At 39.4% G+C, this 115,343-nt stretch carries 106 protein-coding genes and 2 pseudogenes (1 of these 108 cut by a window edge); 105 read left to right on the forward strand and 3 right to left on the reverse strand.

The window, feature by feature from the left end; translation table 11 throughout:
* Positions 1–183: 183 nt before the first annotated feature.
* The 79 genes and pseudogenes from AKG34_RS06355 (at position 184) to AKG34_RS06745 (ending at position 82,579) form a co-directional block, all read left to right on the forward strand.
* Positions 184–969, forward strand: coding sequence for a ribonuclease HII (locus tag AKG34_RS06355; protein WP_053345307.1), 786 nt, complete (start codon positions 184–186; stop codon positions 967–969).
* 17 nt (positions 970–986) lie between these two features.
* Entirely contained in the window at positions 987–2,903 is a 1,917-nt protein-coding gene (locus AKG34_RS06360) for a TP0910 N-terminal domain-containing protein (RefSeq protein ID WP_053345308.1), read from the forward strand.
* Complete coding sequence (locus tag AKG34_RS06365) at positions 2,900–3,172, forward strand: EscU/YscU/HrcU family type III secretion system export apparatus switch protein (RefSeq protein ID WP_053345309.1); 273 nt, start codon at positions 2,900–2,902, stop codon at positions 3,170–3,172. The genes AKG34_RS06360 and AKG34_RS06365 overlap by 4 nt, the downstream gene beginning before the upstream one ends.
* Positions 3,173–3,714: 542 nt before the next feature.
* Positions 3,715–4,875, forward strand: a complete 1,161-nt coding sequence (sucC, locus tag AKG34_RS06370) for an ADP-forming succinate--CoA ligase subunit beta (RefSeq protein WP_053345310.1) — start codon at positions 3,715–3,717, stop codon at positions 4,873–4,875.
* Positions 4,876–4,893: 18 nt separating this feature from the next.
* Positions 4,894–5,796: a succinate--CoA ligase subunit alpha gene (gene sucD / locus AKG34_RS06375; protein WP_053345311.1), complete on the forward strand. Its 903-nt coding sequence runs from the start codon at positions 4,894–4,896 to the stop codon at positions 5,794–5,796.
* A gap of 120 nt (positions 5,797–5,916) precedes the next feature.
* Entirely contained in the window at positions 5,917–6,783 is an 867-nt protein-coding gene (gene dprA, locus AKG34_RS06380) for a DNA-processing protein DprA (RefSeq protein WP_053345312.1), read from the forward strand.
* A gap of 265 nt (positions 6,784–7,048) precedes the next feature.
* Positions 7,049–9,124 carry a type I DNA topoisomerase gene (gene topA / locus AKG34_RS06385; protein WP_053345313.1) on the forward strand — a complete coding sequence of 692 codons (2,076 nt, stop codon included), beginning with the start codon at positions 7,049–7,051 and terminating at the stop codon, positions 9,122–9,124.
* Between the two features lie 433 nt (positions 9,125–9,557).
* The gene (trmFO, locus tag AKG34_RS06390; protein WP_053345314.1) at positions 9,558–10,865 is read left to right on the forward strand and encodes an FADH(2)-oxidizing methylenetetrahydrofolate--tRNA-(uracil(54)-C(5))-methyltransferase TrmFO; all 1,308 of its coding nucleotides are present in this window, start codon (positions 9,558–9,560) and stop codon (positions 10,863–10,865) included.
* A 59-nt stretch (positions 10,866–10,924) separates the two neighbouring features.
* Positions 10,925–11,827 (forward strand): tyrosine recombinase XerC, encoded by a 903-nt coding sequence (gene xerC, locus AKG34_RS06395; protein WP_053345315.1) that lies wholly within the window; start codon positions 10,925–10,927, stop codon positions 11,825–11,827.
* A gap of 20 nt (positions 11,828–11,847) precedes the next feature.
* The gene (gene hslV / locus AKG34_RS06400) at positions 11,848–12,375 is read left to right on the forward strand and encodes an HslVU peptidase proteolytic subunit (protein WP_053345316.1); all 528 of its coding nucleotides are present in this window, start codon (positions 11,848–11,850) and stop codon (positions 12,373–12,375) included.
* A 13-nt stretch (positions 12,376–12,388) separates the two neighbouring features.
* Positions 12,389–13,798, forward strand: a complete 1,410-nt coding sequence (hslU, locus tag AKG34_RS06405) for an ATP-dependent protease ATPase subunit HslU (protein WP_053345317.1) — start codon at positions 12,389–12,391, stop codon at positions 13,796–13,798.
* Positions 13,799–13,906: 108 nt separating this feature from the next.
* Positions 13,907–14,686, forward strand: coding sequence for a GTP-sensing pleiotropic transcriptional regulator CodY (codY, locus tag AKG34_RS06410; protein WP_053345318.1), 780 nt, complete (start codon positions 13,907–13,909; stop codon positions 14,684–14,686).
* An 801-nt stretch (positions 14,687–15,487) separates the two neighbouring features.
* Positions 15,488–15,883 carry a flagellar basal body rod protein FlgB gene (flgB, locus tag AKG34_RS06415; protein ID WP_053345319.1) on the forward strand — a complete coding sequence of 132 codons (396 nt, stop codon included), beginning with the start codon at positions 15,488–15,490 and terminating at the stop codon, positions 15,881–15,883.
* Entirely contained in the window at positions 15,883–16,341 is a 459-nt protein-coding gene (flgC, locus tag AKG34_RS06420) for a flagellar basal body rod protein FlgC (RefSeq protein ID WP_053345320.1), read from the forward strand. Before flgB ends, flgC begins: the two co-directional genes overlap by 1 nt.
* Positions 16,342–16,362: 21 nt before the next feature.
* The gene (fliE, locus tag AKG34_RS06425) at positions 16,363–16,671 is read left to right on the forward strand and encodes a flagellar hook-basal body complex protein FliE (protein ID WP_053345321.1); all 309 of its coding nucleotides are present in this window, start codon (positions 16,363–16,365) and stop codon (positions 16,669–16,671) included.
* A 94-nt stretch (positions 16,672–16,765) separates the two neighbouring features.
* A complete protein-coding gene (gene fliF, locus AKG34_RS06430) occupies positions 16,766–18,364 on the forward strand; it encodes a flagellar basal-body MS-ring/collar protein FliF (RefSeq protein WP_053345322.1) in 1,599 nt (532 codons plus the stop codon).
* 17 nt (positions 18,365–18,381) lie between these two features.
* Entirely contained in the window at positions 18,382–19,401 is a 1,020-nt protein-coding gene (gene fliG / locus AKG34_RS06435) for a flagellar motor switch protein FliG (protein WP_053345323.1), read from the forward strand.
* A complete protein-coding gene (fliH, locus tag AKG34_RS06440; RefSeq protein ID WP_053345324.1) occupies positions 19,394–20,158 on the forward strand; it encodes a flagellar assembly protein FliH in 765 nt (254 codons plus the stop codon). Before fliG ends, fliH begins: the two co-directional genes overlap by 8 nt.
* A gap of 2 nt (positions 20,159–20,160) precedes the next feature.
* Complete coding sequence (fliI, locus tag AKG34_RS06445; protein WP_053345325.1) at positions 20,161–21,480, forward strand: flagellar protein export ATPase FliI; 1,320 nt, start codon at positions 20,161–20,163, stop codon at positions 21,478–21,480.
* A gap of 2 nt (positions 21,481–21,482) precedes the next feature.
* On the forward strand, positions 21,483–21,926 hold the full coding sequence (fliJ, locus tag AKG34_RS06450; RefSeq protein ID WP_053345326.1) for a flagellar export protein FliJ: 444 nt from the start codon (positions 21,483–21,485) through the stop codon (positions 21,924–21,926).
* A gap of 8 nt (positions 21,927–21,934) precedes the next feature.
* Entirely contained in the window at positions 21,935–22,552 is a 618-nt protein-coding gene (locus AKG34_RS06455) for a MotE family protein (protein ID WP_053345327.1), read from the forward strand.
* 29 nt (positions 22,553–22,581) lie between these two features.
* A complete protein-coding gene (locus AKG34_RS06460; protein WP_053345328.1) occupies positions 22,582–23,898 on the forward strand; it encodes a flagellar hook-length control protein FliK in 1,317 nt (438 codons plus the stop codon).
* A gap of 8 nt (positions 23,899–23,906) precedes the next feature.
* Complete coding sequence (gene flgD, locus AKG34_RS06465; protein ID WP_053345329.1) at positions 23,907–24,539, forward strand: flagellar hook assembly protein FlgD; 633 nt, start codon at positions 23,907–23,909, stop codon at positions 24,537–24,539.
* A gap of 11 nt (positions 24,540–24,550) precedes the next feature.
* On the forward strand, positions 24,551–24,934 hold the full coding sequence (locus AKG34_RS06470) for a TIGR02530 family flagellar biosynthesis protein (RefSeq protein ID WP_053345330.1): 384 nt from the start codon (positions 24,551–24,553) through the stop codon (positions 24,932–24,934).
* A 74-nt stretch (positions 24,935–25,008) separates the two neighbouring features.
* The gene (gene flgF, locus AKG34_RS06475) at positions 25,009–26,229 is read left to right on the forward strand and encodes a flagellar basal-body rod protein FlgF (protein ID WP_053345331.1); all 1,221 of its coding nucleotides are present in this window, start codon (positions 25,009–25,011) and stop codon (positions 26,227–26,229) included.
* Positions 26,230–26,279: 50 nt separating this feature from the next.
* Positions 26,280–26,495, forward strand: a complete 216-nt coding sequence (locus AKG34_RS06480; RefSeq protein WP_053348013.1) for a flagellar FlbD family protein — start codon at positions 26,280–26,282, stop codon at positions 26,493–26,495.
* Complete coding sequence (gene fliL / locus AKG34_RS06485; protein WP_053345332.1) at positions 26,492–26,920, forward strand: flagellar basal body-associated protein FliL; 429 nt, start codon at positions 26,492–26,494, stop codon at positions 26,918–26,920. Before AKG34_RS06480 ends, fliL begins: the two co-directional genes overlap by 4 nt.
* Positions 26,921–26,972: 52 nt before the next feature.
* Complete coding sequence (gene fliM, locus AKG34_RS06490; protein ID WP_053345333.1) at positions 26,973–27,971, forward strand: flagellar motor switch protein FliM; 999 nt, start codon at positions 26,973–26,975, stop codon at positions 27,969–27,971.
* Complete coding sequence (fliY, locus tag AKG34_RS06495) at positions 27,961–29,178, forward strand: flagellar motor switch phosphatase FliY (protein ID WP_053345334.1); 1,218 nt, start codon at positions 27,961–27,963, stop codon at positions 29,176–29,178. The genes fliM and fliY overlap by 11 nt, the downstream gene beginning before the upstream one ends.
* 17 nt (positions 29,179–29,195) lie before the next feature.
* A complete protein-coding gene (locus AKG34_RS06500) occupies positions 29,196–29,558 on the forward strand; it encodes a response regulator (protein ID WP_053345335.1) in 363 nt (120 codons plus the stop codon).
* Positions 29,559–29,581: 23 nt separating this feature from the next.
* Entirely contained in the window at positions 29,582–30,235 is a 654-nt protein-coding gene (locus tag AKG34_RS06505) for a flagellar biosynthetic protein FliO (RefSeq protein ID WP_053345336.1), read from the forward strand.
* Positions 30,228–30,893, forward strand: coding sequence for a flagellar type III secretion system pore protein FliP (gene fliP / locus AKG34_RS06510; protein WP_053348014.1), 666 nt, complete (start codon positions 30,228–30,230; stop codon positions 30,891–30,893). Before AKG34_RS06505 ends, fliP begins: the two co-directional genes overlap by 8 nt.
* A 14-nt stretch (positions 30,894–30,907) precedes the next feature.
* Positions 30,908–31,177 (forward strand): flagellar biosynthesis protein FliQ, encoded by a 270-nt coding sequence (fliQ, locus tag AKG34_RS06515; RefSeq protein ID WP_053345337.1) that lies wholly within the window; start codon positions 30,908–30,910, stop codon positions 31,175–31,177.
* Between the two features lie 3 nt (positions 31,178–31,180).
* Positions 31,181–31,957, forward strand: coding sequence for a flagellar biosynthetic protein FliR (fliR, locus tag AKG34_RS06520; RefSeq protein ID WP_053345338.1), 777 nt, complete (start codon positions 31,181–31,183; stop codon positions 31,955–31,957).
* 4 nt (positions 31,958–31,961) lie between these two features.
* Positions 31,962–33,041 (forward strand): flagellar biosynthesis protein FlhB, encoded by a 1,080-nt coding sequence (gene flhB / locus AKG34_RS06525; RefSeq protein ID WP_236694996.1) that lies wholly within the window; start codon positions 31,962–31,964, stop codon positions 33,039–33,041.
* Between the two features lie 38 nt (positions 33,042–33,079).
* Positions 33,080–35,116, forward strand: coding sequence for a flagellar biosynthesis protein FlhA (gene flhA, locus AKG34_RS06530; protein WP_053345340.1), 2,037 nt, complete (start codon positions 33,080–33,082; stop codon positions 35,114–35,116).
* Positions 35,113–36,267 (forward strand): annotated as a pseudogene (gene flhF, locus AKG34_RS06535) (flagellar biosynthesis protein FlhF). The gene flhA and the pseudogene flhF overlap by 4 nt, the downstream one beginning before the upstream one ends.
* Positions 36,251–37,117, forward strand: coding sequence for a MinD/ParA family protein (locus AKG34_RS06540; protein ID WP_053345341.1), 867 nt, complete (start codon positions 36,251–36,253; stop codon positions 37,115–37,117). Before flhF ends, AKG34_RS06540 begins: the two are co-directional and overlap by 17 nt.
* A 10-nt stretch (positions 37,118–37,127) precedes the next feature.
* A pseudogene (cheB, locus tag AKG34_RS06545) lies at positions 37,128–38,124 on the forward strand (chemotaxis-specific protein-glutamate methyltransferase CheB).
* 20 nt (positions 38,125–38,144) lie between these two features.
* Positions 38,145–40,190, forward strand: coding sequence for a chemotaxis protein CheA (locus tag AKG34_RS06550; RefSeq protein ID WP_053345342.1), 2,046 nt, complete (start codon positions 38,145–38,147; stop codon positions 40,188–40,190).
* A gap of 152 nt (positions 40,191–40,342) precedes the next feature.
* The gene (locus tag AKG34_RS06555) at positions 40,343–40,813 is read left to right on the forward strand and encodes a chemotaxis protein CheW (protein WP_053345343.1); all 471 of its coding nucleotides are present in this window, start codon (positions 40,343–40,345) and stop codon (positions 40,811–40,813) included.
* A gap of 4 nt (positions 40,814–40,817) precedes the next feature.
* Positions 40,818–41,456, forward strand: coding sequence for a chemotaxis protein CheC (locus AKG34_RS06560; RefSeq protein ID WP_053345344.1), 639 nt, complete (start codon positions 40,818–40,820; stop codon positions 41,454–41,456).
* Entirely contained in the window at positions 41,449–41,952 is a 504-nt protein-coding gene (locus tag AKG34_RS06565; RefSeq protein WP_053345345.1) for a chemotaxis protein CheD, read from the forward strand. The genes AKG34_RS06560 and AKG34_RS06565 overlap by 8 nt, the downstream gene beginning before the upstream one ends.
* Positions 41,953–42,086: 134 nt before the next feature.
* The gene (locus AKG34_RS06570; RefSeq protein WP_053345346.1) at positions 42,087–42,854 is read left to right on the forward strand and encodes a FliA/WhiG family RNA polymerase sigma factor; all 768 of its coding nucleotides are present in this window, start codon (positions 42,087–42,089) and stop codon (positions 42,852–42,854) included.
* A gap of 415 nt (positions 42,855–43,269) precedes the next feature.
* The gene (locus tag AKG34_RS06575) at positions 43,270–43,593 is read left to right on the forward strand and encodes a hypothetical protein (protein WP_053345347.1); all 324 of its coding nucleotides are present in this window, start codon (positions 43,270–43,272) and stop codon (positions 43,591–43,593) included.
* An 11-nt stretch (positions 43,594–43,604) separates the two neighbouring features.
* Positions 43,605–44,237 (forward strand): hypothetical protein, encoded by a 633-nt coding sequence (locus tag AKG34_RS06580; protein ID WP_053345348.1) that lies wholly within the window; start codon positions 43,605–43,607, stop codon positions 44,235–44,237.
* Between the two features lie 152 nt (positions 44,238–44,389).
* On the forward strand, positions 44,390–45,103 hold the full coding sequence (gene rpsB / locus AKG34_RS06585) for a 30S ribosomal protein S2 (protein ID WP_053345349.1): 714 nt from the start codon (positions 44,390–44,392) through the stop codon (positions 45,101–45,103).
* Between the two features lie 303 nt (positions 45,104–45,406).
* On the forward strand, positions 45,407–46,291 hold the full coding sequence (gene tsf, locus AKG34_RS06590) for a translation elongation factor Ts (RefSeq protein WP_053345350.1): 885 nt from the start codon (positions 45,407–45,409) through the stop codon (positions 46,289–46,291).
* Positions 46,292–46,411: 120 nt separating this feature from the next.
* Positions 46,412–47,134, forward strand: a complete 723-nt coding sequence (pyrH, locus tag AKG34_RS06595; protein ID WP_053345351.1) for a UMP kinase — start codon at positions 46,412–46,414, stop codon at positions 47,132–47,134.
* Between the two features lie 3 nt (positions 47,135–47,137).
* Positions 47,138–47,695, forward strand: coding sequence for a ribosome recycling factor (frr, locus tag AKG34_RS06600; protein WP_053345352.1), 558 nt, complete (start codon positions 47,138–47,140; stop codon positions 47,693–47,695).
* 394 nt (positions 47,696–48,089) lie between these two features.
* Positions 48,090–48,863, forward strand: a complete 774-nt coding sequence (locus AKG34_RS06605; RefSeq protein ID WP_053345353.1) for an undecaprenyl pyrophosphate synthase — start codon at positions 48,090–48,092, stop codon at positions 48,861–48,863.
* A gap of 25 nt (positions 48,864–48,888) precedes the next feature.
* Positions 48,889–49,686, forward strand: coding sequence for a phosphatidate cytidylyltransferase (locus AKG34_RS06610; RefSeq protein ID WP_053348015.1), 798 nt, complete (start codon positions 48,889–48,891; stop codon positions 49,684–49,686).
* A 49-nt stretch (positions 49,687–49,735) separates the two neighbouring features.
* Positions 49,736–50,896 carry a 1-deoxy-D-xylulose-5-phosphate reductoisomerase gene (gene dxr, locus AKG34_RS06615; protein ID WP_053345354.1) on the forward strand — a complete coding sequence of 387 codons (1,161 nt, stop codon included), beginning with the start codon at positions 49,736–49,738 and terminating at the stop codon, positions 50,894–50,896.
* A gap of 7 nt (positions 50,897–50,903) precedes the next feature.
* On the forward strand, positions 50,904–52,172 hold the full coding sequence (rseP, locus tag AKG34_RS06620; RefSeq protein ID WP_053345355.1) for an RIP metalloprotease RseP: 1,269 nt from the start codon (positions 50,904–50,906) through the stop codon (positions 52,170–52,172).
* Positions 52,173–52,453: 281 nt separating this feature from the next.
* On the forward strand, positions 52,454–54,154 hold the full coding sequence (locus tag AKG34_RS06625) for a proline--tRNA ligase (RefSeq protein WP_053345356.1): 1,701 nt from the start codon (positions 52,454–52,456) through the stop codon (positions 54,152–54,154).
* A 171-nt stretch (positions 54,155–54,325) separates the two neighbouring features.
* Entirely contained in the window at positions 54,326–58,648 is a 4,323-nt protein-coding gene (locus tag AKG34_RS06630) for a PolC-type DNA polymerase III (RefSeq protein ID WP_053345357.1), read from the forward strand.
* Between the two features lie 192 nt (positions 58,649–58,840).
* Positions 58,841–59,314 (forward strand): ribosome maturation factor RimP, encoded by a 474-nt coding sequence (gene rimP / locus AKG34_RS06635; protein ID WP_053345358.1) that lies wholly within the window; start codon positions 58,841–58,843, stop codon positions 59,312–59,314.
* Positions 59,315–59,356: 42 nt separating this feature from the next.
* Complete coding sequence (gene nusA, locus AKG34_RS06640; RefSeq protein ID WP_053345359.1) at positions 59,357–60,487, forward strand: transcription termination factor NusA; 1,131 nt, start codon at positions 59,357–59,359, stop codon at positions 60,485–60,487.
* A gap of 18 nt (positions 60,488–60,505) precedes the next feature.
* Positions 60,506–60,781 (forward strand): RNase P modulator RnpM, encoded by a 276-nt coding sequence (gene rnpM, locus AKG34_RS06645; protein WP_053345360.1) that lies wholly within the window; start codon positions 60,506–60,508, stop codon positions 60,779–60,781.
* A 4-nt stretch (positions 60,782–60,785) separates the two neighbouring features.
* Complete coding sequence (locus AKG34_RS06650) at positions 60,786–61,091, forward strand: YlxQ family RNA-binding protein (RefSeq protein ID WP_053345361.1); 306 nt, start codon at positions 60,786–60,788, stop codon at positions 61,089–61,091.
* Between the two features lie 19 nt (positions 61,092–61,110).
* A complete protein-coding gene (gene infB / locus AKG34_RS06655) occupies positions 61,111–63,273 on the forward strand; it encodes a translation initiation factor IF-2 (protein ID WP_053345362.1) in 2,163 nt (720 codons plus the stop codon).
* Complete coding sequence (locus AKG34_RS06660) at positions 63,270–63,551, forward strand: DUF503 domain-containing protein (protein WP_053345363.1); 282 nt, start codon at positions 63,270–63,272, stop codon at positions 63,549–63,551. The genes infB and AKG34_RS06660 overlap by 4 nt, the downstream gene beginning before the upstream one ends.
* Positions 63,552–63,568: 17 nt before the next feature.
* On the forward strand, positions 63,569–63,934 hold the full coding sequence (gene rbfA, locus AKG34_RS06665) for a 30S ribosome-binding factor RbfA (protein ID WP_053345364.1): 366 nt from the start codon (positions 63,569–63,571) through the stop codon (positions 63,932–63,934).
* A 180-nt stretch (positions 63,935–64,114) separates the two neighbouring features.
* A complete protein-coding gene (truB, locus tag AKG34_RS06670) occupies positions 64,115–65,035 on the forward strand; it encodes a tRNA pseudouridine(55) synthase TruB (protein WP_053345365.1) in 921 nt (306 codons plus the stop codon).
* A 33-nt stretch (positions 65,036–65,068) separates the two neighbouring features.
* Positions 65,069–66,019: a bifunctional riboflavin kinase/FAD synthetase gene (gene ribF, locus AKG34_RS06675; RefSeq protein WP_053345366.1), complete on the forward strand. Its 951-nt coding sequence runs from the start codon at positions 65,069–65,071 to the stop codon at positions 66,017–66,019.
* A gap of 146 nt (positions 66,020–66,165) precedes the next feature.
* Positions 66,166–66,435 carry a 30S ribosomal protein S15 gene (gene rpsO, locus AKG34_RS06680; RefSeq protein WP_053345367.1) on the forward strand — a complete coding sequence of 90 codons (270 nt, stop codon included), beginning with the start codon at positions 66,166–66,168 and terminating at the stop codon, positions 66,433–66,435.
* Positions 66,436–66,754: 319 nt separating this feature from the next.
* On the forward strand, positions 66,755–68,872 hold the full coding sequence (gene pnp, locus AKG34_RS06685) for a polyribonucleotide nucleotidyltransferase (RefSeq protein ID WP_053345368.1): 2,118 nt from the start codon (positions 66,755–66,757) through the stop codon (positions 68,870–68,872).
* A 155-nt stretch (positions 68,873–69,027) separates the two neighbouring features.
* A complete protein-coding gene (locus AKG34_RS06690; RefSeq protein WP_053345369.1) occupies positions 69,028–69,987 on the forward strand; it encodes a polysaccharide deacetylase family protein in 960 nt (319 codons plus the stop codon).
* Between the two features lie 46 nt (positions 69,988–70,033).
* Positions 70,034–71,260, forward strand: coding sequence for a M16 family metallopeptidase (locus AKG34_RS06695; RefSeq protein ID WP_053345370.1), 1,227 nt, complete (start codon positions 70,034–70,036; stop codon positions 71,258–71,260).
* A 173-nt stretch (positions 71,261–71,433) separates the two neighbouring features.
* The gene (locus AKG34_RS06700; protein WP_053345371.1) at positions 71,434–71,703 is read left to right on the forward strand and encodes a YlmC/YmxH family sporulation protein; all 270 of its coding nucleotides are present in this window, start codon (positions 71,434–71,436) and stop codon (positions 71,701–71,703) included.
* Between the two features lie 230 nt (positions 71,704–71,933).
* On the forward strand, positions 71,934–72,836 hold the full coding sequence (gene dpaA / locus AKG34_RS06705) for a dipicolinic acid synthetase subunit A (RefSeq protein ID WP_053345372.1): 903 nt from the start codon (positions 71,934–71,936) through the stop codon (positions 72,834–72,836).
* Positions 72,833–73,435: a dipicolinate synthase subunit B gene (locus AKG34_RS06710; RefSeq protein ID WP_053345373.1), complete on the forward strand. Its 603-nt coding sequence runs from the start codon at positions 72,833–72,835 to the stop codon at positions 73,433–73,435. The genes dpaA and AKG34_RS06710 overlap by 4 nt, the downstream gene beginning before the upstream one ends.
* A 194-nt stretch (positions 73,436–73,629) precedes the next feature.
* Positions 73,630–74,685 (forward strand): aspartate-semialdehyde dehydrogenase, encoded by a 1,056-nt coding sequence (gene asd / locus AKG34_RS06715; RefSeq protein ID WP_053345374.1) that lies wholly within the window; start codon positions 73,630–73,632, stop codon positions 74,683–74,685.
* 98 nt (positions 74,686–74,783) lie between these two features.
* Entirely contained in the window at positions 74,784–76,007 is a 1,224-nt protein-coding gene (dapG, locus tag AKG34_RS06720) for an aspartate kinase (protein WP_053345375.1), read from the forward strand.
* A gap of 36 nt (positions 76,008–76,043) precedes the next feature.
* Positions 76,044–76,913 carry a 4-hydroxy-tetrahydrodipicolinate synthase gene (dapA, locus tag AKG34_RS06725; RefSeq protein WP_053345376.1) on the forward strand — a complete coding sequence of 290 codons (870 nt, stop codon included), beginning with the start codon at positions 76,044–76,046 and terminating at the stop codon, positions 76,911–76,913.
* 280 nt (positions 76,914–77,193) lie between these two features.
* Positions 77,194–78,915: a ribonuclease J gene (locus tag AKG34_RS06730; RefSeq protein ID WP_377442945.1), complete on the forward strand. Its 1,722-nt coding sequence runs from the start codon at positions 77,194–77,196 to the stop codon at positions 78,913–78,915.
* A 125-nt stretch (positions 78,916–79,040) separates the two neighbouring features.
* The gene (locus tag AKG34_RS06735) at positions 79,041–79,787 is read left to right on the forward strand and encodes a ClpP family protease (RefSeq protein ID WP_180319959.1); all 747 of its coding nucleotides are present in this window, start codon (positions 79,041–79,043) and stop codon (positions 79,785–79,787) included.
* Positions 79,784–80,011 carry a YlzJ-like family protein gene (locus AKG34_RS06740; RefSeq protein WP_053345379.1) on the forward strand — a complete coding sequence of 76 codons (228 nt, stop codon included), beginning with the start codon at positions 79,784–79,786 and terminating at the stop codon, positions 80,009–80,011. Before AKG34_RS06735 ends, AKG34_RS06740 begins: the two co-directional genes overlap by 4 nt.
* Before the next feature lie 237 nt (positions 80,012–80,248).
* On the forward strand, positions 80,249–82,579 hold the full coding sequence (locus AKG34_RS06745; protein ID WP_053345380.1) for a DNA translocase FtsK: 2,331 nt from the start codon (positions 80,249–80,251) through the stop codon (positions 82,577–82,579).
* 33 nt (positions 82,580–82,612) lie between these two features.
* On the opposite strand, the gene AKG34_RS06750 is transcribed toward AKG34_RS06745, so the two are convergent.
* Positions 82,613–82,912, reverse strand: a complete 300-nt coding sequence (locus AKG34_RS06750; RefSeq protein ID WP_053348016.1) for a DUF6509 family protein — start codon at positions 82,910–82,912, stop codon at positions 82,613–82,615.
* Between the two features lie 313 nt (positions 82,913–83,225).
* On the opposite strand from AKG34_RS06750, the gene AKG34_RS06755 reads away from it, so the two are divergent.
* The 20 genes from AKG34_RS06755 (at position 83,226) to AKG34_RS06850 (ending at position 105,384) form a co-directional block, all read left to right on the forward strand.
* Entirely contained in the window at positions 83,226–83,951 is a 726-nt protein-coding gene (locus tag AKG34_RS06755; RefSeq protein ID WP_053345381.1) for a GntR family transcriptional regulator, read from the forward strand.
* A gap of 161 nt (positions 83,952–84,112) precedes the next feature.
* Positions 84,113–85,204 carry a BMP family lipoprotein gene (locus AKG34_RS06760; protein ID WP_053345382.1) on the forward strand — a complete coding sequence of 364 codons (1,092 nt, stop codon included), beginning with the start codon at positions 84,113–84,115 and terminating at the stop codon, positions 85,202–85,204.
* A gap of 207 nt (positions 85,205–85,411) precedes the next feature.
* Positions 85,412–86,947 carry an ABC transporter ATP-binding protein gene (locus AKG34_RS06765; RefSeq protein WP_053345383.1) on the forward strand — a complete coding sequence of 512 codons (1,536 nt, stop codon included), beginning with the start codon at positions 85,412–85,414 and terminating at the stop codon, positions 86,945–86,947.
* Positions 86,940–87,983 (forward strand): ABC transporter permease, encoded by a 1,044-nt coding sequence (locus AKG34_RS06770; protein ID WP_053345384.1) that lies wholly within the window; start codon positions 86,940–86,942, stop codon positions 87,981–87,983. The genes AKG34_RS06765 and AKG34_RS06770 overlap by 8 nt, the downstream gene beginning before the upstream one ends.
* On the forward strand, positions 87,984–88,943 hold the full coding sequence (locus AKG34_RS06775; RefSeq protein ID WP_152952248.1) for an ABC transporter permease: 960 nt from the start codon (positions 87,984–87,986) through the stop codon (positions 88,941–88,943).
* Between the two features lie 217 nt (positions 88,944–89,160).
* Positions 89,161–90,444 (forward strand): EF-P 5-aminopentanol modification-associated protein YfmF, encoded by a 1,284-nt coding sequence (gene yfmF / locus AKG34_RS06780; RefSeq protein ID WP_053345385.1) that lies wholly within the window; start codon positions 89,161–89,163, stop codon positions 90,442–90,444.
* A complete protein-coding gene (gene yfmH, locus AKG34_RS06785; protein WP_053345386.1) occupies positions 90,444–91,730 on the forward strand; it encodes an EF-P 5-aminopentanol modification-associated protein YfmH in 1,287 nt (428 codons plus the stop codon). Before yfmF ends, yfmH begins: the two co-directional genes overlap by 1 nt.
* Before the next feature lie 20 nt (positions 91,731–91,750).
* Positions 91,751–92,476, forward strand: a complete 726-nt coding sequence (ymfI, locus tag AKG34_RS06790) for an elongation factor P 5-aminopentanone reductase (RefSeq protein ID WP_053345387.1) — start codon at positions 91,751–91,753, stop codon at positions 92,474–92,476.
* 80 nt (positions 92,477–92,556) lie between these two features.
* On the forward strand, positions 92,557–92,814 hold the full coding sequence (locus AKG34_RS06795; protein WP_053345388.1) for a DUF3243 domain-containing protein: 258 nt from the start codon (positions 92,557–92,559) through the stop codon (positions 92,812–92,814).
* Between the two features lie 241 nt (positions 92,815–93,055).
* Positions 93,056–93,847, forward strand: a complete 792-nt coding sequence (locus AKG34_RS06800; RefSeq protein WP_053345389.1) for a DUF3388 domain-containing protein — start codon at positions 93,056–93,058, stop codon at positions 93,845–93,847.
* A gap of 8 nt (positions 93,848–93,855) precedes the next feature.
* On the forward strand, positions 93,856–94,761 hold the full coding sequence (locus AKG34_RS06805; RefSeq protein WP_321177339.1) for a helix-turn-helix domain-containing protein: 906 nt from the start codon (positions 93,856–93,858) through the stop codon (positions 94,759–94,761).
* Positions 94,762–94,941: 180 nt separating this feature from the next.
* Positions 94,942–95,526 (forward strand): CDP-diacylglycerol--glycerol-3-phosphate 3-phosphatidyltransferase, encoded by a 585-nt coding sequence (gene pgsA, locus AKG34_RS06810; RefSeq protein ID WP_053345391.1) that lies wholly within the window; start codon positions 94,942–94,944, stop codon positions 95,524–95,526.
* 22 nt (positions 95,527–95,548) lie between these two features.
* Complete coding sequence (locus AKG34_RS06815; protein ID WP_053348018.1) at positions 95,549–96,781, forward strand: competence/damage-inducible protein A; 1,233 nt, start codon at positions 95,549–95,551, stop codon at positions 96,779–96,781.
* A 347-nt stretch (positions 96,782–97,128) separates the two neighbouring features.
* Positions 97,129–98,169 (forward strand): recombinase RecA, encoded by a 1,041-nt coding sequence (recA, locus tag AKG34_RS06820; protein ID WP_053345392.1) that lies wholly within the window; start codon positions 97,129–97,131, stop codon positions 98,167–98,169.
* A 364-nt stretch (positions 98,170–98,533) separates the two neighbouring features.
* Positions 98,534–100,093: a ribonuclease Y gene (gene rny / locus AKG34_RS06825; protein WP_053345393.1), complete on the forward strand. Its 1,560-nt coding sequence runs from the start codon at positions 98,534–98,536 to the stop codon at positions 100,091–100,093.
* 163 nt (positions 100,094–100,256) lie between these two features.
* A complete protein-coding gene (locus AKG34_RS06830; protein WP_053345394.1) occupies positions 100,257–101,054 on the forward strand; it encodes a 2',3'-cyclic-nucleotide 2'-phosphodiesterase in 798 nt (265 codons plus the stop codon).
* 181 nt (positions 101,055–101,235) lie between these two features.
* On the forward strand, positions 101,236–101,496 hold the full coding sequence (spoVS, locus tag AKG34_RS06835; RefSeq protein ID WP_029281188.1) for a stage V sporulation protein SpoVS: 261 nt from the start codon (positions 101,236–101,238) through the stop codon (positions 101,494–101,496).
* A 136-nt stretch (positions 101,497–101,632) separates the two neighbouring features.
* Complete coding sequence (locus tag AKG34_RS06840) at positions 101,633–102,553, forward strand: dipeptidase (RefSeq protein WP_053345395.1); 921 nt, start codon at positions 101,633–101,635, stop codon at positions 102,551–102,553.
* Positions 102,554–102,773: 220 nt separating this feature from the next.
* Positions 102,774–104,531 (forward strand): 2-oxoacid:acceptor oxidoreductase subunit alpha, encoded by a 1,758-nt coding sequence (locus AKG34_RS06845; RefSeq protein ID WP_053345396.1) that lies wholly within the window; start codon positions 102,774–102,776, stop codon positions 104,529–104,531.
* Positions 104,518–105,384 carry a 2-oxoacid:ferredoxin oxidoreductase subunit beta gene (locus AKG34_RS06850; RefSeq protein WP_053345397.1) on the forward strand — a complete coding sequence of 289 codons (867 nt, stop codon included), beginning with the start codon at positions 104,518–104,520 and terminating at the stop codon, positions 105,382–105,384. Before AKG34_RS06845 ends, AKG34_RS06850 begins: the two co-directional genes overlap by 14 nt.
* Positions 105,385–105,520: 136 nt before the next feature.
* Here the strand turns inward: AKG34_RS06850 and AKG34_RS27870 are convergent, their stop codons facing one another.
* Positions 105,521–105,805: a hypothetical protein gene (locus AKG34_RS27870; RefSeq protein WP_161804904.1), complete on the reverse strand. Its 285-nt coding sequence runs from the start codon at positions 105,803–105,805 to the stop codon at positions 105,521–105,523.
* Positions 105,806–106,038: 233 nt separating this feature from the next.
* Between AKG34_RS27870 and tdh the strand changes: the two genes are divergently transcribed.
* From tdh to mutL, 6 genes are all read left to right on the forward strand, one after another.
* The gene (tdh, locus tag AKG34_RS06860; RefSeq protein ID WP_180320471.1) at positions 106,039–107,079 is read left to right on the forward strand and encodes an L-threonine 3-dehydrogenase; all 1,041 of its coding nucleotides are present in this window, start codon (positions 106,039–106,041) and stop codon (positions 107,077–107,079) included.
* Between the two features lie 375 nt (positions 107,080–107,454).
* On the forward strand, positions 107,455–108,999 hold the full coding sequence (miaB, locus tag AKG34_RS06865; protein WP_053345400.1) for a tRNA (N6-isopentenyl adenosine(37)-C2)-methylthiotransferase MiaB: 1,545 nt from the start codon (positions 107,455–107,457) through the stop codon (positions 108,997–108,999).
* 1 nt (position 109,000) lies between these two features.
* Entirely contained in the window at positions 109,001–109,429 is a 429-nt protein-coding gene (locus AKG34_RS06870) for a YlbF/YmcA family competence regulator (protein ID WP_053345401.1), read from the forward strand.
* Between the two features lie 212 nt (positions 109,430–109,641).
* Positions 109,642–110,181, forward strand: a complete 540-nt coding sequence (locus tag AKG34_RS06875; RefSeq protein ID WP_053345402.1) for an outer spore coat protein CotE — start codon at positions 109,642–109,644, stop codon at positions 110,179–110,181.
* Positions 110,182–110,476: 295 nt separating this feature from the next.
* The gene (mutS, locus tag AKG34_RS06880; protein ID WP_053345403.1) at positions 110,477–113,104 is read left to right on the forward strand and encodes a DNA mismatch repair protein MutS; all 2,628 of its coding nucleotides are present in this window, start codon (positions 110,477–110,479) and stop codon (positions 113,102–113,104) included.
* Positions 113,105–113,127: 23 nt separating this feature from the next.
* Positions 113,128–115,074 carry a DNA mismatch repair endonuclease MutL gene (gene mutL / locus AKG34_RS06885; RefSeq protein WP_053345404.1) on the forward strand — a complete coding sequence of 649 codons (1,947 nt, stop codon included), beginning with the start codon at positions 113,128–113,130 and terminating at the stop codon, positions 115,072–115,074.
* 77 nt (positions 115,075–115,151) lie between these two features.
* Here the strand turns inward: mutL and AKG34_RS06890 are convergent, their stop codons facing one another.
* Positions 115,152–115,343, reverse strand: partial view of a site-specific integrase gene (locus AKG34_RS06890; protein WP_161804905.1) — the 3' portion only. It continues 324 nt past the right edge of the window; 192 of the gene's 516 nt are visible here — the last part of the coding sequence; its start codon lies off the right edge, out of view; its stop codon occupies positions 115,152–115,154.

The raw sequence follows: 115,343 nt of genomic DNA on the forward strand, positions 1-115,343 counted from the left end.
TGAGGTTAGAGAACACAGACATGATTCTTAAAAGGAATGTCTGTGTATAGGGTTGATACGGAGCTGGAGGTAGATGTCAAAAGGTTTTTTTACCTTTTGATGTCTCTTTTCCGCTCCGTATTTTTGTTTAAGCTGTAGAAATGAAACAAGACTGCCGATAATTAAAATGATAGGTGATAAATGATGAAAACTGCCATGAGTATAAAAGAAATCTCTTCAAAATTAAAAACAGTAAGCGAGCCAGAAGATTCGTTCTTAAAAGAATGCCAGGAGGATGGACGAAAGGGAGTAACAGACTTAGTAAGTAAATGGCAAAGAGCCTATGAAAAAGAGCTACAGGTAAAGAATAATTTTATGAAAATGATGGAGTTTGAACGGGAGTTGCGAAAACAGGGATTTTCAGTTCTTGCCGGTATCGATGAAGTAGGAAGAGGGCCGCTAGCGGGACCGGTTGTGACTAGTGCAGTTATTTTACCTGAATCTTTTTATCTACCAGGGCTAAATGATTCTAAGAAAATTCCTGAGTCAAAGAGGGAACTATTTTATGAGACTATCTTAAAGGAAGCTGTATCCATCGGGGTGGGCATTGTACATAGCGAAGAAATTGATGAAATCAATATATATCAAGCTACGAAAAAAGCCATGATTGCGGCTGTGAACAATCTTTCAGAACTCCCGGATCATTTGCTGATTGATGCGATGGAACTTGAAGTGCCGATTCCTCAACTTTCACTCATAAAGGGAGATGCAAGAAGTATTTCTATCTCTGCTGCCTCTATTATCGCTAAGGTGACACGTGACAGGATGATGAAGGGATATGGGGAAGCGTATCCAGAATACGGATTTGAAAAGCATATGGGGTACGGGACTAAACAACATTTAGAAGCACTCGATAATCACGGGCTTACACCTTGGCATAGGAGGAGTTTTGCACCTGTAAAGGAAATCGCCGCACGAACGAACGATTAAGAGAGAGGGCGAGAGAGATGCAATCGATAACAAGCGGTCAATCCGTGTCGTCACCCATTGAAATAAAGGGAAGTACGAGTTTGAAAAACGGACAAATCCTTTTCGGAAAAGTGAATAGGATTTATCCTAACCAAACAACGGAAGTGCAGATTGGCCATCAAAAAATGATTGCCACACTCGATATCCCACTTCAGGCAGGAGAAATGTATTGGTTTCAAGTACAGCAGCCAAATGAGGGGAAGGTTGTGTTAAAAGTACTGGATTCTCCGAATGTAAACTTTTCTAGTTTAAAAGGAGCGGCTGCACAATTGCTCTCTCATCTTGGCATATCTCCAGAACCGGAGGCAGCCAGCCTTGCCGAATATTTACTGAAAAATCAACTCCCAATTACAAAGGATACTTTTTTGTCTGCTTTGCAATGGGTAAAAACTGCTGATGCAGAAGAATATGGCCTGTCTATCATCAAAAAAATGTTCCTTCAGCAATTACCTTTTGTTGAAGATGTATTTGTAGCGTTGTTGGCACAAGCAAAAGGCGAACCTTTTCACAAATTGCTCAGTGGCCTGCAGCAACAATTAAAGGACAGTGTTTCGGAAACATCAGTAAAACTAAAAGGCGTATTAGACTCGTTACATGTAGCTAAACAGGATCAGCTTCAACAAACTGGTCTACAGAAACTTGTTACCACTTGGATCGATTCCAGTGCATCACCTGAATTGAAAACTGGGGCATTCTCCCTGCTTCAAAAGACTGGTTTCGTTCCAATGGGGATTACTGAGGCTGGCTTTTTGGAGAAATTAGTTGTCGAATCGGCGGAAATATCAGGATCTACTAAGAACTCAGTGACTGATAAACTACAAAAGGGACTGCAATTGCTATCTGATGCAAAAAATGGAACGTTGGGGAAAGTTGAAAAGGTCGAATATAGTCTAAATCGATTATTAAACGGTCTTGATTATGTAGAAGCAGAAACGTCTACTGATATCAAATCAATTCAGCAAAAAACCATTTCTACAGAAGAACTGTCCGCTCTTGCTTCCCGCTTGCTTGAGCGTACGTTTGCAGAAGCATCAGCCGGAAATAGAATAGCGGGTGCCGAAATAGAGGTAAATGACCTAATAGCCCATTTAAATAAGGATACAGAGAAAGTTACCGAGTCGAAGGGTAAAGTGACAGAACTGCTGATTCAATCGCTTAAGCGACGTCCTGAGGCGCTCTCCGTTACGAATGCTGAGAAACTAGTGCTTACACAAGTGCTGGAAACTGAATTTCAAACAATCGATTTCACGAATGGTGCCTCTGTTGCACAACAACTTAAAGAGTGGACGAAGATGCTTGGACTACAGTTGGAACATGCTCTTGCTAATATGCATGGAGATGGTTTGGAAGATTTAACAAAGGATTTAGAGACCCTCAAGCCGTTGCTACTTAAACTTCTGAACGAGCAAAATCCGGCATCCGTTAAGGAACTGGCAGAACAAATTTTGAATCGAATTACTGCTCAACAGATTCTTTCACAGGAAACGGGCCCCTTGCAGAATTTACTCCTTACATTGCCTCTTAATCTTGGGTCTTCTAAAACGGACTTAACGTTGCAATGGAGCGGAAGGAAAAAAAAAGATGGCAAGATAGATCCCGATTATTGTCGAATCCTGTTTTGTTTAGAGTTAGAACGTCTTAAGGAAACGTTCATTGACATGCAGGTTCAAAACCGTGTCATAAAAGTGACGGTCATTAATGAGTATAGTAAAACAATAGAAGCAGCTGCCGACAATTATCTTACACTGTTGAAGGCGAATCTGAAAAAAATGGATTACAGATTATCCGGAGTTTTATTTGAAAATCCAGTGAGCAAAAAAACTACTGAAACGAAATTGAAATCCGCCCTTTTTTCAGAAAAAGAATCATATAGTGGGGTGGATATTCGGATATGACGAATGAAAAACGAAAAGAAGCGATCGCTTTAAAATATGACCCGGAGATATCGAAATCCCCTGTCATCTTGGCAAAGGGGAAAGGTAAAACTGCGGAAAAGATTCTAGATAAAGCAATAAAACTGAATATCCCTGTTCAAAAAGATGTGTCGTTAATCTCCCTTTTGGGGCAATTGGATATTAATCAAACGATTCCGGAAGAATTGTATGAAGCGGTTGCAGAGGTATTTGCGTTTGTTTATAAAGTTGACCGGGACTTGAATCGGTAAGATTCAAATTATTTGGGTTGATTTATGTGAATTTATGTGAATTTATGGTTGATTTATGTGAATTTATGGTTGGTTTATGTAGAATTTTAGGAAATGCACTTAAAAATTTTTATTATATTAAAAACATACTAAACTATCAGAAAAAGGATAAAGCTATGGCTTTGTCCTTTTTCTTTTTCTGAAGATTTGAAATTTTTTAGAAAGATAACTATAATGTTTCAGAAAAAGATAGATGAATAAAATGATGAAAAAAGGCTTGTAAACAAAGTGTTTATACTAAATGAAAAATGGAATGGCTATTTTTAGAATGGAGATTTCGGACCGAGATAAATACTATTTTAAAAAAATAAACATATTAGTGGACTTCGTTTTTTCCATTTTATACACCGACCTAGAAGTATATCGTAATAATTTTTTCAAAATATTGCGAAAGAAAATCATGCACGAAGTAGAATTTTGTTGTAATATGATAGAGAAAACACGCATTAAATCTAAATGTTGTTTTTTGGTAGTTGTTTTTTAGTAGATAAGGAGGATGGGAAATGAATATCCATGAGTATCAGGGGAAAGAGATTTTGAGACAATACGGGGTATCTGTTCCGAATGGCCGGGTTGCCTTTACTGTAGATGAAGCAGTAGAAGCAGCGAAGGAGTTAGGTACAGATGTTGTTGTCGTCAAAGCTCAAATTCATGCGGGCGGCCGCGGGAAAGCCGGCGGAGTTAAGGTAGCAAAGAATCTTGACGAAGCGCGTACATATGCAGAAGAGATTCTTGGTAAAACGCTGGTGACCCATCAAACAGGACCTTCAGGTAAAGAAGTTAAGCGTTTACTTATTGAAGAAGGCTGCGACATTACGAAGGAATATTATATTGGACTGGTCCTAGACCGTGCAACAAATAGTGTGGTATTGATGGCTTCTGAAGAAGGCGGAACGGAAATTGAGGAAGTTGCTGAAAAAACTCCAGAGAAAATTTTCAAGGAAGTGATCGATCCGGTTGTTGGTTTAACTGGCTTCCAGGCACGAAGAATCGCTTTTAATATCAACATTCCGGCTTCGCTAATAAATAAGGCGTCTAAACTGATGGTCAACTTATATACAGCATTCGTTGAAAAGGATTGTTCAATTGCTGAAATCAACCCATTAGTTGTGACAGGCGACGGCAATGTAATGGCACTAGATGCTAAATTGAATTTCGATGATAATGCGATTTACCGCCATAAAGACATTGCGGAGTACCGTGATCTAGATGAAGAAGATGCTAAAGAAATTGAAGCATCCAAACACGGTCTTAGTTACATATCGCTTGACGGAAATATCGGTTGTATGGTTAATGGTGCGGGGCTTGCAATGGCAACGATGGACATCATTAAACACTATATGGGAGACCCGGCTAACTTCCTTGACGTTGGGGGCGGAGCTACAGAGGAAAAAGTTAAAGAGGCTTTCAAAATCATCCTATCTGATCAAAAAGTAAAAGGTATCTTTGTAAATATCTTCGGAGGAATTATGAAGTGTGACATTATCGCGACAGGTGTCGTAGCTGCTGCAAAAGAGCTAGGCTTGGATGTCCCTCTTGTTGTCCGTCTTGAAGGAACGAATGTGGATCTTGGGAAAAAGATTTTGAAAGAGTCTGGTTTAAATATTACGGCTGCTGAATCAATGGCAGATGGAGCACAAAAAATAGTATCACTTGTAGGATAATAGGCAGGGGGGAACATAATGAGCGTTTATATTAATAAAGATACGAAAGTGATCGTTCAGGGAATCACAGGCTCAACAGCATTATTTCATACAAAACAGATGTTGGAATACGGCACGAAGATCGTGGGTGGAGTAACTCCGGGTAAAGGTGGAACAGAAGCGGAAGGGGTACCTGTATTTAATACAGTTTCCGAAGCTGTCACTGAAACCGGAGCAAATGCATCTGTTATCTACGTACCTGCTCCATTTGCAGCGGATGCCATTCTTGAAGCGGTTGATGCAGAACTTGATCTTGTAATTTGTATCACGGAGCACATTCCTGTCCTTGACATGGTTAAGGTGAAGCGATATATGCAAGGCAAAAAAACTCGTTTAATTGGACCAAACTGTCCGGGTGTTATTAGTCCGGAAGAGTGTAAGATTGGTATTATGCCAGGGTATATCCATAAAAAAGGTCATGTAGGCGTGGTTTCTCGTTCTGGAACTTTGACGTATGAAGCCGTTCACCAATTATCACAAGCAGGCATCGGACAATCATCCGCTGTCGGTATCGGTGGGGATCCTGTTAACGGAACTGATTTTATTGATGTACTTAAGGCATTCAATGAAGATCCAGAAACTCATGCGGTGATCATGATTGGGGAAATCGGTGGCACAGCAGAAGAAGAAGCAGCAATCTGGGTGAAGGAAAATATGACGAAGCCAGTTGTCGGGTTTATTGGTGGCCGCACGGCTCCAGCCGGTAAACGTATGGGACATGCTGGTGCTATTATTTCAGGCGGTAAGGGAACAGCTGATGAGAAAATCCGCGTTATGAATGAATGCGGTATTAAAGTAGCCGAGACCCCATCCGTTATGGGCGAAACTTTGATTTCTGTCCTTAAAGAAAAAGACATGTATGAACCTTGCAAAACACACTAATCTAAGATGGACCGACCTGTTTTTTGGGTCGGTCTTTATTTCACTTCAATCTCCCCGAAACACATCTTAACAACCGCAATTAATCTTCTTTTAAAAATTTCCGATTAGGGGTGCTTCTAATTGAACAGGAAAGAAAAATTAATCCACCTCCATCATTGCCGTGGAGCAGGATGGAAAACGATCCAAACAATTATGGCCTATAATCCATCCCTTTCTTCTCTTTTCACAACCACGTACACCGAATGGGCTGAAATCCTTCCTATACCTTCAAATAAATTAAATCTCTTTCTGAAAGATTTACATTCTCTTAATACGATTAAAAAGGTAAAGCAATACGAATATAACCAAATTAAATGTCTGACTATGTTTGATGAAGATTACCCGTTTTTGCTGAGGCAGATATTTGATCCCCCATGGGTGCTTTATTTTAAAGGCGATAAACAGCTTCTAGAGAAGAAGAGTACTCTAGGTGTCGTTGGAACACGTAAGCCAACCTGGTATGGACTAGAGGCCTTAAAAACGATTTTACCGCCACTTGTGCAGAAAAACTTTGTCATCATCAGTGGAGTGGCAGCTGGAATCGATGCGGCTGCACACAAAGTCACATTGGATGAAGGTGGAAATACGATTGGAGTTTTGGGCGGGGGACTTTTGCAAATTTATCCAAAATCTAATATCCCGCTTGCAAGAGAAATAAGCAATAAAGGGTTATTGCTTTCTGAGACTCCTCCGGCGATGAGGGCGGAACCTTGGATGTTTCCGCTTCGCAATCGTATTATTAGTGGATTATCCAAGGGAGTATTTGTGGTAGAAGCTAAAGAAAAGAGCGGTTCCCTAATAACTGCACAGGCAGCTCTTGAACATGGCAGAGAGGTATTTGCGCTTCCAGGTAACGTATCAAGCCCAGAATCATTAGGGGCCAATCAATTAATTCAAGATGGAGCCAAACTTGTTTTGAGTTCGTTACAGATTGAGGAAGAATTTTGAACAATATAATATAGAAGATATACGGAAAAATTGAAGGGGAAATAGCAAAAAAGGTGCTTTTTTAGATGAATAGGTTGAAATTTTAGTCAAAAAGGTTGAAAATATTGTAAAACTGTTATAAGTTTTGCAAATGACACCTCTTGTTAAAATATCTAAAATTAAATAAATCAGCATGCTTTGAAAAATAAAGAGGTGTTGACAAATGAAATTTGAATGATTAATAATAGTGAAGATTTATATTACCTCTTTGAGGAGGATTTATTGGATGTCAGAATATTTAGTGATTGTGGAATCGCCCGCAAAGGCGAAAACAATTGAACGTTACTTAGGGAAAAAATATAAAGTAAAGGCTTCCATGGGGCATGTACGCGATTTGCCTAAAAGTCAAATGGGTGTCGATGTTGAAAATGAATATGAGCCTAAATATATAACTATCCGCGGCAAAGGCCCGGTTCTAAAAGAATTGAAAACAGCTGCAAAAAAAGCAAAAAAAATCTATCTCGCAGCTGACCCCGACAGAGAAGGTGAAGCGATTGCCTGGCATTTAGCTCACAGTCTCGATGTCGACATTAATTCAGATTGCCGTGTCGTATTCAATGAGATTACGAAGGAAGCGATCAAAGAATCATTTAAATCACCAAGACCCATTAATATGAAGTTGGTTGATGCACAGCAGGCAAGGAGAATATTGGATCGTTTGGTCGGATATAATATCAGCCCGCTTTTGTGGAAAAAAGTGAAAAAAGGCTTAAGTGCAGGACGAGTTCAATCGGTTGCTGTTCGGATGATTATTGACCGAGAGAAAGAAATCAAAGACTTTGTACCGGAAGAGTATTGGACAATCAGGGCTGATTTTGTTAAAGGAAATGAACAGTTTGAAGGTTCCTTTTTCAGCCTTGGTGGTGAACGGAAAGAATTAAACACGGAAGAAGATGTCAAGAAAGTACTTGCTTCTTTAAGCGGCGGCGAATTCACCATTGGTACCGTGACGAAAAAGGAAAGAAAGCGTAATCCAGCTGCACCTTTTACGACTTCTTCCTTGCAACAAGAAGCCGCGCGGAAATTAAATTTCCGTGCCAAGAAAACCATGATGCTTGCTCAGCAGCTTTATGAAGGAATTGAGCTCGGAAAAGAAGGTACAGTCGGGCTAATCACTTATATGAGAACGGATTCGACCCGGATTTCGGATATTGCCAAGCAGGAAGCCCATAGCTTTATTCAAAACAGTTATGGTGATGATTATGTTCAGGTTGAACAGCGCAAGGAGAAAAAACAGACAAATGCTCAGGACGCGCATGAAGCGGTTAGACCGACAAGCACATTACGTGAACCAAGTTTAGTGAAGGAGTTTTTATCTAGAGATCAATTCCGTTTATATAAATTAATTTGGGAACGCTTTGTTTCAAGTCAAATGTCTTCGGCTGTAATGGATACAATGAGCATTGACCTTCACAACGGTGATGTCATTTTCCGGGCAAATGGTTCTAAAATTAAATTTCCAGGTTTCATGAAGGTATATGTTGAAGGTTCGGATGACTCAGTGGAAGAAAAGGAAAATGCCCTTCCAGATGTAAAAAAAGGAGATCAATTCTTTTCAAAAGATGTCGAACCGAAGCAGCATTTCACACAGCCACCGCCACGCTATACAGAGGCGCGTCTTGTCAAAACACTAGAGGAACTAGGCATAGGCCGGCCGTCTACATATGCTCCTACATTGGATACGATTCAAAAACGAGGCTATGTTACGCTTGATAATAAGCGATTTATCCCGACTGAGCTTGGTGAAATTGTCCTTGAATTGATACGTGAATTCTTTCCGGATATTCTAGATGCAGAATTCACTGCCAAGATGGAACAGGAATTTGATAGTGTCGAAGAAGGAAGCGTTGAATGGATTAAGGTCATTGATGAATTTTACAAAGATTTCGCTATTCATTTGGCTAAAGCGGAAGTCGAAATGGAGAAAATTGAAATCAAAGATGAGCCTGCAGGGGAAGATTGCGTAGAATGCGGACATGAAATGGTCTTTAAAATGGGTCGATATGGAAAGTTTATGGCTTGCAGTAATTTCCCGGATTGCCGTAACACAAAACCAATCGTTAAAGAAATCGGAGTGAAATGTCCGAAATGTAAAGAAGGCAACATCATTGAGCGGAAAAGTAAAAAACGTCGACTGTTCTACGGTTGTGATACTTATCCAGGATGTGACTTCATTTCATGGGACAAACCTCTACCTCGTAGTTGTCCAAAATGTGAAGGTACGCTTGTTGAGAAAAAACTCAAAAAAGGCGTGCAGGTACAGTGTATGGATTGTGATTTCAAAGAAACACCTCAAGCTTAGAAAAGGTGGACTAATTACTCCCATATTTCTATGTTCAATTGAGAAACTCAGAATAAAATGTGGACTCGGCATCTGCCGAGTTTCTTTATGTTCATGGATGTGTGCTATCATCATAATAAGAGGATTTTATTTCCAAGAAGAAATTGGATAAAGCCTGAAACTTTTTTATTTGGGTCATGTAATGTAAAATTCAGTGGACAAGTGTATTAACTTAAAGATATAATTCCTCTTTGTGTCCGTTGTCCATCTTAGGAAACTTGGGTTGTAGGAAGAATGCAGGATTGGTGGCATAGGGTTTTATAATTGTCGTCAGCAGGAACGAGTATTTTATAGGTGAAATACATACATATCGTTAAAAATGAAGTCTTTTATAAAAGCAATTTTAATGATAAATGATTCTGTCTTATCATATCTATACATGGAGGTTCGAAAAATGAAAGAAGCAAAAGTAAGTGTAATCGGCGCTGGGCTTGCAGGAAGTGAAGCGGCGTGGCAATTAGCTAAAAGAGGAATTAAAGTAGATTTATACGAAATGCGGCCGGTAAAACAAACACCAGCACATCATACCGACAAATTCGCTGAACTTGTTTGTTCCAATTCACTTCGGGCAAATACCTTAACAAATGCTGTAGGTGTTTTAAAAGAAGAAATGCGGATTTTGGATTCTGTTATCATATCTGCAGCAGACGCCTGTGCTGTTCCTGCCGGAGGTGCACTTGCTGTCGATCGTCATGAATTTGCCAGTCTTGTTACAGAAAAGGTGAAAAATCATCCAAATGTTACTGTCATTAATGAAGAAGTGACAGAAATTCCTGAAGGTCCTACTGTCATTGCCACTGGTCCGCTTACAAGTCAGTCTCTATCTGACAGCTTAAAGCAGATTATGGATGAAGAATACTTATATTTCTATGATGCTGCTGCTCCAATTCTTGAAAAAGAAAGCATCAATATGGATAAGGTTTATTTAAAATCCCGTTATGATAAAGGGGAAGCAGCCTATTTGAATTGTCCGATGACGGAAGAAGAGTTTGACCGTTTCTATGAAGCATTGATTTCTGCTGAAACTGTTCCTCTTAAAGAATTTGAAAAAGAAATCTTTTTCGAAGGGTGTATGCCAATTGAAGTGATGGCATCACGTGGGAAGAAAACGATGTTATTCGGACCATTGAAGCCAGTTGGTTTAGAAGATCCGAAAACAGGAAAACGACCATTTGCTGTAGTCCAATTGCGACAGGATGATGCAGCTGGTACTCTTTACAACATTGTTGGTTTTCAGACACATTTAAAATGGGGACCGCAAAAAGAAGTACTGCAGCTTATACCAGGATTGGAAAATGCTGAAATTGTTCGTTATGGAGTTATGCACCGCAACACTTTCATTAACTCTCCTAACGTTCTAAAACCTACGTACCAGTTCAAAAATCGCGATGACTTATTCTTTGCCGGTCAGATGACTGGTGTAGAGGGATATGTAGAATCAGCTGCATCAGGATTAGTTGCGGGTATCAATGCCGCGAGAATCATCCAAGGGTTGGAGCCTACCATTTTCCCTGCCGAAACGACAATGGGTAGTATGGCAAGGTACATTACATCTACTAATGGGAAGAGCTTTCAGCCGATGAATGCCAACTTTGGCCTGCTTCCAGACCTTGAAGTTAGAATCAAAGCGAAAAAAGATCGGAATGAAATGCATGCTAAACGCGCTTTAGACACAATTCAGAACTTTGTGAAAACTTTGTAAAATATTTGCCTGCTGTTTTAAAGTATGATACTATTTATTAGCCTTTGCGAGGTGTTTCCATGATTAATCAAAATAAGGCATTATCATCCTTCATCGAATATTTACAAATAGAAAAAAACAGTTCACATTACACCATTGAAAATTACAAACGGGATATTCACGAATTTTTATTGTTCCTGAATGAACAAGGGATTACCGATGTCACGTCTGTCGAATACTTTGATGTCCGGTTGTTTTTAACGAATTTATATGAGAAAAAACTTTCTAAGCGAACTGTGGCAAGAAAAACATCTTGCCTGCGGAGCTTTTATAAATTTTTATTACGTGAAGGTGATGTGAAGGATAATCCTTTTTCTCTTGCTTCTTTACCTAAAAAGGATCAAAAGCTGCCACGTTTTCTTTATGAGGAAGAAATGAATCAGTTATTTTCTTCTTTAAAGAAAGATTCACCGATAGGAATAAGGAACACTGCACTATTGGAATTACTGTATGCTACGGGCATTAGGGTTAGTGAGTGCTGTGAAGTTAAACTGCAGGATATCGACTTGTCTCTAGGTACAGTACTCGTCCATGGAAAAGGGAAGAAAGATCGCTACGTTCCAGTTGGAAGATATGCTCAGGAAGCGATAGATTTGTACATACGTACAGCTAGGATGGAAATGACTTCGTCTGACGCTAAGGCGCATGCTTATTTATTTGTTAATTCTCGTGGAGACCCTCTGACAGCTAGGGGAGTTCGCTATATTTTAAATGAATTGATTAAAAAGTCAGCCGCAGAGGGAAGTCTTCACCCCCATATGCTAAGGCATTCCTTTGCTACACACCTATTAAATAATGGGGCGGACATACGTACAGTACAAGAATTGCTTGGTCATTCAAAAATTTCATCAACGCAAGTGTATACGCATGTTACAAAAGACCAATTAAAAAAAGTCTACAATGCATCACATCCGCGAGCTTAAATGTTGAAAGGGGACTCTTTATGACAACGATATTTGCAGTACATCATAAAGGTGAATGTGCCATGTCCGGTGATGGGCAGGTTACTTTAGGAAATTCAGTAGTGATGAAGCATACGGCAAGGAAAGTAAGAAAGATCTTTAATGGTAATGTCCTTGCAGGTTTTGCAGGTTCGGTTGCAGATGCATTCACTTTATTTGAGATGTTCGAATCTAAGCTGGAAGAGTATAATGGCAATCTTCAACGTGCTGCCGTCGAAATGGCGAAGCAATGGCGAAGTGACAATGTACTGAGAAAGTTGGAAGCGATGTTAATCGTCATGGATAAAAATGATTTGCTTCTCGTTTCTGGTACCGGAGAAGTAATTGAACCGGATGACGGGATTCTTGCAATAGGATCAGGAGGAAATTATGCACTGGCAGCCGGCAGGGCATTAAAGCGTTTTTCTAGTGAGTATTTATCAGCCAAGGAAATCGCCCAATCATCTTTACAAATTGCAGCGGAAATTTGTGTGTTTACGAATACGAATATAATCGTGGAAGAGTTGTAAGGAGGAGCGCATAATGTCAAAAAAAGCTAATTTAACACCGAGGCAAATCGTTGAAAAACTGGATCAGTATATCGTGGGGCAGCGGGAGGCAAAACGGGCAGTGGCAGTGGCTCTTCGGAATAGATACCGCCGTTCCCTTCTATCGGATCAACTTCGTGATGAAGTCGTTCCGAAAAACATATTAATGATTGGACCGACCGGCGTTGGGAAAACAGAAATTGCTCGGAGAATGGCTAAATTGGTTGGTGCTCCTTTTGTGAAAGTTGAAGCAACGAAATTTACCGAAGTTGGATATGTCGGGCGGGATGTAGAATCCATGGTGCGTGATTTGGTAGAGACATCTGTCCGCCTCGTGAAGGAAGAAAAGATGGCCAGCGTAAAAGAACGGGCAGAGGAAAATGCGAATCGCCGGTTAATAGAATTATTAGTGCCATCAACAAAAAAACAGAGCAATTTTAAGAATCCACTTGAAGTCTTTTTTGGAGGCAGTAACAATCAAGATGAGCAGGATCCGGATGAAAATTCCGAAGATTTAAATCTGCAGCAAAAAAGAAACATTGTAGCTGATAAACTGGCTAAAGGTGAGTTAGAGAATGAAATGATCACGGTTGAAGTGGAAGAACAGGCCGCTTCAATGTTTGATATGCTCCAAGGTTCGGGAATGGAACAAATGGGGATGAGTATGCAAGACGCGCTAGGAAGCTTGATGCCAAAGAAAAGTAAGAAGCGCAAATTGAAGGTCAGTGAAGCGAGAATTGTTTTAACGAATGAAGAAGCGGCAAAATTGATTGATATGGATGAAGTTACTTCGGATGCTGTGTACGGTGCTGAGCAGAACGGGATTATCTTCATCGATGAAATCGATAAAATCGCCAGTAAGCAATCTGGGGGTTCATCAGCGGATGTGTCGAGAGAAGGGGTTCAAAGGGATATTCTACCAATTGTTGAGGGTTCAACAGTTGTGACTAAATATGGATCGGTTAAAACGGATCATGTGCTGTTCATTGCGGCCGGAGCCTTCCATATGGCTAAACCATCCGATCTTATTCCTGAATTACAGGGAAGGTTCCCGATCCGTGTAGAATTGAACAAATTAACTGTAGACGACTTTGTCCGGATTCTTCATGAACCAGATAATGCTTTGTTAAAACAATATGTAGCTTTGTTAGAAACTGAAGGTATAGAAATTGAATTTTCTGACGATGCTGTTCGTAAGATAGCTGAAGTGGCCTTCGAGGTAAACCAGAACACAGACAATATTGGTGCAAGACGACTTCATACTATTTTAGAACGGCTTCTTGAAGACTTGTCGTTTGAAGCTCCGGAAATCACGATGGAGAAGATTACAATCACTCCTCAGTATGTCGAAGAAAAACTGGGATCGATCGCCCGAAATAAAGATTTAAGCCAGTTTATCCTTTAAGAATGAAACAAATGGCAATATACTTGCCCATGCAATGAACATAAAATTACGGAAATACAACTTCATAGTCTATTGTGAACCATGGTATTTTTAGGAGGAACAAATCAAATGAACTTATTAGCAAAAACAAGAAAAATTAATGCAATGCTCCAAAAAGCAGCAGGAAAAGCAGTTAACTTCAAAGAAATGGCAGAAAGCTTAAGTGAAGTTATCGAAGCAAATGTGTTCGTCGTCAGCCGACGTGGAAAATTACTCGGCATTGCAGTAAGTCAGCAAATCGAGAATGAACGTATGTACAAAATGTTAGAAGATAAGCAATTCCCAGAAGTGTATACTAAAAACTTATTTAATATTCCAGAAACATCTTCTAACCTGGATATCGAAAGTGAGTACACTGCTTTCCCAGTAGAAAACAAAGAGCTTTTTGCAACTGGATTAACAACGATCGTACCGATTATGGGTGGAGGAGAACGTTTAGGAACATTGGTTCTTGCTCGTTTACAAGAGAAATTCCACGATGATGACTTAATCTTAGCTGAATATGGTGCAACGGTAGTCGGTATGGAAATCCTTCGTGAGAAATCCGAAGAAATCGAGGAAGAAGCACGTAGTAAAGCGGTCGTTCAAATGGCCATTTCCTCATTATCATATAGCGAATTAGAAGCTATTGAGCATATTTTTGAAGAGCTTAAAGGTAATGAAGGTCTACTTGTAGCATCGAAAATTGCAGACCGTGTTGGTATCACTCGTTCGGTAATCGTAAATGCGTTGAGAAAGTTAGAAAGTGCAGGGGTTATCGAATCACGTTCACTTGGTATGAAAGGTACGTATATCAAAGTATTGAATGATAAATTCCTTCTTGAACTAGAAAAACTGAAAAATAACTAACAGAGAAAAAGGCAGTCCTTGAAAAAGGGCTGCCTTTTTTGTGTGTAATTTGAACGACAAGCTAGCAAGAACTTCCAAGCTAAACGATATGAAAAATGCGTTATGCAAGAAAAAAAGGTAATTCGAATTGAGAATTTAAATTTGAAATGTGAGTATTTAGATAGTATTCTGATGCCACTGGAAATATAGTGAAATTCTTCAAAATAAGAGTAATTATATTACTATAACTATAGTAATAATGAAAAAAATAATTTGTAATAAATTCCCTCCCTTCTTAATCAAAGTATTACAAAATATCTGTTGATATTAGTAGCGGTCTTAAGAGTCCTAATTATGAAATAAGATGCTGAATTTGTCGAATATAAACTCACTTTAAAAATTTCTATTTTTTATTTAAAAAAATATTAATATAGAATTTTAAAGAAACCGTTATAAAATAAGGCTAAAAAAGCTATGTTGTATAAAATCACTTATGAAAAAATATTGCAAATTAGTTCTAAAGTATCAGTTATATAGATTCGTTTTTCGGTATGATAAATAAGGAACTAGAGATAAATTTTGACTAAAATGTCGAAAAAGTATGTAAAATGTAATGAATCGTAATAAATGAACTGGAATAATACTAAAAAAAGCAGTGAATTTGAGCAAATTGTGACATTTTTCGACAATAATAGGTCTAAAGTCTTAAAAATGTTTGTGGACATAGTTATAATGTTTCTTTAGAATTAAACCATGAATACGTTGGGTTAATTTATTTCTTAAGTTATTATCTGTTTAAAATGGAAAGAGGTGAGTGATAATATGGAATTATTTTCAAATACTTTTCAATCACTTGAAAACGCTCTGAATTATTCTAATACAAAACAAAAAGTTATTTCACAGAATATTGCGAATTCCGACACACCGAATTATAAAGCTAAAGATGTCTCCAAAAGACAGTCGTTTCAAGCTGAGTTAGAATCTTCCATCCAATCATACCGTACCGATGAAAGACACCTAAGTTTTAAATTAGAGGGTGGTGAATCCTCTTCAATCGTGACGCAGAGGAATGTGCAATACAACAATAATGGAAATAGTGTGGACATTGATAAAGAAATGACTGACCTTGCTGCAAACCAAATTTATTATAATGCAGTATCCGATCGGCTTTCAGGTAAATTCAAATCATTGGAAACTGTAATTAGGGGAGGTAAGTAATGGGGATTTTCCAAAGTATAAATACGACTGGTTCAAGCCTAACTAGTCAAAGGTTAAGGATGGATGTGATTTCTTCCAATATGGCGAATGCAGATACGACCAGAGCGGAATATGATGCAGAAACAAAGGAGTGGAAACCATACTCGAGAAAAGCAGTTGTGCTACAAAGTAAGGAAAGCAGTTTTTCAAGCTTTTTAAACGCAGCCACTGGGAAAAACAGCGGGATTGGAAACGGTGTAAAGGTTACGGAAATAGTAAGAGATGAAACGCCTTTTGAGTTGGATTATAATCCAGAACACCCCGATGCCAATGATGATGGATATGTGGAAATGCCAAACGTCGATCCGCTTAGGGAGATGGTCGACTTAATGAGTGTCACACGATCATACGAAGCAAATGTGACAGTTTTAAATGCATCAAAGGGAATGATGATGAAAGCATTGGAAATCGGCAAATAAACTTGAATGGGGAGTGGAGATATGGAGGGGATTTCTCTTTCGGCAGGGAGCAATACATTTGATGTATTGAAAAATGGCCAGAGTAATACAAATACACCATACGAAGCACATCGGAATTTTGCGTCCGTATTAAAAGAATCGTTGAATAAAGTTAATGAGACTCAAGTTGCATCAGACAATCTGACAACTAAACTGGTTAACGGTGAAGATGTTGAGCTTCATTCAGTGATGATTGCTTCACAAAAAGCCAGTGTTACAATGCAGGCTACACTAGAGGTCCGGAATAAGGTGGTTGAAGCCTATCAGGAAATGATGAGAATGAGTATATAGCATTCATTTTTTAAACCTCATTATATAAAGAAAAATGGCCAGGGGGAAAAAGATTCCCCCTTTCATAAATTCATAGACTGACCGGGGGATTTAAATGAATGATGTACTAGTGAATTTAAAAAATAAAATAACTGCTTTCTGGACTAGTCGCAGTAAAAAACAAAAAGTCCTCATGATTAGTGCAACCGCATTGATTATCATCGTCATTATGGTTGTCTCGGTTTTTGCCTCCCGTACAACACTGGTACCCTTATATTCTAATTTAACGCCATCAGAAACGGGAAGTATTAAAGAGAATTTAGATAGTCAAGGAATTAAGAACGAAATTTCAGACAACGGTAAAACGATTAAAGTTCCTGAAGAAAAATTGGATACACTTAAAGTGGAGCTTGCAGCTGAAGGGATCCCGGACTCAGGAAGCATCGACTATTCATTTTTTAGTCAGAGCGCTGGTATCGGAATGACCGAAAATGAATTCAATGTTATTAAATTGGACTCGATGCAGACGGAACTAGCCAATTTAATAAAGAAGATTGACGGGGTTGAAGATGCGAGTGTGATGATTACACTTCCTGATAAAGGGGTTTTTGTAAGTGATACAGTAGGTGAAGCATCAGCATCAATTGTTTTGAATACGAAATCAGGCTATAAATTTGATGAAAATCAAATTAATTCACTTTATCATCTTGTATCAAAAAGTGTTCCGAACCTCCCTACAGATAATATCGTCATTATGAACCAAGATTTTGAGTATTATGACCTTGAAAATCAAAATTCTAATTTCGCGTCTGCTTTTGTTACTCAAAACGAAATAAAAAAAGAAATTGAACGCGATATTCAAAGACAAGTACAAAATATGCTAGGAACAATAATGGGCAGAGATAAAGTTGTCGTTTCTGTCACAACAGACATTGATTTCACTCAGGAAAACAGGGAAGAGAATATAGTTGAACCGGTGGATGAAGAAAATATGGCAGGAATTGAGATTTCTGCGCAAAGAATCAATGAATCGTATAGTGGGGATGCAGCTGGGGCTGGTGGCATTCCGCAAAGTGAGGACTCCTCTGATTCATTAGGATCTAGTTATGTTGAGGGAACAAACGGATCCGGTGATTATGAAAAAGTTGATGAAACAATAAATAGTGAAGTGAACCGAATAAAGAAAGAAATAGTGGAAAGTCCATACAAAGTAAAGGATTTAGGTATCCAGGTAATGGTCGAGCCTCCTACGGCAGATGATCCAAACTCCTTATCTCAGCAGAGTGTAGATGATATTACACAAATCCTTAGCACAATAATCCGTACGACAATTGAGAAAAAAGCTGAAGGGGAAGAACTTACAGACGATGAGCTAAATAAGAAGATAGCGATTTCCGTTCAACCTTTTAACGGAAAAATGACAATGCCAGAAGATGGAACGAGAACTTCAGTGCCCATTTGGGTTTACATTGTAGGTGGAATATTATTATTAGTCATTATCATTCTATTATTCTTATTTTTCCGGTCAAGAAGGCGAACAGAAATGGAAGAGGAATACGTGGAGGAAGAGGAAGAAGTCGTATTCGAGGTCCCAGATTTAAATACAGAGAAGGAAACAGAGGCATCGTTAAAAAGAAAACAACTTGAGAAACTGGCAAAAGAAAAGCCGGATGAATTTGCAAAATTATTAAGAAGTTGGATAGCAGAAGATTAGACTAGGAGGCTGTGCAAGTGACAGAAAGAAAAAAAAAGGCCGGATTGACTGGCAAACAGAAAGCTGCCATCCTCCTTATTTCCTTAGGCCCGGATGTTTCTGCATCCGTATATAAGCATCTTTCTGAAGAGGAAATTGAGAGATTGACTCTTGAAATTTCGGGAGTTAGAAAAGTAGATTCGCAGGACAAAGAAGAAATTTTAGAGGAATTTCATAATATAGCTTTAGCACAGGATTACATATCACAGGGTGGCATTGGATACGCGAAGCAGGTTCTTGAAAAGGCGTTAGGGACTGATCAGGCTGCGGCAATCATAAACCGCTTAACATCTTCCTTACAAGTTCGTCCATTCGACTTTGCAAGGAAGGCAGATCCTGGACAGATATTGAATTTTATCCAAAATGAGCATCCGCAGACGATTGCCTTAATATTATCTTATCTTGATCCAACACAGGCAGGCCATATTTTGTCTGAACTTCCCCAAGAGGTGCAGGCCGATATTGCAAGAAGAATCGCTTTAATGGATAGCACTTCGCCGGAAATCATTAATGAAGTAGAGCAGATATTAGAAAGAAAACTATCTGCAACTGTGACCCAGGATTATACCCAGACTGGCGGAGTCGAAGCGGTTGTTGATGTATTGAACGGAGTTGATCGCTCAACAGAAAGAACTATCTTAGATGCACTTGAAACCCAAGATCCAGAACTTGCAGAAGAAATCAAGAAACGGATGTTTGTCTTTGAAGATATCGTGACTCTTGATGGGAGAGCCATTCAGCGTGTTGTACGGGAATCTGAAAATGAAGATCTCAAACTTTCCCTTAAAGTGGCAAGCGATGAAGTGAAGGAAATCGTTTTCCGTAACATGTCGAAACGAATGGTCGAAACGTTCCAGGAAGAAATGGAATATATGGGTCCTGTACGTTTGCGGGATGTAGAAGAAGCACAATCCAGAATTGTTGCTGTTGTTCGCCGCCTTGAAGAAACGGGTGAGATTGTAATCGCCCGCGGCGGAGGGGATGATATTATTGTCTAGAATTATTAAGTCCCACCAAGCAAATCAGGAGAAAAGCAATAAGATAACGATAAAAATTCGCTGTTTGGACTCACTTGAAACAGAAAGCGAGGATGAAGGGCAAATCGTTCATCATTTTCAATCAGATGAATTTCTAAACCAAGCCAAGCAGGAGGCAGAATCTCTATTAATAGAAGCAAAACAAAAAGCCAAAGCGGTTGCTGATGAAGTCCGGCAAGCTCGTGAACATTGGGAGAAGCAAGAAAAAATAATGTATATCGAACAGGCTCAAAAAGAAGGGTATCAGCAGGGAATCGAAGATGGAATCCAAAAGGGCTATAACGAGGTTGCTGGGGAGATCGCTTTTGCAAAGAAAGTGGTAGAGTCCTCTAAAAAAGATTATCAGCAACATATCGAATCATCTGAATCAGTTATTTTGGATCTTGCTATGAAAGTGGCGGGGAAAGTTATTGGCCGGCAGCTTGAAAATGATGAAGAGTCTTTTTTATCCATCGTAAAGAAAGCCATTAAAGAAGCAAGGGATTATCGGGAAGTGCAGCTGCATATTCATCCGATTCAATACCAATCGATTCTTACTCATAAGGAAGAGTTGATTTCAATCTTTCCAAAAGATACAGAATTGTATATCTATCCGAATGATGATCTAAATGAAAGTAGTTGTATCATCGAGTCGGAGAATGGAAGAATAGATGCCAGCGTTGATAGTCAGCTACAGGAAATTAAAATGAAACTAACTGAGTTGCTGGAAGGTGAGTAAAGATGAAAGCGAAGGATCTCTTACCCTTAGTTGATGAAGTCGATCCATTTAAACACTATGGACGAGTCAAACGTGTCGTCGGGTTAATGATAGAATCCCAAGGCCCTGAAAGCTCTGTAGGCGAGGTTTGTTATATCTATACAGGTATACAAAAAAAGAAAAAGAAAATATTAGCGGAAGTTGTCGGTTTTCGTGATGAAATGGTCATTTTAATGCCATTCACAGCGGTAAGTGATATTGGACCAGGATGTATTGTTGAAGGAAGCGGACGAAGCCTTGAGATAAAGGTAGGCAGTGGATTAATAGGGAAGGTTGTCGATCCTTTAGGACATCCAATCGACGATTCGCTGCTTCCAAAAGGACTTGCTACGGTTCCGGTGGATCAAGATCCACCCAGTCCCATGGAAAGGCCTCCGATTGATGAACCGATTGATGTAGGTGTACGTGTGATTGATAGTTTATTAACAGTAGGGAAAGGCCAACGTGTTGGAATCTTTGCTGGGAGCGGTGTTGGAAAAAGTACTTTGCTTGGCATGGTAGCACGAAATACCACGGCTGACTTAAACGTGATTGGCCTTGTTGGTGAACGTGGTCGGGAAGTCCGTGAATTCATTGAGAAAGATCTTGGTCCGGAAGGGTTAGCCAGATCAATTGTTGTTGTAGCGACATCTGATCAGCCAGCGTTGATGAGAATTAAAGGTGCCTTGACGGCTACTGCCATTGCAGAATATTTTCGTGACAAAGGATTGAACGTGATGCTAATGATGGACTCCATCACAAGGGTTGCGATGGCCCAAAGGGAGATCGGACTTGCTGTCGGAGAGCCACCCACCACAAAAGGCTATACGCCATCCGTTTTCGCTATCCTTCCAAGACTACTAGAAAGAACAGGCACAAATCAGTTAGGATCCATTACAGCTTTTTATACGGTTCTTGTCGACGGTGATGATATGAATGAACCAATCACCGATGCAGTCAGGGGAATATTGGACGGTCATTTCATCTTAGACAGAAACTTAGCAAATAAAGGACAGTTTCCGGCTCTCAATGTTCTAAAGAGTATTAGTCGTGTCATGAATAATATTGTTGAGGAAAGGCATAAAAAGTCAGCAGAAAACTTACGGGCAAGTTTATCAACCTATATTGAGTCTGAAGATTTGATTAATATAGGAGCCTATAAAAAGGGTTCTTCAAAGGAAATTGAAAACTCCATTAATCGATATCCGGAAATCATTTCATTTTTAAAGCAAGGCACTCATGAAAAAGCATCCAAAGATAAGAGTATTATCAACCTCGTAAAATTGATGGAGAAAGGTGATTAGCAATGATTTATCAATATAAATTTGAGAAGATCCTAACCATCAAGGAAAAAGAAAAAAGGGACGCACTTTCTAAATATAATGCTGCTCTAAAAACTTTTGAAAAAGTAGCCGAAAAATTGTATAAGCTTTTAAAGAAAAAAGAAGACCTTCTGGAATTCCAGCAGGAAAAGCTCCGAAATGGATTATCCGTTCAAGAAATTCGCCATCATCAGTTATTTATGGACAATCTGGAAAAGCTCTTAAGCCATTGTCAACAGGAAGTCATTGAAGCCCGTTACAAAATGAATGTCCTGCAGGAAGTATTATTGGAAAGAAATATTGAAGTCAAAAAGTACGAGAAAATGAAAGTAAATGAGTTTCTTAAATTCCTGGATGTCATAAAGGAAGCTGAGAATAAACAAATGGATGAAATATCTATCCGGCAATTCTTTAGCAAAGGGCGTTAGGTGATAGAATGCGTAAAAAAGTTGAATCTACTGGATTAGATGAATTAAAAGAAAATAATATAAGCAAATTTCAATGGTTTCTTGTAATCTTCATCCCTCTAATCTTTGCGGTAACTGTAGCCATGGTAGTTTTCTCAGTTGCGGGGGTTAATGTAGTGGAAAAGGCAAAGGAGATGTCCGCTAAAATCCCCTTCGCCGAACTGATTCAAAAGGATGAGGTAAAAGAAAACTCAGCCAAAGACAATGAGAAAGTTTCAAGAAAAATGGCGAAGTTAGAAACCGAAATAGAAAACAAAGAAAAAGAGATAGAGAAGCTGGAAAGAATAATTGATACACGAGACAAGGCCGTTGAAAAGGCTGAAGCAGAAAAACAGCAGCTTCATTCTGAAGTGAAACAGCTTAGAGAAAGTCAGGATGGGAGTAAAAAGGCTTTCAAAGATATAATACGCACTTATGAAACCATGGCACCAAAGAAGTCAGCTCCTATCATTACAGAAATGAGTGATGAAGATGCGGTTATGATCCTGGCAAGCATGAAAGCTGATACTTTAGCGAAGGTATTAGAGCAAATGACAACAGCAGATGCTGCCAGGTTAACGAAGAGACTAACGGAGCAAAGTTCTTAAGGGGAAGCTTTAAAGGAGGTGAATAATATATGAATTTGGCCATTAATTCTTTATTCCCCTTGGCATCAGTAAGTCAAACTGTTCAATTAAAGCAAAACCAGGGGATGAAATTGGGGTTTGGTTCAGTCCTTCAATCCGCCGTAGGGGCAGATTCAGGCAGTTCATTAGATACTGAATCCTTGCGTCTTTCCAATGAGGAGGTGTCAACTCTAAAGGATTTACTAGATATTTTGAAACTTAACAGTCTAAGTGACCTTGAGGAAGAAAGTGTTGCTGATGATCCTTTAGTAAACAATCAAGGGGATGTTAGAACCCTCCTATTCCAGTTACTAAAAAGGCTTAGCGGTAATAATGAAGAGACTCTTACAGAATTCTTTACGACTATAGAGGAAATCAATTTAGAACAAGAACCGGAAGACTTGAGGTTGGATTCACAAAGCCTTTTATCAGCCAATGTCATGGAACTATATACAATCCTAATACAGGTTGCTTCGTTGAGTGAAGAAGAGTGGAAACAGCTCCCATTAGAGGGGACAGCGAATCTATTAAAGTTGGTAAAATTTCACGATCTTTTATCAGAGAATAAAGATATGACACAAGATGAAGCAACCATCCATAAGCAAATGAAAAATCTGCTTGAAGGGATATCAGGAAAACTGGAAAAATGGCTGCCTAATCAGCAGCAGAAAACAAATACTAACCTTGATTTTTCTCTTATTTTGGAAAAAGGGCAAAATAAAACATTGGAAACAAACGCATTCTCACAATTAACTGGAAGCGACAAGTTAGGTAAAGATGGAACAAATAGTACCGGTCTGACTTTAAAAACAGCGGATAGTAGTAACTATCAAGGTTCAGGTATGTCATTTTTAATGACAAAGCTTGAACAATTCGTCTTGACGGCTGCTAAGGGTGGACAAACTGTCAGTCAGGAAGAGTTTGTTAAACAGTTTGAAAGTATCTTGAGTAAAGCAAATTTCACAGGGGCTAACGGTGTAAATAAACTGTTAATAAAATTGAATCCCGAACACCTAGGGTCACTTAGAATTGAGTTAATTCAAAAGGATGGCATGATGACAGCGAAAATTTTGGCCACATCAGCGCAAGCGAAAGATATGCTGGAGAAACAGATTCACGGGTTAAAGCACGCCTTTAACGGCCAAAATATCCAAATTGAAAAAATTGAAGTATCACAGGCGTACAATACTTTCAACTCTGAGAAGTTCAGCCAGAAAGATGCGGATGAACAAAATAGACAACAAGAGAATAAGAGGGAAAGCAATGATGAGACAGAAAGTGAATTTACAGGCTCCTTTGCAGAAGCTCTGTTAAATCTAGAAGTGTAGGTGAAGAAATGACGACCATTGATACGTCACTATTATTATCAAGCTATCAATCAGACAGAAAAACAGGCGATTCACTCGGAAAAGATGATTTCCTGAAATTATTGCTTACCCAGTTGCAAAACCAAGATCCTTCCAGTCCGATGGACAATACAGAATTTATAGCCCAAATGGCCACTTTTTCTTCTTTGGAACAAATGATGAATATAGGATCCCAAATAGATGAACTAATTGGGTTAAACCAACAAAATAGTTTAATGAACTATAACTCATTCGTTGGTAAGGAAGTTACCTGGCATATATTGGATGAAAGCGGTGAGAACCTTGCAATAGAAGAAGGCGTAGGTATCGTGGAATCGATTCAATATAAAGGTGACAATATTTATTTCATTTTAGAAGATGGCACAAAACTTCAACCAGCAAATATTTCGGCAATGAAACAATCAAGCACTACATCTAACAGTTTGACTAATGCAAGTGAATTAATAGGCAAACGTGTCACATGGAATGATGAAGAAAATGGAGACCTTTCTGCCGTTGTAACATCAGTATCCATGAATAAAGGCAAAGTGCAGATAGAAGTGGATGATGAAAGCGGCACAAAACTATCATTAGAGCAATTGATCAAAATCGCAAGTGCTTAAGGAGCGGAAAAATGGATAAACTCGGTTTTCAAGCAAATTCCGCTCAGATGATTCCACTAACAAAAACTCCCTTGAGACAAAGGCAAATGATCCAACAAGGATTTCAACAGCATTTTCAAGAAGCCATATCTACTAATGAAAAGCTGACAATTAGTAAGCATGCACAAATGCGGATGGAACAAAGGAAAATAGTAATAGAGCAACAAACTTGGGACAAAATAGCCGATAAAGCAAATGAGGCCAAAAAGATGGGTGTGACAGAATCTCTTATTATTATCGATAACGCGGCACTCGTAATTAGCACTAAAAATAACAAAGTCATTACTGTTGTGGATCGAGAGGAAGCCTCGTCTCAAATTTTCACGAATATCAATGGTACCATACTAATAGATTAATAGGCCGGACCTAGTATAGGAAGCCTAGGCTGTGGAATGACAGAAGCAGTCACGATATGAAAGGGGAGTTTTTAATGCTTCGTTCAATGTACTCAGGAATAAGCGGATTGAAGAACTTACAAACAAAATTAGATGTTATCGGGAATAATGTGGCTAATGTCAACACCTATGGTTTCAAAAAAAGTCGTGTAACATTCAGTGATACGATGAACCAAACAATATCTGGTGCTAGTGCCGCGACAGCAAATAAAGGTGGTACCAACTCTAAGCAGATTGGATTGGGGTCAACTATCGCAACAATTGACACCATTCATACTCAATCAAGCTTGCAAACTACTGGACGAGATCTTGATTTGGGTATATCTGGAGATGGTTATTTCGTCGTCAAAGAAGGAGATGTATTATCTTATACACGTGCTGGTAACTTCTATTTAGATGATAATGGCACGCTTGTAAATTCTAATGGAATGAAAGTGCAAGCCTACAAGGTTGATGCAAACGGAAAACTATCAAAAACAATCGGAGATGTATCTGTAAACGTTAATGCGGTTTTACCTGCTGTAACAACTACAAAAGTAACCGTAAGTGAAAACTTGGCAGCGGACGCAATTGAGGGTTCTGTATTCAGCCAGCAAATAAAAGTTGTTGATGAAAAAGGTAAAGAACAAACAACAACTATTTATTTCAAGAAAAATGGTGAGAATAATTGGGGAGTTTATGATCAGGATCCAACTTCGGACTCTGAACTAGAGCCATTAACTACTCTTAGTTTTACGGATGGTAAATGCGATGTGACAAGCGATGTTAACCTATCAATTGATATTAGTAAAGGTGATGACAGTGATGATAGTAAAAAAATAAAATTAGATTTCGATTTCTCTACTCTCACCCAAGTTGAAGGAGCAACTACAGCTATGGTCAACCCGAATGGTAATAAAGAAGGGAAACTGGAGAGCTTTAATTTTGGGCCATCAGGTGAAATTAGCGGTATCTACTCAAATGGGAAAATTGTGACTTTGGGTCAACTGGCTATTGCCAAGTTTACAAATGCATCCGGATTGACTAAAACAGGAGGCAATATATTCCAAGAATCAATAAACTCTGGTACAGCAAACATCAATGTCGCAGGTGAAGGACGCGGAACAATAGCATCAGGTTTTTTGGAAATGTCCAACGTCGATTTATCAGAAGAGTTTACGGAAATGATCGTCGCGCAACGTGGATTCCAATCGAATTCAAGAATTATCACGACGTCGGATGAAATTTTACAAGAGCTGGTTAACTTAAAACGATAAGTTAAGGGAGGGAGGAGCCAGGTGCTTATTTGCTCTGGCTCCTAAATATTATTATTAAAGTCACAAGGCTGAATGGCAAAAGCTTTCATATCAATGCATTGTACATAGATACGGTCGAATCGCTGCCGGATTCGACTATTACGTTTACAAATGGGAAGAAAATCGTGGTGCTCGAGAAGGAAGAAGAAATAATTCAAGCCATTATACAATTTTATCGTACCGTGAATGTTCTGGGATTGCGTGATGATGAGGAGGAAAGGTTATGAAAAAAAAACTATTGACGATTATGTTGATTATGCTGGTGGCAATTACTCTTGTTGGCGTAATAGCGGTCGTGGTTGTTACAAAGTTATCTGACCCCACATCTGCAGAGGGTAAACCATCCATAGATGAAATTATCAAATCATCTGTTGAAATTCCTGAAATTACAACGAATCTCTCGGGTAATGATTATATCAAAATCTCATTTATGGTCCAAACAGAAAATAAAAAAGCAAAAGAAGAGTTGGAAAAAAGAGGTTTTCAGGTGAAAAACATTATTATTGCCGAACTGTCCGAAATGAAAGCGACAGAGTTAACTGGTAAAAAGGGCAAGGAAAAACTTCAGGATACGTTAAAGACTAGAATTAATGAATTAATGGAAGAAGGAAAAGTTGAAAAGGTTTATATAACCTCCTCGATTCTTCAATAAGAACATCCTTGCTTCATTAAATAAGAAGGGGAAGCTTTGGAGGTGAGTGCTAATGTCCGGGGAAATATTATCGCAAAATGAAATCGATGCTTTGTTATCGGCCATTTCTACAGGTGAAATGGATGCAGATGATTTAAAGAAAGAAGAAGTAGAAAAAAGAGTGAAGGTGTACGACTTTAAAAGAGCACTTCGGTTTTCAAAGGATCAAATCCGCAGTTTGACTAGGATACACGAGAACTTTGCAAGATTGCTTACAACTTATTTCTCTGCTCAGCTGAGGACATATGTTCAAATATCCGTAGCATCTGCAGATCAAATTCCATATGAAGAGTTCATACGTTCAATACCTAAGATGACCATTTTGAATGTGTTTGAGGTACCGCCTCTGGATGGCCGAATCATTCTTGAGGTCAATCCGAATATCGCTTATTCCATGATGGACAGAGTTTTGGGAGGGCGGGGTATAAGCGTTAATAAAGTCGACAGTTTAACTGAAATAGAAACAAAGATCATGTCAAATCTATTTGAAAAGGCTTTTGAAAATTTACAAGAAGCTTGGGGGACGATTGTTGATATCGAACCGGTAATGACAGAGTTTGAGGTGAATCCGCAATTTTTACAATTGGTTTCACCAAATGACACAGTTGTAGTCATATCTCTAAATACGCAAATCGGTGAAACGAGCGGAATGATTAACATTTGTATTCCTCACGTCGTTTTAGAACCAATCATACCGAAGTTATCTGCTCACTACTGGATGGAAAATTCTCAAAAAGAAAGAATTCCTGAGGAAATAAAAGTTTTGGAAAATCGTATTAGGAATGCGGATCTCTCAATTATTTCCGAATTAGGAACTACGGATATTGCTATCCAGGATTTCCTTCTGCTTGATGTAGGTGATGTCATCGATTTAAATCATGCAATCGATAAGCCTTTAACAATTAAAGTAGGGGGAATTCCGAAATATAGTGGACAACCAGGCAAAGTAGGTAAAAAACACGCCATCCAGATTCTTAATATTTTGAAAGGGGGAGACGAAAATGATAAGTGATGAAATGCTTTCACAAGACGAGATAGATGCCCTTTTAAAAGGTACAAGTGATATAGAAGATGAGGTGGACTTTCTTTCGATAGAAGATTATTTATCAATGATGGAACTGGACGCGCTCGGTGAAATTGGGAATATCTCTTTCGGGAGTTCGGCCACTGCTTTATCCACTTTGTTGAATCAGAAAGTGGATATCACTACCCCGGCGGTTACATTAATTGAAAGGGGTAATATTGCGGAAGAATTCCCGCATCCCTATGTAGCCATCCAAGTGCAATATACAGAAGGTTTTACAGGCATTAATATGCTTGTCATCAAACAAAGTGATGCGGCGATCATTGCCGATTTGATGCTTGGCGGTGATGGTTTGAATCCTTCAGAGATGCTAGGAGAAATTCAACTAAGTGCGGTCCAGGAAGCAATGAACCAAATGATGGGTTCGGCTGCTACATCAATGTCGACCATTTTCAGTAAAAAGGTAGATATTTCACCACCAAGCATCGATTTACTGAACTTTTTAAATGGTGAAGGTGAAAATGCAATACCGGATGAGGATTTATTTGCAAAAATTTCTTTTCGTTTACGAGTGGGTGCATTAATTGATTCCAACATTATGCAACTGTTGCCTTTAGAATTTGCAAAAGGGTTAGTCAGTGAACTATTAAATGGAACAAGTGAAAGTGAAGCCGATGAAAATAAAATGGAACAGATACAAGCCAACCCAACACAGAGTAATTCTCCTCAAGAGCCGGTATCATTCCAAAATCCTGTATCGAATCAGCCGACAAATGAGAATTATGGACAAAGTGGTTACCAAACAAAACCGACATACAAAATACCGAATGAACCGCAACATTTTGGAGCTTCATCCGTTTCAACAGGACAACCGGTAAATGTTCAGCCAGCCAGTTTTTCCAGTTTTCAGCCGTATCAGCTTCAAGAGTCCGAAACGAAAAATCTTAGCATGCTGATGGATATCCCATTGCAAGTAACCGTAGAGCTTGGGAGAACCAAGCGCTCTGTCAAAGAAATTCTAGAGCTGTCATCTGGTTCTATAATTGAATTGGATAAATTAGCAGGTGAACCGGTGGATATCCTGGTAAACAGCCGCTTAATTGCAAAAGGCGAGGTTGTTGTGATTGATGAAAACTTTGGAGTTCGTGTTACGGATATTATGAGTCAGAGCGATCGACTAAAAAAACTTAGATAAATTTGGAGGACAAAAAAATGGCAAATAAAATTTTAATTGTTGACGATGCAGCATTTATGAGAATGATGATAAAAGATATCCTTTCTAAAAATGGTTTTGAAATTGTTGGAGAAGCAGCAGATGGTGCTCAGGCAGTAGAGAAATATAGAGAAACGCATCCGGATCTTGTAACAATGGATATTACTATGCCTGAAATGGATGGAATCACAGCATTAAAAGAAATTAAAAAGGTAAATCCGCAAGCGAAGGTCATAATGTGTTCTGCAATGGGGCAACAAGCAATGGTTATTGATGCAATCCAGGCAGGGGCAAAAGACTTTATCGTGAAACCATTTCAGGCAGACAGGGTATTGGAAGCCATAAATAAAGCATTAAGTTAATGAAGTAAGAGGGTGTCTTCATATTGTATTCTATTAAAAAATGGCTTCAGATCTCACTTGTGATAGCAGTTTTCTTCTCAGGGGCCATTCAGGCGAGTGCGGAAGATATTGATAAGCCAGTGAAGGATGTTTATGAACAGCCAGATGATTTGAAAACGGATAAATCAAAAGACTCCCAAACTACCAAACAAGCTTCAAATCCCGAACAAGTGGGGATAACTATTTGGGAGTTTCTAAGGATGATCTTTGCGACCATTTTTGTGGTGGGGCTTTTATATATCATATTAAAGTTCATAAATAAAAAAAGTAAATCGTATCAAAAAGCAAATTCAGTAGAGAATTTAGGCGGCACAAGCCTTGGAGCAAATCGATCGGTTCAGCTTGTTAAAGTGGGCGGTAGAATATTAGTAGTCGGAGTTGGCGAAAACATACAGCTCTTGAAAGAAATAGATAATCCCGAGGAATATGAGCAGTTAATGAAAGATTACAACGAAAAAATGGATCAAATGATTCAGCCAGGAGAATTTGCGACGAAATTGAAAAATAAGTGGCTGAAAAAAAGAGAAATCGAAACTAATAGTTTTTCCTCAGAGTTCAAAAATAAGCTCGATCAAATGTCTGATAGTAGGAAGAATCTGTTAAATGAGCTTGAAAGGAAAGGAAGAGACAATGAATGAGTTCATGGAGTTTTTTAATAACAGTGATCCCACTAATGTCTCTACTTCCGTCAAACTTGTTCTCCTGATGACTGTTTTATCGCTTGCTCCAAGCATTTTGATTTTAATGACATGCTTTACAAGAATCATTATTGTCCTCAGTTTTGTGAGAACGTCGCTTGCTACACAACAGATGCCTCCGAATCAAGTCCTGGTTGGTCTAGCTCTTTTTATGACATTTTTTGTAATGGCACCGACTTTTCAGGAAGTGAACGAAAAAGCATTAACTCCTCTATTTAATGAAGAAATAGATTTAGAAGAGGCGTATGAGCAGACTGCGATTCCTTTTAAGGAATTTATGAGTGCCCATACAAGGCAAAAGGACTTGGCCTTATTTCTAGAATATGCCAAGGTCGATAAGCCGGAAACGATACAGGATATTCCCTTGACCGCATTTGTACCAGCTTTTGCAATTAGTGAAATCAAAACAGCCTTCCAAATAGGTTTTATGATTTTCATTCCATTTCTGGTTATTGATATGGTCGTTGCAAGTGTCCTGATGTCGATGGGGATGATGATGTTACCACCAGTCATGATTTCCTTGCCGTTTAAAATCCTCCTCTTCATTCTTGTTGATGGTTGGTATTTAGTAGTGAAGTCTTTATTACAGAGTTTTTAAGCAGGTGAGAAAAAATGAGCGCAGAGTTTGTTGTTGATGTAGCAGAAAAAGGAATTTATATGGTATTGATTATCGCTGGCCCCTTGATGTTGATAGCTCTTGTTGTTGGACTATTAGTAAGTATCTTTCAGGCGACCACACAGATTCAGGAACAAACCTTGGCCTTCGTTCCGAAAATTGTGGCAGTCTTATTGGCACTTATTTTACTCGCTCCATGGATGCTAAGTCATCTATTATCATACGCAAATGAAATATTCGGTAACTTGAATCGATTTGTAGGGTAGAGAATGGAGGATATATTTCCGTACTTTCCTGCATTTTTATTAATAGTGGTCAGGGTTACAACCTTTTTCGTGGCAATGCCGATTTTTTCGTTTCGATCTATACCGATACAGCATCGAATCGGACTTGGGATTTTCCTTGCTTGGATTATGTACTATACCATTGAAGCGCCGGTTCTAGCTTTGGATGTCACATTTTATTTATTAATCATAAAGGAAGCATTTGTAGGGCTTTTCATCGGGTTTGCTGCCTATATGATTTTATCAGCGGTTCAAGTTGCAGGTGGGTTAATTGACTTTCAAATGGGTTTTTCAATTGCCAATGTCATCGATCCGCAAACAGGGGCTCAAAGTCCATTAATGGGACAATATCTATATACGATTGCCTTATTATTTCTTTTAAGTACAAACGGTCATCATTTGCTTTTGGATGGAATTTTTTATAGCTATCAGTTCATCCCGATTGATCAATTATTTGTGCCCTTTGGGGACCAGGCATTAATAGAGTACTTGGCCAAAGCATTTAGTAAGACATTCATGATTGCGTTTCAAATGTCAATTCCAGTAGTGGGCAGCATTTTTTTAGTGGATGTCACGCTTGGCATTCTGGCAAGGACAGTTCCCCAATTAAATGTATTTGTTGTCGGAATTCCAGTGAAAATTATAGCAGGTTTAGCGGTTATAGTGATAGTCATGGGGATGATGATGACGGTTGTTACCCAACTTTTTAATTTCTTACTTGTGACGATGCGTCAGTTAATGCAGCTGATCGGAGGCGTATAACATGGTGTGGATTCAGCTGGATTTACAGTTTTTCGCTGGTGAAAAGACGGAAAAGGCGACTCCAAAAAAACGTCAGGATTCGAAGAAAAAAGGACAGGTAGCTAAAAGTCAGGATGTAAATACCTCTGTGAATTTAATTGCTGTGTTTTCGGTGCTATTGATGATGGGACCTTATATGTACAATCATCTTCTCGGTCTCATGAAAGAATATCTGCAACACTTTACGATTGCAGGATTCAGTGAGGAAAATATACAAATTACCATGATAGAGGTTTTGAAGGAGATGGGGCTTGTCCTCGGTCCTGTTTTTGCAGCAGCGGTGATTGCAGGAATTTTGGCTAATGTGATGCAAATTGGGTTTATGTTTTCTACTGAGTCAATTCAGTTTAAACTTGAAAAATTGGATCCTATTAAAGGATTCAAACGTATTTTTTCCTTGAGGGCCATTGTTGAATTATTGAAATCCATTCTTAAAATATCATTTGTAGGTTTAGTTGCCTTTTATGTACTTTGGCAGCGTATGGACGAGATTATGATTTTATCCCAGATTTCTGTGGAAGAAGCAATGGCAACATTGGCAGATATTACGATAAAGGTAGGGTATTATGCTGCCGTGGCTTTATTGTTCATTGCTCTATTAGACTATTTGTATCAAAAATATGACTTTGAAAAAAACATCCGGATGTCCAAACAGGATATTAAGGATGAATATAAAAATTCTGAGGGTGACCCGTTAATTAAATCAAAGATTAAGCAAAAGCAAAGGCAGATGGCAGCGCAGAGAATGATGCAGGAAGTGCCAAATGCTGATGTCGTCATCACAAACCCGACGCATTTTGCGATTGCTTTAAAATATGATGAAAATAAGGCGGAGGCTCCGTTTGTAGTAGCAAAAGGCGTTGATTTTGTAGCTCAGAAAATTAAATATATTGCTAAAGAAAACGATGTGATCATGGTGGAAAACCGTCCTTTGGCAAGGTCTTTATATGATCAAGCTGAAATAGGCCAGGCGATTCCTGAGGAATTTTTTAAGGCAGTTGCTGAAATACTTGCCTTTGTTTATAAAACGAAAGGTAAGCTGTAAAGAAGTTAAATGTGACCCGCTAGTTAGGAGAGAAGAACATGCGAGCAAGAGATTTAGTTGTCATATCGAGCGTCATCATGATTGTTGCTATGTTGGTCATTCCATTACCAACATGGTTGTTAAGTATTTTACTTCTTTTAAATATATCTCTTGCGCTGTTGGTTCTATTGACTACGATGAATATGAAAGAGCCTTTGGAATTTTCAATATTTCCTTCCTTGCTCCTTTTACTGACATTATTCAGGCTGGGGTTGAATGTGTCGACGACACGTGCCATTTTGACCTATGGTGATGCTGGCGGTGTAGTCGAAACCTTTGGCTCGTTTGTAGTCGGAGGGAACGTGCTTGTAGGTTTAGTTGTATTTATCATTTTGGTTATCATCAATTTCATCGTCATCACGAAAGGTTCTGAACGGGTGTCAGAAGTGGCAGCAAGGTTTACGCTAGATGCGATGCCTGGGAAACAGATGGCCATTGATGCTGATTTGAATGCTGGGATGATTTCAGAAAATGATGCACGTACCAGACGAGAAAAAATCAGCAATGAAGCTGACTTTTATGGATCCATGGACGGAGCGAGTAAGTTTGTTAAAGGAGACGCCATCGCCGGTATTATCATTGTCATCATCAATTTGATTTTTGGAATGATTATTGGTGTCATGCAATTGGATATGAGTTTTGGAGAATCTGCTGTACATTTTTCCATGTTATCAGTTGGAGATGGAATTGTCAGTCAAGTGCCTGCCTTATTGATTTCAACAGCAACAGGAATAGTCGTAACCCGGGCAGCCTCGAATGGTAATCTTGGATCAGATATTGTTGAACAGTTATTTCAATTTCCAAAGATGCTTTACTTGACTGCAGCAACAATTTTTTTGCTAGGTTTATTCACGCCAATTTCAGATATATTTACGTTTCCAATTGCAGCGTTATTAGTCATAGGAGGGTATACGATTACTAGGATACCACAGCCGAATGAAAGTGAAATACAGGAAATGGAAGAAGTGTTGGAAACAGATGAAATGAAGAGTCCAGAAAGTGTCGTTAACCTTTTGAGTGTCGATCCAATCGAATTCGAGTTTGGGTATGGACTAATTCCACTTGCTGATGCCAATCAAGGGGGAGACTTACTAGACCGTGTCGTCATGATCCGCCGGCAACTGGCAATTGAAATGGGACTTGTCATTCCAGTCGTCAGAATACGAGATAATATCCAGTTGAACCCTAATGAGTATCGGCTAAAAATTAAGGGAAATGAAATTGCAAAAGGGGAATTGCTTCTGAATCACTTTTTGGCAATGAGTCCAGGAATAGAAGATGAATCAATAGAAGGAATCGATACGATAGAACCTTCATTTGGTCTACCAGCTAAATGGATTACGGATGATATGAAAGAGCATGCAGAGATGATGGGCTATACAGTTGTAGATCCTCCAAGTGTTGTATCCACACATTTAACGGAAGTCATAAAAGCGAATGCTCATGAGCTTTTGGGCAGGCAGGAAACGAAACAATTGATCGATTATCTTGGTGAATCATCACCAATTCTTGTAGAAGAGGTCACCCCGAATCCCTTGTCGATAGGTGATGTACAAAAGGTATTGGCAAAATTGTTAAAGGAAAAAGTTTCTATAAGGAACTTATCAATCATTTTCGAAACACTTGCTGATTATGGTAAGTTGTCGACGGATACAGATTTGCTTACTGAATATGTACGGCAGAATTTAGCCAGGCAGATTACTAATTCCTTTATCGTAGAAGAAAATCGAATAAAAGTCATCACGTTATCGGGAAAAGTAGAAAAAACCATAGCAGATGGAGTACAACAAACTGAACATGGAAACTTTTTATCACTAGATCCAAATATATCTCAGTCCATATTGGAGGCAATTGCGGCCAAATTGGATGAGCTGACGTTAATGGAACATCAACCAATCCTACTTTGTTCTTCAGCAGTACGGATGTATACCCGGCAGTTAACAGAACGTTATTTTCCTAATGTACCGATTCTTTCATACAATGAACTCGAATCGAATGTAGAAGTACAAAGTGTAGGGGTGGTGAATATCGATTGAAAGTAAAGAAATATATGGCACCATCAATGGCCGAAGCTATGAAGCGAATAAGAGAAGAATTAGGCAGTGATGCGATTATTTTAAGTTCAAAAGCTGTCTACATTGGTGGTTTCCTAGGATTATTCAAAAAAAGGAATATCGAAGTCATTGCAGCCATCGATCCAGTTTCACAGCCCAACCAAATGGTAACTAAACAAAAAACGAAGAAGTTGCCTGTGAAACAAGAAATATCGAGTAATAGCACTGTTACACAGGAAGGTAACAATGAAAGTACGGGTCTTATAAAAGAATTAGAAGGTTTAAAAGATATGATTAAAACTATACAAATCACATCTGATAGACACTATCCGGGAAAACTGCAGAAAATCAATGATTATCTCACAGAGCAGGAAGTGGATGTACAGCTACGCTCACAAATCATGGATGAATTACTTGGAAAATGGTTTGCTCTCAAACAACAATCCACTGATGAAGAAGTACAAGGTTGGTTAGAAGAAGCCTTATTTGAAATATTGGAGAAGGTTCAAAACGGGAAACCCGGTCTGCAAAAAAAATATATTAATATTGTTGGACCAACAGGAGTTGGTAAGACAACCACCCTCGCTAAAGTAGCAGCAGAGACCATGCTTAGGCATGGTAAAAAAGTGGCTTTCATTACGACAGATACATACAGGATTGCAGCAATAGATCAGCTTAAGATGTATGCAAAGATTTTAAATGTTCCGATTGAAGTAGCGTATAATTTGGAAGATTTTAAAAAAGCAACGGAACGGTTTTCTCATTATGACTTTGTATTTATAGATACTGCTGGAAGGAATTTTCGCAATCCACAGTATGTTAAAGACCTTAGTGAAATTATTGATTTTACAGATGAGATGGAAACATATTTAGTTTTGTCATTAACTTCGAAGCAAAAGGATATGGAAGATATTTATCGGTAGTTTGCTAGCATACCAATTAAACAGATCATTTTTACAAAAGCTGACGAGACATCAACTTTCGGGGCTATATTTAATTTTATACACGCTCATAAACTAGGAGCCGCTTATATTACAAATGGACAGAATGTACCAGATGATATAGAAAAAGCTACATCATCACAGCTATTGAAAACGGCTTTTGGGGCTAAAAAATATGAAAGATCAAGCTGAGAACTTACGAAGAAGACTGGAAACCCACCAAAATCAATCACCGGCTAAAACTCTTGCCATTTTAAGTGGTAAAGGTGGAGTCGGAAAATCTAACTTTTCTTTGAACTTTTCCCTCGCTTTATCCAAACAAGGAAAAAAGGTCCTGTTGTTCGATATGGATATTGGGATGGGAAATATAGATATTTTGATTGGTGAACATTCATCTTACAGTATCGTTGATTTCTTTGAAAGTGGTCGTAGCTTGATAGATATTATGACGGCAGGCCCAGAGAGTATTTCAATCATTACGGGTGGAACAGGGCTGACAAGCCTCTTTTCCCTCGATGAAAACAAGTTTATGCGGTTTAATGAAGAATTTAGTTTGCTGTTGACGGATTATGATTATATTTTGTTTGATATGGGGGCAGGTATAACTCAAGACTCGGCAAAATTTCTGTTATGTGTTGATGAGTTAATCGTTATTACTACGCCTGAACCGACTTCCGTAATGGATGCCTATTCTACAATGAAATACATACATTCCGTCAAAAAAGAAATTCCATATTTTCTGGTTTGTAATAGGGTTTTCACAAATAAGGAAGGCAAAGAAACGATTATCCGGCTTCAAAATGCACTTAAGAAATTTTTGGGTCTGGAAAGTGTAGCACTTGGTTACCTGCCGGACGAAAGAACTGTTTCCAAAGCTGTTTCAAGACAAATACCCTTTATCCTTTTTGATTCTGAAGCTAATGTATCTAAAGCTCTTATGGATATTGCATCGAGATATACAAGCCATTCATTTGGTGGAGAATTGAATTTACAAAAAAGCAACTTCCTTAGCAATATGAAGAGATATCTTCTTGGAAAGTAGGTCTCCTTACATGGATAAAGTTAAAGTGCTGATTGTGGATGATTCTGCAGATTTAAGAAAGTTCGGCACCTTAGATGTAGAGATGCAGGTTATGAATGGAAGTGAAGCATTAAATCGGATTATGGATGAATGTCCTACTGCTGAAATTATGTTTTCAAGTACGATGAAAGAAGGAATGGAAAATACCTTTGCTTCTATGTACAGTAGAGCCTTTGACTTTGTGGCTAAACCATTAGGTGCCATTTCACTGGATTTGTACAAAATTAAGAAAGAACGGGTTTGAAAAAGTTATGGCAGCCAGCCGTGAGAATGGTCACAAACTACAAAAAAATGCAATAAATATTGAGGGAAATCCATCGTTTTGGAGAAAATATAGTGAAAAAGATACAAGAGAAATGTTGGGAAACGAAAAAAACAAAAATAAATGGTTCTATTGGAATAAAAAAATTATAGTCATTGGTACATCGACAGGAGGCCCAAGGGCTCTTCAGACAGTATTGACGGGACTCCCAGAAACAATTGATGCACCTATTCTTGTTGTCCAGCATATGCCCTCTGGTTTTACAAAATCCTTGGCTGACCGTCTAAATTCATTATGTAGGATTCAAGTGAAGGAAGCAGAGGATGGGGAACTGATCCAAAAAGGAGTTGCTTATATTGCCCCTGGAGGTTTTCACCTGAAAGTGAGAAAAGTTGGGATGAGCATTGCAATACTTTTGGATCAATCCGAACTGCGTAGCGGACACCGCCCTTCAGTAGATGTGCTGTTTGAATCAGTAAGTGAAATTACTGATTTTGCGAAAATAGCTGTCATCATGACCGGGATGGGGATGGATGGTTCAAGTGGGATTATTAAGTTGAATCAAACGGGTCCTTTAAAAGCGATTGCAGAGTCACAGAAGACATCAATCGTTTTTGGAATGCCGAAAGCGGCGATTGCTACCAACTTGATAGATAGCATAGAGGATGTAGAAACAATAGCTAACGCAATAATTAGCTATTGTTAACTCGTGGAGGTGGAGATTGTATGGATATGAATCAGTATCTAGAGGTATTTATTGAAGAAAGTAAAGAACATCTTCAAACGTGCAGTGAACAGCTGTTGGTACTTGAGAAAAACCCGGAAGACCTTTCAATTGTTAACGAAATCTTTCGTTCCGCTCATACTTTAAAAGGGATGTCGGTCACCATGGGGTATGAGGATTTAGCGAACTTGACCCACAAAATGGAAAATGTGTTGGATGCGATTCGAAACAGCCAAATTATTCTTACCCCTGAATTGTTTGATGTGATATTTTTAGCCGTTGATGATTTAGAAGCAATTGTTATGTCTATTGCTGAAGGTGGCGATGGAAAAAGAGATGTGAAGAATGTTGTTTATCAGCTGCAATTGATTGAAAAAGGGGAGTCGCCTGTTTTCTCTTCTATCGCAGAGACTGCAGCTGCATCTACGGTTCATGAAAAGGAAGAAGTGACAAGTGGTGAGTACGATGAATTTGAATTGACAGTCCTGCAGCAGTCCAAAGAACAAGGATTCGACAGTTATGAAATTTCGATAGATTTGCGTGAAGACTGTCTTTTAAAAGCAGCAAGGGTATTTATGGTATATGAGGTTCTTGAAAAATCATGTGAAGTAATCAAGTCCAATCCACCGGTTGAACTTTTGGAAGAAGAGCAGTTTGATCGGAAGTTTACATTTACGGTGGTAACAAAAGAATCGAGTGAAGAGCTTCATAAAAAAATCATGAAGATTTCTGAAGTGGAAAAAGTTGGCATAAACACTCTTAATCTTGACGATCTACGACACACTGCCAATGCTAAAGAGGAAAAAAAAGCTGCAGTGGATAACCAGGCCCAAGAAAGGAACGCTTTGCTTTTAAGTGAGAATAAGGAGACTAAGAAGCAGGCACCTGTTAAGCCGGCCTCAAGTAAGACTATTCGGGTAAATATCGAGCGGCTTGATATATTAATGAATTTATTTGAGGAACTTGTGATTGATAGAGGTAGACTCGATCAAATTTCAAGCGATTTGGATAACCAGGAACTGCATGAAACAGTTGAAAGAATGTCCCGGATAACCAGCGATTTGCAAACAATTGTGTTGAATATACGGATGGTTCCTGTAGAAACTGTATTCAATCGTTTCCCTAAAATGGTTCGTCAATTAGCAAGGGATTTGAATAAGAAAGTAGATTTGGAAATCATCGGAGCTGAAACAGAACTTGATCGTACAGTTATAGATGAAATTGGTGATCCACTTGTCCATTTATTAAGAAATGCAATGGATCATGGAATTGAAACACCTGAAGAACGTCTAGCGAAAGGGAAGAATGAAGAAGGGAAAATCCTTTTAAAGGCGTATCACAGCGGCAACCATGTTTTTATTGAAATTGACGATGATGGAGCGGGAATAAATAAAGATCTTGTCTTAAACAAGGCCTTTTCCAATGGGATTTTGACAAAGGAAGCTGCTGCTACTTTAACAGATAAGCAAATCTATGAATTAATTTTTGCTTCAGGGTTCTCAACAGCTGAAACCATTTCAGCTGTATCAGGACGAGGTGTAGGGCTGGATGTGGTTAAAAATACGATCGAGTCATTGGGTGGGTCTGTAACGATAGATTCCAAAGAGAACGAAGGATCTATATTCCTTATTCAACTTCCCCTTACATTATCGATAATTTCTGTAATGCTGGTTGAAATCCAAAAGGAAAAATATGCTATTCCACTTTCTTCTATTATAGAGACTGCGATTATAAAAAAAGAAGATATCATGAATGCTCATAATCAACAAGTTATTGACTTCAGGGGGAAAGTTCTACCGCTCCTGTTCCTGAAGGAAATTTTTGAAGTGCCTGTGCATCAGGAAAAAGAGGGATTTCTTTCTGTGGTTATTGTCAGAAAAGGCGATAAATTGGCAGGATTAGTTGTGGATTCATTTATTGGACAACTCGAAATCGTCTTGAAATCTCTTGGTAATTATTTAACATCTGCTTTTGCGATATCTGGGGCAACGATATTAGGTGATGGTCAAGTTGCTTTGATCATTGATTGCAACACATTGATTCATTGACCGATAGAGAAATAGAGAGGAAACGGTCAGCAGGATTTAACCGTGGTTATGCAATGGGCGGATGAGTTCTGATTTAAGTGGTTGTTCGCATTCAGGCGTCGTGAAGGCTACTCTCTGCTATCATCATAAATTTAATAAGAGGAGGAGAATAGATGTCGACTACAAATCTCGTTCAAGATATGAAAGTAATTGTATTTCAAATTAAAGATAAAGAATATGCCATTCCAGTAGATAAAGTTAGTGGAATTGAAAAACTCTTGCATATAACAAGAGTTCCTAAGGCTGTTCAGCTTGTTAAGGGAGTCATAAATCTAAGGGGTGTAATTACCCCAATTATTGATTTACGGGTCCGTTTTGGTCTTGAAGAGTTAGAATACAACGACTCTACAAGGATTATCGTTGTCATTTTAGATGATATGGAAGTGGGGTTAATAGTAGACTCTGCCAATGATGTATTGGATATTCCAGTGGATAGTATCGAACCGCAGCCGGAAGTTGTTGGTCATTCGGCGTCAGAATACATTAGCGGCGTGGCTAAAATTGAAAAACGACTGCTCGTGTTAATTAATTTGGAAAAGGCTTTAAGTCTTGAAGTAAATGAAAATATGAGAAAAGAAGGATAATCATATGTCGTTTATTGAGAAAATTATTCCCCTTCAGCTCGATATCTTGAAGGAAATTGGCAATATTGGCGCAGGGCACGCAGCCACTGCACTTTCGGCAATTCTTAATAGGAAAATTGATATGATTGTTCCTAATGTCCGAGTGGTTTCCTTTGATGAAATGATGGAAATGGCTGGTGGGGCTGAACAAGTTGTTGCTAGCATTTTCTTGCGAATAGTAGGCGATGCATCCGGTAGTATGTTTTTCATCCTTTCTCTACCTGTGGCTGAATACTTCATTCAACAGATGACAGGAGATGAAACCTTTTCAATAGATTCCACGCCATATACTGATTTGGCGCTTTCTTGCCTTCAGGAATTAGGGAATATATTATCGGGATCCTATCTAACTTCTCTATCAGATTTCACCCAATTGAATTTATATCCATCTGTTCCGTCATTAAGTATCGACATGGTAGGAGCAACAATCAGTTATGGATTATTGGAATTGTCACAAGTAAGTGACACGGCCATTGTCATTGATACTGTACTTGAAAAGGATCAGCTATTTGCGGAGTCTATCGACGGACATTTCTTTCTGTTACCCGACCCTGAATCTTTTGATATCATTTTCTCCTCTTTAGGAGTGACAACAAATGACTGAATTATTACAGGTCAAGGTTGTAAAAGTCGGCATTGCAGATATGAATATTGTAAAACCTCCCTATTCGATCCGTACTTCAGGTCTAGGATCATGTGTTGGAGTTGTGATTTATGATGAAAAAAAAGAGATTGCCGGTTTGGCTCACGTCATGTTGCCTGACTCTTCACTCGCTAAATCGGGACATATTAACGTTGCCAAATTTGCAGATACGGCGGTTAAGGAATTAGTGCAGCGCTTAGTAAAAGAAGGGGCAAGATTGATTTTTTTAAAAGCGAAGATGGCTGGCGGGGCACAAATATTTCAATTTGCCTCTAGAGGGGATTTCATGAGAATAGGGCCCAGAAATGTGGAAGCCGTCCGGAAAGAATTAGCAGACTTGCACATCCATGTTGTTGCTGAAGATGTGGGTGGGAATAGCGGTAGAACAATAGAATTTAATTCGAAAGATTGTATGTTAAATATCCGGACCGTGAATAAAGGGACAAAAAACATATAATAAGGGATTACGACTTGTCAGAAAAAAGTGCAACTTGAAAATGACAGGAACACTTGCAATCAAAATATTGTTGCATCTAGAGCCTCGTTGGCCGTTTTGATTACAAAATGTATACAATGTTAGGAGGAAGTCCTATGTCTAATCTGACTATCGGAGAGGAACAGTTATGCTGGAAAAATTGGATTGACTGCAGAGATCAACAAGCAGGGGACAATTTGGTTAAGAAATATATCCCACTTGTATCTTATCATGTCCAACGCATTTCAGTGAGCCTGCCTAAAAATGTGAGCCGTGATGATATAAGGAGTTTGGGGATGATGGGGTTATTCAATGCCCTAGAACGTTTTGATCCAAAACGTGATCTGAAATTTGACACATATGCTTCATTTCGAATTCGTGGCGCGATACTAGATGGATTAAGGAAAGAAGATTGGCTCCCGCGAAGTGCTAGAGATAAAGCCAAGAAAATTGAGTCTGCGATCGAAAAATTAGAGCAGAAATACATGAGGAATCTTTCGCCAAATGAAATTGCATCTGAATTAAATATTCCGGAAGATGATGTATATGCTGCATTAAATGAAAATTTCTTTGCCAACGTTTTATCAATGGATGAGAATCCTCAAGAGCAAGATGATAAAGAAGGCACAAACTTTCATATTAAAGATGAAAAAGCAAATCTACCTGAGGAACATCTGTTAAGGAACGAACTGTATGTGGAACTAGCCAAAGTTATAGAAACACTTAATGAAAAGGAACAGTTGGTTTTACAACTTTTTTATAAAGAAGAGCTTACTTTAACCGAAATTGGACAAGTAATGAGCCTATCTACGTCGCGGATTTCTCAGATCCATTCTAAGACGATATATAAACTAAGAAACGCAATGCAGGATAAAAAGAATTAAGCAGTAATATAGAGAGGGTAAAGGGGCATGGAGGCTGGGTTTCATATCATGCTGTTACCTAAGTGCATAATAAATTGTCTGGAAAACTATTCCCATGGAGTTCTCTTGAGCAATATCACCCAGGTTAAATCGTCATGTGTTCGAAAATAGACCCTGTAAAAGGTATATAAATTACATAATATTCTATATTGGTGCCTGAAAGGGTAGATTGAGTTGTGTTTTGCCTCCCAATAGTAGAGTAAACCAGCAATACTCTTCAAATCGCCAACAAAAAAATCCACTGCCCATTTCAGGTCCATCCAACTTAATTGGTTACGATGACGATAATACTGGCTAGTTCCTTGTTCAGTATTTTGAGTTGTAGGGTCAGAAAGAGTACTGTAAATGCCGTTTTTATAGAAAGGGGTGGGTTGTCATGAGTTTTAACGCGATCGAGATGCAAATTGCTCTTTCGAGAACCCAAGATGCAGGGAAAATCCAAGAGCAAAATCAACAAAAAAATTTAATCCAACAAGATCATGCTGCCCATCAAGTTCGAAAGAATCAAGAACGGAAACTAAAGACTGTAGTTAGTGAAGAACAAAAGCTTCCCGCTCATTTTTATGAAAAAGAAGGGAATGCCGATAAATGGCAGTTTCTTAAAAAAGATAGGCAGAAAGAAAATAAGAAAAAAACAATAACAACAGTGAAAAAAGATTCTCATCCGTATAAAGGAATCAGGATTGACTATTCGGGTTAAGGGGAGGCACCATGTTAGTGATTTTTATGTTTCTACTGTTTCTTTTAAACATGCTCACCATTTTCGCCGTTGTCGTTTTATATCTCCGTCAAAATCGTTTAACTAAGCTTGAAAAAGACCAAAAAGCCATCATAAGTGAGATGGAAGAACTTTTGTCTGGTTATTTAATGGAAATGAAGGAAGATAACGAGACGTTGGTAAAGACTTTTACGAATTCAGTTGCATTAAAACCCAAGGGTGAGCATGAAGAACAAGAACGTGCGGTAGTGAAGAATTCCACGAGAGATAACGAAATCAAGCGAGAGAAAAAAATGTTGCCCGATTACAAAGAAGGGCGGCATATGGGAACAAAAAAGCAAGCTGCCGAAGCCTATAACAAAAAGCCAGAAGATAATGAGGAGCATAGATTTCCCTTAAAATCGGAAGATAGATTGGACCTTTCTTCAGAAGCCCCTTCTCTGTCCAACCAGGAGTATGAAAAAGAATTTTCAGGCATGTTACAGGTTGGATTAAATGAATTATCATTAAATGAACAAGTAGAATATTTAGCGGATCAAGGCCATTCTATAGAAAAAATCGCAAAAAAATTAAATCGCGGCAAAACAGAAATTGAACTTTTATTAAAGTTTCACATGAATAGATAATTTTTGCTTGATAGTGTCGTATCATTATGATATATTATGAAATGGTGTTAATACACACGCCCCGTGATTCTAGCAGATGGTGCTGTTTAGACAGTTTCTGTATGAAAATGATCGGAGCGGAGGAAAAACAAAACCATTTAGGAGGAACTAAAATGTCAGTCATTTCTATGAAACAATTGCTTGAAGCTGGTGTGCATTTCGGACACCAAACACGTCGCTGGAACCCGAAAATGAAGAAATATATCTTCACTGAGCGTAACGGCATCTACATCATCGACCTTCAAAAAACAGTTAAAAAGGTTGAGGAAGCTTATAACTTCGTTAAAGAACTAGCTGCTAACGGTGGAACTGTTCTTTTCGTTGGTACTAAAAAACAAGCTCAAGAATCTGTTAAAGAAGAAGCTATCCGTTCTGGTATGTACTATGTAAACCAACGCTGGTTAGGTGGAACTTTAACAAACTTTGAAACAATCCAAAAACGTATTACTCGTCTTAAAGATATCGAAAAAATGGAAGAAAACGGAACTTTCGAAGTACTTCCTAAAAAAGAAGTTATCCAACTTAAAAAAGAATGGGATCGCTTAGAGAAATTCTTAGGCGGTATTAAAGATATGAAGACTCTTCCAGATGCGATCTTCGTTATCGACCCTCGCAAAGAGCGTATTGCTGTTGCGGAAGCACACAAATTACACATTCCACTTGTTGGTATCGTTGATACAAACTGTGATCCGGATGAAATCGATGTAGTTATTCCTGCGAATGACGATGCAATCCGTGCTGTTAAATTATTAACAGGTAAAATGGCAGATGCTATCTTAGAAGCTAAACAAGGCGAAGAAACAGCAACTGAAACAACAACTGCTTAATAGGCAAAAAAGGTTGCTTAATTAGTAAGAAAAAAAGGTGATAAGAGGATAATGCCTTTTATCCCTTTTTTTTGCACTAAATAAGCATACATAAATCCCGTGCGGATTTTTAAAAAACGTTACGGTTGATTTTCAGGGAATGAAGATAATATGACATCAGGGTTTTGTCCATAAGACTGACCGGCTGATGGTTTTTTGAGAATTTTGCTATAATTTGTTGTTTTTATTGATAAAAACAAGTATTATCTGGCAAAATGGGTAAAGACTGAATAAACTGCATTTAATTTGAGGAGGATAAATATTATGGCAATCACTGCACAATTAGTTAAAGAATTGCGTGAAAAAACTGGTGCCGGCATGATGGACTGTAAAAAGGCGCTAGTACAAACTGAAGGTGATATGGAAAAAGCAATCGATTTCCTACGTGAAAAAGGAATTGCGAAAGCTGCTAATAAAGGAGACCGTATCGCTGCTGAAGGTTTAACTTCTATCGTTGTTGAAGGAAACCAAGCAGTTATCCTTGAAGTGAACTCAGAAACAGATTTTGTTGCTAAAAACGAAGGCTTCCAAGCTCTTGTTAAAGAATTGGCTGCATTCCTTCTTGCTAACAAACCTGAAAGCGTTGAAATTGCTCTTGAGCAAACAATGGAAAATGGAGCAAAAGTTGCAGATCATATCAATGCGGCAGTTGCTAAAATTGGTGAAAAATTAACTCTACGTCGTTTCCAAGTTGTTACAAAAACAGATAATGACGCATTTGGCGCATACCTTCACATGGGTGGACGTATCAGTGTGCTTTCTGTTCTTGAGGGTACAACTGATGCAGAGGCTGCTAAAGGCGTTTCAATGCATATCGCTGCAATTAACCCGAAATATATTTCACGTGACCAAGTGGATGCAAGTGAATTAGACCGCGAACGTGAAGTTCTTACACAACAAGCTCTTAATGAAGGTAAACCAGAAAAAATCGTTGCGAAAATGGTTGAAGGACGTATCAACAAATTCTACGAAGAAATCTGTGTGAACGAACAAGCTTTCGTTAAAAATCCAGATCAAAAAGTTGGACAATTCGTTGAATCTATAGGTGGAAAAATCCAATCATTCGTTCGTTATGAAGTAGGCGAAGGTCTTGAAAAACGTCAAGAAAACTTTGCTGAAGAAGTAATGAACCAAGTTAAAAAAGACTAATTGCAAGAAAATGATTGAATAGGGAACACTCTAGTGTTCCCTATTTTTTGAAATGTCATGAACTTTTGTTAGCAAATAACGGGATGAACGAACGAAAAGATTACATAGTTGGAGGTTTTCATGAGTAACGCTAAATATAAACGTGTTGTACTAAAACTCAGTGGCGAAGCATTAGCCGGTGACGAAGGGTTTGGAATTAACCCTGCAGTAATTAAATCAATTGCTGAACAAGTGAAAGAAGTAGCTGAACTTGATGTAGAAGTTGCTGTAGTTGTCGGTGGCGGAAACATTTGGCGCGGGAAAATCGGAAGTGAAATGGGCATGGATCGTGCTAATGCCGATTATATGGGTATGTTGGCTACAGTCATGAACTCATTGGCTTTACAAGATAGCCTTGATCAACTTGGAATTGAAACACGCGTCCAAACTTCCATTGAGATGAGACAAGTGGCAGAACCATACATTAGACGCCGTGCGATCAGACATCTTGAGAAAAAGAGGGTTGTAATTTTTGCAGCTGGTACAGGTAATCCTTATTTTTCAACGGATACTACTGCCGCCTTGCGTGCAGCTGAAATTGAAGCTGACGTTATCTTGATGGCGAAGAATAATGTGGATGGCGTTTATAATGCTGACCCGGTTAAAGACAAAAATGCTGTGAAGTATGATGAACTTTCTTATCTTGATGTGATTAAAGAGGGATTAGAAGTAATGGATTCAACTGCGTCCTCACTTTGCATGGACAATGATATACCATTGATTGTCTTCTCGATTATGGAAAAAGGTAATATTAAACGAGCGGTTTTAGGCGAAACGCTTGGAACAATTGTAAGGGGGAAATAAAAGATGCCGAAACAAGTTATTTCAAATGCGAAAACGAAAATGGAAAAAGCCATTGGAGCTTACACACGTGAATTAGCCAGCATCCGTGCCGGCAGGGCGAATGCCTCGTTGCTTGATAGAATATCTATTGATTATTATGGTTCTCCAACCCCGATTAATCAGGTTGCTGGTATTTCTGTACCGGAAGCTAGACTTTTAGTGATTCAGCCTTATGACAAAACCGTCTTAGGTGAGATTGAAAAAGCGATTTTGAAATCTGACTTAGGTTTAAATCCTTCCAATGATGGATCAATCATCCGTATTGCCATTCCTGCGTTAACTGAAGAACGTAGAAAAGAGCTTGTGAAGGTTGTCAAGAAAGAAGCGGAAGAAGCGAAAATAGCAGTCCGTAATGTTCGTCGCGATGGTAATGACGATTTGAAAAAACTTGAAAAAAATGGTGAAATCACTGAAGATGATTTACGCGGCTATGCTGATGACATCCAAAAGATGACTGATGGCAATATCACGAAAATCGATGAGATTACGAAAGATAAAGAAAAAGAAATTTTGGAAGTATAATCTCTTCTTAAAATATAAAATAAAGAGGGCCGAATCCATACTGGTCATGTCTTAGTTCTAACATATAGGTGTGCTAAAAAGAGAAAACTGTTATAATAAGGTTTCTCCGATAATGATTACGCCTTGAGTTAGTAAGCTGCATGCAAACGTTGGAGGTGGTCCTTTTTTGTATTTTTCATTGCAAATGATAAACTGTTTTTAGAAAAAAGAAGTGATAATTTCTCCCCTTCTGACTTCTAATTAAGAAATTTTTTTCATAATAATATGAGAACAAGTTTTTTTTTGATATTATAATAAAGATTCTGTTCTTTTTCGCAGAAAGCTTGATATACATAGAGCGCGAATATTTTTAACTTTGTAGAGAGATAAGTACAACCTAATGGGGGACTAACATATGTATTCACTATGGAAGCGTTTCGTTAAAAAAGATGCTTCTTCCGATGTAACAAATAGGATTCAGCATATTAAGAAGTTTGATGTTCCTCAACATATTGCCATTATTATGGATGGAAACGGCCGTTGGGCCAAAAAGCGTGCACTGCCACGCGTGGCCGGTCATCATGAAGGAATGAAAACCGTTCGTAAAATTACGAAAGTAGCCAATAAATTAGGAGTAAAAACATTAACCGTCTATGCGTTCTCCACTGAAAATTGGAAACGTCCGAAAAGTGAAGTCGACTTTTTAATGAAGCTTCCTCAGGAATTCCTCGGGACCTTTTTACCTGAGCTTATTTCTGAAAATGTAAGAGTAGAGACGATTGGCGACTTGTCTCTCATCCCGTCACATACTCAAAATGCCGTTAAACGGGCAATGGAAGATACTAAGAATAATGATGGGATGATTTTAAACTTTGCTCTAAACTACGGAAGCCGCGGAGAAATCGTAACCGCAGTGAATAGCATCGTTCATGATGCTAAGAATGGTATAATAAAGGAAAATGTTTCGGAGGAAATACTTACAAGTTACTTAATGACTAAGCATTTGTCAGATCCAGATTTACTGATTCGCACAAGCGGTGAAATCCGTTTAAGTAATTTCATGCTATGGCAGGCGGCTTATACAGAGCTATGGTTTACAGATGTACTATGGCCGGATTTTAGTGAAGAGCATTTATTGCAGGCAGTTGAGGAGTATCAAAAGCGTTCACGAAGATTCGGTGGCGTTTAATGTAGAAGGCGAGGAAAATGGAATAATGAAACAGCGAATTATTACGGCGGTCGTTGCTGCCGCTATCTTCATTCCAATAGTTATTTTAGGGGGAATTCCCTTTTTACTGCTGGTTTATCTGCTAGCGTCCATTGGTTTGTATGAACTGATGAAAATGAAAAATATGCGTGTGCTCTCTTTTGAAGCGATTCTTTCACATATCTTGTTATGGGTACTTTTACTACCCAATGAAAATACCGCTTTTTTAGCCAATATTAATTACGATAAAGTCCAAATTTTCTTAATGGGCGTTTTACTGCTACTTCTTTATACAGTCGTTTCAAAAAATCGTTTTACTTTTGATGACGCAGGCTTTTTAGTGATTACAATCCTATATCTAGGCATGGGATTCTACTATCTATTTGAAACACGTGATTCGTTGGGGCTGGGTCTGATATATATCTTGCTTGCATTATTTACGATTTGGGCAACCGATTCAGGAGCATACTTTATCGGTAAGTCACTAGGTAAAAGAAAGTTATGGCCTGAAATCAGTCCAAATAAAACGGTGGAGGGATTTTTCGGCGGGGTATTCTCCGCGTTGATAGTGGGTGTGCTATTTTATGTTTTCTCTTCCCTCGACTATACATTATTACAATTGCTATTGATTTCTTTAATCATTGCGATTTTCGGCCAATTGGGTGATCTCGTTCAATCGGCTTATAAACGTCATTATGGGGTAAAGGATTCAGGAAAGCTTCTTCCAGGTCATGGAGGAATTTTGGACAGGCTTGATAGTCTGATATTTATTTTACCGATTTTGCATTTATTGCATGTATTATAATACAAATAAAGGCATAGGCAAGTGTTATATAAATTAGGAGATGAACAATTTGAAATATATCAGCCTTTTGGGTGCAACAGGTTCGATTGGCCAACAAACAGCGGATGTAGTGAGGGCTCATCCTGATCAATTCAAAATAGTGGCGCTTTCAGCTGGGAAAAATATAGAATTGGTCAGAACTTACATACAAGAGTTTGAACCGAAACTTGTTTCAGTACAGACTAAAGAGGATTATCATCTTTTAAAAAGTGAATTCTTCAGCAAAAAAGATATCGAGTTCATGTACGGAGATGAAGGACTGACCGCTGTTGCTGTTTATGATCAAGCTACAATATTAGTCAATGCCGTCATCGGAAGCGTAGGACTCTATCCAACTTTGCAGGCAATCAAGGCTAAAAAGGATATTGCAATCGCTAATAAGGAGACATTAGTGACTGCAGGTCATTTGGTCATAAATGAAGCTAAAAAAGCTGGAGTTAGATTACTCCCTGTTGATAGTGAGCATTCAGCGATTTTCCAGGCGTTACAGGGCGAAAAGGAAAAGAATATCGAACGTCTAGTCATTACTGCATCAGGCGGCAGCTTCCGGGATCGTACCCGAGAAGAATTGAAAGGTGTTACGGTGGAAGAGGCGCTAAATCATCCGAACTGGTCGATGGGCGCTAAAATTACGATAGATTCAGCTTCGATGATGAATAAGGGGTTGGAAGTAATTGAGGCCCACTGGCTTTTCGATCTTTCATACGATAAAATTGATGTATTGTTACATAGGGAGAGTATCATCCACTCCATGGTTGAATTTCATGATTCTAGTGTGATTGCCCAACTGGGCACACCAGATATGCGCGTACCGATTCAATATGCCCTTACTTATCCTGACCGTCTACCACTCGTGGGGCGTAAACGTCTGAACTTGGCTGATGCAGGAAAACTTCATTTTAGCGATATGGATTTCACCAGATATCCTTGTTTGCAATTTGCCTATAAAGCAGGTAAAATGGGCGGAACAATGACAACCGTGTTGAATGCAGCCAATGAAGCAGCAGTAGCTGCATTTTTATCTGGAAAGGTATCATTCCTGGAAATTGAGACTTTGATTGAAAAAGCGCTGAATCAGCATTCTGTCATAACACTTCCGGATTTAGAAACCATTCAGGAAGTAGATTTAATGACAAGGCAGTATATAGAATCTTTAGTGAAAGATAGGTGACCGGAACATGCAGACTTTAGAAACGATTATAGCGTTCATTATCATTTTCGGTGCTCTTGTATTTTTCCATGAGCTTGGACACTTAGTGTTTGCAAAGCGTGCCGGAATTTTATGCCGTGAGTTCGCAATCGGTTTCGGACCAAAAGTATTCACGTATAAAAAGAAGGAAACCGTTTATACGATTCGCCTGCTTCCTCTAGGTGGGTATGTGCGTATGGCTGGCGAAGATGCTGAAAATATTGAGCTAAAGCCGGGTTATCGCGTAGGATTAATTTTTGATAATGAAGAGTATGTTACAAAAATCATTTTGAACAATAAAGATAAATATCCTGATATCCGGCTTGTTGAAGTAGAAGTGATCGACCTTGATCACAAACTGATTCTTACAGGTTATGAAGAGGGAGAGGAAGATACGTTAAAAACCTTTACCATTCATAAAGAAGCGGTAATCGTTGAAAATGGTGTAGAAAATCAGATTGCACCTTATGACCGACAATTTGCCTCAAAGTCGCTAGGACACCGCTTCCTAACGATTGTAGCTGGGCCAGCGATGAACTTTGTTTTGGCGTTTGTTATTTTTGTGTTGATTGGTTTGTTTCAAGGGGTTGTTGTGGATGAAGCAAAACTCGGTGAACTGACTGCAGATGGTTCGGCTATAAATGCCGGGTTAAAATCTGGAGATGTTATTCAATCGATTGAGGGAACAGAAGTCTCATCTTGGGGAGATGTTCAGGAAAGCATACAAAAAAACCCTGGACAAGAAATAGAATTTGTCGTTGATAGGGACGGGAAAACATTAGAAGTACCCGTTGTTCCTCAAGAAGTGAAGAGAGATGGCAAGAAAATTGGAATTATTGGTGTCTATCCTCCAGTTGAAAAAGCACCGATTAAAGCAATACAATACGGTTTTACCGAAACATATTTTTGGACAAAACAGATCTTTATTATTCTTGGTGACCTTGTAACGGGCGGGTTTACGATCGACAGTCTATCAGGCCCTGTAGGAATCTATAAATCCACAGAAGAAGTTGCAAAACAAGGTATATTCACGTTGATGAAATGGGCAGGACTGCTCAGCATTAACCTAGGAATTATGAACCTTCTTCCATTACCAGCGTTGGATGGAGGAAGACTGCTATTCTTCGTGGTAGAATTCTTAAGAGGAAAACCAATTGACCGCCAAAAAGAAGGAATGGTTCACTTTATCGGGTTTGCATTGCTGATGTTGTTAATGATTGTCGTTACTTGGAATGACATCCAGCGATTCTTCTTATAAAACATGTTCGAATAAGGTATTACAGGCCAGCAGAATTATCTGTTGGCTGTTTCTAATCATGGGAATGGAAATCACCATTTTCTTAAGTTTTTTAAACGTTTTGGGGAAATAGTTTGTTTTCTAAGGAAATCGTAAGTATAATCGAGAATGAGTATATTAAATCAGCTTTTCTGAATATCTCAGAAAGTCTTTTTTTGTATTATATGACCGTATAAAAGCTACGGGATGTAATTATCCGTGGCGGCAGTTTAATTTAAAGGAATTATTGAAGAGGTGCAGATATGAAACAAAGTATGACGTTAATCCCTACATTGAGAGAAGTACCTGCAGATGCAGAAATTAAAAGTCATCAGCTATTATTACGTGCAGGATTTATGAGACAAAATTCCAGTGGGGTATATAGTTTCATGCCGCTTGGGAAAAAAGTGCTTCAAAAGGTTGAAGCCATCGTTCGGGAAGAGATGGATAATGCTGGTGCAGTTGAGCTTTTAATGCCTGCTTTACAACAAGCGGAATTCTGGCAGGAATCTGGACGTTGGTATACATATGGTCCAGAGTTGATGCGTTTGAAGGACCGCAACAACCGTGAATTTGCGCTTGGTGCCACACATGAAGAAGTGATTACAAGCCTAGTTCGTGATGAAGTGAAGTCTTACAAGCGTCTTCCTTTAACAGTATACCAAATTCAAACAAAATTCCGTGACGAACAGAGGCCGCGCTTTGGATTGTTGCGTGGACGTGAATTTATCATGAAAGATGCTTATTCTTTCCATGCTAATCAAGAAAGCCTTGATGCTGTTTATAAAAAATTATATGCGGCGTATGCAAATGTATTTAGCCGCTGCGGTCTTAATTTCCGTGCGGTCATTGCCGATTCAGGAGCGATGGGTGGAAAAGATACACATGAATTCATGGTCCTATCTGAAATAGGGGAAGATACAATTGCCTATTCAGATACGTCTGATTATGCAGCTAATATTGAAATGGCACCAGTAAGTGTGAACTATGAAAAAAGTTCAGAAGCACAGGGTGCACTTGAAAAAATTCATACACCTGGGCAAAAAACAATCGAGGAAGTAGCAACATTCTTAAAAACGGATGCTACGAAGTTGATTAAATCGTTGTTGTTTAAAGTGGATGAAAAATTTGTGCTCGTATTGGTGCGCGGTGATCATGAAGTCAATGATATTAAGTTGAAGAATTTCTATAACGCATCAGTCGTAGAAATGGCAGATCCAATCGAGACGAAAGATGTTTTGGGCTGTGCAATTGGTTCTCTTGGACCAATCAATGTCACTTCTGACGTAGAAGTGATTGCGGATGTTGCTATCGAAGTAATGGTCAATGGAATTTGTGGTGCAAATGATGAAGACTACCATTATGTGAATGTAAATCCAGACCGTGATTTTAATGTAGCCAATTATTTGGATCTTCGTTTTATTCAAGAGGGTGACCTATCACCGGATGGAAACGGAAAAATTCAATTTGCTAAAGGGATTGAAGTTGGTCACGTATTCAAGCTGGGGACAAAATATTCCGAAGCGATGAACGCGACCTACCTTGATGAAAATGGACGATCACAGCCGATGATCATGGGTTGTTACGGAATTGGTGTATCTCGCACACTTGCAGCTGTAGCTGAGCAATTCAACGATGAAAAAGGATTGGTTTGGCCAGTGAACTTAGCGCCATACCAAGTTCATTTGATCCCAATTAATATGAAGGATGAAGCGCAGTCTGCACTTTCAGAAGAATTGTATAATGATTTTAAAACACAAGGCTTTGACGTTCTGATGGATGATCGTCAAGAACGTGCCGGTGTTAAATTTGCTGATTCAGACTTAATTGGACTTCCTGTCCGTGTAACAGTCGGTAAAAAGGCTTCAGAGGGAATTGTCGAAGTGAAAATCCGTAAAACTGGTGAGGTTCTTGAAATTGAAAGAGCTGAACTAACTCAAAAACTTCGCGAAATATTAGGATAATTATTTTGAAAAATAGCGAAGGGAGGCATCATTCAATTGAATGATGCTTTTCCTTTTCCTACATTTAGATACTCGTGAAAGGTACGTGTTATGTTATAATAACCACTGATATTAGAGTGGAAATAATAATGAATAAAATCTTAAGAGATAGTAGATAAGGGGAGAGAGGAAATGGATCAAAATCCAAATAGCGGTAGAGAGAGATTTCAACTCTTGCTCCAGCAGATGGACTTGACTGAGGATGCCTTTGTGAACTTTTTCATTGGTGCCGAAATTGATAAGCTCTCAATTGAGAGAGAGTCCAAAACATGGCATTTTGCCTTTAATATACCTGCGTTAATTCCTTGCAGTGTTCATACAAGACTTGCTACTCAATTAGCAAGTACCTTCGCCCATATTGCGAAGGTCTCATTCACTTTGAATGTAGCTAACCCGCAAGTGACCGAACAATTAGTTAAAGAGTATTGGAAAAACTGCATAGGCGAGCTTCAAGGCATGTCTCCAGCTCTATTGTCACTACTAAATGAGCAAGAGCCTACAGTAAATGGATATAAAATTATCGTAAGTGCACGAAATGATACTGAGGCCGGTCAGTTGAAACGAAAATACTCTGGACTCATTTCGAATATCTATCAAACGTTTGGTTTCCCTCCACTGACTCTTGATGCGGAAGTAAAGGAAACAGTTTCGAATCCTGATTATCAGAAGTTTTTAGAAGAGAAACAAAAGGAAGACGCGGAAAAGGGGCTTGCTGCCCTAGTGGAAATGCAGAAGAAAGAATCGGAAAAAGGTGGAGACGATGGCGTCTACGAAGGACCTGTTAAGATTGGTTATACGATTAAAGAAGATGCTGATTTCCGCAGAATTGAACAGATTATCGATGAAGAGCGGAGAATTGCAATTGAGGGCTTCGTATTTGATGCGGAAGTCCGAGAGCTTCGTAGTGGCCGTAGCTTACTGACGTTCAAAGTCACGGATTATACCAGCTCAATATTAGTCAAAATGTTTTCACGTGATAAAGAAGATGCCGCAATTCTTGCCCGTGTGAAAAAGGGAATGTGGGTACGTGCTCAAGGTAGCATTCAAAATGATACATTTGTACGGGATTTGGTTATGATTGCAAATGATATAAATGAAATTTCTAAACAGGGTCGACAGGACAAGGCTCCTGAAGGGGAAAAGCGGGTCGAACTGCATATGCATACTCCGATGAGTTCTATGGATGCGGTGACACCGACTTCTGCCCTTATTGCCCAGGCAGCCAAGTGGGGGCATAAGGCTGTTGCCATCACGGATCATGCAGGTGCCCAATCATTCCCTGAAGCTTATAGTGCTGGGAAAAAGAATGACATTAAAATTCTTTACGGCGTCGAAGTGAATCTTGTAAACGACGGCGTGCCGGTTGTCTATAATGAGGCGCATATTGCATTGGCTGATGCCACCTATGTCGTGTTTGATGTAGAAACGACAGGACTGTCTGCCGTTTATGATACGATAATTGAATTTGCTGCAGTAAAAATTCGTGACGGGGACATTATTGATCGATTCGAGTCATTTGCGAATCCTCATCATCCGTTATCCAATACGACCATAGATTTGACGGGAATCACTGATGATCTTGTAGAAAATGCTCCGGAAGTCTCGGAAGTACTCGAAAAGTTCAGGAATTGGGCAGGAGATGCCATACTCGTTGCTCATAACGCGACATTTGATATGGGCTTTTTGAATATAGGTTATAAAAACATGGGATATCCTAAGGCAGCGAACCCAGTTCTGGACACATTGGAACTAGCCCGATTTTTATATCCGGAGTTTAAAAACCATCGTTTAAATACATTATGTAAAAAGTTCGATATCGATTTGACCCAGCATCATAGGGCCATATATGATGCCGAAGCTACAGGCTACCTTATGTTGAAGATACTAAAGGATGCGATGGAAAAAGACATTACCCATCATGATCAGCTAAATGACAATATGGGGAAAGGAAATGCTTATCAGCGTTCCCGTCCGTCCCATTGTACGCTGATTGCGCAAACACAGGCTGGTTTAAAAAACCTTTTTAAATTAATTTCGATATCACATATTGATTATTATTATCGTGTACCTCGGTTACCGCGTTCCCAACTTAAAAAGTATCGTGAAGGAATTCTCGTTGGATCCGGATGTGATAAAGGGGAAGTTTTTGAAGGGATGATGCAAAAGGGTTTTGAGGAAGTCATAGATATCGCTGAATTTTACGATTATCTTGAAATTCATCCGAAGGAAGTATACCAGCATTTGATTGAGCTTGAATATATCAGGGATGATAAATCGTTAGAAACAATCATCACAAATATCGTCAAGCTTGGTGAGAAATTGGATAAGCCTGTCGTTGCCACAGGGAATGTTCATTATTTGGACCCAAACGACAAAATTTACCGTAAAATCCTTGTGAATTCACAAGGTGGAGCGAACCCGCTGAATCGTCATAAGCTGCCGGATGTACATTTCCGGACAACTGATGAAATGCTGAGGGCCTTCTCATTCCTTGGTTCTGAGAAAGCCAAAGAAGTCGTGGTAACTAACACGAATAAAATCGCTGATATGATAGATGAAATCAAGCCTATCAAGGATGAGTTATACACGCCTAAAATTGAAGGTGCAGAAGAAGAGATGCGTGAGATGAGTTACGGCATGGCAAGGAAGATATACGGAGAGAACCTGCCGGAAATCGTAGAGGCCCGTCTTGAAAAAGAACTGAAAAGCATCATTGGCCATGGATTTGCCGTTATTTATTTGATTTCTCACAAACTAGTTAAAAAATCTTTGAATGATGGCTATCTCGTAGGATCACGGGGGTCGGTGGGATCTTCGTTCGTTGCAACGATGACTGAAATTACTGAGGTTAACCCGCTGCCGCCGCATTATGTGTGTCCAACGTGTAAAAAATCGGAATTCTTCAATGACGGTTCTGTGGGTTCTGGATTTGACCTGCCAGATAAAGACTGTCCAGATTGCGGCATTGCTTATACAAAAGACGGACATGATATCCCGTTTGAAACCTTCCTTGGCTTTAAAGGGGATAAGGTTCCTGATATTGACTTGAACTTTTCCGGTGAATATCAGCCGAAGGCCCATAACTATACTAAGGTCTTGTTTGGAGAAGAGTATGTTTACCGCGCTGGAACGATTGGTACAGTAGCTGAAAAAACGGCGTATGGCTATGTAAAAGGTTATTCTACCGACAATAATATCCATATGCGGGGCGCTGAGACTGACCGTCTTGTTGCTGGATGTACAGGAGTAAAACGGACTACTGGACAGCATCCAGGTGGAATCATCGTTGTTCCGGATTACATGGATATTTATGATTTCACACCTATTCAGTTCCCAGCGGATGACCGAACTTCCGAGTGGAAAACGACTCACTTTGATTTCCATTCAATTCACGATAATATATTAAAACTTGATATTCTTGGTCACGATGATCCGACTGTAATCAGGATGCTTCAGGATTTGAGCGGTATCGATCCAAAAACGGTTCCGACAGACGATCCTGAAGTAATGAAAATATTCAGCAGTACCGAATCATTAGGAGTAACCGAAGATCAAATTATGTGTAAAACTGGAACGCTCGGTATTCCCGAATTTGGTACGCGTTTTGTTAGGCAGATGCTTGAAGACACGAAACCTACCACATTTTCCGAGCTTGTCCAGATATCCGGATTATCTCATGGTACCGATGTATGGTTGAGTAATGCTCAGGAGTTAATTCACAACCGAATATGTACACTTAGCGAAGTTATCGGTTGTCGGGATGATATTATGGTCTATCTGATTTATCAAGGGCTCGATCCTTCCCTGGCGTTTAAAATTATGGAATCAGTACGTAAAGGGAAAGGGCTATCTGAGGAATTCGAAGCAGAAATGAGAAAAAATGAGGTGCCGGAATGGTATATCGATTCATGTAAAAAGATTAAATACATGTTCCCGAAAGCCCATGCTGCAGCCTATGTTTTAATGGCTGTCCGGATTGCTTATTTTAAAGTGCATTTACCTTTATTATATTATGCCGCTTATTTCACAGTTCGTGCCGATGATTTTGAAATCGATGCGATGACGCGGGGATCTCAGGCGATCAAAACTAAGATTGAAGAAATCAATGTAAAAGGATTGGATGCTTCTACTAAGGAAAAGAATACATTGACGGTTCTTGAACTTGCCTTAGAAATGTGTGAACGCGGATACAGCTTTGCTAAGGTGGATTTGTATAAATCTAGTGCAGACCAATTCATAATTGAAGGTAACACGTTGATTCCACCATTCAATTCAATACCAGGTCTTGGAACAAATGCGGCCATCAATATCGTTAATGCACGTAAGAATGGAGAATTCCTCTCGAAAGAAGACCTACAACAGCGAGGGAAAGTATCCAAGACGATTCTTGAATACCTTGATAAACAAGGCTGTCTAGAGTCTCTGCCTGAACAAAATCAGTTATCTTTATTTTAAAAGAGAAGCTGATGATAAAAAGGAAGAAACAGACATGATATTTGCATAAATATCTTGATTATGGTATATTTTTATTGGAAATACTAAGAGGAACCAATGGCAAGAGTGGGGAAACCCACTCTTTCGTGTTGTATTGACCATTTATTTTGAATCCGAAACCAAGCGCATACAACGCACGTATGGAGGAAACAAATGAGTAAAAAGGTAACGGAAGTTGTAGAAGAATTAGCATTACCAATTCTTGAAGAATTGCAGCTTGAATTAGTTGAAGTGGAGTATGTGAAGGAAGGTAAAAGCTGGTTCCTTCGAGTTTACATTGATAAAGAAACAGGCGTAGATCTTGAAGATTGCGGAAAAGCGAGTGAAAAGCTCAGTGAAAAGCTTGATGAAGTTGATCCAATTCCACAAATTTATTTTCTCGAAGTTTCATCTCCCGGAGCTGAAAGGCCTCTGAAAAAAGAGAAAGATTTCCTTAATGCTATCGGTAAAAATGTTTACATAAAAACATACGAGCCCATTTTAGATGAAAAAGAATTTGAAGGAATCTTAACCAGCTTCGATGGGAACGAAGTGACGCTTGAAATCAAAATCAAGACAAGAAAGAAAACAATCGTCATTCCATACGAAAAGGTAGCTAAAGCAAGATTGGCGATTACCTTCTCTTAAGTCAAGAAAATCAATAATTAAATATCCGTAAGGGGGATCACCATGGGCAATGAGTTATTGGATGCTCTCTATATTTTAGAAAACGAAAAAGGAATTTCCAGGGAAGTTTTAATCGACGCGATTGAGGCTGCTCTTATATCGGCATATCGTCGTAACTTTAACCAAGCGCAAAATGTGCGTATCGATTTGAATCTTGGTAAAGGAACAATGCGTGTATTTGCCAGAAAAGACGTTGTAGATGAAGTATTCGATTCACGTCTGGAAATTTCTGTTGAAGAAGCAAGAGCGATTGATCCCAACTACCAGCTAGAGGATATTGTCGAAATGGAAGTAACGCCAAAAGATTTCGGCCGCATTGCTGCACAAACAGCGAAGCAAGTTGTTACTCAAAGAGTGCGTGAAGCAGAGCGCGGCATCATTTATGCTGAATTCATTGATCGCGAAGAGGATATCATGACAGGGATTGTTCAACGTCAGGATTCTCGATTTATCTATGTGAGTCTAGGTAAAATCGAAGCATTGCTTCCAGTCAATGAACAAATGCCAAATGAGCAGTATAAACCTCATGATCGTATTAAAGTTTTTATCACAAAAGTTGAAAAGACGTCCAAGGGGCCGCAAATTTTTGTATCCCGTTCACATCCTGGACTTTTAAAACGTTTATTCGAAATCGAAGTGCCTGAAATTTTTGATGGAACAGTAGAAATTAAGTCAGTTGCTCGTGAAGCAGGTGACCGTTCAAAAATCTCCGTGCACTCTGAAAACGAAGAAGTCGATCCGGTCGGTTCCTGCGTAGGCCAAAAAGGACAACGTGTCCAGGCCATCGTCAATGAATTAAAAGGTGAAAAAATCGATATCGTTAAATGGTCCGAAAATCCGGTTATCTTTGTTGCGAATGCTTTAAGCCCTTCAAAAGTACTTGAAGTTATCGTAAAAGAAGAAGAAAAGGCGACAACTGTAATCGTTCCGGACTATCAGCTTTCACTTGCAATTGGTAAGCGTGGACAAAATGCTCGCTTAGCTGCCAAACTTACTGGTTGGAAAATTGATATCAAGAGTGAAACAGAAGCCCGTGAAGCGGGTATTTACCCGGTTGAAGAACAGGAATTCCTTTTAAGCAGGGATAGCTATGTGAATGAAGAGGATATAGATTTCGAAGAGGATAACGAGTAAATTTAGAGGTGAAAAAAGATGAATAGCCGAAAAAAAATCCCGATGCGTAAATGTGTGGCTACAGGCGAAATGAAGCCGAAGAAAGAACTCATACGTATCGTTCGATCTAAAGAAGGGGAAGTCAGCCTTGATCCGACCGGAAAAAAATCGGGAAGGGGAGCTTATTTGACTCTTGATCGGGATGTTATCGAGCTGGCCAAAAAGAAAAATGTGCTGGCTAATCACCTTAGTACCCAAATCGATTCCTCCCTTTATGAACAATTGCTTGAATTAGTGAATAAGGAGAAATACTAACACCATGACCCAACAACAACAATGGATGTCTCTATTAGGTTTGGCCAATCGAGCACGCAAGCTAATTTCGGGTGAAGAATTAGTGGTTAAAGAGATTAGAAGCGGTAATGCCAAAGTTGTTATTTTATCCGCGGACGCTTCAAAAAACACTGAAAAAAAAATATCTGATAAGTGCGCATTTTATCAGGTTCCTTTAAAAAGAGTCGAAAGCAGGTCTATGCTCGGCAATGCGATTGGTAAGGAAGCTAGAGTTGCCGTCGCAGTTCTGGATGAAGGTTTTGCACAAAAACTCCGAACGCTGCTCGATTAAATTTTACGGGGGTGAACGTATGACAAAATTGCGTGTATATGAATATGCAAAACAAAAGAACGTTTCAAGCAAGGAAGTAATAACTAAACTTAAAGAAATGAATATAGAGGTAACAAACCATATGACAGCATTAGACGATTCAACTGTAAATAAATTAAACGATTCAATTAAGCCTAAAAGCGAAGATAAAAGCCCAGCTGCTGAACCAAAAGCTAACGCTACGGTAGCAAAATACGAAGCAGAAGCAGATGAGAAGAGTACGGTTAATAAAGAAAAGCTAAAGAAAAAACCGCCAGTTAAACCTGTAGGTACGAAAAAACCAGCAGGACAGGGACAGTTTAGTAGAGGTAGAAATAACCGAAATAAAAATAATAAACAAAGACAACAAGCACCGCAAGCTCCTGTTACTAAACGTAAAGAAAGAGAACTTCCAGAGAAAATTACGTTTTATGAGTCTTTGACTGTTATGGAACTTGGTAAAAAAATTCACCGTGAACCGTCTGAAATCATTAAAAAGCTTTTCATGCTTGGTGTGATGGCTACAATTAACCAAACATTAGATAAAGATGCTATTGAATTAATCTGTGCGGAATACGGTGTATTGGCTGAAGAAGAGATTCGTGTTGACCTAACTGACCTTGAGTCATTAGTGACTGAAGATGCTTCTGAAGATTTGATTGAACGCCCGGCTGTTGTAACGATCATGGGACACGTTGACCATGGTAAAACGACATTGCTTGATTCTATTCGTCATACGAAAGTAACAGAAGGCGAAGCAGGCGGAATCACTCAGCATATCGGTGCTTATCAAGTTAAAGTTAACGACAAAAAAATTACTTTCCTTGATACACCAGGACATGCTGCGTTTACAACAATGCGTGCTCGTGGAGCTCAGGTTACAGATATCACAATCCTAGTTGTAGCAGCGGATGATGGTGTTATGCCTCAAACGGTTGAAGCGATTAACCATGCTAAAGCAGCAGAAGTTCCAATTATCGTCGCTGTTAATAAAATGGATAAAGAAGCCGCTAATCCAGACCGCGTTATGCAAGAATTGACAGAGCACGGTTTAGTTTCTGAAGCATGGGGCGGGGATACAATTTTCGTACCTATTTCAGCTAAAAAAGGTGAAGGAATCGATAGCTTGTTGGAAATGATTCTACTAGTTAGTGAAGTAGAAGAATATAAAGCAAATCCAAGCCGGAAAGCAAACGGAACGGTTATCGAAGCACGTTTGGATAAAGGACGCGGATCTGTAGCAACGTTGCTTGTTCAAAACGGAACGTTGAAAGTCGGAGATCCAATCGTTATTGGTAATACATTCGGCCGTGTTCGTGCAATGCTTAATGACCTTGGCCGTCGTGTTAAGGATGCAGGTCCTTCCACACCGGTTGAAATCACTGGTTTAAATGAAGTTCCACAGGCAGGGGACCGTTTCATCGTCTTTGAAGATGAAAAAACAGCCCGTCAAGTTGGGGAAGTTCGTGCGCAAAGACAGCTTGCTTCACAACGTAATGAAAAATCTCGTGTAACGCTTGATACATTGTTCGAGCAAATGAAAGAAGGGGAAATTAAAGAATTGAACATCATCTTAAAAGCGGATGTTCAAGGTTCTGCTGAAGCAGTTGCCGCTTCCCTGAATAAAATAGAAGTAGAAGGCGCAAAAGTGAAAATTATTCACACTGGCGTCGGGGCTATTACAGAGTCTGACATTATCCTAGCTACTGCTTCTAATGCAATCGTCATCGGATTTAACGTCCGTCCTGATGTGAATGCGAAGCGTGCGGCTGAATCAGAAAATGTTGATGTCCGCCTTCACCGTATCATTTATAAAGCTATCGAAGAGATCGAGTCGGCTATGAAAGGGATGCTTGACCCTGAATTTGAAGAAAAAATTATCGGTCAGGCTGAAGTTCGTACGACTTTCAAAGTATCTAAAGTTGGTACGATCGCTGGTTCTTATGTTACAGAAGGAAAAATCACACGTGATAGCGGCATTCGCTTAATTCGTGAAGGTGTCGTCATTTACGAAGGTGAAATTGATGCATTGAAACGTTTTAAAGATGATGTAAAAGAAGTGGCAACGAACTATGAGTGCGGTATTACCATTAAAAATTACAATGACCTTAAAGAAGGCGACGTAATTGAAGCTTATGTAATGGAAGAGATAGAGCGTAAATGATCGTTGGCTCTGTCCAATGTGAGTGCATCATCTATGACACCCATTCTTTGAAAGAAAAACGAGCCGTTTTGCAGCGTGTTATGACACGGCTTAAACAGAAGTTCAATATATCGGTAGCAGAAACGGATTTTCAGGATCTATGGCAACGAACAAAGATTTCTATCGTAACCGTTTCATCTTCAAGGAAGGCTACTGAGAGAGAACTTCAAAATGCCCTTAAATTTCTAGATTCTTTTCCGGAAATAGAGCGAACAATAACAGATATAGACTGGCTTTAGGCTAGCGAGGTGATATTATGAGCCTTCGTGCAAATCGTGTTGGCGAACAAATGAAAAAAGAGCTGAGTGAAATTATCGGCCGGAAAATTAAAGATCCAAGAATCGGATTTGTAACAGTAACAGATGTTGACGTTACAGGCGATCTACAACAGGCAACTGTTTATATTTCCGTGTTGGGTGATCAGGAACAACGGGAAAAAACTCTTCAAGGCCTTGCAAAGGCAAAAGGATTTATGCGTTCAGAAATTGGGCAAAGAATCCGTCTTCGCAAAACCCCGGAACTGTTTTTTGAATTTGATGAATCGGTTGATTACGGAAATCGAATCGAATCGTTAATTTCACAAATTAATTCAGAGGAAAAACCGGCTGGAAAAGACGAATAATAAGCAAGCAGTAAAAGGAGGTCGACTCAATAAGTGCTTTGCACTTCTTGGAGTCGATCTCTTTTTTTTAAAATGACAGGAAAACGTAGCAAAAAGCAAAAGACACCTTTCGAATTTAAGTTCATATTGTTTGTGCAAGCTGACAGAGGTGCTTCCGCTTTTAGAAAATGAGGTGAAAGTGTGAACGGTATTCTACCATTATGGAAACCAAAGGGATTGACATCCCATGATTGTGTTTTTAAATTAAGGAAGATTTTAAAAACAAAAAAGGTTGGGCATACAGGCACTTTAGATCCAGATGTCACAGGGGTTTTACCGATTTGTATCGGTAGGGCAACAAAAGTCGCCGAATATTTGACAGAAGCAGGTAAAGCGTATGAAGGGGAAGTGACCCTCGGTTTTTCAACGACAACGGAAGATGCAAGCGGTGATAAGGTAGCTGAAAAAAGGATTACTCAAGTGATTCAGCGTGAACAAATTCTTGAAGTTTTAGAATCATTAACAGGAAAAATTGAACAGACTCCGCCGATGTTTTCAGCTGTTAAGGTAAACGGGAAAAAGTTATATGAATACGCTCGGGCCGGAATCGAAGTGGAGCGACCGACACGGGAGGTTACCATTTACGAAATCACCCTTCTCGATGAACGTTCTGAATTCAAAGGAGAAACCATTTCTTTCCGTTTTCGTGTTAAGTGCAGTAAAGGAACATATATTAGAACGCTTGCTGTCATGATAGGTGAAAAATTGGGATTTCCAGCACATATGTCAGACCTAACGCGGATTGAATCAGCTGGTTTTAAGCTTGAAGACTGTCTGACATTCGCTGAGGTGGAAGCATTCATGGAAACCGGACAAACAGATGAGTTTCTGCTGCCCTTAGAGCGAGGATTATTTCATTTGCCCAAAATTCAGATTAGTGATAAAGTAGCAAAGAAAGTACTTAACGGTGCGGTATTGGAACAGGCTAAGGATGTTGTTGTTGAGAAAGGTCAGCCTTTTGTAATGGTTGATCCATCTGATAAGGCTATTGCCATTTATCAAATACATCCGACAAAAGAGGGATTAATTAAACCTGTAAAAGTTTTGGCACAAGAATTATAGACCGTTTTGCCGTCGGAAAGAGGAGATTGAAAGGTGAAAGTGATCGCAATAGAGCATCCTCATCAATTTAATTCGGATGATTTTCCGGAGCTTGTAATGGCGCTTGGATTTTTTGATGGCATACATAAAGGGCATCAAATTGTTATTCAAACTGCCAAGCAAAAAGCCGATGAAATGAATCTTAAGTCAGCAGTCATGACATTTGACCCGCATCCTTCCGCAGTATTGGGGAGGAAAACGGAAAATATTCGCTATATTACACCACTCGAAGATAAAATAGATATCATAGAATCGATGGAGATAGATTATCTGTTTATCGTTCATTTCAGCAAGGAATTTGCTTCGGTGTTACCGGAACAGTTCGTTGACGAATATATTGTCGGGCTGAATGTTCGTCACGTTGTAGCCGGCTTTGACTATTCATATGGCCGCTACGGTCAAGGATCGATGGAAGATTTGCCTGTATACGCACAAGGAAGGTTTACGCAGACGGTTGTTGCGAAACAAACACTTGAAGATGAAAAGGTAAGTTCGACCAGAATCAGAGAAACACTTAGTAACGGTAACTTTTACGACTTTTATCATTTGGCAGGCCGCCGTTATTTAACGAAAGGGCATGTCGTTCATGGTGAAAAACGAGGCAGGAAGTTGGGTTTCCCCACTGCTAATATTGAAGTAAGTGACGATTATATATTCCCAGCTGCTGGGGTATATGCTGTCAAGATTAAAATAAACGGCCAATGGTATAATGGGGTTTGTAATGTCGGTTATAAACCTACGTTCCATGAAGAAAAGCCGAAGTATCCAACCGTAGAGGTTCATGCTTTGGAGTTCTCGGGTGATATTTATGGCAATCAAGTTTCGGTTGAATGGCATACTAGGTTGAGAAGTGAGCAGAAATTTTCTGGACTTGAAGCGTTAGTCGCACAGATTGAAACTGATAAGCAAAATGCGTTAGCTTATTTTTCAAAACTGAAAGTATAAACGGTTAGCAATAGACAATACTTGCAATTTTAATGAAAAACATGTATTCTATTGTATGTATGAAAATAACCATTGCTTGGCTAGTCGAGACTCCGACGCTGGCTCGGTAATAGGTGATTTTACAGAATTTTAGGAGGAATAATAACATGGCTATTACACAAGTACGCAAAAACGAACTTATCGCTGAGTTCAGAACTCACGATACTGACACTGGATCTCCAGAAGTTCAAATCGCAGTATTAACAGAAGAAATCAACAACTTGAACGGTCACTTACGCACACATAAAAAAGACCACCATTCACGTCGCGGTCTTCTTAAAATGGTAGGTAAACGTCGTAATCTTTTAACTTACCTACGTAACAAAGACGTTACTCGTTACCGTACACTAATTAACAAATTAGGTCTACGTAGATAATTTTTTCAGGAAGGCGGGAAATTTCCCGCTTTTTTGATGTTAATCAAATGATTTGGACGTGTTCTATTTTTAGGCTAAGCCTTCGTCCTTGGGACTCGGCAGGAGCCGGGTCTTTTTCTATTTATAAATGATTAGGATATACATAATTGAATGAATGAAAATTTTATTCATTTTACTGTTAATGCTTGTTTTTTTCGTGCATAATAGGAATAGTTTGGTTTTAACTTGAGTTCAGTTACTTTCACATATAATGATTTAATCCAATACAGGTTTAGGTAAACTAAGCCTCTAAGTGAAGATTCAGAGAGGGGTTTAATAAATGGGACAGGAAAAACATACGTATTCATTTGACTGGGCCGGCCGTAATGTAACGGTAGAGATTGGCCAATTGGCCAAACAAGCGAACGGAGCAGTTTTAGTCCGTTATGGAGAAACAGCTGTATTAAGTACAGCAACAGCTTCAAAGGAACCTAGAAATGTCGACTTCTTCCCTTTGACAGTCAACTACGAAGAAAGACTGTATGCAGTCGGTAAAATTCCAGGTGGCTTTATCAAACGTGAAGGCAGACCGAGTGAAAGAGCAATTTTAGCAAGCCGACTAATTGACCGTCCGATCCGTCCGCTATTTGCAGATGGCTTCCGGAACGATGTTCAAATTATCAGTATGGTTATGAGTGTTGATCAAGATTGTTCTTCTGAAATGGCAGCGATGCTTGGTTCATCCCTTGCACTTTCAGTTTCCGATATTCCGTTTGAAGGTCCAATTGCTGGAGTTGTAGTCGGAAGAATTAATAATGAATTCATTATTAACCCTACTGTTGACCAACTTGCAAAAAGCGACATTAACTTGACAGTTGCCGGTACGAAAGATGCTATCAACATGGTTGAAGCTGGGGCAAATGAAGTACCAGAAGAAACTATGCTTGAAGCAATTATGTTTGGTCATGACGAAATCAAGAAGGTTATTGCATTCCAAGAGAAAATTGTTGCTGAAATCGGCAAGGAAAAGCTACAAATCGCTCTATACCAAGTGGATGCAGAACTAGAAGCAGAAGTAAAAGGTCATTGTGAATCAGACCTTAACAAAGCTGTACAAGTTCAGGAAAAACATGCTCGTGAAGATGCTATTAAAGAAGTAAAAGATCGCGTGTTGGCTCATTATGAGGAAGAAACTGATGAAGCTAAACTAAAACAAATCAAAGAAATCCTAAATAAATTGGTTAAATCAGAAGTCCGTCGTTTAATTACGGAAGAAAAGGTACGTCCAGATGGCCGTAACCCGGATGAGATTAGACCATTATCATCTGAAGTAACTATTCTGCCTCGTACACACGGTTCTGGTTTGTTCACACGTGGACAAACTCAAGCACTTTCTATCTGTACATTAGGTGCCCTTGGCGATGTACAGATTTTGGACGGTCTTGGAACCGAAGAGTCGAAACGTTTCATGCATCATTATAACTTCCCTCATTTCAGTGTTGGTGAAACAGGCCCGATTCGTGGTGCAGGACGTCGTGAAATCGGACATGGTGCACTTGGTGAAAGAGCATTAGAACCGGTTATACCGAATGATAAAGACTTCCCTTATACAATTAGACTTGTGTCTGAAGTTCTTGAATCTAATGGCTCAACATCGCAAGCAAGTATCTGTGCAAGTACGCTAGCAATGATGGATGCTGGTGTTCCGTTGAAAGCTCCAGTTGCAGGTATTGCAATGGGTCTTGTTAAAACAGGTGAGCACTACACAATCTTAACAGATATTCAAGGCATGGAAGATCATCTAGGAGACATGGACTTTAAAGTTGCTGGAACGTCAAAAGGTGTTACAGCCCTTCAAATGGATATTAAAATTGAGGGTCTTTCAAGAGAAATTCTTGAAGAAGCATTACTTCAAGCTAAACATGGCCGGATGCACATTTTGGAATCAATGATGGCAACAATCAATCAACCGCGTGAGCAATTATCTAAATATGCTCCGAAAATCGTTACAATGTCTATTAATCCAGACAAAATCCGTGATGTCATTGGACCGAGCGGTAAACATATCAATAAAATCATTGAAGAAACTGGCGTGAAAATTGATATCGAACAAGATGGAACGGTATTCATTTCTTCTACAGATGAAGCAATGATTCAAAAAGCGAAGAAAATTATCGAAGATATCGTGCGTGAAGTCGTTGTAGGCGAACTATACTTAGGTAAAGTTAAACGTATTGAAAAATTCGGAGCGTTCGTTGAAATCTTCAATGGTAAAGATGGTTTGGTCCATATTTCTGAACTGGCTGAAGAAAGAGTCGGTAAAGTGGAAGATGTCGTTTCACTTGGCGATGAGCTATTAGTTAAAGTTACTGAGATTGATAAGCAAGGAAGGGTTAACCTTTCCCGTAAAGCGGTCCTTAAAGAACAAAAAGAGGCAGCTAATCCTTCTCAGTCATAATAGAAATGAAAATTCGGCATGCGGTTCCTAGTGAATCTGCATGCTTTTTTGTTTTAAAGGATTCATCGTTATATATGGAAATTCGCAATAAAAGTATGTAATGTTCTACCTTGTCCGTTTTCTTCATACATTTTTGTATGAAGGGGGCGTAAAAAATGAATAATAAATGGAAGCAGATAGTTGCGATAAGTGCCATTGCAGGTATATCATGGTTATTAGTGCAAAATCCATATACACATATTTATTTGACCCAATTAACAGATCATTCAGTTGCGTCAATGAAGCAGGAAGATGAGCTTCTTTTACAAATAAAAGAATCAACAAAAAAATATGAGATTGCACCACAGGATGCACGAATAGATTCGGTTTGGAAAACCGTTCCTGCATATAATGGCCTAAAGGTAAATATTGATGATTCGTATAAAGCTATGAAGAAGGAGGGCGGATTCGATAAGGATAAACTGGTATATCAACAAGTTCCAGCAAAGATTCATTTAAAGGATCTCGACCCGGCTCCGATTTACCGGGCCCATCCGGAAAAGCCAGTCGTATCATTTTTAATCAATGTGGCCTGGGGTAATGAATACTTACAGGATATGTTGGCTGTGTTAAAAAAACATAATGTCAAGGCAACATTTTTCCTTGAAGGTAATTGGACTAAGAAGAACCCAGAATTGGCGAAGATGATTAAGGGTGGGGGACACGAAATCGGAAACCACTCCTATTCACATCCGAATATGCAAAATATTTCCTCTCAGGCTACACGTGAGGAAATTCGTAAAACGAATGAAGTCATTGAAGCGGTGACAGGTGTGAAGATGAAATGGTTCGCCCCTCCAAGCGGAAGCTACCGAGATGAAACGGTAAAAATCGCGGATTCTCTCGGTTTAAAGACTGTTATGTGGAGTGTGGATACGATTGACTGGCAAAAACCAAGTCCTGAAGTACTTCAACAAAGGGTGCTTTCTAAGGTTCACCCGGGAGCATTTATTTTAATGCATCCTACAGAATCTACCGCGAAATCATTGGAAACGTTAATTATTAATATAGAAAAGAAAGACTTAGATGTTGTTACCGTTTCAGAAGCAGTAGATGAAGAGCGGTTGAATCCATAACGTTATGGTTACGATAGCAGCATAGAATGATTGGGAGGAATGTTAGTTGATTAAGAAATACACTTGTCAAAATGGAGTAAGAATTGTATTAGAAAATATTCCAACAGTACGTTCAGCAGCAATTGGAGTATGGATCAAAACAGGTTCACGAAATGAAACACCAGAATTGAATGGGGTATCCCATTTCCTTGAACATATGTTTTTCAAAGGAACAACTACGAGGAATGCACGTGAAATTGCCGAGTCTTTTGACAGTATTGGCGGACAAGTGAATGCATTTACTTCAAAAGAGTACACATGCTATTATGCAAAAGTTATGGATAACCATGCTAGCTATGCGCTTGAAATCCTTGCTGATATGTTCTTCAACTCCACTTTTGATGAGGAAGAATTGAAAAAAGAAAAAAATGTCGTCTACGAAGAGATTAAAATGTATGAAGATACACCTGATGATATTGTCCATGATCTCTTAAGCAAGGCGGTATACGAAAATCATCCCCTTGGCTATCCAATACTAGGTACAGAAAGTACACTTGAAACATTCAATAGTGAGACATTAAAGAAATATGTTCACGATATGTACACGCCTGATAAAGTCGTCGTATCCATTGCAGGAAATGTGGATGAAAAATTGATTCAAGAAGTCGAAAGCTACTTTGGCTCGTACCAAGGAGGGGAAGAGCGTCTTGAATTGGTGAAGCCGGCATTCCATGAAAATAGAATCACGCGTAAAAAAGAAACTGAGCAAGCCCATCTTTGCCTTGGTTTTAAAGGGTTAGAAATTGGTAATGACAAAACATACAGCTTGATTACCTTGAATAATATTCTTGGTGGAAGCATGAGTAGCCGTCTATTCCAGGACGTTAGGGAACAACGCGGTCTTGCATATTCTGTCTACTCTTACCATTCCAGCTACCAGGATACAGGTTTGGTGACAGTGTATGGAGGGACAGGCACAAGTCAGCTTGATAGTTTGTATGAAACCATTCAGGAAACACTGGATACACTTAAAAAAGACGGTATCACGGAAAAGGAATTGCGCAATAGTAAAGAGCAACTTAAAGGAAGCTTAATGCTAAGCCTTGAAAGCACGAACAGCCGCATGAGCCGTAACGGGAAAAATGAGCTTATGCTGGGTGAGCACCGTTCTCTTGATGATATCATTATCAAGATTGATGAAGTGACAGAGAATAGCGTCAATGAAATGGCAAACCAAATCTTCAAGGAACATTCCTTATCATTGGTGAGCCCGCTGGAAAATTGGGACAAATAAAAATTCACAAGCCTGAACTTCTGTTTATTATATAGAAGAGCAGGCTTTTTTTTAAAAAAGATTTTTGAAAATACAAGGACTCTTCGGTAAGTACAATTTTTAGATAAATGCCTTCTAAGTTCACCTTTTTCGGATATAGATTGAATAGAAGGTGAAAAAAGGGGGAGCTTGTATTGAGATTGAGTGAATTAAGTGGTAAAGAAATTGTTGATGTGAACAGAGCGGAGAGATTAGGAGTTCTTGGTCAGACGGATTTGGAAGTAGATGAAACTGGACAAATTACCACGTTGATTATTCCTTCAGTTAAATGGTTCGGGCTCTTAAGAAATGGCAGTGAAATTCGCGTCCCATGGGAGCATATTAAAAAAATAGGAACGGATATGCTCATCATCGATTTTCAGGAGGGACTTCCCATTAAAGATGGCGAGCATATGGACGGATAAACCAATTTATAGCATGGATGGTTACTATTGATACTATTCACCAATATAATAAACGCCTTAGCAGGCATTTGCTAAGGCGTTTTTGCTTTTCTTATCACCGTTTTTTAAGTAAAAACATAAGATGGCATGGTAACTAGAGAATGTAGCAAAAACCGAATTGCTTCTTGAGGAATATTTACCAAGAGGCGAGGGATGTTAGGATCTTTTATATAAAGAAGGTGACGGTTTTAATGCTCACAGGCATGCAAATCGCTGTAATTGGTGGAGATGCGCGTCAACTTGAAGTTGTCCGTAAACTGACAGAGCTTGATGCAAAGCTACTATTAGTAGGTTTTGAACAGCTCGACCATGCTTTTACAGGAGCGGTTAAGGAAAAAATGGAGGATATAAATTTTAATGAATTAGATTCGGTTATTTTACCAGTCCGAGGTACTGATACAAATGGTAAGGTGGAAACGATTTTTTCCAGTGAAGAAGTTGTTTTGAGCGAAGAAATGATAAAAAAGACCCCAGCCCATTGCATTTTTTATTCAGGGATTAGTAATGATTACCTTGATGGAATATTTAAGAAAGCGGACCGCAAACTCGTACTACTATTTGAACGTGATGATGTGGCTATTTACAATTCGATTCCTACTGTTGAAGGAGCAATCATGATGGCCATTCAGCATACGGATTTCACAATCCATGGCTCGAATGTATCTGTTCTCGGACTGGGTAGGGTTGGTATGAGTGTAGCTCGGTCATTCCAAGCCCTTGGAGCAAAGGTAAAGGTTGGAGCAAGAAAAAGCGAAGATATTGCGAGGATTTGTGAAATGGCGTTAACCCCCTTTCATTTAAATGATATTGCTGCAGAAATGAAAAATGTTGATATATGTATCAATACGATCCCTTTTCCGATTATTACGGCCAAAGTAATTGCAAACATGCCCGTCCATACATTAATTATCGACCTTGCTTCAAAACCGGGGGGGACGGATTTTCGTTATGCTGAAAAAAGGGGAATAAAGGCACTTTTGGCACCGAGTCTACCGGGGATAGTTGCCCCAAAAACAGCAGGTCAGATCTTAGCGAATGCACTTGGACTTTTGATTCAAGGTGAGTTCATGAAAAGGAAGGGGAAAAAAATATGAGTCTCCAAGGAAAACGGATTGGTTTCGGATTAACAGGGTCGCATTGCACATATGATGAAGTGTTTCCGGAAATAGAAAAGATTGTAAATGAAGGGGCGGAAGTAATACCAATCGTAACATCGACAGTTCAAAACACGGAAACCCGCTTCGGGAAGGGCGAGGATTGGGTTGAAAGAATCGAAAAATTGACGGGGAATCGTGTCGTTGATACAATCGTCAAAGCAGAGCCTTTAGGACCTAAATTACCTCTCGACTGTATGGTAATTGCTCCTTTGACAGGTAATTCAATGAGTAAAATGGCTAATGCACTTACCGATTCGCCTGTACTTATGGCTGCAAAAGCAACGATGAGAAATCACCGTCCTGTTGTGGTCGCCATATCAACAAATGATGCGCTTGGATTAAATGGTGTCAATTTAATGAGGCTAATGGCCGCAAAAGATATTTATTTTGTTCCTTACGGCCAGGATAACCCCATAGGCAAACCAAGTTCCATGGTTGCCAGGATGAGCATGATACGGGATACAATCATTGCAGCTATAGAGAGAGAACAAATTCAACCAGTTATTGTCGAAAGGTTTAAGGATGATTTAAACTGATCATGCGCTCTAAGTAAGCTCCCAGTTCCTAAAAACTGTGATATATGCATAACTTTGTAGCGGTAGATGCAGAATATTTTGTTAAAGTGCGACCCTTTGGAATGTTAATGTGATAAAATAAATGATATTCTGAACAAGAAGAAGTAAATCTAACAACCAACTAACTTTTAGAGATAGAAAAGGAGTATTGACAAATGACTGAGACACAGGGATTGCATATTGCAGTTGTGGGAGCAACTGGAGCTGTAGGACAACAAATGATTTCAACACTCGAACAACGGGACCTACCGATTAAGAAAATCATCTTTTTATCATCGGCTCGTTCCGCAGGAATCAAACTTTCATTTAAGGGCGAAGAAATCGAAGTGCAGGAAGCAAAACCTGAAAGCTTTGAAGGTGTCGATATCGCTTTATTCAGTGCTGGAGGAAGCGTGTCTAAGGAATTGGCACCAGAAGCAGTGAAACGCGGAGCAATAGTAGTAGACAATACGAGCGCATTCCGTATGGATGAAAATGTGCCGCTTGTCGTACCGGAAGTAAATGAAGAAGACTTAAAACAGCATAATGGGATCATTGCCAACCCGAATTGTTCAACTATCCAAATGGTTGTGGCTTTAGAACCTATCCGCCAGACTTATGGCTTATCAAAAGTTGTTGTTTCTACTTATCAGGCTGTTTCTGGTGCAGGAGTTGCAGCAATAAACGAATTAAAAGAACAAGCTCGCGACTTGCTTGATGAGAAAGAAATCAATCCGAAAATTTTACCGGTAAAAGGAGATGAAAAGCATTATCAAATTGCTTTTAATGTCATTCCCCAAATCGATAAATTCCAGGATAATGGATTCACTTTTGAAGAAATGAAAATGATTAATGAAACAAAGAAAATTATGCACATGGAAGAACTTCCTGTAGCCGCAACTTGTGTAAGGCTTCCTGTTGTAACAGGTCATTCAGAGTCTGTTTATATTGAAGTTGAAAAAGAAGGCATATCTGCTTCTCAAATCAAAGATTTGATGAAAACAGCACCTGGAATTGTATTAGAAGATGAGCCGGAACAACAAGTTTATCCAACACCTGCTTCATCTGTCGGAAAGAATGATGTATTCGTTGGACGGATTCGCAAAGATTTAGATGAAGATAAAGGCTTCCATTTATGGGTGGTTTCCGATAATCTATTAAAAGGAGCAGCTTGGAACTCTGTTCAAATCGCTGAAAGCCTTTTAAAATTAGGTTTGGTAACAGTTAAGTAAGAAATTATATATTCTTAAAGAACTGAACAATACATGATAGAGAGTTTTTGTCAGCTTCCCGAACCGGGAAGCTGGCTTATATTTGGGGTGTATGGATTATGAAAATTATCGTCCAGAAATACGGAGGAACATCTGTCCGTGATGAGGAAAGCCGTTCATTTGCCAGAGGGCATATTGAAAAGGCAATCAAAGAAGGCTACAAAGTGGTGGTTGTGGTTTCAGCTATGGGAAGAAAAGGCGATCCCTATGCAACAGATACCTTACTATCTCTAGTAAATGGAGCGAAAGCCAGCCTTTCAAAACGAGAACAGGATTTACTTTTGTCAGTAGGAGAAACGATATCTTCTGTCGTATTTACGAACATGCTGTTAGAACATGGTATTAATGCCGTGGCTTATACAGGGGCTCAGGCGGGATTTTTGACTAATTCCGACTATTCTAGTGCCAAAATAATGGAAATGAAATGTGACCGTCTCGTGAAAGAACTGGAATTGAAGGACGTTGTCGTTGTTGCAGGGTTCCAGGGTGCAGCTAAAAACGGCGACATTACGACTATTGGCCGTGGCGGAAGCGACACATCAGCTGCAGCATTAGGTGCGGCTTTACAAGCTGAAAGGGTCGATATTTTTACGGATGTGGAAGGAATAATGACTGCCGATCCACGTATTGCCGAGCAAGCTCGTCCATTATCGGTCGTTTCTTATACAGAAGTTTGTAACATGGCTTATCAAGGTGCCAAGGTCATTCATCCCCGTGCTGTTGAAATTGCCATGCAGGCAAAAGTTCCGATCAGGATCCGATCAACATACAGTGATGGATTAGGAACACTTGTCACAGGTGTAAATAAGGGGAGCCAGGGTAGTGACATACGGGAAAGACTAGTTACAGGAATAGCTCACGTTTCTAAAATAACCCAAATTAAAGTACGCGCGAAAAAAGACCAATATAATTTACAGGCGGAAGTTTTTAAAGCGATGGCCAATGCCTCCATTTCCGTTGACTTTATCAATATTTATCCAAATGGCGTTGTTTATACGGTTTCGGAGGAGATGACAGAACTTGCTCTTTCTATTTTGGCCGAGCTTGGTCATGAACCTGTAATTGAGCGGAATTGTGCTAAAGTTTCTGTAGTCGGTGCGGGCATCAACGGTGTGCCAGGCGTTGCAGCGAAGATTGTCACAGCGCTTTCTGAGAAAGAAATTGCTATTCTTCAATCTGCTGACAGCCATACGACTATTTGGGTTTTAGTAAAAGAAGAAGATTTAGTAGAAGCTGTTAATTCACTTCATTATGCATTTCATTTGCATGAAAGTGAAGCATAATAAGCATACAAGTTTTATTAATTAAAGAGGTGTTAAATGATGATATTTGGTAGAGTATCAACGGCAATGGTCACCCCTTTCGATAGCAAGGGAAATGTTGATTTTCAAAAAACGACTTCATTGGTCAATTACTTATTAACGAATGGAACGGATTCACTTGTGCTTTCGGGCACAACTGGGGAGTCTCCAACTTTATCTTCGGAGGAAAAAATCGCCTTATTGCGTCATGTTTCGAAGGTTGTAGAAAAACGGGTACCCGTCATCATGGGTACGGGAAGCAACAATACGTATGCTTCTATTGAGTTGACAAAAAAGGCAGAACAAAACGGTGCAGATGCGATCATGCTTGTGGCTCCGTATTATAATAAAACGAATCAAGAAGGTCTTTACCAACATTTTAAAGTAATTGCAGAAAGTACGACGCTACCTGTAATGGTATATAACATCCCAGGTCGTGCTTCTGTTAATATTGAACCGGAAACAATTATCCGTCTTTCGAAAATTCCCAATATCGTAGCAGTAAAAGAAGCGAGCGGGGATTTAAACGCGATGACTCAAATCATTGCTGAAACGGATGATGATTTTGCGTTATACAGCGGGGATGACGCATTAACGCTGCCAGTACTAGCGATTGGCGGAGCAGGAGTAGTTTCCGTTGCTTCCCATATTGCCGGTAATGAATTACAAAAAATAATAGAAGCTTTTATCGGCGGGAATACGGCCGAGGCGGCCAGGCTACATCAGGAGCTGTTACCACTTATTAAAAGCTTGTTTGCAGCGCCTAGCCCTGCCCCAGTTAAAACAGCTCTTCAGTTATTTGGAATTGACGTAGGTTCAGTCAGGCTGCCAATCGTGCCATTGACTGAACAAGAGCGCCTATCTTTAGCCTCCGTATTAAAAAAATAAATAGTTTCTAAACAAGCTGATCGATTTATGATTGGCTTGTTTTTACATAAAGATGTATTTGTTTGGAAAATAAAGATGATTTTCTTTCCAGTTATAGGATAAAAGTTTATACTTTTAATTATCTTTCGATTAGAAAAGGATAAAAGTCATGTGTTCACCCTTAGCAGAGGGAATGGATGCCTTCTACATAAATGCAGGACTATTTTTAAAATAGGAAATAAAGTAAAAAAATTCCTTAGAAAATGGTATGTGTTGTCATGTTTTTTGAACATCGGTTATAATGAAATCATTGGGAAATTATGAACGGCGATTTTTTAAGGAGGATATTCGATTGGGTAAAGATAAAAATAATGGAATAAAAGTTATTTCTCTTGGAGGACAAGGGGAACTTGGTAAAAATATGTACGTCATTGAGGTAAATGAAGACCTCTATCTTCTTGATGCAGGTTTAATGCTGCCAGAAGAAGAAATGTTGGGAATTGATGCGGTAATTCCTGACATTTCTTATTTGATGGATAATAAAGAACGGGTACAGGGGATTTTCATTACCCATGGTCATGAAGACCATATGGGTGCGCTTGCTTATGTATTAAAATATTTACCGGTACCTGTTTACGGTACAAAGCTTACACTTGCTTTAATCAAAACAAAATTAAAGGAAGACGGCTTTAATGGCAGGGCAACATTTACTGAGATCGATTCAGATTCTCTTTTAAGTTTCCCTCAAGCAGCCGTGTCCTTTTTCAGGACAAACCATAGTATTCCCGATTCTGTCGGAGTTGTAATCCATACGCGTGAAGGAGCCATCGTCTATACAGGGGATTTCAAATTTGATCAAGCTGCAACCGATCTTTATAAACCAGAAATCGGTAAAATGGCAAGTATTGGAGAAGAGGGTGTCCTTTGCTTGCTATCTGATAGCACAGGAGCGGAAAGACCGGGTTATACGCCATCTGAAGCAGTTGTGTCAAGGGATATTACAGAAGCCTTCCATGCAGCTTCTGGAAGAATTATTGTTGCTTGCTTTGCTTCAAATATTAATCGAATTCAGCATGTCTTCAATGCAGCGGCGGCTAGTCGAAGGAAAGTGGCGGTTGTGGGTAAAAGCTTGCAACGTGTTTATGAAACAGCCTTAAATCTTGGATACTTAAAGGTCGAGGAAGAGCTGATTATCCCGGTCAATGAAATTAACAAGTATGATGATCGTGAAATCGTTGTATTATCGACTGGGCATCAAGGAGAGCCTATTGCAGCGCTTCAAAAAATGGCGAAACAGACTCATAAGCAGGTAACGATTAAAAAGGGAGATACAGTCTTGATAAGTGCATCCCCCTTACAGGGCGGCGAACTTATTTTATCGAAAACCGTTGACTTACTTTACAGGGTAGGTGCAGAGGTAGTATCTGCTAGTAAATATAAAGTGCACGTAACGGGTCATGGCAGTCAAGAAGAACTGAAAATGATGATTAACTTGATGAATCCTAAATTCCTTATCCCAGTACATGGAGAATACCGTCATTTATATGCCCATCAAAAAGTAGGAATTGCTGCAGGGGTAAAACGGGAAAATATCGTGATTGCTGAAAAAGGTGATGTCATCGAACTAAAAGGTGACAAAATGGGCCTATCCGGCAAAGTCACTGCAGGAAATATCTTAATTGACGGGAGCGGTGTTGGAGATGTGGGTAATATCGTACTCCGTGATCGTCGCTTGTTATCACAGGATGGCATTTTAATCGTCGTTGTCACATTGAACCGTCAAGATAAAAGTATTGCAGCTGGCCCAGAAATCATTTCACGAGGTTTCGTATATGTACGTGAATCAGAAAAAATGATTGGGGAAGCTACTGAGATTGTAAGTGAAATCGTGAAGAAAAATGGATCGCGCCAACCTTTCGATTGGTCTACTCTGAAACAGGAAATGCGTGATGCCTTAAATCAATTCTTCTATGAAAAAACGAAACGCCGTCCAATGATTTTACCAATAATCATGGAGTATTAAGTAAAAAAAACCTGACAAATTATTGTCAGGTTTTTTTTTATCTAAGTGAAACCTCTTTATCTTGAAGAATGAAGTCTGAGACTCGTGACATAATAAAGCTATAGGCTTTAGAGAAAGGGGTTGGCATAGTGGATAATGCACCATTACCAAATGAAAATGAAGGCCGGCAGGAAGGTAAAAATTCGACTTTGATTGAAAAAATCCAGCAGCTGGGAACTACAAACGTCCCGCAACTATCACAGGACTCAAAAATCCATTGTTTGACGATCATTGGACAAATTGAAGGACATATGCAGCTGCCGCCTCAGAATAAAACGACCAAATATGAACATGTTATTCCACAAATTGTGGCAATTGAACAAAATCCAAATATTGAGGGACTGCTAGTTATTTTAAATACAGTAGGAGGAGACGTTGAAGCGGGGCTAGCCATTGCCGAGATGTTGGCATCCCTATCCAAGCCGTCCGTGTCGATTGTACTTGGCGGGGGCCATTCTATTGGTGTTCCGATTGCTGTTTCCTGTGACCATTCCTATATAGCTGAAACAGCGACTATGACTATTCATCCTATACGTTTGACAGGTCTTGTCATAGGAGTGCCGCAAACCTTTGAGTACTTGGATAAAATGCAAGAACGAGTTATTAAATTTGTTACGAGGCATTCCAACGTCACGGAAGAAAGTTTTAAAGACCTAATGTTCGCTAAAGGAAATCTAACCCGAGATATTGGCACGAATGTGATTGGTGCCGAGGCGGTTGAAATTGGGATGATTGATGATGTTGGTGGAGTCGGTCAAGCCATGAGAAAACTAAATAGCTTTATGGATGAGAGAAGGCCAAAAATAGCAGGGGAAGAGGGGCTTCTACAATGACACTCTACACCATTGTTCCTGAGGAAATCATTTTCCCTCATCATCATGAGAAGACTGCGAATTTAATTGAAATGATATATAATGGGGTTCATGTGATGGTTGAACATGACGGAGGGAGAACGTTTCGTATCGATCGAATTGTGAGCACAAACCCTGAAGATTATATGAATGTTCACATTCAGCCGGGTGCCGTCATCAATGTTTTCGAACAGTTGAAAAGCTAGAAAAAACGCTAATATAGGTAAATTATGATATACTAAGAAAAAAATTAGCAGCCGCTTGGCTGCTTTATTCATTATATGAAAGAATTGTCATTATGAGTTGTAATTTAGCTGTATCAAGGGACAAGGTCATTTTTATTTGGTATAATTAGTGAGCGAACATTTGTTTTGTGAAGGGAAATCACTACAGGATGTTGAATAGGATGGATAGAATAGTTTCATGAAGAATCAGGTGATGTTATGGCAAAGAAGAAACGCAGGAAAAAGAAAAGTACAGAGAAATTAAAAATTACGCTGAAATATGAATTAATTGGCTTGACTTTAATAGGGTTGGCAGTCATCGCAATTGCAAAGCTTGGGGCAGTCGGAAAAGGGACGGTCTTTTTAATCCGCTTCTTTATGGGAGAATGGTATATCCTCTTTTTACTGGGAGCGATTGCTGCCGGATTCTATTTGATGATTAAAAGAGAAGTCCCTTACTTGCTGAAACGACAATTAATAGGAATGTATTTCCTTGTCGCTAGCATGCTGTTACTTAGTCATGTAACTCTGTTTAATATGCTTGCAGATGGAGGCCCATTTACGAAGCCGAGCGTCATTTCGAATACATGGGAATTATTCTGGATGGAAGTGACCGGCAAGACAAGTACCAAGGATCTTGGCGGTGGAATGATCGGTGCGATTTTATTTGCTGCTTCTCATTTCTTATTTGATGAAGCGGGATCAAAAATAGTTTCATTCCTCTTTATCATTGTAGGGGGCGTGTTATTGACCGGCAAAACGTTAGGAGAAACTCTTGGTAAATTTTTCATGGGTCTTGGTGGCTTTTTTATAAAGCAATGGTCTGCTTTCAGAGACGATATGAAAACATGGAATGATGACAAAAAAGAAAAGAAAAAAAATCCAGTTAAAAAGAAAAAACGTGAAAAAGAATCGGTGGAAGAAACAGTTCAGGCTATTCAGACGGAAGATGAAACACAGCAAATGGCAACGGAACGGATCATTTCAAGCTTTGCTGATAAAGCCTATGGCGACGAAACTGAAGTACTTCCGGTTAAAGCGACACCTACAGTTGAAAGTACAGAGGAGCAAGATGATGCTGTTCCGCCTATGAATTTTACAGAAATAGAAAATAAAGAATATCTTTTACCGCCACTCTCTTTATTATTGCAGCCCAAAAAAACAGACCAAAGCGGGGAGTATCAATTAATACATGAAAACGCGGCAAAGCTTGAACGCACTTTCCATAGCTTTGGAGTTAAAGCAAGGGTCACACAGGTTCATTTAGGCCCAGCTGTAACCAAATATGAAGTACATCCGGATGTGGGTGTCAAGGTCAGTAAAATTGTCAGTCTTTCCGATGATCTGGCCTTGGCTCTAGCAGCGAAAGATATCCGTATTGAAGCACCAATTCCCGGTAAATCGGCGATTGGAATAGAAGTCCCTAACTCCGAGGTGGCGATGGTGTCACTACGGGAAGTTTTAGAGGCGAAAGAAGTTGACAAGCCTGATGCGAAACTTCAAATCGGTTTAGGACGGAATATTTCGGGTGAAGCGGTTAAGGCGGAGCTTAATAAAATGCCGCATTTACTTGTAGCGGGAGCGACAGGCAGTGGGAAATCCGTTTGTATTAACGGTATTATCACGAGTATCTTAATGCGGGCAAAACCACATGAAGTGAAGATGATGATGATTGATCCTAAAATGGTGGAGCTTAATGTATATAATGGAATTCCCCATTTACTGGCCCCAGTTGTGACAAATCCCAAAAAAGCTGCTCAGGCTTTGCAAAAAGTGGTCAGTGAAATGGAACGTCGCTATGAGCTATTTTCTCATTCTGGTACTCGTAATATTGAAGGTTATAACGATTATATTAATCGGTATAATATTGAGGAAGATGCCAAGCAGCCACTCCTGCCTTATATCGTAGTTATTGTGGATGAATTGGCTGACTTGATGATGGTCGCCTCAAATGATGTGGAGGATGCCATCACACGCCTTGCTCAAATGGCACGGGCTGCTGGCATCCATTTAATCATTGCCACTCAGCGGCCGTCTGTCGATGTTATAACAGGGGTCATAAAAGCGAACATCCCATCCCGGATTGCTTTTAGTGTATCATCGATGACAGATTCAAGAACGATTCTGGATATGGGGGGAGCCGAAAAACTATTAGGACGAGGTGACATGCTATTCTTGCCGGCGGGAGCTTCGAAACCGGTTCGGGTCCAAGGTGCCTTTTTATCCGATCATGAAGTAGAGGAAGTCGTCACATATGTTATTTCGCAACAGAAAGCTCAGTATAATGAAGAAATGATTCCGGACGAAATACAAGAGACTTCTAGCGGTGAAGTCGAAGATAGTTTATACGGGGATGCTGTGTCCTTAATTATAGAAATGCAGACGGCATCTGTCTCGATGCTGCAACGTCGTTTCCGGATTGGCTATACCCGTGCTGCCAGATTAATTGATGAAATGGAAGCAAGAGGAATTGTCGGTCCATATGAGGGCAGCAAACCACGAAATGTATTGTTATCTAAAGATGAACAGGATGAAGCTCATTTATCATAGGTAATTAAAAAACCGGGCAGGCGCCCGGTTTTTTTAATTGATCATTGCTTCGTCTAAATGTTTAAAGCAGAAGTCAGAAATCATTGCTTCTTCCTCTTCCTCTAAATCAAAATCGAGTACTTCGTCGTTCCCTTTTTCATAAATATCATATTTAATCAGCTTGCCTACTTGTTCTTCAACAACAAATAGTACCCGGATATATAAACCATTCTCTGAAAAGAGCTCGTCTTCTTCCGGTACTTCAATATCCAAGAAATACTCGAAACGCTCTCCGGATAAAATCCCAAATGGATCATTCAATTTTTCAACGCTGTATTCTGTAATGTTTAACATCATGTGTTCATCCCTTCAAAGAAGATAAATACTATTATACAGGAAAAAAGTATCTTGAAAAGAAAGCTACCGATTTTCATTTTGCATTTATAAAAAAAAAATTTTATCTGATTTAGGAGAATAATCGTACAACTTCTACGGCCTTTACTAGAGTAAAAGGCACAGGTGAGGGTAATTTATCCTAAATTCTTTTATGTTAAATAGTAAAACACTATTTATTTATATCGAAAAAAATGTTATATTATTTTCGATTAGTAGGAATGATTCAACATCAGAGGTCTGATGTCTTAAGAAACTAGCTGGGGGAAACTGTATGTCAATTAAATCAGATAGTCGACATTTATATTTGCAGGTCATTGATTACCTGAAGCAGGATATTGAAGCAGGAGTTTATCAGGAAAATGAAAAATTCCCTTCTGAATTTGATCTTGCTAAAAAACTGGGAGTGAGTAGGGCGACACTTCGAGAAGCGCTGCGGATTTTAGAAGAAGAAAACATTATCATTCGCCGCCATGGAGTTGGAACTTTTGTCAATCCAAAACCTCGGTTTACTTCTGGTATCGAGCAATTAAAAAGTGTCACGAACATGATTGAAGAGGCAGGGATGAAGCCGGGTACGATTTTCTTAAGCTCGACGGCTCAAGAACCTACAGACGAGGATATCCGCAGGTTTTCTTGTTCACCAGATGAACGCATCGTGAGTATTGAACGTGTAAGAACAGCAGATGGCGAGCCGGTTATCTACTGTGTCGACAAAATTCCTGAATCAATTCTTTCAGAAAATTTTGAGCGTAATGATGAGTCTCTTTTTGATATATTGGAAAGAGATGCGAATCGGAAAATTACACATGCCGTAGCAGAAATTGAGCCGATCGGGTATCATGAGAAAGTTTCTCCTATCCTGAAATGTTCGTCAGAAGCCGCATTACTTGTTCTGAAGCAGATGCATCTGGATGATTGGGACCAGCCTATCCTATATTCTGTAAACTACTTTAAAGCCAATATGTTTAGTTTTCATGTTCTTCGGAAGCGAGTTTAGTTCAAAACTCTTACATACGGATGAATGCAAGCGTTTGTTTCGATTCTTAAAAATTGATCAAACGTATGTAAAAAAAAATTTACCGAGATGTGAAAACGCAAACATGAATGACTTTTCAGAACATTCCTGCTGAAAAATTATAAATCTTAGGGGGTAAAAAATTGAAAAAGCGCAAATTAGGTCTAGCTCTTTCACTTGTTCTTGCTGCTGGTACGCTTTTAGGAGCATGTGGTAATTCAGAGAATGATGATAAAGAATCTTCAAATGGAAAAGAAAAGAAGGATAACTTCACAGTAGCTATGGTTACCGATACAGGCGGCGTCGATGATGAATCGTTCAACCAATCAGCTTGGAAGGGAATTCAGGAATTTGGTAAAGAAAATGATTTGGAAAAAGGTAAAGATGGATACAACTATCTTCAATCTAAATCGGATGCTGACTATGCTAAAAACTTGAATACGCTTGTTCGTGAAGATTACAAACTTATCTACGGTATCGGTTTCCTTTTAGCCGAGTCTGTTGGTGAAGTGGCTGACCAACGTCCAGATTCACAATTTGCTATTGTGGATACAGTTGTAGATAAAAAGAATGTAGCCAGCATTAATTTTAAAGAACAGCAAGGATCATTCCTTGTTGGTGTAATTGCCGGTCTACAAACGAAAACAAACAAAGTCGGTTTTATCGGTGGAGTTGAATCTGAATTAATCAAGAAATTCGAAATTGGCTTTAAGGCTGGGGTTTTATCTGTAAATCCGGATGCGAAGGTAGAAGTTAAATATGCCGGAGATTTCAATAAAGCTGACATCGGGAAATCTACTGCAGGATCTATGTATTCTTCAGGTATTGATATCATTTATCATGCTGCTGGCGGAACTGGAAAAGGTGTATTTACTGAGGCAGTCGAGCAAAAACAAAAAGATCCTAAGAGAGAAATTTATGTTATCGGTGTAGACAGTGACCAAGCTAAATTAGGAGCTGTTCCTGGAACGGACGACAACGTTACTTTAACTTCTATGATAAAACGTGTTGATGTTGCAGTTAAAGACCTTTCTACGAAAGCCAAAGAAGGAAACTTCCCAGGTGGAGAAGTTATCGAATACGGTATCAAAGAAAATGGTGTAGGCATTTCTGATACAAAAGATAACGTAACTGAAGAATCTTTAAAAGCGGTTGAAGAATGGACAGAGAAAATTAAATCAGGTGAATTCGTAGTTCCTGGTACGGATAAAGAATTCAAAAAACTTGGTTTATAAGCTGTGATTTTAGAGAGAGTAGGGAGGCATAATTGCCCTCTATTCTTTCTTTTCTACATATAGTTCCTTGAGACTGTAAAATATCGAATGAAAAACTATGATAGAATCGTAGTTTTTCATTTGGTTTTTTCAATAAAACCAAATTGGTAAGGATCAGCAATTTTCTAATAAAGAATCATTTACACTCATTTTAGGAGTTGATAATACGTGGAATATGTAATTGAGATGCTGAATATCCGTAAGGAATTCCCAGGCATCGTCGCTAATGATAACGTAACCCTTCAAGTGAAAAAAGGGGAGATTCACGCATTATTAGGTGAAAATGGTGCGGGTAAATCTACATTGATGAATGTTTTATTCGGCCTATACCAGCCAGAGCAGGGAGAAATCCGTGTAAATGGTAAGCCAGTCAAGATTACCAGCCCGAACATTGCCAATGAATTAGGGATTGGGATGGTGCATCAGCATTTTATGCTTGTTGACCCTTTTACAGTAACAGAAAATATAATTTTAGGAAAAGAACCTTCCAAAGGAGGTAAAATCGACTTAAAAGAAGCGAGTGAGGAAGTTAGGAAACTATCAGAACAATATCAGCTTCGTGTCGACCCTTATGCAAAAATTGCAGATATTTCAATAGGGATGCAGCAGCGTGTCGAAATTCTAAAAACGCTATACCGTGGTGCAGAGATACTGATTTTCGATGAGCCAACAGCTGTGTTGACTCCTCAAGAGATTAAGGAACTGATTTTTATAATGAAGGCTTTGATCAAAGAGGGGAAATCAATCATTTTGATTACTCACAAACTTAAGGAAATTATGGAGGTTTGTGATCGGGTAACTGTCATCCGCAAGGGGCAGGGGATTGGAACAGTGAATGTCAATGAAACGAATCCTAACGAATTGGCCAGCTTAATGGTTGGTCGGGAAGTTCTATTTAAAACTGAAAAAACGGCAGCCTCCCCCTCTGATGTTGTTCTTGATGTTAGCGGACTAGAAGTCAAGGATTCACGGGGAGTTTCAGCTGTCCGGAACTTGGAATTAACGGTTCGTGCAGGGGAGATTGTCGGGATTGCCGGTGTAGATGGCAATGGTCAATCGGAATTAATTGAAGCATTAGCAGGCTTAAGGAAGACGACAGCAGGGTCCATAAAATTAAATGGGAAAGAAATTAGGAATCTAAAGCCGCGCAAAATTACTGAATCAGGCGTGGGTCATATTCCAGAAGACAGGCATAAGCATGGCTTGGTTCTCGATTATAGCATTGGAGAAAATATCGTCTTGCAAACATATTATCAAAAGCCCTATTCAAAAGCTGGTATTTTGAATTCAAAGAGAATCTTTGAAAAAGCGCGTTCATTGATTAAAAGTTACGATGTTCGGACTCCAAGTGAATATACGCCAGCTAGGGCCCTTTCTGGCGGGAATCAGCAAAAGGCAATCATAGGAAGGGAAGTTGATAGGAACCCAGATCTATTGATTGCCGCGCAGCCAACTCGCGGACTCGATGTTGGGGCGATTGAATTTATTCATAAACGCCTGATTGAACAGCGTGATGCAGGAAAAGCGGTACTTCTCATTTCATTCGAATTAGAAGAAATCATGAATGTGAGCGATAAAATTGCCGTTATTTATGAAGGAGAAATCGTCGCCATTGTCAATCCTAAAGAAACGACTGAACAGGAGCTTGGTCTTCTTATGGCTGGCAGCAAGCGTATGGAAGCAGGTGGAAAACAAAATGTCTAAGTATTTTTCTAAATTAACAAGTCCAGTGATTGCGGTTATCCTTGGCTTAATTGTTGGGGCTATCATCATGTTAGTAAGTGGCTATGATCCAATTGCAGGGTATAGCTCCATGATTGGTGGAATTGTTGGAGATTCGTATTATGTAGGAGAATCCGTCAGGACAATTATTCCTTATATCCTCGCTGGTTTGGCGGTAGCCTTTGCTTTTCGTACGGGTCTGTTCAATATCGGAGTCGAAGGGCAATTAATTGTTGGTTGGCTGGCCGCAGTATGGGTAGGGATTGCCTTTGATCTTCCAAGAATTATCCATTTGCCATTAGCGATCTTAGCGGGAGCAGCTGCAGGTGCTTTGTGGGCATTTATTCCGGGGTATTTAAAAGCTAAGTTTCGAGTACACGAAGTAATCGTTTCTATTATGCTGAACTATACAGCTTTATATGTAACGAATTATTTAATTCGGAATGTAATGACAGACAAGCTAGATAAAACTGAAAGAATTGCTGATACAGCATCACTACGGTCTCCTTTCTTTGAAAGCATTACGGATTTTTCCCGCATGCATTGGGGAATAGTCGTAGCCATTATTTGTGTAATCATCATGTGGTTCATTCTCGAAAGAACAAAAACGGGATTTGAACTGAAAGCGGTAGGATTCAATCAGCACGCATCAGAGTATGCAGGGATGAGCGTTAATAAAAACATCATTCTTTCCATGGTTATTTCTGGTGCATTTGCAGGCCTTGCTGGTGCCATGGAAGGCTTAGGGACCTTCGGTTATGCTGCGGTCAAAGGTGGATTTACAGGTATGGGCTTTGATGGGATTGCAGTAGCCTTACTAGGAGCGAATACGGCTATTGGAGTAGTTCTTGCTGCTTTATTATTTGGCGGTCTGAAGGCAGGGGCCTTAAATATGCCGCTCGAAACTGGCATACCAAGTGAAATTGTGGATATTGTCATAGCATTAATTATTTTCTTCGTCGCATCCAGTTATTTTATTCGTTGGATTGCCGCTCGATTTAAGAAAGGGGTGAAATAAGTGGATTTTTACCAAGTATTACAAATTATTATTCCATCTATGATTGCTCTAGCTGCTCCACTTATATTCACTTCACTCGGAGGAGTGTTTTCTGAACGAGCAGGTGTCATAAACATTGGTTTAGAAGGATTAATGGTCATTGGTGCCTTTACAGGAATTGTTTTTAACTTAATGTTTGCAGATGTTTTCGGGGAATGGACTCCATGGCTGGCTGTTTTAGCGGCAATGATTGCTGGATTGTTATTCTCAGTTCTTCATGCGGTGGCGTGTATAACTTTTAGAGCTGATCAAACGGTAAGTGGGGTTGCAATCAACTTATTGGCTGTAGGCCTCACTATGTTTTTAGTGAAGCTGATTTATGACAAAGGCCAAACAGATCGAATTACAGAAACATTCCCAAGGATCGATGTTCCTTTATTAAGTGATATTCCATTTATAGGTCCTATCCTTTTTTCAAATGGTTATTATATTGTCTATATAGCTATTTTGATATCTTTTGTCGTATGGTATGTACTTTATAAAACCCCATTTGGTTTAAGGATTCGTGCAGTAGGGGAGCATCCTATGGCTGCTGATACGATGGGGGTCAATGTTACGAAAATCCGCTATGCAGCGGTTCTGCTATCTGGTGCATTTGGTGGAATCGGCGGTGCGATTTATGCTACTATTTTTTCGAATGAATTTAATCATGCGACAATTAATGGTCAAGGATTTATGGCCATTGCCGCTATGATTTTCGGTAAATGGCATCCAATCGGTGCGATGGGGGCAGCGCTATTCTTTGGATTAGCCCAGAGTTTAAGCATTGTAGGATCGAGCCTTCCTTTCTTCAAGGACATCCCATCCGTTTACCTATTAATCGCGCCTTATGTACTAACAATCATAGCATTAACAGGCTTCATTGGCCGCGCAGATGCTCCAAAAGCTTCTGGTCAGCCATATATTAAAGGGAAAAGATAAGTTATTAACCGGTCCGCTTTGTGTGCTGACCGGTTTTTCCTTGTTACAGAGAGGAAAGATTTAAGCAATATGTGGAGTCCTTGTTGAAATAAAAAAAATAGCTGTAACTTGCATGATTTTTCCTTTCGCATGTATATTTTAAGTAGATGTTTAAAAGGTTACCTATCTACAAACAATAAGCTAATAAAGTTGAATTATATATTGAGGAGGATTATTCATGTCTATTGCTTCCGATACAATTACGGAAAAAAGCGGCTACAGGCTTCACGTGGTCCGCACGGATAAATATAAAACGAATACTCTCGTTCTGAAAATGAAAGCACCGTTGACAAAAGAGAACGTTACATATCGTGCATTACTGCCATATGTGCTACAAAGCAATACAAGTAAATATCCTACAACACCCGAGCTTCGATCTTATCTTGATGATCTTTATGGAGCAGGGTTTTATGTCGATGTCGCTAAAAAAGGAGAATACCAAATCCTAAGCTTTACAATCGATATCGTCAATGAAAAATTTCTAAGTGACCCGACGCCGCTTCTTGAAAAGGCTTTTATGTTGTTATCCGAAGTGATATTTCATCCAAAGAAAAATGGTGAAGCCTTTGACCACAAAACGGTCTCTAATGAAATTCGGTCATTAAAACAGCGGATTCAATCAATTTCCGATGATAAAATGCGGTATTCTGCTACACGACTTGTTGAAGAAATGTGCAAAAACGAACCATATGCTCTAGAAGCGAGCGGGAATCTACAAGACTTGGAGACGATTACCCCTGAGTCCCTTTTTACCTATTATAAAAAAGTATTAACTGAGGATGAAATTGATTTATATGTGATCGGAGATATCGATGAAGCAGAAGTTGAAGTCTTAGCTGACAAATATGTCTCCCTCCTTCCAGATCGTGTGCCGGCAAGGCTGCAGAGGGATACAGGTAAAGAAGTAGGTAAGGAAAAAGAAATCATTGAGAATTCTGACGTGAAACAAGGAAAATTGAATATAGGTTATCGAACCCATGTCGCGTATGGTGATTCGGATTATTATGCACTACAGCTATTCAATGGGATTTTTGGTGGCTTTTCACATTCAAAGCTTTTCATCAATGTCCGGGAGAAAGCTAGCCTTGCCTATTACGCAGCCTCCAGGCTCGAAAGTCATAAAGGCCTTCTAATGGTTATGGCAGGTATTGAAAATGCTAACTATAAGCAAGCACTAGATATTATTAATGAACAAATGAATGAAATGAAGCAAGGGAATTTTTCTGAAGAAGAACTGGCACAGACAAAAGCGGTCATTAAAAATCAGCTTCTTGAAACCATTGACGTTTCGAGAGGTCTGGTCGAAATTTTATATCATAATGTGGTTTCCGGCCATGATATCTCACTCGACGAATGGTTTGCAAAAACAGAGCAGACGACAAAGGAAGAAATCGTCGCCGTTGGTCAAAAAATTCAGCTTGATACGATCTATTTCCTAACAGAAGCGGAGGTGCAAGGGTAATGGAGAAAATAGTATTTAGTCAATTGAAAGAAGAGCTTTTCCATGAAAAATTGGAGAATGGCCTTGAAGTATATATTCTCCCGAAAAAAGAGTTTAATAAATCCTTCGCGACGTTTACAACGAAGTATGGTTCAGTCGATAATCATTTTAAACCATTGAATCAAAAGGAATTCACGAAGGTGCCTGATGGAATTGCACATTTTCTAGAACATAAGCTTTTTGAAAAAGAAGATGGTGATGTTTTTCAGCAATTCTCAAAGCAGGGAGCATCTGCAAATGCCTTCACTTCGTTTACCCGGACAGCTTATCTATTCTCAAGCACTTCCGACTTTGAAAGGAATTTAACGACGTTGATCGACTTTGTTCAGGACCCTTATTTTTCGGAAAAGACTGTAGAGAAGGAAAAAGGAATCATTGGGCAGGAAATTAATATGTATGATGATAATTCTGATTGGCGATTATATTTCGGGACGATTGCAAACATGTATCATCAACATCCTGTGAAAATCGATATTGCCGGTACGGTGGAATCTATTGCTGGTATTACGAAAGACATGCTTTACGAATGTTATAATACGTTTTATCATCCAAGCAACATGCTGTTATTCGTTGTAGGACCGGTTGATGCTGAAAGTACCATGAAGTTGATTCGGGATAATCAAAATAATAAAGAATATCAGGAACAGCCGGAAGTAGAGCGTAAATTTGAAGCGGAGCCGGAAACGGTTGCTAAAGATAAGGAAATATTAAAAATGAATGTTCAGACACCGAAAGTGATGGTGGGAATCAAGGCTACCGATGTTTATCAATCCGGTGTACAACTATTGAAAAGGGAGTTGGCGACCAATATTTATTTAGAAATGTTGTTCGGCAAAAGTTCTCCTCTGCACGAAACAATGTACGAGAAGGGTTTGATTGATCAAAGCTTCTCTTATGACTATACGCAGGAACAAGGTTTTGGGTTTGCATTAATTGGCGGGGATAGTACAAAACCTGAAGAACTAACAGAGTCTTTATTGGAAATTCTGCAAAAGTCCAAATCTGGAACCGGCTTGAGTGAAGAAAGCCTGCAAAGGACGATTAAGAAGAAAATCGGTTCTTTCCTTCGTTCTCTGAATTCACCGGAATATATTGCGAATCAATTCACCCGATATGCTTTCAATGATATGAACTTGTTTGATGTGGTATCGGTATTGGAAAAACTTACGATTGAAGATATCGGGAAGGTCGCCAAGGAATTTATTTCCGATGAACGGATGACAGTCTGTCAGGTACTTCCAAAATAATATATAAAGGGGGCGAGAATGTGGAGAAGCGTTTTGCCCTTATTACGGGAGCGAGTGGAGGAATCGGCAGGGAAATTGCTGTAAAGCTCGCCGAGGAGAACTATTCACTTTATCTACATTACAACAGCAATGAGGAAGCGATTCGGAAGTTGATTGAAGAGCTTAAACAATATCAGGTTGAACTTATTCCGATTCAAGCAGATTTAGCCGCGGCGGACGGATACAAGAAATTGGCGCAAAATATTTTTGCCCTTCATGCCATCGTTCTCAACAGTGGCAATAGCTATTATGGACTCATATCCGATATGGATGAGCAAATCGTTAATGAAATGGTTCAGTTGCATGTAACGAGTCCTTTCCAATTAACAAAGGAACTACTTCCGAAATTAATGTATCAAGAACAAGCTGCCATCGTGGCCGTCACATCCATTTGGGGACAGACGGGTGCATCTTGTGAAGTGCTATATTCAATGGTCAAGGGCAGTCAAAATGCTTTTATTAAGGCGTTAAGCAAAGAAGTATCTCTTAATGGAATTCGGGTCAATGCAGTTGCTCCCGGTGCAATTTCCACTTCTATGCTTGAGTCTTTCAGTGCCCAAGACTTGGAAATCATAAAAGGCGATATTCCTATGGGGCGTATGGGTAGTTCGAAGGAAGTAGCCGAGGCCGTGTTCTATTTACTGTCTGACAAGGCCTCTTATATAACCGGGCAAATCTTAGGAGTAAACGGTGGCTGGTACACCTGATTTTTTTAATACTATGTATAATTCTTTCGTTTCCTTCACAAAATATCTATGTACTATTTTGAAGGAAAGGGTGACCATTCATGTCTGTATTAGACAATTGGGATCAATGGAAAAATTTCTTAGGCGACAGATTAAATCAAGGTGAACATCAAGGTTTGTCAGAAGGTGCTGTTAACAACTTAGCTTTCGAAATTGGTGATTACCTTTCACAGCAAGTTGAGCCTAAAAATGATCAACAGAAAGTAATTGCTGACCTTTGGTCGGTCGCAAGCGAAGAAGAAAAACATGCCATGGCAAGCGTTATGGTCAAGTTAGTTGGAAACAATGGAACAAAGTAAATTTTCAAGCCAAAGGCCCTGTTATTTAAATAACAGGGCCTTTGGCTTGAAGATAACTACCTGATCTATCCCCTAATATAAAAATGAACACTTTTATAGGGTTTTTCCTTTTAACTTATCACGAAATACTATATTATAGAAGCTAGACAATAATAATTAATGGTTACAGACCTTGAAATTTATGATGGATAAGTTTTGCTCGAATGTTGGGTAAAAGCTTCTAGGCTTAAGGAGTGTTATCGTGGAGAAAAAAGAATGGTATTTTGAATATGAAATTCAAGTCAACCGTCCAGGTTTATTGGGGGATATTTCATCCCTGCTGGGTATGCTATCCATCAATATCATCACTATTAACGGTGTCGATGAAGGTAGGCGAGGTTTACTTCTAATGGCAGAAGATAGCCGGAATATAGAAAGATTCGAATCAATCCTCCATACGATGGATACGATAAAGGTCATTAAGCTTAGGGAACCTAAATTGCGTGATCGTCTTGCTGTCAGGCATGGGCGTTATATTCAGCGCGATGCTGATGAAAAAAACACGTTCAGGTTTGTCCGTGATGAACTAGGGTTGCTTGTCGATTTCTTGGCCGAGTTATTTAAACAAGAAGGTCATAAGTTAATCGGGATTCGAGGCATGCCCCGCGTAGGGAAAACCGAATCTATCGTAGCCTCGAGTGTATGTGCTAATAAAAGATGGTTATTTGTGTCATCGACCCTTTTAAAGCAGACTATCCGCAGTCAGCTTATTGAAGATGAATATAACAATGATAATTTGTTTATTTTAGATGGGATTGTTTCAACTCGCCGTGCAAATGAGCGTCATTGGCAGCTAATCCGTGAAATCATGAGGCTTGATGCTGTCAAAGTCATCGAACATCCTGACGTTTTTGTACAAAATACGGAGTATACTCTCGAAGACTTTGATTATATTATTGAATTGCGAAACAATCCAGATGAAGAAATAACATATGAAGTTGTCGACCAAAAAGACGAGTTTTCAGGGTCGGAATTTGGTTCCTTTGACTTTTAAAATGGCAGGTGTTTTATTTGACTGAGTTAGGTAATCGATTAAAGGAAGCTAGGGAAGCCAAAGGGCTTAGCTTAGAAGATTTACAAGAATTAACGAAGATTCAAAAGCGTTACCTCATTGGAATTGAAGAGGGCAATTACAGTATGATGCCTGGAAAGTTTTATGTACGGGCATTCATTAAGCAATATTGTGAAGCGGTCGGACTGGATTCAGAAGAGATTTTTGAACAGTACAAGAGTGAAGTGCCTTCAGTTTATAGTGAGGAACTACCTGAACAACTTTCGAGGGTCCAATCCCGGAAAACGATTCCTGCTGGGGACTCCAAAGTTGTAGAAATGTTACCTAAAATCCTGGTTGCCGTTTTAGTTATTGGTGTTGCTATTTTAATTTGGGTGCTAGTATCCAGTAATATGAGTAAGCCTGATAGTGACGATAAAAAGAACGATAAACAGAATGAAGCGGTTGGATACAATAAAAGTGATGAGTTTAATAAAGAAGAAGAAAAAGCAGACAAAAAGCAAGATGTAAAAAAAGAAGATACATCTGACAAAAAAGATGATGCAGATGACGCTGTAGATGAAAAGACACAGCAGGAACTTGCCGTTGTCAGCACTAGCGGTAAAAATAGTACGTATGAATTGAAAAATACAGATACCTTTAAATTAAAGGTGACTTCTAAAGGCTCACCGTGGGTTGGCATTAATAACGGAGAAGGGAAATTACTATTCCAGGGCACAATTAATAAAAACGAAAGCCAGGAAATTGATTTCACCAATGAAAAAGAAGCTGTCATCAATATAGGCAGAGCATATGAAACTGAAATTTATGTGAATGATGAGAAGCTGGAGTATTCTATTTCACCGACTGAAGTGAATACGCAATTGGTTACGATACAATTTACGAAAGCCGAATAGTCATCTTTAGATGACTATTTTTCTCTTTATATTTCAAAGGTTGAAAATGGTTTGCCCGGCATATAACATTGGGTTTTGAGTTAAATTATACATAGGAAATATCTTGGCCTTAGGCCTCATATTATTTAGATTGAAAACGCATTGCCCAAAAAGCAGGCGTAAATTTTGGAGGTTAAAAGTTTGAATCTGCCTAATAAGATTACAGTAGCAAGAATCTGTTTAATACCAGTTTTTTTAATCATCATGCTCGTACCTTTTTCATGGGGGACGCTTACCTGGGGAGAGTACAAATTACCAGTTGCGCATTTAGCGGGAGCTATTCTCTTTATTATAGCTTCTACTACGGATTGGATTGATGGTCATTTTGCCAGAAAATATAATATGATTACTGATTTAGGGAAATTTTTAGATCCATTGGCTGATAAACTTCTGGTTTCGGCTGCATTAATTGTATTGGTTGATCTAGATTTAATGTACGATCAGTCTTGGATTGCTATCGTTATCATTAGCCGTGAATTTGCTGTGACTGGATTACGATTGGTATTAGCTGGTACAGGGGAAGTAGTTGCAGCGAACCAGCTTGGTAAAATCAAAACATGGGCACAAATAGTAGCTATTTCAGCATTATTGTTGCATAACTTACCATTTGCCCTCATTTCGCTGCCGTTTGCTAATATCACTTTATGGATTGCATTAATCTTTACAATATGGTCTGGTTTGGATTATTTTATAAAAAACAAAGAGGTATTTGTTAATTCTAAGTAAACGAATGGGTGGTTTTGAAAATATGGATGCAGAAATCATTGCAGTAGGCTCTGAACTTCTTTTGGGACAAATTAATAACACAAATGGAAGATTTTTATCACAACAGTTTGCCGAAATGGGTGTCAATGTTTTTTACCATACTGTCGTCGGAGATAATGACCGACGATTACAACAAGCCATAGAAATTGCAGAATCCCGGGCTAACTTGATTGTATTTACCGGTGGACTTGGTCCTACTAAAGATGATTTAACGAAAGAAACGATTGCTCGCCATATAGGAAAAAAACTCGTTTTTAATGATGAAGCACTTCAATCCATTGAAGCGTACTTTGAAAAACGCGGCCGGATGATGACGGAGAACAACAAAAAGCAGGCTCTCGTCTTAGAAGGCAGCGAGGTCTTGGCAAACGATCATGGCATGGCTCCGGGGATGATCTTGGCGAAATCCGGAATCACGTATATGTTGCTTCCTGGACCTCCGAGTGAAATGGAACCAATGTTTTTAAGCTATGGTTATGAATCGATTATGAATAAACTTGAAAAGCATGAACGGATCGACTCCAAGGTTCTTCGGTTTTACGGGATAGGGGAGGCTGAACTGGAAACAGTGATTGAAGATCTTCTTGTCAATCAAACGAATCCCACAATCGCTCCACTGGCTGCCGAAGGGGAAGTAACGTTAAGGATTACCGCTAAAGACTCTTCTAAAGAAAAATGTGAGGAGCTTATTTTAGAAGCGGAAAAAGAAATTTTAAACAGGGTCGGCAAGTTTTATTATGGAAGTGATAATACTTCGCTCATAAAAGAACTTGTTAAAGAATTAACGGTCCGAAAGCTTTCAATAGCGGCAGCGGAAAGCTTGACCGGTGGTATGTTTCAAGAGCAACTTACAACGATACCAGGCGCCGGAAAAGTGTTCAAGGGCGGTATTGTCAGTTATACAAATGATGCGAAGTCGAATGTTTTGGGCATCAGTGACGCGACAATCTCGAAAAATGGCGTAGTCAGTGGTGAGTGTGCAATGGAAATGGCTTCTAATGCCCGGGAAAAGTTCGATGCGGATGTAGGTATCAGTTTTACTGGTGTTGCAGGGCCTGATGAACAAGAAGGCAAGCCAGTAGGTACGGTCTTCATTGGAGTTTCTTACCGTGATGGAGACACTCACTTTAAAGAGTTGAATTTATCTGGAAGCAGGGCGCAAAACCGTGTTCGTAGCGTGAAGTACGGCTGTCATTATTTATTAAGGGACTTATAAAAGACGAAGCAGAGCTTTTTAAAGGCTCTGTTTTTGTTTGATTTAAGAAGTTTCTTTCATGTAAAAAAAGGGAAAAGAAAAAACAGTTAATTCTATAAAAATGCTTTTTCAAAGACGTTATTGAATGAAAATGATGATTTTCTTTAGGAGAAATACTTTTTTGTAAAGAACATTTCAATTGAAAAAAACGAATGAATGTTCGACTTTTTGCTTGGCAAAATAGTAAAAAGAGTATATAGTAAAGATAGGTTTTGAGACAAGATACAAACCTTGTTCTCAAATAATTGCTTACGTAAGAACATCTTTAATCGGACAGCCGATTATTTGAATATAGAGGAGGAAATTGAGTGAGTGATCGTCAAGCGGCTTTAGATATGGCGTTAAAACAAATTGAAAAACAATTTGGTAAAGGTTCTATTATGAAACTTGGAGAACAGTCTGATCGAAGAATCTCAACGATTTCAAGCGGTTCTTTAGCATTGGACGTAGCATTGGGAGTAGGCGGATACCCAAGAGGCCGGGTCATTGAGATATACGGACCTGAAAGCTCAGGTAAAACGACTGTTGCATTGCATGCAATTGCAGAAGTACAAAAGACTGGAGGCACGGCTGCATTCATTGATGCTGAGCATGCTTTAGATCCAGCATATTCAGAAAAACTTGGTGTGAATATTGATGAGTTACTGCTTTCTCAGCCTGATACGGGTGAACAAGCACTTGAGATTGCTGAGGCGTTAGTGCGAAGCGGCGCGGTAGATATCATTGTTATCGACTCCGTAGCGGCTCTTGTTCCAAAAGCTGAAATCGAAGGTGAAATGGGAGATTCCCATATGGGTCTTCAAGCCCGGATGATGTCACAGGCGCTTAGAAAGCTGTCTGGTGCCATTAATAAATCAAATACCATTGCTATATTCATTAACCAAATCCGTGAAAAAATCGGGGTTATGTTTGGAAATCCAGAAACGACTCCAGGTGGCCGTGCATTGAAATTCTATTCAACTGTTCGCCTTGAAGTACGTCGTGCTGAACAATTGAAACAAGGTAATGAAATTGTCGGTAATAAAACCAAAATTAAAATCGTGAAAAATAAGGTAGCTCCCCCATTCCGTCAAGCAGAAGTCGACATTATGTATGGTCAAGGGATTTCTCAGGAAGGTGAAATCATTGATATGGGTGCAGATCTTGATATTGTCCTAAAAAGCGGCTCTTGGTATTCATACAATGAAGAGCGTGTCGGACAAGGACGGGAAAATGCGAAAATGTTCTTGAAAGAAAATCAGGATATTGCTCTGGAAATTTCACAGAAAATCAGAGATCATTATAACCTTGATGGAGAGCATGAACTACCAGAAGAGACAGAAGAGGAACATTTTGAATTACTTGATTAATGATAGAAAAAGACCTAAGCTTGTTTGCTTAGGTCTTTTTCTATATCTTGTGAAGTCATGTAAAATGAAAAAAGTACAAAATTTTCAGCGAATTTATCGGTCGTGAAAACGGGTTTACAGTCTTTTTCCATAATAATGTTGTACAGAATAGCGATTGATATTAATAAAACTTGAATAATCATTGATACATAAGGGACAAACGCTTGACAATAAAAATTCTCAACTATACAATTAATATGTATATTTTACAATTTTTCAAACTAAAATTTTGAAAATTAAGTGCTGTATATTGAATTATGTGCAATGTACTTGCCGACAGTTCAACATTTTATGTAAAAAGTTCATAGCAAGGGGAGGTGAAACGATGGAACCCATGACAATCATCTTCACTTTGCTTGGCCTAATCGTCGGTGCAGTTGTTGGTTATTTTATTCACAAATCAAAATTTGAGAGTAAAATAGCAGGGGCAAAGGGCTCTGCAGAACAAATCCTTGAGGATGCAAAACGTGAAGCGGATGCTCTTAAGAAAGAAGCCTTGTTGGAAGCAAAAGATGAAATTCATAAAGTTCGCTCTGATTCTGATCGAGAATCTCGTGAAAGAAGAAGCGAATTACAAAAACAAGAAAATCGGTTATTGCAAAGAGAAGAGAATCTTGACCGGAAGGATGAAACGTTAGACAAACGTGAAAGCCTTTTGGAGAAAAAAGAGGATTCTCTAAACCAAAGACAACAGCATATTGAAGAGATGGAAAGCAAAGTGGACGAGATGGTTCGTAAGCAGCAAACAGAGCTTGAACGTGTTTCCGGCTTAACTCGTGAAGAAGCTAAAGCAATCATTATAGACCGAATGGAAAACGAGCTTGCTCACGATGTAGCGCTTATGATTAAAGAAAGTGATACCCGTGCCAAAGAAGAAGCTGATAAAAAAGCAAAAGAAATTCTTTCTCTTGCCATTCAGCGTTGTGCGGCTGATCATGTCGCAGAAACCACCGTTTCTGTAGTAAATCTTCCAAACGATGAAATGAAAGGCCGGATTATCGGACGTGAAGGCCGAAATATCCGGACATTAGAAACGCTAACAGGTATTGACCTTATTATTGATGATACTCCTGAAGCTGTCATTTTATCTGGATTCGATCCAATCAGACGGGAAACGGCACGTTTGGCTCTTGAAAAGCTAGTTCAGGACGGTCGGATTCATCCGGCACGTATTGAAGAAATGGTTGACAAAGCAAGACGTGAGGTAGATGAACATATTCGTGAAATTGGTGAACAAACAACATTTGAAGTTGGTGTTCACGGGCTCCATCCAGATCTCATCAAAATACTCGGTCGTTTGAAATTCCGTACCAGCTACGGTCAAAACGTGCTCAAGCATTCAATTGAAGTAGCCCAGCTTTCAGGATTACTTGCTGCTGAGCTTGGTGAGGATGAAGTTCTTGCCCGCCGTGCAGGTTTATTGCATGATATAGGGAAAGCAATTGATCATGAAGTAGAAGGCAGTCACGTTGAAATTGGCGTGGAATTGGCAACCAAGTATAAAGAGCATCCAACTGTCATCAACAGCATCGCTTCACATCATGGTGATACAGAACCAACTTCCATTATTTCAGTGCTTGTGGCAGCCGCTGATGCGTTATCAGCTGCAAGACCAGGTGCAAGAAGTGAAACGCTGGAAAATTACATTAGAAGACTCGAAAAACTTGAAGAGATTTCCGAATCCTATGATGGAGTGGAAAAATCATTTGCAATTCAAGCCGGACGTGAAGTGCGGATTCTAGTGAAACCAGAACAAATAGATGATCTTTCGGCACATCGACTCGCACGTGATATCCGGAAAAGGATTGAAGAAGAGCTCGATTACCCAGGTCATATAAAAGTAACGGTTATCCGTGAAACAAGAGCAGTAGAATATGCCAAATAATATTTGGTAATGAAAACGAAGTGGTGCAAACCACTTCGTTTTCATTTTGCTTATAAAGAACCATTATGGGGTGTTTTTACAAAATTATAATTCCATATTATGTTACAATACATACATTGAATATTCTTATCATTAGAAATGTGGATTTAGAAAGGGTTTTACTATGAAATTGCTATTTATTGGAGATGTTGTAGGGTCTCCTGGCCGTGATATGGTCCAAGAATACCTTCCAAAATTAAAAGAAAAGTATAGACCGCATATCACGGTTATTAATGGGGAAAATGCTGCAGGTGGCAGGGGGATTACGGAAAAGATTTATCGTAGTTTTCTACAGTGGGGAGCACAGGCAGTAACGATGGGGAACCATACATGGGATAATCGCGATATTTTCAATTTTATTGATGAAGCGAAATATCTCGTCCGTCCAGCGAATTTTCCAGAGGGAACTCCCGGAGAAGGAATAAAATTTATTAAATTGAACCAGCAGGAAATTGCGGTCATAAATTTGCAAGCAAGGACATTCATGCCTGATTTGGATTGTCCGTTCAAAAAAGCGGAAGAACTCGTGTTGGAGGCTCAAAAAAGGACACCAATCATCTTTGTCGATTTTCATGGTGAGGCTACAAGTGAAAAGCAGGCGATGGGTTGGTACTTAGATGGAAAAGTGACAGCCGTTGTAGGTACACACACACATGTCCAGACAGCCGATAACCGGGTTTTACCCGAAGGGACCGCTTATATATCAGATGTAGGTATGACAGGCCCGTATGATGGCATTCTCGGCATGGAGAGAGGGGCAGTCATCCATCGCTTCTTGACCAGCCTTCCTGTTCGTTTCGAAGTGCCTAAAGAAGGGCGTACCCTATTAAGTGCTGTGCTCATAGATATTGATGATAAGACGGGCATGGCTAAAAAGATAGACCGAATACTCATCAATGAAGATCATCCGCTTTACACATGAATTGAATGGACAGACAGTCAAATGACTGATTGTCCATTTTTTTTCAATAATAAATCGATTGGTGGACAATCCCGGGTTTTCTTTGTCATACAAGTTTTACTTCCTGAATATAGTAGCAGTGGAAAGAGTTATAACTATTGAGCCAAGTTATAATCGGCAGGGAAAACAAGGAGGACTAGGAATGGAAATATTAAAGGTTTCAGCAAAATCTAATCCTAATTCTGTAGCAGGCGCACTAGCGGGAGTGCTCAGAGAAAGAGGAGCAGCCGAAATTCAAGCAATCGGTGCAGGTGCGTTAAATCAAGCCGTCAAGGCAGTAGCAATCGCAAGAGGGTTTGTCGCACCTAGTGGAGTTGACTTGATTTGTATTCCTGCCTTTACAGATATACTTATTGATGGCGAAGAGAGAACGGCGATTAAGCTAATCATTGAACCAAGATAATTTCATATGTGGGTGCCCTGTTTGTCAGCTGGCGAGCAGGTTCTTTTTTGTACTAAAATTCAAATGACGAAAAACCTTAGCCATTTTATAATAGATCATATTAGCTATGAAAGTTAAGCAAGGGAGGAGGATTATTTTGGCGATTTTTGATGCGCATTGTGATGTGTTAATGAAGATGTTTATAGATCCAGATATTTCTTTTTTGGACAGTGATAAGTTACATATAACAAAACGGGGATTATTGGATGCAGGAGGAAAAGTCCAATGTTTTGCAATTTATATTCCAGAAAAGGTCCACCCAGATATGAGATTTCAGTCAGCCTTAGCGATGGTTGATATTTTTCATGAAAAGATTTTATCAGAGCCGGAAATGAAATTTATACGGAGCAAGACTGACATCGATAATCTAAAGGAAAAAGAAATCGGTGCTATGCTGACATTGGAAGGCTGCGATTGTATTGGAAATGATTTATTAAAACTAAAAACACTTCTCCGTCTTGGTGTTTCTTCAGTAGGGCTAACATGGAATTATGCCAACCTTGTGGCTGATGGAGCATTAGAAACAAGAGGAAGTGGGTTGACAAGTTTTGGAACAGAAGTTGTGACCCTTTTAAACGAGCAATCGATTTGGTGTGATTTATCTCATTTATCTGAAGCTGGTTTTTGGGACACATTAAAAAGAGCGGATTTTCCAATTGCATCCCATTCAAATGCTAATAATTTATGTTCGCATCCGCGGAATTTAAAAGACAGCCAGATAAAAGCCCTTTTACAAAAAAATGGCGTGATAGGGGTAACCTTTGTTCCACAATTCCTATCCAGTGGTTATTCGGCTTCAATAAAAGATATCCTGAACCATATAGACCATATATGCAGTTTGGGCGGGGAAAAACAAATTGGCTTTGGGTCTGACTTCGATGGAATAGAACATATGGTAGACAAATTAGCATCCTTTAATGATTATCATAACTTAATCAATGACTTGAATAGGCTTTATTCTGCTGAGTTTGTAAAAGGACTCCTTTTTGAGAATTTCACTCGGAATTTTCCACGTTAAAAGGTGATAAATTTAATTCTGACTATATAGATATGAATAAATATTCTGAAAATATAAAAAATGGAGGCAAAAAGGTTGCAATTTAATGATTTAACCGATAGAATTGAAAGCGTTTAGTACACCTTTCCTAAATAGAACGATTTATATACATAGTCTAATGTTCTGGCGAGAGGTGCGGTTAAATGCATTTATATACGAACGTTCTAAAGGAGTGTAAGACATGATCAATCAACTTTCATGGAAAGTTGGCGGACAACAAGGTGAAGGTATTGAAAGTACAGGAGAAATATTCTGTATTGCCCTCAATCGCTTAGGTTATTACTTGTATGGCTACCGTCATTTCTCATCCCGAATTAAGGGAGGACACACGAATAACAAAATTCGTGTAAGTACTACCGAAACTCGTGCTATCTCTGATGATTTAGACATCTTAGTTGCTTTTGACCAAGAAACAATTGACGTCAATTATAAAGAATTACATGTAGGTGGCATCATAATCGCTGATGCAAAATTCAAACCTGTCTGCCCAGAAGATACAAAGGCAGAATTATATATTGTTCCATTTACGGAAATCGCTGCAGAATTAGGTACATCATTAATGAAAAACATGGTGGCTATCGGTGCGACATGTGCTGTACTTGGTATGGAAATTTCCGTATTCAACGATGTTGTTGATGAAATCTTCGGTCGTAAAGGCGAAGAAATCGTTAAAAAGAATATGGATGCCATTACTGCTGGCTACAAAGCCATGGAAGTACTGCTTGGAGAAAAGCTTGGCGCAATGGAGCTAGAAAAAGCAGACGGACAGAAACGTTTATTCATGATCGGGAACGATGCTATCGCTCTAGGAGCTGTTGCAGGTGGATGTCGCTTCATGGCAGCATACCCAATTACTCCTGCCTCTGAAATTATGGAATATCTAATCAAAAAACTTCCACAATTGGGCGGTACTGTCATTCAGACAGAAGATGAAATAGCTGCAGCCACAATGGCAATCGGTGCAAACTACGGTGGTGTTCGTGCTATCACAGCTTCTGCTGGTCCAGGACTTTCCTTAAAAATGGAGGCAATTGGCTTAGCGGGTATTACCGAGACGCCTATTGTCATTGTTGATACACAACGTGGCGGTCCTTCTACTGGACTTCCTACGAAACAAGAGCAATCCGATTTAATGGCCATGATTTATGGTACACACGGTGAAATCCCAAAAATCGTCATGGCCCCAAGTACTGTTGAAGAAGCATTTTATGATACGGCAGAAGCGTTCAATCTCGCGGAGGAATATCAATGTCCGGTTATCATTTTATCCGACTTACAGCTATCGCTAGGTAAACAAACGGTTCAGCCGCTTGATTACAGCAAAGTAGAGATCAGACGCGGTAAATTGGTAGATTTTGAAATTGAAGAACCAGAAAATAAATCATACTTCAAGCGTTATAAAGTAACGGAAGACGGCGTTTCACCTCGTGTTGTTCCTGGTATGAAAAATGGAATTCACCATGTTACTGGTGTTGAACATGATGAGACAGGGAGACCTTCTGAGACGGCTGTGAATCGAAAAGCGCAGATGGATAAACGGATGCGTAAGCTGAATAATTTAGCTAACACTTTCCATACACCTGTATACAAAAACACACCGCATGAAGAAGCGGATTTACTAATTCTTGGTTTTAACTCTACTCGTGGTACGATTGATGAAGCAATTGGTAGACTAGAAACGGATGGGGTAAAAGTGAATCATGCGCAAATTCGTTTGATTCATCCGTTCCCAACCGATGAAGTTCTATCTTTAGTACAATCGGCTAAGAAAGTAGTAGTAATCGAAAATAATGCGACTGGACAATTGGCTAATATTATCAAGATGAATGTCGGACATGTTAATAAAATTAAAAGCATCCTAAAATATGATGGCAACCCATTCCTCCCGCATGAAATTCACACACAATGCAAGGAGATGTTCGAATATGGCAACGTTTAAAGAGTTTCGTAATGATGTTAAACCTAACTGGTGTCCTGGCTGTGGAGATTTCTCCGTTCAGGCTGCCATGCAGCGTGCGGCAGCCAATGTAGGATTGGAGCCGGAAAACTTAGCTGTTGTTTCTGGTATCGGCTGTTCAGGACGTATTTCCGGTTACATCAAGTCATATGGCTTCCACGGAATTCATGGCCGCTCGCTACCGATTGCCCAAGGTGTGAAAATGGCCAACCGTGAATTGACTGTAATAGCTTCAGGCGGAGACGGAGACGGTTTTGCAATTGGGATGGGACATACTATTCATGCAATCCGTCGTAATATTGATATTACGTATATTGTAATGGATAACCAAATTTATGGTTTGACAAAAGGCCAGACTTCTCCACGATCAGCTGTTGGATTTAAGACAAAATCCACTCCTGAAGGATCAATCGAGCAGGCTGTTTCACCAATGGAATTAGCTTTATCGGCTGGTGCTACATTTGTTGCACAAAGCTTTTCGACTGACTTAAAAGACTTGACTGCTATCATTGAAGCAGGGATTAATCATAAAGGGTTCTCCTTTATCAATGTTTTCTCTCCATGCGTAACATATAACAAGATTAATACGTACGATTGGTTCAAACAAAACTTAACAAAATTAAACACGATTGATGGATATGATTCTTCAAATAAAGAACAGGCCATGCAAACATTAATGAAGCATGACAGCCTTGTGACAGGGATTATTTATCAAGATTCTTCACGCCCTTCTTATCAGGAGTTAGTACCAGGATATGCAGAAAAAGCGTTAAATAAATCTGATCTAACTCTAGATCAAGCTCATTTTGATAAACTTGTTGCAGAATTTATGTAAAAGTGAAAAGGTTCACCCCTATAGATGGGGGTGAACCTTTTTTGTGAAATTAAGCGCTCCAGTAATTATGCCTCATGCTAGAACGCTTATTACTGGCTTAGCTTAACAATCGTTATGGCATCCGCCGAAGTTACGGTTAAAAACCGCAACCGCCACCGAAACCGCGACCGAAACCGCCGAAACCGCCGAAACCGAAGCAACAACGATTCCTTCTTCTACAACAACAACGGTCATTGTCGTGATGATGATGATGATGATGGTGACGATCGAAATCTCGGTCACGATCACGGTCACGATCACGGTCACGATCACGGTCACGGTCACGGTCACGATCGCGTCTATCACAGCGTCTCACTCGACGACAGAAATCGTCTTCATTCCTGTCATGGTGGTGACGATTATTATTTTCAGAACATGACATATAAGTCACTCCTTTAATTATTTTTGTTGTACGAGATATCTTATTCAAGAGCGGACAGGATGCTATGGGATCATGACCTTATTAGTGAAAATGTACGATAGCCCTAAGATTATGATTAGTCAATAAAGGTAAAATGCCCCGTACATTAGGAATACTGGTATTTTTTCAATCGGTTTTTCATACCTTTAATATATTCAGGAAAATGTAGCCCTATTACAGGGGGAGTGTATATGTTGAAAGGGAAAATGAAAGCAGTTGTCAAACATCACCGAGGATATGGGGCACAATTGCAAGCTGTCGACATTCCGGATATTCGTGAAGATGAGGTGTTAATTCGAGTCAAAATGGCCTCAATCTGTGGGACGGATATTCACATTTTCACCTGGGATAAATGGTCGCAGGGAAGAGTGAATCCACCATATGTATTTGGGCATGAATTTGCCGGAGAAGTGATTGAGGTAGGGGGGAAGGTGAGTAATGTTTCAGTTGGTGATTACGTTTCCGCCGAAACCCATATCGTGTGCGGTACATGCCGGCAATGTTTAACGGGACAGTTACACATTTGTAAAAATACAAACATTATTGGTCTCGATACACAAGGGTGCTTTGCTGAATATGTAGCTTTGCCAGCTAAGAATCTTTGGAAAAATCCGATTGACATGCCACTTGATATAGCTACGATCCAAGAACCGATGGGAAATGCAGTCCATTCTGTGCTTGCTGGTGAAGTGCTTGGTAAAACGGTGGCGATCATTGGCTGCGGACCAATTGGGCTTATGGCAGTGGCTGTAGCAAAGGCTGCAGGTGCAGATAAAGTTATCGCTCTTGATGTTAATGATTATCGACTTCAGCTGGCAAAAAAGATGGGGGCTACGCACACAATTCATTCAATCAAGCAAAATCCTCTGGAAATCACGGCAAGACTCACAGATATGGATGGGGTGGATGTGGTCTGCGAAATGAGCGGTAATCCTACGGCCATCGATCAAGGGTTTAAAATGGCTACAAATGGCGGGAGGATATCAATTTTGAGCCTGCCAGCTCAACCGGTCACGCTTAATATAACGGAGGATATTGTGTTCAAGGGTCTTACTGTCCAAGGAATAACAGGAAGAAAAGTGTTCTCAACCTGGCAGCAGGTTTCGAGCCTGCTAGGGAGTGGAAAAGTTGATGTCACACCGATGATTACACATCGTTTTTCGCTAAGTGACTTTGAAAAGGGTTTTGAACTGATGATAAAGGGACAGTGTGGTAAGGTACTCTTAATACCTTAGCCAACTGAAAAGGAGGAGAAATGAAGGGTTTTGAATATTTTAAAGAAGAAGTAGATGCTTTAAAAAAAGCCGGAAAGGAACTAGACTATTAAGAAGAGGCTTAGTTCGTCACATGGAATGTGGTGAATTGAGCTTTTTTAGTACTTATTTTTACCGAGTTTGTGAAATTTTTCTTACAAATGAAGTAGGCACGACAGAATGATTGTTTCTTGCTGGTAAAAGCTTTATACTATGTTAATGTGGATATATCACACTTTAAAGCTAATATTTACTGGTAATTTTATAAGGAAAATACGTATAAAAATCTTTAGAACAAGACAGGTCTTGAAATAGTTAGGGAAACAAATAAACTAACTATTTTGAAAGGAGATTAACATGAACGAGAAACAACGATTAGAATCACAACAAGTACACGCTGAAAATCCAGCGGACAAAAAATCCGACAAGGACTACAGTAAGTACTTTCAGGCCGTTTATATTCCGCCGTCCTTAAAAGATGCGAAAAAACGAGGTAAAGAAGAAGTCGAATATCATGATGATTTTGCGATTCCAGAAGATTTCCGTGGAATGGGAGAAGGCAAAAAGTTCTACATTCGTACATACGGTTGTCAAATGAATGAACATGATACAGAAGTCATGGCTGGTATCTTCACGGCCCTAGGCTATCAACCGACAAACACGGTAGATGATGCTAACGTCATTTTACTTAACACTTGTGCGATTCGGGAAAATGCAGAGAATAAAGTGTTCGGGGAACTCGGCCATTTAAAATCATTAAAATTGGAACGACCTGATTTATTGCTTGGTGTTTGTGGTTGTATGTCTCAAGAAGAATCAGTTGTAAAAAGAATCCTTGAGAAACATCATTTTGTTGATATGATTTTCGGAACTCACAACATTCATCGTCTACCCCAAATTCTAAATGAAGCGTATCTTTCAAAGGAAATGGTCATTGAGGTTTGGTCTAAAGAAGGCGATGTAATTGAGAACCTTCCGAAAGTGCGTAAAGGCAAAACGAAAGCATGGGTAAATATCATGTATGGCTGCGATAAATTTTGTACTTACTGCATCGTGCCTTTCACAAGGGGAAAAGAAAGAAGCCGCCGTCCGGAAGATATCATTCAGGAAGTTCGTCATTTAGCGGCACAAGGATATAAAGAAATAACACTGCTTGGCCAAAATGTGAATGCATATGGTAAAGATTTTACGGATATTAAATACCGTCTCGGTGATTTGATGGATGAAATCCGCAAGATTGATATTCCGCGTATTCGTTTTACAACTAGTCATCCACGTGACTTTGATGATCACTTAATTGAAGTCCTAGCAAAAGGTGGAAATCTAGTAGACCACATCCATCTTCCTGTTCAATCAGGAAGTACGGAAACGCTTAAGATTATGGCTCGTAAATATACGCGCGAGCAATATTTAGAGCTAGTTAGAAAAATTAAAGAAGCGATCCCAACTGCATCTTTAACAACAGACATCATTGTCGGCTATCCGAATGAAACGGAAGAGCATTTTGAAGAAACAATGTCTTTATACCGAGAAGTTGGTTTCGACGCTGCTTATACCTTCATTTATTCACCACGCGAGGGAACACCAGCCGCGAAAATGCAGGATAATGTACCGATGGAAGTGAAAAAAGAACGCCTGCAACGCTTGAATGCGCTTGTTAATGAAACGTGTGCGTTAAAAATGAAAGAGTATGATGGACAGATTGTAGAAGTCCTTGTAGAAGGAGAAAGCAAGAAGAATCCGGATGTGTTAGCAGGTTATACAACGAAAAATAAGCTTGTGAACTTCAAAGGACCAAAATCTGCCATTGGCCAAATCGTAAAGGTGAAAATCACTGGAACGAAAACATGGTCATTAAATGGGGATATGGTTGAAGAAGCTACAGCGATTGAGGTGGAGTAAAATGACGAAATATACAAAAGACGATATTTTAACAAAAGCGGCAGAGTTGGCTGAAATGATTGCCAGCACAGAAGAAGTCGATTTCTTTAAACGGGCGGAAGCTCACATCAACGAAAACCAAAAAATCCGTGAAATGATCGCGAGCATCAAAAGCTTGCAAAAGCAGGCTGTTAACTTCCAACATTATGGAAAAGAGAAAGCGTACGGCCAAGTACAGGCCAAAATTGATGCACTTGAAAAACAATTAGACGAACTTCCGATTGTCCAAGAATTCAAACAATCCCAAGTTGATGTAAATGATCTTTTACAAATGGTCTCCTCACAAGTTTCTAATAAGGTGACGGATTTAATTATTGAATCAACCGAAGGAGACATCCTTCGCGGTGAAACAGGTTCGCAGGTACAGGCTGGTGGTGGAAGCTGTTCATAACCTTTTCTAAAACCCTTCTGATTTCAGGAGGGCTTTTTTATACTCGTAAATCCTTATACAGTGCCCATTCGTGACACATATCCCAAAACATGCGCATAAAATAACCTAGGTTTAAAACAATACAGCAGTTTTCAAACAATAAAAATTCTACGCACACTAGACTTTTACCACGCATAGGATGAATGGAAACTGTATGAGGAGGGTTCGCTAGCATGTCACAATATAGAGAGATAATTACTAAAGCGGTGGTGGCAAAGGGACGGAAATTCACAAAGTCCTCACACACCATTTGCCCGGCTCATCATCCTTCTAGCATTCTAGGTTGTTGGATCATCAACCATAAATACGATGCAAAGAAAGTCGGCAAAAAGGTAGAAATACACGGCAGCTACGAAATCAACGTTTGGTATTCCTATAACCATAATTCAAAGACGGAAGTTGTTACTGAAAAAGTACAATATACCGACGTGATTTCGCTGAAATACCGTGATCCGGATTGTCATGATGACCATGAAATCGTTGCACAAGCTGTCCAACAGCCTAATTGTTTAGAAGCTTGCATCTCCCCGTGTGGACAAAAAATCATTGTCCATGTGGAAAGAGAATTCTTTGTAGAAGTCGTCGGCGAAACAAAAATTTGTGTCGCTGTACATCCAGATGGCCGCTGTGAGGATGACTGGGGCTCTGATTTCGATGATGAGGAATTCGAAGATTTAGATCCGGATTTCCTAGATGAATTCGAAGACGAATAGACGAATAGAATATAGAAATTCACTACCGGATGACATTCCCTTCATCCGGTTTTATTTAATTTGAAGAGGGACAGGCTTTATGCAGGCATATTGATATACCAGTCCCAATAAGTTTACGGATATAATGTTAAGTTTTACTTGTTAATACCTGTAGAGAATAGTGAATTTATCAGCTTTACTCACAGGTTCAAGGATTTACCATGCAATTTCGAATATAGGCAATGTTACTTTCCCATATGTTATAATAAAAGACATATGTGAGTAATAGATTTTAGTTAGGAAAGGTTTTGAAGGAATGGCTGGATATACTCCGATGATTCAACAATATTTAAAAATTAAGGCAGAGTATCAAGATGCCTTTTTATTTTTTCGTTTAGGCGATTTTTATGAAATGTTTTTTGATGACGCGCTGAATGCGTCACAGGAGCTCGAAATAACATTAACGAGCCGAGAAGGTGGAAGTGAAGACCGAATTCCAATGTGCGGGATTCCGTATCATTCGGCGGCTAATTATATTGATATATTGATAGAAAAAGGATTTAAAGTAGCGATTTGTGAACAGACAGAAGATCCTAAGCAAGCCAAAGGGGTAGTACGCAGGGAAGTTGTTCAGCTGATTACGCCGGGAACGAAAATGGATAGCAAGGGTCTTCGTGAAAAAGAAAACAATTACATTGCGACGATCACTCATTTTTCTAATGACCAGTTTGGTTTTGGATACAACGATTTATCGACAGGTGAAAATAAGGTCACTTTGATTGAGAACTTTGATGAGGTACTGAATGAATTTGCCATCCTTGGTGCGAGCGAAGTTGTTATTGCTGCTGATTTTAATGAAGAATGGAAAAAGAAACTTCAGGAACGGGGCGCTGCCGCTTTATCATTAGAGGACAATTTGGAACATAGTGAGTCGTTCGTTCCTTTACTGCATCTATTAAAGGACGAAAAGCAGATGACAACGACCTCTCGTTTATTGAATTATTTATATCGTACCCAAAAACGAAGTCTTGATCATTTGCAGCAGGTTCTTGCATATGAGACGTCACACTATATGAAAATTGATTATTATAGCAAACGAAATTTGGAATTGACCGAAACCATCCGTTCCAAAGGTAAAAAAGGATCATTATTATGGCTTCTTGATGAAACGAAAACAGCAATGGGTGGACGTATGCTTAAGCAGTGGATTGACAGACCACTCATTAATAAAAAACAAATTGAGCGGAGACAAAGTCTTGTTGAAACACTGAAAAGTCAATACTTCGAACGTCAAGACCTCCGTGAGCGTCTGAAGGAAGTGTACGATTTGGAGCGGCTTGCTGGACGAGTCGCCTTTGGGAATGTTAACGCGCGAGACTTGATCCAGTTGAAACGTTCGTTGCAACAGGTGCCTGTCATCCGTGAAATTGTAAAGTCAATGGCCTCTAATCAGGATATTTCTGTTCTTGCCGATAAATTGGATCCATGTGAAGAAGTGACAGATTTGCTCGAAACTGCGCTTGTTGAAAACCCGCCGTTGTCCGTTAAGGAAGGGAATATTATTCGAGATGGTTTCCACACGGAGCTGGATACATACCGAGATGCCAGTAGGAACGGAAAAACTTGGATTGCTCAGCTTGAACGAGAGGAACGGGAACGCACAGGGATTAGGTCATTGAAAATCGGTTATAACCGTGTGTTCGGTTATTATATTGAAGTCACCCGGGCTAATCTGCATCTGCTTGAAGAGGGGCGCTATGAACGGAAGCAGACTTTAACGAATGCTGAACGTTATATCACACCTGAATTAAAAGAAAAAGAAGCGTTAATTTTACAAGCCGAGGAAAAAAGCATCGGTTTAGAATATGACTTATTCCTCAATCTTCGCGAAGAGATAAAAAGCTATATCCCGCGTTTACAAGATCTAGCGAAAGGCGTCAGTGAGCTAGACGTTCTACAGTGCTTTGCGACTATTAGCGAAGAGCGTCATTATGTGAAGCCGGTCTTTTCAGAGAATCGAAGAATTGTTTTGAAGGAAGGACGACATCCTGTAGTCGAAAAAGTGCTTCAATCACAGGAGTATGTCCCAAATGACTGCTTTATGGATAGCGATCGAGAACTACTCTTAATTACAGGTCCGAATATGTCCGGGAAAAGTACGTATATGCGTCAGATTGCGCTAACATCTATTCTGGCACAGATTGGCTGTTTCGTATCAGCAACTACAGCTGAATTACCTATTTTTGATAAAGTGTTTACTAGGATTGGAGCGGCCGATGATCTGATTTCCGGCCAGAGTACGTTTATGGTCGAGATGCTCGAAGCAAGAAATGCGATCACTAATGCGACTGAAAACAGTCTGATTTTATTTGATGAAATTGGACGTGGGACCTCCACTTACGATGGTATGGCACTTGCTCAGGCCATCATAGAATATATTCATGAAGAAATTGGAGCAAAGACACTCTTTTCAACACACTATCATGAATTGACTGTACTCGCATCGGAGCTACCTAAATTGAAAAATATCCATGTTAGTGCAATTGAGCAAAATGGAAATGTTGTCTTCCTTCATAAAATAAAAGAAGGACCAGCAGATAAAAGTTATGGAATTCATGTGGCTAAGCTTGCTGATTTGCCGAAACAGTTAATTGACCGTGCAGCAGCTATTTTAGCACAGCTAGAAAATGAAAATGGCCAAGCAAAGGAATTGCCTGCACAGCCAGCCGTTGTTTCAAAAGAACCAATTACTGAAACTGCTCCTAAAGCGGAGGTCAATGAGGCACAGCTATCCTTTTTCAGAGAAGAGGCTCCTAAAGAAAAAATAAGTTCTTCTCCTAAGGAAAAAAAGGTGCTCGATGACATTAAATCGCTTGATATTCTGGAAATGACACCGCTCGATGCGATGAATATTCTTTATAAATTGCAAAAGAAACTAAAATGAACTATTGAAGTGAGGCGATGAAATTGGGAAAAATCATACAGCTTGACGAGGCTTTATCGAATAAAATCGCAGCTGGCGAAGTTGTAGAACGCCCTGCCTCAGTCGTGAAGGAACTTGTGGAAAATGCCATTGATGCTAACAGTACCATCATAGAGATTGAATTAGTGGAGGCTGGACTTGGCTCTATCCGAATTGTAGACAATGGAGATGGGATCTTAGCTGATGATATTGAGGCAGCTTTTAAACGTCATGCTACAAGTAAAATAAAAGATGAGAATGACCTATTCCGGATTAGGACGCTTGGATTCAGAGGCGAAGCTATGCCGAGTATCGCTTCAGTTTCTCGTTTCGAACTGAAAAGCTGCACCGGTGAAGGAGTAGGAACACGTATACTTCTTGAAGGGGGCATGGTTAAGGAACTCGAAGCTTCTTCCAGTCGGAAAGGTACGGATATCATGGTTTCCGACTTGTTTTATAATACACCTGCCCGGTTGAAATATATGAAAACAATTCATACCGAACTCGGTAATATTACGGATGTCGCTAACCGGCTGGCACTTTCCCACCCGGATGTTTCGATACGTTTATCACACAATGATAAGCGTATCCTGCATACGAATGGTAATGGGGATGTGCGGCAAGTACTAGCAGCAATCTACGGTATGAATATCGCTAAAAAGATGATTCCAATTCAGGCAAGTTCATTGGACTTCACTCTATCTGGATATATCGTTATGCCCGAGGTCACTCGTGCCTCACGAAATTATATATCAACGATGATAAACGGTCGGTTTATAAAAAACTATGCACTTGTGAAAGCAATCTTGGATGGGTATCATACGCTTCTTCCTATTGGCCGTTTCCCGATTGCATTATTAAATATTGAAATGGATCCAATTTTGGTCGATGTCAACGTTCATCCATCTAAAATGGAGGTAAGGCTTAGTAAGGAACAGGAATTGTACAGTCTTGTGTCAGAAACAATTAAATCTGCGTTCAAAAAACTGTCTTTAATTCCAAGTGGATATACACCCTCACCAAAGCTGGAACAGGTAAAAAGTGAGCAAACTACGCTAGATTTAGATCATGTCGTGGAAAGCGGGAAGCGGGTCCTTGAAGAAGCAAAGAAAGAAGCCTCACTCCTGAAGAATACCTTGATTCGAGAAAATCAGGAACAGAAGAACTATCAAGATCCTGTTGAAGAAATCGTGAATATCGAACCAATAGAGGAATTAGTTTACAGTAGTGACGAACAGCAGCAAATGGCAGACACGTATATCCCGGTCATTCCGGAAGACGAAAGAAGACCATATTTCGAATCCGCAAAAGGGTATACAACATATACAGTCGAACAAGAGGAAGAGATCGAAATCGATGAATCGGCAAGCCGCATCCCGCCCATGTACCCTATCGGGCAAATGCATGGTACGTATATTTTCGCTCAAAACGAAAATGGCCTGTATATCATCGACCAGCACGCTGCCCAGGAACGGATAAAATACGAATATTTTAAAGAAAAAGTCGGACGTGTCGAAAACGAGCTACAGGATATGCTGGTTCCCATCACACTTGAGTTCTCGACCGACCAATGTATCCGAATCAATGAATACCAGCATGAACTGGAAAAAGTCGGCGTCTATTTAGAGGAGTTCGGCTATAATGCCTATATAGTTCGGTCACACCCTCAGTGGTTTCCAAAAGGTATTGAACAGGAAATCCTTGAAGAAATGATTGAACAATTATTATCAATGAAAAAAGTCGACATCAAAAAACTCCGCGAAGAAGCGGCGATCATGATGAGTTGTAAAGCCTCTATAAAGGCAAACCGTCATCTGCGGAATGACGAAATTCAAGCACTATTAGATGAACTAAGACAAACAACAGACCCATTCACTTGCCCACACGGAAGACCTATCATCATCTCATATTCGATTTATGAGATGGAGAAGATGTTCAAGCGGGTCATGTAATTATAAACGCTGGAGAACCCTTTATTTACAAGGATCTCTAGCGTTATTTTGGTGAAATGACCACTAAATGACCACATTTATTGCTCAAGGCTCTTTTTCCCTAATGCTTTTGAAAAGTTATCTGCTGAAGAGTCCTGTATATTCTGAGTAACATGACTATATTTATCTAAGGCTATAGAAACATTTGAATGTCCTAATCTTTCTGATACCACTTTAGAATTTTCTCCAATCTCCAACATTATAGTTGCATGTGTATGTCGTAAATCATG

Origin of the sequence: Peribacillus butanolivorans (assembly GCF_001273755.1) — a bacterium.
Taxonomy (GTDB): Bacteria; Bacillota; Bacilli; order Bacillales; family DSM-1321; genus Peribacillus; species Peribacillus butanolivorans.

Bases quoted from the DNA above. Each gene is read 5' to 3' on its own strand.
- AKG34_RS06355 (WP_053345307.1), top strand. From the start codon at position 184: ATGAAAACTGCCATGAGTATAAAAGAAATCTCTTCAAAATTAAAAACA.
- AKG34_RS06360 (WP_053345308.1), top strand. From the start codon at position 987: ATGCAATCGATAACAAGCGGTCAATCCGTGTCGTCACCCATTGAAATA.
- AKG34_RS06365 (WP_053345309.1), top strand. From the start codon at position 2,900: ATGACGAATGAAAAACGAAAAGAAGCGATCGCTTTAAAATATGACCCG.
- sucC (WP_053345310.1), top strand. From the start codon at position 3,715: ATGAATATCCATGAGTATCAGGGGAAAGAGATTTTGAGACAATACGGG.
- sucD (WP_053345311.1), top strand. From the start codon at position 4,894: ATGAGCGTTTATATTAATAAAGATACGAAAGTGATCGTTCAGGGAATC.
- topA (WP_053345313.1), top strand. From the start codon at position 7,049: ATGTCAGAATATTTAGTGATTGTGGAATCGCCCGCAAAGGCGAAAACA.
- trmFO (WP_053345314.1), top strand. From the start codon at position 9,558: ATGAAAGAAGCAAAAGTAAGTGTAATCGGCGCTGGGCTTGCAGGAAGT.
- xerC (WP_053345315.1), top strand. From the start codon at position 10,925: ATGATTAATCAAAATAAGGCATTATCATCCTTCATCGAATATTTACAA.
- hslV (WP_053345316.1), top strand. From the start codon at position 11,848: ATGACAACGATATTTGCAGTACATCATAAAGGTGAATGTGCCATGTCC.
- hslU (WP_053345317.1), top strand. From the start codon at position 12,389: ATGTCAAAAAAAGCTAATTTAACACCGAGGCAAATCGTTGAAAAACTG.
- codY (WP_053345318.1), top strand. From the start codon at position 13,907: ATGAACTTATTAGCAAAAACAAGAAAAATTAATGCAATGCTCCAAAAA.
- flgB (WP_053345319.1), top strand. From the start codon at position 15,488: ATGGAATTATTTTCAAATACTTTTCAATCACTTGAAAACGCTCTGAAT.
- flgC (WP_053345320.1), top strand. From the start codon at position 15,883: ATGGGGATTTTCCAAAGTATAAATACGACTGGTTCAAGCCTAACTAGT.
- fliE (WP_053345321.1), top strand. From the start codon at position 16,363: ATGGAGGGGATTTCTCTTTCGGCAGGGAGCAATACATTTGATGTATTG.
- fliF (WP_053345322.1), top strand. From the start codon at position 16,766: ATGAATGATGTACTAGTGAATTTAAAAAATAAAATAACTGCTTTCTGG.
- fliI (WP_053345325.1), top strand. From the start codon at position 20,161: ATGAAAGCGAAGGATCTCTTACCCTTAGTTGATGAAGTCGATCCATTT.
- fliJ (WP_053345326.1), top strand. From the start codon at position 21,483: ATGATTTATCAATATAAATTTGAGAAGATCCTAACCATCAAGGAAAAA.
- AKG34_RS06455 (WP_053345327.1), top strand. From the start codon at position 21,935: ATGCGTAAAAAAGTTGAATCTACTGGATTAGATGAATTAAAAGAAAAT.
- AKG34_RS06460 (WP_053345328.1), top strand. From the start codon at position 22,582: ATGAATTTGGCCATTAATTCTTTATTCCCCTTGGCATCAGTAAGTCAA.
- flgD (WP_053345329.1), top strand. From the start codon at position 23,907: ATGACGACCATTGATACGTCACTATTATTATCAAGCTATCAATCAGAC.
- AKG34_RS06470 (WP_053345330.1), top strand. From the start codon at position 24,551: ATGGATAAACTCGGTTTTCAAGCAAATTCCGCTCAGATGATTCCACTA.
- flgF (WP_053345331.1), top strand. From the start codon at position 25,009: ATGCTTCGTTCAATGTACTCAGGAATAAGCGGATTGAAGAACTTACAA.
- fliL (WP_053345332.1), top strand. From the start codon at position 26,492: ATGAAAAAAAAACTATTGACGATTATGTTGATTATGCTGGTGGCAATT.
- fliM (WP_053345333.1), top strand. From the start codon at position 26,973: ATGTCCGGGGAAATATTATCGCAAAATGAAATCGATGCTTTGTTATCG.
- fliY (WP_053345334.1), top strand. From the start codon at position 27,961: ATGATAAGTGATGAAATGCTTTCACAAGACGAGATAGATGCCCTTTTA.
- AKG34_RS06500 (WP_053345335.1), top strand. From the start codon at position 29,196: ATGGCAAATAAAATTTTAATTGTTGACGATGCAGCATTTATGAGAATG.
- fliP (WP_053348014.1), top strand. From the start codon at position 30,228: ATGAATGAGTTCATGGAGTTTTTTAATAACAGTGATCCCACTAATGTC.
- fliQ (WP_053345337.1), top strand. From the start codon at position 30,908: ATGAGCGCAGAGTTTGTTGTTGATGTAGCAGAAAAAGGAATTTATATG.
- fliR (WP_053345338.1), top strand. From the start codon at position 31,181: ATGGAGGATATATTTCCGTACTTTCCTGCATTTTTATTAATAGTGGTC.
- flhA (WP_053345340.1), top strand. From the start codon at position 33,080: ATGCGAGCAAGAGATTTAGTTGTCATATCGAGCGTCATCATGATTGTT.
- AKG34_RS06540 (WP_053345341.1), top strand. From the start codon at position 36,251: ATGAAAGATCAAGCTGAGAACTTACGAAGAAGACTGGAAACCCACCAA.
- AKG34_RS06550 (WP_053345342.1), top strand. From the start codon at position 38,145: ATGGATATGAATCAGTATCTAGAGGTATTTATTGAAGAAAGTAAAGAA.
- AKG34_RS06555 (WP_053345343.1), top strand. From the start codon at position 40,343: ATGTCGACTACAAATCTCGTTCAAGATATGAAAGTAATTGTATTTCAA.
- AKG34_RS06560 (WP_053345344.1), top strand. From the start codon at position 40,818: ATGTCGTTTATTGAGAAAATTATTCCCCTTCAGCTCGATATCTTGAAG.
- AKG34_RS06565 (WP_053345345.1), top strand. From the start codon at position 41,449: ATGACTGAATTATTACAGGTCAAGGTTGTAAAAGTCGGCATTGCAGAT.
- AKG34_RS06570 (WP_053345346.1), top strand. From the start codon at position 42,087: ATGTCTAATCTGACTATCGGAGAGGAACAGTTATGCTGGAAAAATTGG.
- AKG34_RS06575 (WP_053345347.1), top strand. From the start codon at position 43,270: ATGAGTTTTAACGCGATCGAGATGCAAATTGCTCTTTCGAGAACCCAA.
- AKG34_RS06580 (WP_053345348.1), top strand. From the start codon at position 43,605: ATGTTAGTGATTTTTATGTTTCTACTGTTTCTTTTAAACATGCTCACC.
- rpsB (WP_053345349.1), top strand. From the start codon at position 44,390: ATGTCAGTCATTTCTATGAAACAATTGCTTGAAGCTGGTGTGCATTTC.
- tsf (WP_053345350.1), top strand. From the start codon at position 45,407: ATGGCAATCACTGCACAATTAGTTAAAGAATTGCGTGAAAAAACTGGT.
- pyrH (WP_053345351.1), top strand. From the start codon at position 46,412: ATGAGTAACGCTAAATATAAACGTGTTGTACTAAAACTCAGTGGCGAA.
- frr (WP_053345352.1), top strand. From the start codon at position 47,138: ATGCCGAAACAAGTTATTTCAAATGCGAAAACGAAAATGGAAAAAGCC.
- AKG34_RS06605 (WP_053345353.1), top strand. From the start codon at position 48,090: ATGTATTCACTATGGAAGCGTTTCGTTAAAAAAGATGCTTCTTCCGAT.
- AKG34_RS06610 (WP_053348015.1), top strand. From the start codon at position 48,889: ATGAAACAGCGAATTATTACGGCGGTCGTTGCTGCCGCTATCTTCATT.
- rseP (WP_053345355.1), top strand. From the start codon at position 50,904: ATGCAGACTTTAGAAACGATTATAGCGTTCATTATCATTTTCGGTGCT.
- AKG34_RS06625 (WP_053345356.1), top strand. From the start codon at position 52,454: ATGAAACAAAGTATGACGTTAATCCCTACATTGAGAGAAGTACCTGCA.
- AKG34_RS06630 (WP_053345357.1), top strand. From the start codon at position 54,326: ATGGATCAAAATCCAAATAGCGGTAGAGAGAGATTTCAACTCTTGCTC.
- rimP (WP_053345358.1), top strand. From the start codon at position 58,841: ATGAGTAAAAAGGTAACGGAAGTTGTAGAAGAATTAGCATTACCAATT.
- nusA (WP_053345359.1), top strand. From the start codon at position 59,357: ATGGGCAATGAGTTATTGGATGCTCTCTATATTTTAGAAAACGAAAAA.
- rnpM (WP_053345360.1), top strand. From the start codon at position 60,506: ATGAATAGCCGAAAAAAAATCCCGATGCGTAAATGTGTGGCTACAGGC.
- AKG34_RS06650 (WP_053345361.1), top strand. From the start codon at position 60,786: ATGACCCAACAACAACAATGGATGTCTCTATTAGGTTTGGCCAATCGA.
- infB (WP_053345362.1), top strand. From the start codon at position 61,111: ATGACAAAATTGCGTGTATATGAATATGCAAAACAAAAGAACGTTTCA.
- AKG34_RS06660 (WP_053345363.1), top strand. From the start codon at position 63,270: ATGATCGTTGGCTCTGTCCAATGTGAGTGCATCATCTATGACACCCAT.
- rbfA (WP_053345364.1), top strand. From the start codon at position 63,569: ATGAGCCTTCGTGCAAATCGTGTTGGCGAACAAATGAAAAAAGAGCTG.
- rpsO (WP_053345367.1), top strand. From the start codon at position 66,166: ATGGCTATTACACAAGTACGCAAAAACGAACTTATCGCTGAGTTCAGA.
- pnp (WP_053345368.1), top strand. From the start codon at position 66,755: ATGGGACAGGAAAAACATACGTATTCATTTGACTGGGCCGGCCGTAAT.
- AKG34_RS06690 (WP_053345369.1), top strand. From the start codon at position 69,028: ATGAATAATAAATGGAAGCAGATAGTTGCGATAAGTGCCATTGCAGGT.
- dpaA (WP_053345372.1), top strand. From the start codon at position 71,934: ATGCTCACAGGCATGCAAATCGCTGTAATTGGTGGAGATGCGCGTCAA.
- AKG34_RS06710 (WP_053345373.1), top strand. From the start codon at position 72,833: ATGAGTCTCCAAGGAAAACGGATTGGTTTCGGATTAACAGGGTCGCAT.
- asd (WP_053345374.1), top strand. From the start codon at position 73,630: ATGACTGAGACACAGGGATTGCATATTGCAGTTGTGGGAGCAACTGGA.
- dapG (WP_053345375.1), top strand. From the start codon at position 74,784: ATGAAAATTATCGTCCAGAAATACGGAGGAACATCTGTCCGTGATGAG.
- dapA (WP_053345376.1), top strand. From the start codon at position 76,044: ATGATGATATTTGGTAGAGTATCAACGGCAATGGTCACCCCTTTCGAT.
- AKG34_RS06730 (WP_377442945.1), top strand. From the start codon at position 77,194: ATGAAATCATTGGGAAATTATGAACGGCGATTTTTTAAGGAGGATATT.
- AKG34_RS06740 (WP_053345379.1), top strand. From the start codon at position 79,784: ATGACACTCTACACCATTGTTCCTGAGGAAATCATTTTCCCTCATCAT.
- AKG34_RS06745 (WP_053345380.1), top strand. From the start codon at position 80,249: ATGGCAAAGAAGAAACGCAGGAAAAAGAAAAGTACAGAGAAATTAAAA.
- AKG34_RS06750 (WP_053348016.1), bottom strand. From the start codon at position 82,912: ATGTTAAACATTACAGAATACAGCGTTGAAAAATTGAATGATCCATTT.
- AKG34_RS06755 (WP_053345381.1), top strand. From the start codon at position 83,226: ATGTCAATTAAATCAGATAGTCGACATTTATATTTGCAGGTCATTGAT.
- AKG34_RS06770 (WP_053345384.1), top strand. From the start codon at position 86,940: ATGTCTAAGTATTTTTCTAAATTAACAAGTCCAGTGATTGCGGTTATC.
- yfmF (WP_053345385.1), top strand. From the start codon at position 89,161: ATGTCTATTGCTTCCGATACAATTACGGAAAAAAGCGGCTACAGGCTT.
- yfmH (WP_053345386.1), top strand. From the start codon at position 90,444: ATGGAGAAAATAGTATTTAGTCAATTGAAAGAAGAGCTTTTCCATGAA.
- AKG34_RS06795 (WP_053345388.1), top strand. From the start codon at position 92,557: ATGTCTGTATTAGACAATTGGGATCAATGGAAAAATTTCTTAGGCGAC.
- AKG34_RS06815 (WP_053348018.1), top strand. From the start codon at position 95,549: ATGGATGCAGAAATCATTGCAGTAGGCTCTGAACTTCTTTTGGGACAA.
- rny (WP_053345393.1), top strand. From the start codon at position 98,534: ATGGAACCCATGACAATCATCTTCACTTTGCTTGGCCTAATCGTCGGT.
- AKG34_RS06830 (WP_053345394.1), top strand. From the start codon at position 100,257: ATGAAATTGCTATTTATTGGAGATGTTGTAGGGTCTCCTGGCCGTGAT.
- spoVS (WP_029281188.1), top strand. From the start codon at position 101,236: ATGGAAATATTAAAGGTTTCAGCAAAATCTAATCCTAATTCTGTAGCA.
- AKG34_RS06845 (WP_053345396.1), top strand. From the start codon at position 102,774: ATGATCAATCAACTTTCATGGAAAGTTGGCGGACAACAAGGTGAAGGT.
- AKG34_RS06850 (WP_053345397.1), top strand. From the start codon at position 104,518: ATGGCAACGTTTAAAGAGTTTCGTAATGATGTTAAACCTAACTGGTGT.
- AKG34_RS27870 (WP_161804904.1), bottom strand. From the start codon at position 105,805: ATGTCATGTTCTGAAAATAATAATCGTCACCACCATGACAGGAATGAA.
- miaB (WP_053345400.1), top strand. From the start codon at position 107,455: ATGAACGAGAAACAACGATTAGAATCACAACAAGTACACGCTGAAAAT.
- AKG34_RS06870 (WP_053345401.1), top strand. From the start codon at position 109,001: ATGACGAAATATACAAAAGACGATATTTTAACAAAAGCGGCAGAGTTG.
- AKG34_RS06875 (WP_053345402.1), top strand. From the start codon at position 109,642: ATGTCACAATATAGAGAGATAATTACTAAAGCGGTGGTGGCAAAGGGA.
- mutS (WP_053345403.1), top strand. From the start codon at position 110,477: ATGGCTGGATATACTCCGATGATTCAACAATATTTAAAAATTAAGGCA.